86 protein-coding genes (1 of these 86 cut by a window edge) are annotated in these 95,322 nt (G+C 41.9%); 38 read left to right on the top strand and 48 right to left on the bottom strand.

Going from position 1 to position 95,322, the window contains the following annotated elements; genetic code table 11:
* Positions 1–18: 18 nt before the first annotated feature.
* From hpsN to RMX69_RS15520, 3 genes are all read right to left on the bottom strand, one after another.
* Entirely contained in the window at positions 19–1,032 is a 1,014-nt protein-coding gene (hpsN, locus tag RMX69_RS15530) for a hormogonium polysaccharide biosynthesis glycosyltransferase HpsN (protein WP_322637974.1), read from the bottom strand.
* A 273-nt stretch (positions 1,033–1,305) separates the two neighbouring features.
* Positions 1,306–2,961, bottom strand: a complete 1,656-nt coding sequence (gene hpsL, locus RMX69_RS15525; RefSeq protein WP_289797264.1) for a hormogonium polysaccharide biosynthesis protein HpsL — start codon at positions 2,959–2,961, stop codon at positions 1,306–1,308.
* Positions 2,962–3,185: 224 nt separating this feature from the next.
* Positions 3,186–3,977, bottom strand: coding sequence for an SAM hydrolase/SAM-dependent halogenase family protein (locus tag RMX69_RS15520; RefSeq protein WP_289797263.1), 792 nt, complete (start codon positions 3,975–3,977; stop codon positions 3,186–3,188).
* A gap of 153 nt (positions 3,978–4,130) precedes the next feature.
* Between RMX69_RS15520 and RMX69_RS15515 the strand changes: the two genes are divergently transcribed.
* From RMX69_RS15515 to RMX69_RS15505, 3 genes are all read left to right on the top strand, one after another.
* Complete coding sequence (locus RMX69_RS15515) at positions 4,131–5,030, top strand: hypothetical protein (protein WP_322637973.1); 900 nt, start codon at positions 4,131–4,133, stop codon at positions 5,028–5,030.
* Positions 5,031–5,044: 14 nt separating this feature from the next.
* A complete protein-coding gene (locus RMX69_RS15510) occupies positions 5,045–6,967 on the top strand; it encodes an Hsp70 family protein (RefSeq protein WP_322637972.1) in 1,923 nt (640 codons plus the stop codon).
* Positions 6,968–7,178: 211 nt separating this feature from the next.
* On the top strand, positions 7,179–8,003 hold the full coding sequence (locus RMX69_RS15505; protein ID WP_289797260.1) for a zinc-dependent peptidase: 825 nt from the start codon (positions 7,179–7,181) through the stop codon (positions 8,001–8,003).
* Positions 8,004–8,085: 82 nt separating this feature from the next.
* Here RMX69_RS15505 and RMX69_RS15500 read toward each other — a convergent pair whose 3' ends face one another.
* Together RMX69_RS15500 and RMX69_RS15495 are read right to left on the bottom strand one after the other, a co-directional pair.
* Positions 8,086–8,541 (bottom strand): EVE domain-containing protein, encoded by a 456-nt coding sequence (locus RMX69_RS15500; protein WP_289797259.1) that lies wholly within the window; start codon positions 8,539–8,541, stop codon positions 8,086–8,088.
* Between the two features lie 134 nt (positions 8,542–8,675).
* Positions 8,676–9,344 (bottom strand): methyltransferase domain-containing protein, encoded by a 669-nt coding sequence (locus tag RMX69_RS15495; RefSeq protein WP_289797258.1) that lies wholly within the window; start codon positions 9,342–9,344, stop codon positions 8,676–8,678.
* A gap of 128 nt (positions 9,345–9,472) precedes the next feature.
* Here RMX69_RS15495 and RMX69_RS15490 point away from each other — a divergent pair, with 128 nt between their 5' ends.
* The 6 genes from RMX69_RS15490 to RMX69_RS15465 all read left to right on the top strand — a co-directional run bounded on the left by RMX69_RS15490 (position 9,473) and on the right by RMX69_RS15465 (position 17,361).
* On the top strand, positions 9,473–11,131 hold the full coding sequence (locus RMX69_RS15490) for a glycosyltransferase family 39 protein (protein ID WP_322637971.1): 1,659 nt from the start codon (positions 9,473–9,475) through the stop codon (positions 11,129–11,131).
* Positions 11,132–11,208: 77 nt separating this feature from the next.
* On the top strand, positions 11,209–11,676 hold the full coding sequence (locus RMX69_RS15485; protein WP_289797256.1) for a MarR family winged helix-turn-helix transcriptional regulator: 468 nt from the start codon (positions 11,209–11,211) through the stop codon (positions 11,674–11,676).
* Between the two features lie 162 nt (positions 11,677–11,838).
* Positions 11,839–13,275: an HlyD family secretion protein gene (locus RMX69_RS15480; protein ID WP_322637970.1), complete on the top strand. Its 1,437-nt coding sequence runs from the start codon at positions 11,839–11,841 to the stop codon at positions 13,273–13,275.
* 268 nt (positions 13,276–13,543) lie between these two features.
* Entirely contained in the window at positions 13,544–14,803 is a 1,260-nt protein-coding gene (locus RMX69_RS15475; protein ID WP_289797254.1) for an MFS transporter, read from the top strand.
* Between the two features lie 332 nt (positions 14,804–15,135).
* Positions 15,136–16,731 carry a DHA2 family efflux MFS transporter permease subunit gene (locus RMX69_RS15470; RefSeq protein WP_322637969.1) on the top strand — a complete coding sequence of 532 codons (1,596 nt, stop codon included), beginning with the start codon at positions 15,136–15,138 and terminating at the stop codon, positions 16,729–16,731.
* Positions 16,732–16,779: 48 nt separating this feature from the next.
* Entirely contained in the window at positions 16,780–17,361 is a 582-nt protein-coding gene (locus RMX69_RS15465; RefSeq protein WP_322637968.1) for a Uma2 family endonuclease, read from the top strand.
* On the opposite strand, the gene RMX69_RS15460 is transcribed toward RMX69_RS15465, so the two are convergent.
* From RMX69_RS15460 to acs, 3 genes are all read right to left on the bottom strand, one after another.
* Complete coding sequence (locus RMX69_RS15460; RefSeq protein ID WP_322637967.1) at positions 17,358–18,137, bottom strand: Uma2 family endonuclease; 780 nt, start codon at positions 18,135–18,137, stop codon at positions 17,358–17,360. The two genes, RMX69_RS15465 and RMX69_RS15460, sit on opposite strands and share 4 nt — an antisense overlap.
* Before the next feature lie 560 nt (positions 18,138–18,697).
* The gene (locus RMX69_RS15455) at positions 18,698–19,378 is read right to left on the bottom strand and encodes a tetratricopeptide repeat protein (RefSeq protein ID WP_322637966.1); all 681 of its coding nucleotides are present in this window, start codon (positions 19,376–19,378) and stop codon (positions 18,698–18,700) included.
* Between the two features lie 327 nt (positions 19,379–19,705).
* The gene (gene acs, locus RMX69_RS15450) at positions 19,706–21,679 is read right to left on the bottom strand and encodes an acetate--CoA ligase (protein WP_322637965.1); all 1,974 of its coding nucleotides are present in this window, start codon (positions 21,677–21,679) and stop codon (positions 19,706–19,708) included.
* Between the two features lie 232 nt (positions 21,680–21,911).
* Between acs and RMX69_RS15445 the strand changes: the two genes are divergently transcribed.
* The 4 genes from RMX69_RS15445 (at position 21,912) to RMX69_RS15430 (ending at position 24,605) form a co-directional block, all read left to right on the top strand.
* Positions 21,912–22,574 (top strand): restriction endonuclease subunit R, encoded by a 663-nt coding sequence (locus tag RMX69_RS15445; protein WP_322637964.1) that lies wholly within the window; start codon positions 21,912–21,914, stop codon positions 22,572–22,574.
* A 30-nt stretch (positions 22,575–22,604) separates the two neighbouring features.
* Positions 22,605–23,333: a Uma2 family endonuclease gene (locus RMX69_RS15440; RefSeq protein WP_322637963.1), complete on the top strand. Its 729-nt coding sequence runs from the start codon at positions 22,605–22,607 to the stop codon at positions 23,331–23,333.
* A 92-nt stretch (positions 23,334–23,425) separates the two neighbouring features.
* Positions 23,426–24,115: a hypothetical protein gene (locus RMX69_RS15435; protein ID WP_322637962.1), complete on the top strand. Its 690-nt coding sequence runs from the start codon at positions 23,426–23,428 to the stop codon at positions 24,113–24,115.
* Between the two features lie 67 nt (positions 24,116–24,182).
* A complete protein-coding gene (locus RMX69_RS15430) occupies positions 24,183–24,605 on the top strand; it encodes a hypothetical protein (protein ID WP_322637961.1) in 423 nt (140 codons plus the stop codon).
* Between the two features lie 107 nt (positions 24,606–24,712).
* Here RMX69_RS15430 and RMX69_RS15425 read toward each other — a convergent pair whose 3' ends face one another.
* The 4 genes from RMX69_RS15425 to RMX69_RS29450 are packed head-to-tail and all read right to left on the bottom strand — an operon-like array spanning position 24,713 to position 25,328.
* Positions 24,713–24,964, bottom strand: coding sequence for a type II toxin-antitoxin system RelE/ParE family toxin (locus tag RMX69_RS15425; protein WP_322637960.1), 252 nt, complete (start codon positions 24,962–24,964; stop codon positions 24,713–24,715).
* Positions 24,961–25,086, bottom strand: a complete 126-nt coding sequence (locus RMX69_RS15420; protein WP_322637959.1) for a hypothetical protein — start codon at positions 25,084–25,086, stop codon at positions 24,961–24,963. The genes RMX69_RS15425 and RMX69_RS15420 overlap by 4 nt, the downstream gene beginning before the upstream one ends.
* Positions 25,087–25,104: 18 nt before the next feature.
* Positions 25,105–25,230, bottom strand: coding sequence for a DUF6887 family protein (locus RMX69_RS15415; protein WP_322637958.1), 126 nt, complete (start codon positions 25,228–25,230; stop codon positions 25,105–25,107).
* Positions 25,227–25,328, bottom strand: a complete 102-nt coding sequence (locus RMX69_RS29450; protein WP_409877980.1) for a DUF6888 family protein — start codon at positions 25,326–25,328, stop codon at positions 25,227–25,229. Before RMX69_RS29450 ends, RMX69_RS15415 begins: the two co-directional genes overlap by 4 nt.
* Before the next feature lie 199 nt (positions 25,329–25,527).
* Here RMX69_RS29450 and RMX69_RS15410 point away from each other — a divergent pair, with 199 nt between their 5' ends.
* Positions 25,528–26,250 carry a TerC family protein gene (locus RMX69_RS15410; RefSeq protein ID WP_322637957.1) on the top strand — a complete coding sequence of 241 codons (723 nt, stop codon included), beginning with the start codon at positions 25,528–25,530 and terminating at the stop codon, positions 26,248–26,250.
* A 123-nt stretch (positions 26,251–26,373) separates the two neighbouring features.
* Here RMX69_RS15410 and ndk read toward each other — a convergent pair whose 3' ends face one another.
* Complete coding sequence (gene ndk / locus RMX69_RS15405; protein WP_289797237.1) at positions 26,374–26,823, bottom strand: nucleoside-diphosphate kinase; 450 nt, start codon at positions 26,821–26,823, stop codon at positions 26,374–26,376.
* A gap of 231 nt (positions 26,824–27,054) precedes the next feature.
* On the opposite strand from ndk, the gene speA reads away from it, so the two are divergent.
* Positions 27,055–29,070: a biosynthetic arginine decarboxylase gene (gene speA / locus RMX69_RS15400; RefSeq protein WP_289797236.1), complete on the top strand. Its 2,016-nt coding sequence runs from the start codon at positions 27,055–27,057 to the stop codon at positions 29,068–29,070.
* A gap of 91 nt (positions 29,071–29,161) precedes the next feature.
* Here the strand turns inward: speA and RMX69_RS15395 are convergent, their stop codons facing one another.
* The 3 genes from RMX69_RS15395 to RMX69_RS15385 form a co-directional block, all read right to left on the bottom strand.
* Positions 29,162–30,331, bottom strand: a complete 1,170-nt coding sequence (locus RMX69_RS15395) for an NDP-sugar synthase (protein ID WP_289797235.1) — start codon at positions 30,329–30,331, stop codon at positions 29,162–29,164.
* Between the two features lie 568 nt (positions 30,332–30,899).
* On the bottom strand, positions 30,900–31,730 hold the full coding sequence (locus RMX69_RS15390; protein WP_099099244.1) for a segregation/condensation protein A: 831 nt from the start codon (positions 31,728–31,730) through the stop codon (positions 30,900–30,902).
* A gap of 311 nt (positions 31,731–32,041) precedes the next feature.
* The gene (locus RMX69_RS15385) at positions 32,042–33,127 is read right to left on the bottom strand and encodes an AI-2E family transporter (protein WP_322637956.1); all 1,086 of its coding nucleotides are present in this window, start codon (positions 33,125–33,127) and stop codon (positions 32,042–32,044) included.
* A gap of 127 nt (positions 33,128–33,254) precedes the next feature.
* On the opposite strand from RMX69_RS15385, the gene pdxH reads away from it, so the two are divergent.
* The gene (pdxH, locus tag RMX69_RS15380; protein ID WP_289797233.1) at positions 33,255–33,899 is read left to right on the top strand and encodes a pyridoxamine 5'-phosphate oxidase; all 645 of its coding nucleotides are present in this window, start codon (positions 33,255–33,257) and stop codon (positions 33,897–33,899) included.
* 127 nt (positions 33,900–34,026) lie between these two features.
* On the opposite strand, the gene RMX69_RS15375 is transcribed toward pdxH, so the two are convergent.
* The 4 genes from RMX69_RS15375 to RMX69_RS15360 form a co-directional block, all read right to left on the bottom strand.
* On the bottom strand, positions 34,027–34,644 hold the full coding sequence (locus RMX69_RS15375; protein WP_289797232.1) for an FMN-dependent NADH-azoreductase: 618 nt from the start codon (positions 34,642–34,644) through the stop codon (positions 34,027–34,029).
* A gap of 204 nt (positions 34,645–34,848) precedes the next feature.
* Positions 34,849–35,430, bottom strand: a complete 582-nt coding sequence (gene pyrE / locus RMX69_RS15370; RefSeq protein ID WP_322637955.1) for an orotate phosphoribosyltransferase — start codon at positions 35,428–35,430, stop codon at positions 34,849–34,851.
* A gap of 34 nt (positions 35,431–35,464) precedes the next feature.
* A complete protein-coding gene (locus RMX69_RS15365; RefSeq protein ID WP_289797230.1) occupies positions 35,465–36,367 on the bottom strand; it encodes a DUF3153 domain-containing protein in 903 nt (300 codons plus the stop codon).
* Positions 36,368–36,539: 172 nt separating this feature from the next.
* The gene (locus RMX69_RS15360; protein WP_289797228.1) at positions 36,540–37,082 is read right to left on the bottom strand and encodes a tetratricopeptide repeat protein; all 543 of its coding nucleotides are present in this window, start codon (positions 37,080–37,082) and stop codon (positions 36,540–36,542) included.
* 170 nt (positions 37,083–37,252) lie between these two features.
* On the opposite strand from RMX69_RS15360, the gene RMX69_RS15355 reads away from it, so the two are divergent.
* A complete protein-coding gene (locus tag RMX69_RS15355) occupies positions 37,253–37,651 on the top strand; it encodes a hypothetical protein (RefSeq protein ID WP_289797227.1) in 399 nt (132 codons plus the stop codon).
* A gap of 253 nt (positions 37,652–37,904) precedes the next feature.
* Here RMX69_RS15355 and argB read toward each other — a convergent pair whose 3' ends face one another.
* Entirely contained in the window at positions 37,905–38,801 is an 897-nt protein-coding gene (gene argB, locus RMX69_RS15350; RefSeq protein ID WP_289797226.1) for an acetylglutamate kinase, read from the bottom strand.
* A gap of 317 nt (positions 38,802–39,118) precedes the next feature.
* Here argB and RMX69_RS15345 point away from each other — a divergent pair, with 317 nt between their 5' ends.
* Positions 39,119–39,721, top strand: coding sequence for a Uma2 family endonuclease (locus tag RMX69_RS15345; RefSeq protein WP_069068652.1), 603 nt, complete (start codon positions 39,119–39,121; stop codon positions 39,719–39,721).
* 27 nt (positions 39,722–39,748) lie between these two features.
* Here the strand turns inward: RMX69_RS15345 and RMX69_RS15340 are convergent, their stop codons facing one another.
* Together RMX69_RS15340 and RMX69_RS15335 are read right to left on the bottom strand one after the other, a co-directional pair.
* Positions 39,749–40,279, bottom strand: a complete 531-nt coding sequence (locus RMX69_RS15340) for a shikimate kinase (protein ID WP_289797225.1) — start codon at positions 40,277–40,279, stop codon at positions 39,749–39,751.
* Positions 40,280–40,416: 137 nt separating this feature from the next.
* Complete coding sequence (locus RMX69_RS15335; RefSeq protein ID WP_322637954.1) at positions 40,417–40,566, bottom strand: toxin-antitoxin system HicB family antitoxin; 150 nt, start codon at positions 40,564–40,566, stop codon at positions 40,417–40,419.
* A 548-nt stretch (positions 40,567–41,114) separates the two neighbouring features.
* Here RMX69_RS15335 and RMX69_RS15330 point away from each other — a divergent pair.
* Positions 41,115–41,309 (top strand): hypothetical protein, encoded by a 195-nt coding sequence (locus RMX69_RS15330; RefSeq protein WP_289797223.1) that lies wholly within the window; start codon positions 41,115–41,117, stop codon positions 41,307–41,309.
* A gap of 19 nt (positions 41,310–41,328) precedes the next feature.
* On the opposite strand, the gene RMX69_RS15325 is transcribed toward RMX69_RS15330, so the two are convergent.
* From RMX69_RS15325 to RMX69_RS15315, 3 genes are all read right to left on the bottom strand, one after another.
* Complete coding sequence (locus tag RMX69_RS15325; RefSeq protein ID WP_289797222.1) at positions 41,329–42,027, bottom strand: LapA family protein; 699 nt, start codon at positions 42,025–42,027, stop codon at positions 41,329–41,331.
* 166 nt (positions 42,028–42,193) lie between these two features.
* Positions 42,194–42,814, bottom strand: coding sequence for a flavin prenyltransferase UbiX (locus RMX69_RS15320; RefSeq protein ID WP_289797221.1), 621 nt, complete (start codon positions 42,812–42,814; stop codon positions 42,194–42,196).
* Positions 42,815–42,831: 17 nt separating this feature from the next.
* Entirely contained in the window at positions 42,832–45,186 is a 2,355-nt protein-coding gene (locus RMX69_RS15315) for a ribonuclease R family protein (RefSeq protein ID WP_322637953.1), read from the bottom strand.
* 1,021 nt (positions 45,187–46,207) lie between these two features.
* Between RMX69_RS15315 and RMX69_RS15310 the strand changes: the two genes are divergently transcribed.
* Entirely contained in the window at positions 46,208–47,092 is an 885-nt protein-coding gene (locus RMX69_RS15310) for a hypothetical protein (RefSeq protein WP_289797219.1), read from the top strand.
* A gap of 140 nt (positions 47,093–47,232) precedes the next feature.
* On the opposite strand, the gene clpP is transcribed toward RMX69_RS15310, so the two are convergent.
* Positions 47,233–47,844 carry an ATP-dependent Clp endopeptidase proteolytic subunit ClpP gene (gene clpP, locus RMX69_RS15305; protein ID WP_012412443.1) on the bottom strand — a complete coding sequence of 204 codons (612 nt, stop codon included), beginning with the start codon at positions 47,842–47,844 and terminating at the stop codon, positions 47,233–47,235.
* Positions 47,845–48,322: 478 nt separating this feature from the next.
* Here clpP and RMX69_RS15300 point away from each other — a divergent pair, with 478 nt between their 5' ends.
* The 4 genes from RMX69_RS15300 (at position 48,323) to RMX69_RS15285 (ending at position 52,758) form a co-directional block, all read left to right on the top strand.
* Positions 48,323–48,478, top strand: coding sequence for a hypothetical protein (locus RMX69_RS15300; protein ID WP_289797218.1), 156 nt, complete (start codon positions 48,323–48,325; stop codon positions 48,476–48,478).
* A 352-nt stretch (positions 48,479–48,830) separates the two neighbouring features.
* Positions 48,831–50,888 (top strand): thioredoxin domain-containing protein, encoded by a 2,058-nt coding sequence (locus RMX69_RS15295; protein WP_322637952.1) that lies wholly within the window; start codon positions 48,831–48,833, stop codon positions 50,886–50,888.
* A 215-nt stretch (positions 50,889–51,103) separates the two neighbouring features.
* The gene (locus RMX69_RS15290; protein ID WP_322637951.1) at positions 51,104–51,700 is read left to right on the top strand and encodes a molybdenum cofactor guanylyltransferase; all 597 of its coding nucleotides are present in this window, start codon (positions 51,104–51,106) and stop codon (positions 51,698–51,700) included.
* Positions 51,701–52,131: 431 nt separating this feature from the next.
* Positions 52,132–52,758, top strand: coding sequence for a chloramphenicol phosphotransferase CPT family protein (locus RMX69_RS15285; RefSeq protein ID WP_322637950.1), 627 nt, complete (start codon positions 52,132–52,134; stop codon positions 52,756–52,758).
* 107 nt (positions 52,759–52,865) lie between these two features.
* Here RMX69_RS15285 and RMX69_RS15280 read toward each other — a convergent pair whose 3' ends face one another.
* From RMX69_RS15280 to RMX69_RS15250, 7 genes are all read right to left on the bottom strand, one after another.
* Positions 52,866–54,365 carry a family 10 glycosylhydrolase gene (locus RMX69_RS15280; protein WP_289797212.1) on the bottom strand — a complete coding sequence of 500 codons (1,500 nt, stop codon included), beginning with the start codon at positions 54,363–54,365 and terminating at the stop codon, positions 52,866–52,868.
* A gap of 505 nt (positions 54,366–54,870) precedes the next feature.
* Positions 54,871–55,275, bottom strand: coding sequence for a photosystem II protein Psb27 (gene psb27, locus RMX69_RS15275; protein WP_190240755.1), 405 nt, complete (start codon positions 55,273–55,275; stop codon positions 54,871–54,873).
* 315 nt (positions 55,276–55,590) lie between these two features.
* A complete protein-coding gene (gene cofH / locus RMX69_RS15270; protein ID WP_322637949.1) occupies positions 55,591–56,736 on the bottom strand; it encodes a 7,8-didemethyl-8-hydroxy-5-deazariboflavin synthase subunit CofH in 1,146 nt (381 codons plus the stop codon).
* 83 nt (positions 56,737–56,819) lie between these two features.
* Positions 56,820–57,650 (bottom strand): ABC transporter ATP-binding protein, encoded by an 831-nt coding sequence (locus tag RMX69_RS15265; RefSeq protein WP_322637948.1) that lies wholly within the window; start codon positions 57,648–57,650, stop codon positions 56,820–56,822.
* Positions 57,625–58,437 (bottom strand): cobalt ECF transporter T component CbiQ, encoded by an 813-nt coding sequence (gene cbiQ / locus RMX69_RS15260; protein WP_322637947.1) that lies wholly within the window; start codon positions 58,435–58,437, stop codon positions 57,625–57,627. The genes RMX69_RS15265 and cbiQ overlap by 26 nt, the downstream gene beginning before the upstream one ends.
* A complete protein-coding gene (locus RMX69_RS15255; RefSeq protein WP_322637946.1) occupies positions 58,434–58,736 on the bottom strand; it encodes an energy-coupling factor ABC transporter substrate-binding protein in 303 nt (100 codons plus the stop codon). The genes cbiQ and RMX69_RS15255 overlap by 4 nt, the downstream gene beginning before the upstream one ends.
* A complete protein-coding gene (locus RMX69_RS15250) occupies positions 58,723–59,409 on the bottom strand; it encodes an energy-coupling factor ABC transporter permease (protein ID WP_289799996.1) in 687 nt (228 codons plus the stop codon). Before RMX69_RS15250 ends, RMX69_RS15255 begins: the two co-directional genes overlap by 14 nt.
* A gap of 597 nt (positions 59,410–60,006) precedes the next feature.
* Here RMX69_RS15250 and RMX69_RS15245 point away from each other — a divergent pair.
* From RMX69_RS15245 to RMX69_RS15230, 4 genes are all read left to right on the top strand, one after another.
* Complete coding sequence (locus RMX69_RS15245; protein WP_289797209.1) at positions 60,007–61,032, top strand: multicopper oxidase domain-containing protein; 1,026 nt, start codon at positions 60,007–60,009, stop codon at positions 61,030–61,032.
* A gap of 172 nt (positions 61,033–61,204) precedes the next feature.
* Positions 61,205–62,242 (top strand): ComEA family DNA-binding protein, encoded by a 1,038-nt coding sequence (locus tag RMX69_RS15240; RefSeq protein WP_322637945.1) that lies wholly within the window; start codon positions 61,205–61,207, stop codon positions 62,240–62,242.
* Positions 62,243–62,421: 179 nt separating this feature from the next.
* Positions 62,422–62,856 carry a ferritin-like domain-containing protein gene (locus RMX69_RS15235; protein ID WP_322637944.1) on the top strand — a complete coding sequence of 145 codons (435 nt, stop codon included), beginning with the start codon at positions 62,422–62,424 and terminating at the stop codon, positions 62,854–62,856.
* A gap of 128 nt (positions 62,857–62,984) precedes the next feature.
* Complete coding sequence (locus tag RMX69_RS15230; RefSeq protein ID WP_322637943.1) at positions 62,985–63,953, top strand: FTR1 family protein; 969 nt, start codon at positions 62,985–62,987, stop codon at positions 63,951–63,953.
* Between the two features lie 143 nt (positions 63,954–64,096).
* On the opposite strand, the gene RMX69_RS15225 is transcribed toward RMX69_RS15230, so the two are convergent.
* Positions 64,097–65,032: an ABC transporter substrate-binding protein gene (locus RMX69_RS15225; protein ID WP_322637942.1), complete on the bottom strand. Its 936-nt coding sequence runs from the start codon at positions 65,030–65,032 to the stop codon at positions 64,097–64,099.
* A gap of 128 nt (positions 65,033–65,160) precedes the next feature.
* Complete coding sequence (polA, locus tag RMX69_RS15220; protein WP_322637941.1) at positions 65,161–68,106, bottom strand: DNA polymerase I; 2,946 nt, start codon at positions 68,104–68,106, stop codon at positions 65,161–65,163.
* Positions 68,107–68,658: 552 nt separating this feature from the next.
* Between polA and RMX69_RS15215 the strand changes: the two genes are divergently transcribed.
* On the top strand, positions 68,659–69,366 hold the full coding sequence (locus RMX69_RS15215) for a choice-of-anchor E domain-containing protein (protein WP_322637940.1): 708 nt from the start codon (positions 68,659–68,661) through the stop codon (positions 69,364–69,366).
* Between the two features lie 318 nt (positions 69,367–69,684).
* On the top strand, positions 69,685–70,536 hold the full coding sequence (locus tag RMX69_RS15210; protein ID WP_322637939.1) for a Cof-type HAD-IIB family hydrolase: 852 nt from the start codon (positions 69,685–69,687) through the stop codon (positions 70,534–70,536).
* A gap of 180 nt (positions 70,537–70,716) precedes the next feature.
* On the opposite strand, the gene RMX69_RS15205 is transcribed toward RMX69_RS15210, so the two are convergent.
* Complete coding sequence (locus tag RMX69_RS15205; RefSeq protein ID WP_322637938.1) at positions 70,717–71,409, bottom strand: DALR anticodon-binding domain-containing protein; 693 nt, start codon at positions 71,407–71,409, stop codon at positions 70,717–70,719.
* A 525-nt stretch (positions 71,410–71,934) separates the two neighbouring features.
* Here RMX69_RS15205 and RMX69_RS15200 point away from each other — a divergent pair.
* Positions 71,935–72,654: a Crp/Fnr family transcriptional regulator gene (locus RMX69_RS15200; protein WP_012412419.1), complete on the top strand. Its 720-nt coding sequence runs from the start codon at positions 71,935–71,937 to the stop codon at positions 72,652–72,654.
* Positions 72,655–72,711: 57 nt separating this feature from the next.
* Here RMX69_RS15200 and RMX69_RS15195 read toward each other — a convergent pair whose 3' ends face one another.
* The 5 genes from RMX69_RS15195 to RMX69_RS15175 form a co-directional block, all read right to left on the bottom strand.
* Complete coding sequence (locus RMX69_RS15195) at positions 72,712–73,758, bottom strand: PstS family phosphate ABC transporter substrate-binding protein (protein WP_322637937.1); 1,047 nt, start codon at positions 73,756–73,758, stop codon at positions 72,712–72,714.
* Positions 73,759–74,060: 302 nt separating this feature from the next.
* A complete protein-coding gene (locus tag RMX69_RS15190) occupies positions 74,061–75,458 on the bottom strand; it encodes an ABC transporter substrate-binding protein (protein ID WP_322637936.1) in 1,398 nt (465 codons plus the stop codon).
* Positions 75,459–75,523: 65 nt separating this feature from the next.
* Complete coding sequence (locus tag RMX69_RS15185; protein ID WP_322637935.1) at positions 75,524–76,570, bottom strand: PstS family phosphate ABC transporter substrate-binding protein; 1,047 nt, start codon at positions 76,568–76,570, stop codon at positions 75,524–75,526.
* 28 nt (positions 76,571–76,598) lie between these two features.
* Positions 76,599–78,002: a serine/threonine-protein kinase gene (locus tag RMX69_RS15180; protein ID WP_322637934.1), complete on the bottom strand. Its 1,404-nt coding sequence runs from the start codon at positions 78,000–78,002 to the stop codon at positions 76,599–76,601.
* A gap of 305 nt (positions 78,003–78,307) precedes the next feature.
* On the bottom strand, positions 78,308–79,321 hold the full coding sequence (locus RMX69_RS15175) for a LysR family transcriptional regulator (RefSeq protein ID WP_322637933.1): 1,014 nt from the start codon (positions 79,319–79,321) through the stop codon (positions 78,308–78,310).
* A gap of 212 nt (positions 79,322–79,533) precedes the next feature.
* On the opposite strand from RMX69_RS15175, the gene RMX69_RS15170 reads away from it, so the two are divergent.
* The 3 genes from RMX69_RS15170 to RMX69_RS15160 all read left to right on the top strand — a co-directional run bounded on the left by RMX69_RS15170 (position 79,534) and on the right by RMX69_RS15160 (position 83,539).
* A complete protein-coding gene (locus RMX69_RS15170) occupies positions 79,534–80,250 on the top strand; it encodes an NnrU family protein (protein WP_289797196.1) in 717 nt (238 codons plus the stop codon).
* Positions 80,251–80,851: 601 nt separating this feature from the next.
* Positions 80,852–81,238 carry a thioredoxin family protein gene (locus tag RMX69_RS15165; RefSeq protein WP_289797195.1) on the top strand — a complete coding sequence of 129 codons (387 nt, stop codon included), beginning with the start codon at positions 80,852–80,854 and terminating at the stop codon, positions 81,236–81,238.
* A gap of 198 nt (positions 81,239–81,436) precedes the next feature.
* Positions 81,437–83,539 carry an NAD(P)H-quinone oxidoreductase subunit 5 gene (locus RMX69_RS15160; RefSeq protein WP_322637976.1) on the top strand — a complete coding sequence of 701 codons (2,103 nt, stop codon included), beginning with the start codon at positions 81,437–81,439 and terminating at the stop codon, positions 83,537–83,539.
* Positions 83,540–83,579: 40 nt separating this feature from the next.
* Here RMX69_RS15160 and RMX69_RS15155 read toward each other — a convergent pair whose 3' ends face one another.
* From RMX69_RS15155 to RMX69_RS15145, 3 genes are all read right to left on the bottom strand, one after another.
* On the bottom strand, positions 83,580–86,204 hold the full coding sequence (locus tag RMX69_RS15155) for a DEAD/DEAH box helicase (protein WP_322637932.1): 2,625 nt from the start codon (positions 86,202–86,204) through the stop codon (positions 83,580–83,582).
* 72 nt (positions 86,205–86,276) lie between these two features.
* Positions 86,277–86,597 carry a type II toxin-antitoxin system RelE/ParE family toxin gene (locus tag RMX69_RS15150; protein ID WP_322637931.1) on the bottom strand — a complete coding sequence of 107 codons (321 nt, stop codon included), beginning with the start codon at positions 86,595–86,597 and terminating at the stop codon, positions 86,277–86,279.
* Positions 86,598–86,601: 4 nt separating this feature from the next.
* Entirely contained in the window at positions 86,602–86,859 is a 258-nt protein-coding gene (locus tag RMX69_RS15145) for a hypothetical protein (RefSeq protein ID WP_229470271.1), read from the bottom strand.
* A 363-nt stretch (positions 86,860–87,222) separates the two neighbouring features.
* Here RMX69_RS15145 and RMX69_RS15140 point away from each other — a divergent pair, with 363 nt between their 5' ends.
* Positions 87,223–88,800: an NAD(P)H-quinone oxidoreductase subunit 4 gene (locus RMX69_RS15140; RefSeq protein WP_289799994.1), complete on the top strand. Its 1,578-nt coding sequence runs from the start codon at positions 87,223–87,225 to the stop codon at positions 88,798–88,800.
* Positions 88,801–89,060: 260 nt separating this feature from the next.
* Here the strand turns inward: RMX69_RS15140 and RMX69_RS15135 are convergent, their stop codons facing one another.
* Positions 89,061–90,050: a DUF4351 domain-containing protein gene (locus RMX69_RS15135; protein ID WP_322637930.1), complete on the bottom strand. Its 990-nt coding sequence runs from the start codon at positions 90,048–90,050 to the stop codon at positions 89,061–89,063.
* A 27-nt stretch (positions 90,051–90,077) separates the two neighbouring features.
* On the bottom strand, positions 90,078–92,681 hold the full coding sequence (locus RMX69_RS15130; protein WP_322637929.1) for an ATP-binding protein: 2,604 nt from the start codon (positions 92,679–92,681) through the stop codon (positions 90,078–90,080).
* Positions 92,682–93,105: 424 nt separating this feature from the next.
* On the opposite strand from RMX69_RS15130, the gene RMX69_RS15125 reads away from it, so the two are divergent.
* The 3 genes from RMX69_RS15125 to RMX69_RS15115 all read left to right on the top strand — a co-directional run bounded on the left by RMX69_RS15125 (position 93,106) and on the right by RMX69_RS15115 (position 95,042).
* Positions 93,106–93,828 carry a Uma2 family endonuclease gene (locus RMX69_RS15125; protein ID WP_289799993.1) on the top strand — a complete coding sequence of 241 codons (723 nt, stop codon included), beginning with the start codon at positions 93,106–93,108 and terminating at the stop codon, positions 93,826–93,828.
* Positions 93,829–93,975: 147 nt separating this feature from the next.
* The gene (locus tag RMX69_RS15120) at positions 93,976–94,686 is read left to right on the top strand and encodes a hypothetical protein (protein ID WP_322637975.1); all 711 of its coding nucleotides are present in this window, start codon (positions 93,976–93,978) and stop codon (positions 94,684–94,686) included.
* 122 nt (positions 94,687–94,808) lie between these two features.
* A complete protein-coding gene (locus tag RMX69_RS15115) occupies positions 94,809–95,042 on the top strand; it encodes a DUF433 domain-containing protein (RefSeq protein WP_322637928.1) in 234 nt (77 codons plus the stop codon).
* Positions 95,043–95,095: 53 nt separating this feature from the next.
* On the opposite strand, the gene RMX69_RS15110 is transcribed toward RMX69_RS15115, so the two are convergent.
* Positions 95,096–95,322, bottom strand: the 3' portion of a protein-coding gene (locus tag RMX69_RS15110) for a DUF262 domain-containing HNH endonuclease family protein (protein WP_322637927.1). The gene runs 1,516 nt beyond the window's last position; the window shows 227 of its 1,743 coding nt (coding positions 1,517–1,743); its start codon lies off the right edge, out of view; it ends in the stop codon at positions 95,096–95,098.

Raw genomic sequence — 95,322 nt, 5'->3', positions numbered from 1 at the left:
ATCTGAATGGTTTACTTGCTATTTGAGTGTTTCTGCCAAAAGTGGATGCTCCCAAACTTGTTTATCCAATCGACTGTAAATTTGACCATCGTTCCATAGTGATTGGATGACAGTACCCAAAGCTTTGAAAAAACCCAAAATGTAGAAAATCCCGCGAGTGGCAATTTTGATGGGGGAACCGCTTTTGTGACAAGGTGGGCGTCCGAGAACGTGACAGTCAAATAAACGACCATATAAACGCAAAGCTTGAGTCACAGTCAGGTTTTTCAGCCCTAGCAGGAAATGGTTGTGATAAAAGGTGAGTTGATATTTTAGCGATCGCATACTAATATCATGACAACCCCCCGTTTCTTCGCCTAAATGCACCAAATGGGCCTCTGGGTCGTACCAAATCTTATATCCCGTCTGTCTCACCCGCAAACAAAAATCTGACTCTTCACGTACTGCACTCCCGCCAAACCTCTCATCAAACCTCAATCCATACTTAGTAAAGATTTCGCGGCGAAATGACATATTACAGCCCCTCGCTGTCAGCACTTGTTGGGGTTTGATGGTATGTACCAAATCAATATGATACCAAGCAATTCCTGGGTCCATAGCTTCAGGAGGCAGATATTCAATCTGTAAATCTCCTCCAGAATCACCTAATTTCATTCTGTCAAAGACCCGACCAGCAACAGCCCCCACCTCTGGGTTTTGCACATAATTTTTCGCATGGGCTGCTAACAATCCAGGGGTTAACTGAACATCATCATCAATAAACAATATTATTTCACCAGATGACCGCCGGACAGCATAATTCCGCGCCCCTGGCAAACTTGCCCAATCTAGACGCAACCATTTAATTTTACCTGCATTTGCCATCTCTTCTAGGTAGGCTTGAATTTCTGGTTGGTGTTTTGCGGTTTGGTCTACAACTAAAACTTCAAAATTTGGATAGTCCTGTTTTAAGACATCCACAATGCTATCGCGTAACGCTTCCTCTCGTCCGTAGGTCGGGATAACTACAGTAACTAATGGCCAATTATTCATAATTTTTATTAAGTAATTTTACTACCTATATAATAATAGCCTTGTAGAAATTAATTTTCATGAAATTCAGTAAGCGGCTATTGCTTTAATTTACATACTGTATGATCACGGATTTTGGAAAACCTCACTTTCATTCCTCTCTCTGACTACGAAATTGCTTACCCATCAATAAGTATCATCGAAAAATAAGTGTATGGCGAGAATTTCAAGGTAGGTTTGAAATACTGAAGTATTTTTGACCTTCAATCATATCTTTGGTCATTTTTATTTCATTTAAATTGTTTTTAGACGTTTTTTCTTCTTTTTTTGATCGGGGTTAGCATCTTCCTTATCTTGTTTCTCCAGTTCTGGTAACTTAAAAAGAACTCCCGCAAAAAACCAATAATAGGCCGCAACAGGATCCACATCCAGAGGATAATAGTAAGTGTTGGTGCTAATAAACAATATAAACACCCACAAAGCTGCTCCGGAACTACGGAAATTACGGTTCTTTATAGAGCGATAGGTTTTAAAGCCCAGAATTGTTAAACTTGTTACCAAACTCAGAAACGCTAGTAATCCAAAAATTCCCACTTCATAAAGTACTTTAGGGTAGTAGGTTTCCACAAGCTTAGTTTGACCCATCACACGGGCAGAGTTGGTTGCTCGTCCTAAGCCGCTTCCTAATGGCCCGTCTACGTTTTTCCAATTTTCTTCAAATTGCTGGATGATAAAATCTTGAGGTGGTGAAGCGTTCCAACGACTGACAAAACTCTCGGTTCTCTCTTGTACAACAGCAGGGTTAGTCACCATCGCAATTCCCAGAATGAAGGCAAGTCCTACGCCTATGGGAATAAATCGTTTCAGGTTGCCAAGTTGTCCGGTAAGCAATAACAAAATCCCGAAGCAGATTGGTACTAAAGCTAAAGCGATTCTCTGTCCAGAGATGACAGCATTGATAAAGACTCCCACTATAGAACCTAAACCGATGATCCGCCATATTGGCGAGGGATCGGTGAAACCGGTGGCAAAGGTAAAAAAGGTGCTAGAAATTAAGAACCAAGCCCACTGCCAAGGAGCTACAAATGTCCCTGGTAAGCGAATAATCCCTTCTTCTGGACTATATACTAGCGCTCCACCAAAATAACATCGGGCTTCGAGTGTTGCTCTAAATAAGGCATCTCCTTCAAGACCTCTAGTACCTTGACATACACCGGTTAGTAATAAAAAATATTGAATAAATCCCAGTCCGCAGCAAATCAGTGTGAGGACAATCTGGAGGCGCAATAAAAATAGAAAATCCCGCTTATCGCGAATTAGATAGTACGCACAACCAATCAGGGGGACATAGCCTAGAAATACTTTTAGTCCCAGAATTCCCATACCTAATGGTATTTCTTGGGGTGCTTTTTCTAATAGTCCCACACTCTGTGGGTTAAATTGCTGTCCACCATTAACAAACAACAGTGTTAGCACACTGCAAGCCAAAACAATATAAAGTGGGATTGTAATACCTTTGGGAATAATTATAGGTAGCCCCTGTTTACGGCAAGTTTGCCAAAGTCCAATTAGGGCTGGAACGTAAAAGGCATCTTTAGCTAATTGGAGTATGGGACTATTGCCTAAGTAGTAGGTGACAGTACCTCCCACAGGTATGTAAATAATGAAGGCATATAGGGCTTGGCGGGGATATTTGTAGGAAAGGGACATGATTATTATCCCTAACACGCCAGGGACTGCTGCTTTAATTCCAACTGCGAAAAATAGTAGAATGCCAACGAAGACACCGCCAAAAGTGGCGGTGGTGAGTAAGCTAGTGAGTTCTTTACGTACTTGGGCAGATTTGCGCTTTTGGGCTAACTGTTCTTTGAGGCTAAGGGTAGAAGTTTCCTTTTTAGCCTGCTTTTTCGATTTTTTAGATTGCTGAGATTTTGGTTTAAATTTTGGCATAGTGGCACTGTAGCCTATCAGCCTCGCAAAATACTCCATTATATAGGACTAATATTTGATTTTAAAATACACGTAGGGGGCCAGTGCGTTGCGGAGGTTCCCGACGCTTGAGTACTTGCTCTAAGCGTTGGCGCAGCCTATCGTAGAGAAGTCATAACGTCATAACGTTGGTGTACCCTTGGGAAGCAAGCTACGTATAGCGTATTGCAGACAATTACCCGATTTCAGGCAATTTGAGTTACTTGCTGATTCACACGAGGACGGCCAAAGCGTTCCCAAGCACTCCCTCCTCGCAAAAATAGTTCTAAAAAGCGTAATGGTTCCCCTGAATCGCTTCTTGACCAACCGGAACTACCAGGAGCAAAGGCTAAAGTTCCTTCAGATACCTTGAAACTGCCATCAGAATACACCGCATCACTGACCACATCTCCAATTCTGATGGCGATCTTGCTTTGAGGCTCCAAGTTAACTGTATGCGCCCCAATAGTTGTTTTAATGTTGCCGTAGCCATCAATCCAGGCAATACGATCTGATGGAACATCTGGGATTTGCTCACTCTTGAGGCTATCTCCCAAAAGGCTAAAATCTTCATTCATAATCGCAGCCGCAGCCGGAGGAAATATATCCCGTGAGCGAAACTGCGATCCACCACGAGAAACGTTGACCACTCGCAACTCCTTTGTATGGTCTTTGATAAAGGAGAGGGTGTAACCTGCATTCACACCCACTACTTTTACACCATTAGATAACAGGGCATAAGTTAGTCCTTCACCTTCATTGTCTCGACGGGCTTCAGGATCATCCTGACGAGGCGCACAGTTGTGATAAATTAGGCGATCGCTAGGGCCAGGGTTAAGTCCTAGTTGGGCAATCCAGAATCCCGTTGCTAAGGTACTGAATGCTGGAACCGAAAGCAAATGAATTTGGGCATGGGGAAAAGTCATCAGCAGACGTTGTGTGACTTCTGTAAATGCCGGATCTCCTGTACCGTAGTCTGCAATGACGCAGATAAACATTCTGCTCCTCCTTTTGATGGGGTAATTTGCAATCAACCTAATTCATAATTAGTAATTATGAATTATTTCGTCATTATCTGATTACAGGGTGAAATGAAGAAACTAGTGTTCATTTCACTCTTAATTAATAACGTTAAAGTCTTAGTCAATGCAATGAAAACAATCACTTCACTTTTTAGCGAAGAACGCAACCAACTCCAGATAGATATTGATAACACAATCGGCATTGAGCAAATAGTTAAACTGGTTCAAAACCGACTCGATAATCTCGAAAGAATTTACATTGAAAAGCTTAATTTGGCTCAAGTTCGTCTGGCTTCCTTTTTCCTGGATACGCTGCGGCAGTCTATCGCCACCCTGGCAGCAGCGAACTATCTTCAAGTTGCTCCAACTGAACAAAAGCAAATTACTAATACAGGGACAAAGTTGTTTAGCAGCAGATTTATCCTGAAACTGCTAAAGGGACTAATTTATATAGGCATCTTAGGTTCGTTGTTTTCCTTAACTAAAACTACCCCAGGTGCGTGGATGGCTATCTTATTAACCTCTTTACTTATAGGATTAGAAATTGTACTTCAACTTGAATTAAAGAATCAGCAAAATAATTCTATATCTGAAGGACTATTGGAATTACCTCAACCGATTCTTCGGGTTGATAGCAAAGTATTTCTAGATTACCTTGGCGATGCTCTCAACACTATCGACCTAGCAGTGGCTAGAGTAGAAGAATCAAATAAACATGAAGGCGATTTAGCAATAGAAGAATTGCCAGAGTTATTGAATTTTCTCCAAAGACTAATGGGCGCATCCAAACTTGATAAACCCCAAATGGCTCATGAACTGGCGAAACTTCTGCCACAGATTTTAATGTCTCAGGGAATTAACGCTCAAATTTACCGATCAAATAGCGATCGCGAATATTTTGACTTTGAGCCAAGTATTGACCCCGATACCAAAGAACACGTGACTCTAACGCCGGCTTTGTTAAAAGGCGATCGCTTGATTAGACGCGGTAGGGTAATTGAACCAGCATATTCCTCTGCTAGAGAATAATAGACAATAAGGGTATGGAAATTTTAGAAACAATCGGTTTTGATTTGGGACACGGTGAAACGGCTGTAGCTAAAGCGATCGTGGAAAGCATCGAACCCCCCCAGATGTTGGAGATTAATAACAAGAAGAACCAAATTACAGCTCTTGGCTGGCATCCCAAACTCGGTTATCTTGTCGGCGAACAAGCATTAATTCAAGCTGGCGTTACCCAACTGACAATCTCTTTCAAACAAAAACCCAACAACGATCCCAAATATCGAGAAACAATTAGCACTTTTGTGGCAACCTACTACCGCCTTTTGCAAGAAAGTAAACAACTTGCAGGTGGTGAAGGTAGCTATTTTTACATTGGTTGCCCTTCAGGATGGACAGTTAGCGATCGCACCGAATATCAAAAGCTACTTCAAGAAGCTGGCATTCCCCAACTCAATGTTGTGCCTGAATCGCGGGCTGCTTTCATGCAAGCCAAGGAAGCCGGGAAGTTGGAGTATGACAAACTTCTAGCATCGGTGCTAATTGTCGATATTGGTTCTTCAACCACAGATTTTACTCTGGTTAAAAGTTTAGAAGAAATCCCAATAGATTTCGGGAGTAATACTTTAGGTGCATCCTTAATTGACAAAGCTATTTTTGCCCGGACTCTCGCCAACCACGAACAAAAAACATTACTGGAAAAAGTATTTCAGGAATATCCCCATCACCAAGCTCGTTGTGAACTTGCTTGCCGCAAAGCTAAAGAAGATTACTTTTCTAATGAACAGTTATACAGCGATCCTGAATCCTTTGCGCGTGGGTTCGAGTCAATCAACGAACAGATTTATTTTATTCCCCAAGTAAATAAATTGATGATGGAGGAAATTTTAAATCAACCCTTACCTGAACTGGAAAATCATAGTTGGATTAAATCATTTCGCAACTCTTTAAAGGAGGCGAAAGAAAAGCTAGAAAAACTTGGAATCGTACCGAAACTTGTGCTGATGACTGGCGGTGCATCTCGCATGAAGTTCACGCACGTTTTTTGTCAGGAAATGTTTCCCGAACCAGAAACGCTGCTTCGCCCCGATCCAGAACCGGAACGCTGCATTGCTATGGGTTTAGCAAGAGTAGGAAGATGGGATCTGCGTGCTGCTGCTTTTAAGCAAGAAGTGAACAAACTATTTACCTCGAACCAGCTGAAAGGTTTGATTGAAAGGCATATTCCAGAGTTAATCGAATCACTAACTAAGCCTTTGGCGGATGGCTTGATTGTCAATGCAGTTAAACCAGCTTTAAAAGATTGGCAAAAAAACAAAATACGGACTTTAGCCGATTTGGAAACAGCTTTGATTGGTCGGGCAGAACAGTGGCTCAAAAGCGAACGCGCCGTGCAGATAATTAATCATCAATGCGCTGCTTGGTTTAGCAATAAAATCCAACCAGATTTAGCCGCACAAACCGATCCAATCTGTCGAAAGTTTCAGATACCTAGAAGCAGCTTAAGATTCGAGGATAGTATTAACCCAACTTTTGTTAACCCAGAATTACAAATTGGAGATGCTATTCTGGCTGAGACAGTAGCATTTATTGTCAATGTCGTAATTGGTGGAGGCGCAGTGGCTAGCATCATCACTCTCATCCTAACTGGGCATTTAACCTGGCCAATTGCACTAGTATATGGGGCTTCGTTGATGGCAGCAGGAATGGAGCTAAATCGTAAGAGTGTTCAAGAAGTAATTAAGACAAATGTCGATGTCCCTAGTTGGATGCGTTCTAATTTTTTGAGCGACAAAAAAATTGAGGATATGTGTGAGCAAATAAAGCCTGAGTTAGAGAAAGTTCTTCAAGAACAACTAACAGCAAATCAAGAAGCTTTTGATAAACTGATTGTCAAAGTTGAGCAAGGACTTCAAAACAGCCTTTCCAGCAAGGTTCAATCTTGCATAATTCTGATTCAATAGCGGTAGTTAGTGAGCCACAATAATAACAATTATTCTAAACTTTCTGCTTAGGGACTTCCAAATAAAAAAATATCCAATTATTTATTGTGGAGTGGGCGACACGATAGCCCTTGATTACGGGCGCTCATGTTGCCCACCCCACAAGATTGTATAGTTTATTTCTTGGAAATCCCTTACCAGTGAATTAAATATGTAAGATGCTCAAAAGTCAATGATTAAAATAATAATTGTCTTTCTCATCATTGGGCTAATTCTCACAGGGATTTTAATCAATCCCATGCTAGTAAAAAGGCGAAGAAACCGTCTCAAACATCGTTCTTTTCCTCCACTGTGGAATGCTATTATTGAAAATAATCTTCCTATTTATCTGTGTCTCTCTCCCGATGAACTCAGACGACTTCAGGGACATATTCAAGTATTTTTAGCAGAAAAGCAATTTATTGGCTGTAGAGGGTTACAGGTGACAGAGGAAATGAAACTGACTCTTGCTGCTGTTGCTTGTTTACTTATATTAAATGAACGTGGACAGTACTTCCCCAGACTTCGTTCAATTCTGGTGTATCCTAACGCTTATTTTGTTCAAGAAACAAATTCCGTCGGAAAATATGTTGTTGAGGAAAGGCGTGTGGCAAGACTGGGTGAATCGTGGACAAATGACCAAGTAGTAGTGTCTTGGGAACAGGTAAAACAAGACATTAATAACTGGAGAGATGGACGTAATGTTGTGCTTCATGAATTCGCCCATCAGTTAGATCAAGAAGATGGTAAAGCTGAAGGAGTTCCGATACTGCAAAACAACTCAGACTATGCTATTTGGGCGAAGGTGATGACAGAAGAATATCAGCAACTTTGTAATGATGTTCTACAAGGTGCAAAGACGGTAATGGATAGCTATGGTGCAACAAATCCAGCAGAATTTTTCGCCGTAGCGACTGAGACATTCTTTGAAAAACCGCGCCAATTGTTGTCCAAGCATCCGGCACTTTATGAGCAACTGCAACGTTACTATCAATTAGATCCCGTGCAATGGGTGTGAAGTAAGCGGGCAAGACTAAATCACATTGTGTTCAGTTAATCAACCTTCCTTAAAATGTTTTACGAATTACGAATTATTTTAACTAGGAGTTTTTCATCGCCAGAATCTTCAAAGCTACTGCTTCAGGGACGGGCATCACTGATAATCGATTTCCTTGTCTCACCAACATTAACTCTTCGGCGCTAAACTTCTCTTTGAGTATTGATAACAAGATAGGGTTAGAAAAAGTCTCAACAAATTCCACTACAACTGTTTGCCACCGAGGCGATTCATAACTTGACTTGGGGTCGTAGTATTTACTTTCTGGCTCAAACTGGGTCGGGTCAGCAATATCTTTTTTCACTACACGCATTAACCCAGCAATACCGGGAGGATTAGTGCCGGAGTGATAGAAAAAAGCTAAGTCTCCTTCATCCATTTGGCGCAAAAAGTTGCGAGCTTGATAATTGCGAACGCCATCCCAGATAGTCTCTTTCTGCTGTTGAAGATCAACAATGCTATAGGCTTCTGGTTCTGATTTCATTAACCAATAATTCATTTACAGAAATTATGCATATACAAAAGCATTTTAATTTTAAGTAGGTAAATAAGTTCGTAGTAAGGACTAAAGTCCTTATTTTCTAAGCACCAAAGTGCTTACTACAAACCCTCTTATACTAGTGAATATTTGACTTAACTACGGTAAGCTATGACAGCATAAAACGGATCTCCTCCAACTGCACCCAACCACTGTAAGATATTCGGTAATGTTGATTTATGAGCTATAACTTCTGCGGCTGTAAATCCTGGAACTGACGCAAAATAAGCTTTGACTAATTCTACTCGCTGTGCTTCTGAAGCCTCCCGCCAAGCTTGAATCGCCTTTTCAAAAAACATCCGGTTAGAAAAGCTGATAATTGCAACACCACCAGGTTTTAGGATGCGGTAAATTTCAGAAAATACTGCTTCTGGATATTGCATATATTGCACAGATACGCAATTGAGAACAGCATCAAAATTTTCATCTGGTAAAGGTAACTGCGGATTTTCGTTAAGATTTTGCACAAAGTAATGATTTAAGCGGGGATTTCGTGCTAATTCCTCAGCGTTGAGTCCGTGTCCTTCCACATGGTCAAACTGCATTTCTTCTGGTAGATGAGACACCCAACTGCTCATCATATCAAAAATGCGGGTGTCTTGTACTGAGCGTAGCCGAAGTATGGGTTTGAGGCGATCGCGGTATAAATCCGTTAGCTGTTGAATAAATCCTTCATCAACATGGGTGACGAAGCGAGGATAGGCGTAAAACAGTTTATCGTCTGTGTCATCTAATTTCAGGCGCTGATTCGGTCTTAACTGCATAAATCTCTGTTTTGGAGTACTGTTTCCGAAATTTGCGGCAATTTCAGATATTTTTTCACAAACACTATGTAACATATTTTAATAACAGCAGGATACCTAAATAGCAGTATTCAATTTTTATCAATTTCATGTTATATAAACTACACTTCTTACAGCATATTTGGCGACAAATCCGCCTAGTCGCATCATTACCATATTTTAGTTTGTTAGTTTGGATACTGCCCTTATTACTATTTACTTCTGGACATAATAGCCTGATGGCACATGATGAAGGGCTTTACGCATCACGTGCCCGTCTGATGTTTGATTCTGGTAATTGGATAGCTCCTTGGGAAACAGCACATCATAAAACTCCTGGCCCTTATTGGTTAATTGCCAGTTTCTACACGCTGTTTGGTATCAGTGATACTAGTGCGCGTCTTCCTAGTATGATTGCTGGCATTTTTAGCTTGTGGCTTGTGTATGAAATTGGCAAAATTATGCTAGGCAAAAAATTAGGTTGGCTAGCTGCTGCAATTTTAAGTGTGGAATTTCTCTGGCTGCAATACTCTCGCTTAAGTACACCTGATGTACCGATGGTTCTCTTGGTGCTTTTAGCTATTTTGTCTTTAATCAAAACGGAATTGCATCCCAAATATCGCTACTGGTGGAGTTTTCTAGCTGGTTTAAGTTTAGGTTTAGGCTTCTTAGTTAGAAGCTTTATGATTTTTTTGCCAATTATAGCTTTATTACCTTATTTAATTTGGGAACATCGCCGTCATCGTCATCTTACTAACCCAATTTTATATTTAGGTTTTTTCGTAAGTTTAATACCAACCTGTGTTTGGCTGTGGTTAAGCTCACTGCACTACGGAAATAATAGTTTTGAAGAGTTACTCAAGTTTGTTGTACAACTAGGTTCTGAAGAGCGGGAGTCTAATGGGCTACTATTCTATGTCTGGAATATTCCTGTAAAAGCATTTCCTTGGGCTGTTTTCGGACTTTTAGGTTTATTTTTAACTATTCGTCGTCCCATTCCTCGTTACCAGTTAATATTAGTTGGCTTTCCACTTGTTTTATTTGGAGAAATTAGTGTTTTTAGCACTCGTTTATCTCACTATAGTCTTTGCCTTTATCCGTTCATCGCTTTGTTTGCATCTGTAGGTTTAAACTGGTTAGGCAATATTTACCAGACAGGAATTCCTCCACACTTCCCTCTTCAAAAAAGTAAAAAAAAGATATTGAACCTTTTTGCAAGAAATAATCTTCCACGAAACCTCAGTTATGGCTTGGGTGGATTAGGTGTTTTACTTGTTATGGCGAGTATTGGCATCTTTAGTTGGGGTAGTTCTGACATCCGCAAGTATGCAACTATTGGCTTGGCTATGGGCTTGGGTTGGTTAATTTTACCTGTGGTGTGGATTGCTCGTTACCACTTTGACAAAAAGTTTCTCACAGCGCCTTATTGGATTGCAGGTTGGTTAATTCCCTGTTGGTTGGCTTTGGCGGCGATGGGTAGCATCGGTATGTTAAGTGACTATAACTCTGGGTTAAAAACTTTTTTACAACAAAGTGCGATCGCTTCAATTCTCCAATCTCATCCTACGTACTATGTGGAAATAGATGCTAAAACCAAAGTATTGCTTAATTTTTATCTTCCTACTCGGCCTCAACCAGTAGTCTCTATTTCGCAAGTACCAGCTTTGAGCTATGCTTGGATCTATGCTAACCAGTCTTCTAAATTATCTCGACCTCACCGTATTATCGGGACAGTCAAAGAGCATCAGTTGATTCAAGTTCTTCCCTAAGATAGATGTAAAGTAACTATTGCTAAAAAAGCTCAATTTAGCTATGATAATATTACGCATACTAAGTATTTTGCTAAATGGTTTCTACATCTAATCACTCCCCAACCTTAGATTCGTGGCAGCAAAATCTGGCACCATACAATTTGGGCTACAGAATCAAATTAGTCTCACAACTGTTGAGTCGCAAATTTACTGAGAGGCTAGAACCTTTTGGATTGACGCCATTTCATTGGTTAGTGTTGTGCTGTCTTTGGCAAGAAGATGGTTTACCTACTTCTAGTATTGGGGACAAACTCAAACAAGTGGGAGGGACTTTAACAGGCGTACTAGATCGGATGGAAGAACGCGGTTTAGTGCGTCGAGAACGCGACACTCAAGATCGCCGCATCTGGCGAATCTGGCTCACGGATGCAGGTAAGGAACTAGAAGCGGTTTTACCACCAATCGCCGCAGCCGTGCGTGATGAGGCAATGCATGGTATTTCCTTTGCCGATCGAGAACTGTTTTCCCAAATCTTGAATCGAGCGATCGCTAACCTTTCCTAAAGATAATCCCATAATCACCCGACCGGGGGAAGCTCTGTAAAAATTTGTTTTGAGATAATATTACGCATACTAAGGAAATAAGGATTTTTTTCAAACAATATTACGCATTCTAAATAAACGACTATTAATCAAGTTATTGAACGAGCAAGAGAGTTAAGAATCATGGGTGCTAATACTTTTAACGGACGCAACGGACACAAAACCCCAATTTTAGAAAAAGAAGTGGTTCCCGATTTAGAGAGTTTAGAAACTGTTACCACAGAAGCACCTGAAATCGAGAAAGAAGTTCCACCGAAACGCAAAAGACCGACTGGTTTAATTTTGGCAGGATTAGGTGTGGGTGCGATCGCCGCAGGTACTTTTGGTTTTCACTACTGGCAATACGCCTCTACCCACCAGGAAACAGACAACGCCACCGTTGCGGGAAATATTCACCAAGTTAGTAGTCGCATTCCCGGAACAGTAAGTGAAGTGCTGGTGAATGACAACCAACTGGTACAACCGGGACAATTGTTGGTGAAGTTAGATCCACGGGACTATGAAAGTAAGGTGCAACAAGCACAAGCAGCCCTCGAAAATGCTCGTAGTCAAGCGCAAGCGGCTCAAGCAAATATTGCTTTGAGTTCACAAACCACCACTGGTAAGACAACTCAAGCGCAAGGAGATGTCAGTAGTGCAGTAGCAGCAATTTCTACAGCCCAAGCAGCAGTACAAGAAGCCCAAGCGGGGATACCAGCAGCACAAGCAGCAGTACAAGAAGCTCAAGCTGGGATTCCTACATCTCTTGCACAGGTAGCGCAAACAAACGCCAATTTGTCAAAAGCTCAAGCAGATTACAATCGTTACAACGAATTGTATAAAACAGGTGCGATTCCTCGTCAGCAACTAGATACAGCCAAAGCTGCTTATGATGTGGCTACGGCACAGAAAAACGCCGCGATTCAGGGAGTAGAACAAGCCAAAGCCAAGTTAGCCTCCGCCAAAGTTGGTGTTGCCCAAGCCCAGTCTCAGTTAGCACAGGCGCAAGAAAATGTCACTAACGCCCAAGCTAAATTAGCAGCATCTAAGGGAGGATTGCAACAAGCGACCGCCGGGGGACAAGATACCACAGTTAAGCGTAGTCAATATGAAGCAGCAAAAGCAGCGATCGCGCAATCAGAAGCATCGCTCAAAGATGCACAATTGCAACTATCTTATGCCAATGTTACCGCCCCCAGTGCTGGACGGGTAGGTAGGAAAAATGTGGAAGTTGGCAACCGCGTCGCAGTAGGAACACCATTAATGGCGATCGTGGATAACAACTATTGGGTAGTTGCCAATTTCAAAGAAACTCAACTAGAAAAGATGCGGCCAGGAGAGCCAGTAGAAATCAAGCTAGATAGTTTCCCTCATCATACCTTTATCGGTCGTGTTGACAGTATTTCGCCAGCTTCTGGCGCTCAGTTTGCCTTATTGCCACCAGATAATGCTACAGGTAACTTTACTAAAGTCGTCCAACGCATTCCCGTTAAAATAGTTTTCGACCAAAAGAGCATTCAAGGATACGAATCGCGGATTACTCCGGGGATGTCTGCGGAAGTTGCGGTGGAAGTCAAGTAATATCATGTCCCTCAAATTACCCATAAGAAAAGAACCCCAACCCCACCCCCTCTCCGCTTGCGGGGAGGGGAGCTAAAAGCACAGCTTTGGCGAGGTGGGGTTCCAAGTTTTATGGTTAATTGCTCGGACATCATTAATACCAAATTGCCTGCAAAACAGATGAAAAACCTCTTTCTAACTGTGATATGTTTCTACATCTACGGAGAGGGATATAAAGATGAGGTGAGATGATATCTATGAAAGCAGATTGGTATAAAGCAAGCCTGACATGAAAAAATCGCTACTACCTGCATTAAGGTCAAGAAACTACCAGCTGTTTTTTGCTGGGCAAGGTATTTCCCTAATTGGGACGTGGATGACGCAACTTGCCACAATTTGGCTAGTTTATGACTTGACAAAATCCCCATTAATGCTGGGAGTTGTGGGATTTTCTAGTCAAATTCCTAACTTTTTTTTAGCTCCCTTTGGCGGAGTATTTGTAGATCGCTTTTCTCGGTATCGTACCTTAATTGGTACGCAAGTCTTGGCGATGATTCAATCGTTAACATTAGCAGCGCTGGCGTTAACTGGAGTGATTGAGGTATGGCACATCATCGCCTTGAGTTTGTTTCAAGGATTTATTAACGCCTTAGATGCGCCAGCCCGTCAAGCTTTTGTGCCAGAATTAGTTGAACGCAGAGAAGATTTAGCCAATGCGATCGCTATTAATTCCACGATGTTCAACGGTGCTAGATTAATTGGCCCTGCGATCGGGGGTTTATTAATTGCTAGGGTTGGAACTGGCTATTGTTTTTTAATTGATGGTTTGAGCTACATTGCTGTAATCGCCGCTTTATTGGCAATGAAAGTTAAACCTTGGAAAAATTCGGTAACTGCCGGTAATCCCTTACAAAAAGTCAAAGAGGGATTTGTATATGCCTTTAGCTTCCCACCCATTCGATCCGTCTTGTTGCTATCAGCCTTAGTCAGCCTGATGGGACTGCAAAACACTATTCTTGTCCCAGTTATTGCCGAACAAGTTCTCAAAGGTGGTGCAGAAAGTTTGGGTTTTTTGATGGCGGCATCTGGAGTTGGAGCCTTAACTGGTGGTATTTATCTAGCTACGCGCCAAACAATCTTAGGAATTGGGAAATTGATTGCTCTAGCTCCAGCAATTTTAGGAACTGGTTTAATTGCCTTTTCTTTATCTAGATTTTTACCACTCTCTTTATTTACAATGTTATTTGTTGGCTTAGGAACAATTCTCCAGATTGCTGCTAGCAACACATTTTTACAAACCATTGTTGAAGACGATAAACGCGGGCGATTGATGAGCTTATACACAATGTCATTCTTGGGAATGATTCCAGTAGGTAATTTATTAGGAGGTTTCCTAGCAAGTCGTATTGGCGCTCCCAACACTTTAATTATTGATGGAATAGCTTGTATTTTAGGGTCAATTATTTTTAGCAGACAGTTACCTGCTTTAAGGAAAATAATGCGTCCAATTTATGAGCAAAAGGGGATTATTACGACTCAAGAAGTTTAAGATAAATAACTGTGCTTAAATCTGCTTTATATTTATCTTAATGGAACTTTCCATAGCAATTATTTTTTAATTTTTAGAGGATGTCTGAAAAGTTTTTTTGTATACATCTAACCCTTGGAGATCCCCCTAAATCCCCCTTAAAAAGGGGGACTTTAAGACTCTTGTTCCCCCCTTTTTTTAAGGGGGGTTAGGGGGGATCAAGAAATATTTGATACTTCTCAGACATCCTCTTAGCGTTGCTGATTCAAGCTTACGCAGAGGCAGAGAACATATTAGTATAAGATTTCATCATAAAATTTTTTGCTACTTAACCTTAAAACTGGAATAAAGTTATGGCTAATACAGGTGTAATTCGTCAGCAAGGGCAAAATCCTGCTTTACCACCAGAGCGTGTACCGCTAAGAACCTGGATTGGTGTATTAGCCAGTATGCTTGGTGCATTTATGGCGGTATTGGATATTCAAATAACTAATGCTTCGCTGCAAGATATTCAAGCAAGTTTAGGAGCAACTCTCGAAGAAGGTTCTTGGATTTCTACCGCGTATCTTGTAGCAGAAATTGTGGTAATTCCTCTAACAGGATGGTTATCACGAGTATTTTCTCTGCAACGTTATTTATTAGTCAATACTGCACTCTTTATCTTCTTTTCTATATGCTGTGCTTGGTCATGGGATCTTAATTCCATGATTTTATTTCGCGCCTTGCAAGGTTTTAGCGGAGGAGTTTTAATTCCCACTGCTATGACAGTTGTCTTAACAACTTTACCCCAATCAAAACAATCAGTCGGACTGGCTGCATTTGGGTTTAGTGCAGTTTTTGCGCCCTCAATTGGCCCGACATTAGGAGGTTGGTTAACCGAAAATTTTGGTTGGGAATACAACTTTTATATAAATGTAATTCCAGGGGCATTAATGCTAGCTGGTGTTTGGTACGGAATTAAGCAAGAAAAACCCCAAATTAATTTACTCAAACAAGGTGACTGGTGGGGAATTATTGCGATGGCTATTGGCTTAGGTTCCCTACAAGTTGTTTTAGAAGAAGGTAGCCGCAAAGATTGGTTTGGTTCAGGGTTAATTGTGCGCTTAAGTATAATTGCAGGAATTTTCTTGGCGATATTTTTCTATATTGAATTAACTCGTAAGCAACCATTTATTAATTTGCGGCTTTTGTTTAGGCGCAACTTTGGTTTAGCTAGTATTGTCAATGTGTCGCTGGGCGTAGGATTGTATGGTTCAATTTATATTTTACCGTTGTATCTCGCCCAAATTCAAAAATACAATGCGCTGCAAATTGGTGAAGTGTTGATTTGGGCTGGTATTCCCCAACTATTTATTATTCCCCTCATACCCAAATTGATGCAACGCATTGATGTGCGCTTAATGGTGGCTGTTGGTGTCACTTTATTTTCCATCAGTGCATTTATGAACTCTGGAATGACTAATGAAACAGGATTAGATCAATTACGGTGGTCGCAATTTGTGCGTGCAATGGGACAACCCCTAATTATGGTTCCGCTAACTTCTATTGCTACTGCTAGTTTGAGTCCGAAAGAAGCAGGTTCGGCAAGTGGTTTATTTAATATGATGCGGAATCTAGGCGGTTCTATAGGAATTGCTTCTTTAGCGACTTTATTAACAAATAGAGAACAATTTCACTCGAATAGATTGGGTGATGGAGTATCTTTATATAACCCAGAAACTCAACAGCGAATTGACCAAATGACGCAGTATTTTATTAGTCGTGGAGCAGATTTAAATACAGCCCAAAATCAAGCGATCGCATCTATATCCAATATAGTCCGTCGGGAAGCATTTGTAATGGCTTTTAACGATTGTTTCTACTTTATTGGTATTGCATTATTACTCAGTGGGATTGCTATTTTATTCCTCAAAAAAGTGAAGCCAACTGGTGGCGCTGTGGCTCATTAGATTTGTTGTATGGGTTAAAATATTTGATAAAACTACTCAGGTACTAAAATGGTCATTAGCCAAAGTGAGTACTATATCTCTCCAGAAGAATATTTAGAAGGCGAGAAAGTAAGTGAAATTAAACACGAGTATATTGATGGACAAGTCTATGCAATGGCAGGGGCGAGTGATGCTCATGTTACTGTAGTAGGAAACTTGTTTGTACTGCTGCGAAACCATCTCCGGGGTAGTGCTTGCCGTGTCTATATGTTAGATATGAAAGCACAAATTGAGGTCATAAATCGCTATTTTTATCCCGACGTAATGGTGACTTACGATCCACGAGATAAAGAATTTGAATATTTTAAGTGCTATCCTTCCTTAATTATCGAAGTGCTTTCTGAATCAACCGAAGGCTATGACAGAGGAAAGAAATTTGCTAGTTATCGACACTTAGAATCACTACAAGAATATGTGCTAATTTCACCAGATCGAATGAGTGTAGAATGCTTCCGCCGCAACGAACAAGGACAGTGGGTACTTTACCCTTATGAACAAGCGGGAGAAGTGCATTTAGCTAGCGTTGATTTTCGTTGTGCGATCGCAGAAATATATGAAGATGTATTATTAGTAGATGAGAATATTTCCTAATCCAACATTTCTGGATCAATTCCTAAAGCCTTGAGTTGTTCAGCAGAAAGCGATCGCAATTTCTCTGTAATTAAAAGCCGCTTCTGTCGTTCAGTTTCAGCCCTTTGTTGCTCAACTTCCGCCCGTTCCTCACCCGTTAGCAGTAAATTTCCTTGTGCATTCCACCAGCGCAACCAAGGTAACTCTGCATTCTGATAAAATCCTTGCCAGATTCCTAACTCTACACCCATAGGAGCAATTGGATAATGTCCTCGTTCATTGGGTTGCATCAGTTGATAACTATTATCAACTAGGTGGTAAACTTCCACTTGAGCTTTTGCTACTTCATAAATCCCATAATAAGGCACTCTAATTGCCTGCTCATAAACCCAAAACTTACCAACATTTCCACCTTCCCCTTGAGATGGCGATCTGTTATTTCTTTCTTCTGAACCATCTCCAGAGACAAATTCAATTACAATTAAGGGTGCAATAAACTCCTTCCACAACACATAAGAACGCCGTGTTTTACCATCGAGAGTAGATGGTACATTGGGTACATAAAACCAGTCTGGTGCTTCAGCCCCTTTCTCTGGAGGATCTGTCAATCGCCAGTAGATGCCTAAATCCTGTCCAATACAATATTGACTATCAGGATAAAGTTCCTCTAAGACAAGTTTAATCGAGTCAGTGAGTAAAATACTTTGGGGATGCTCTTGCCAGTTTTTCACGAATGTACCATCTGAGTCTGGTAACTGGGTGTGATCGGGTAAAGTTAATGCCGATAGGAAAGTCATAGGCTTTAACGAAGGTTTGTCTGATTTTTATTGTAGATTGCTATTTTGCTATTCTTGAATAGACGTGCGACTAAGTTAGATGCCATTTATATAACAAAAGTCAATCTTTCTATATGAAAAAAGCTATTACGATTACTGCGAATATTCTCTATATCCTCACAATCATTCGCATTCGGCTTAACTATAGATAATAGAAAATGAGAACCTATTGCTCGTAAATCGTATGGGATTACATAAGTTGGTATATCAAAAATCCATCCTATGCCTGCCCATACAGTATTTTCCGAACGTTCCCAGACTACTCTTGTGTATCCCCCATTCATGTGAAAAATCACTCTTACAGTTTCTCTGGCTAACAGAAATATTTCATTCATGACAATACAATTATTCTGTTTTGATGCTTTTTAGAGGGTGGGCTAGCCCACCCCACAATAATTACAAGCCAGATGCCAAATTCCGTAGTAATGGATGCATAATACCCGATCACACTTCTGGCAAAGCATCCTTAAAGCCGATCGCAGCAACTATTCTTAACTTTTATCCACTGAATAATATGATTTTCAGGAAACACTAGGATCTTCAGCAGTTTTGATCTCTTTTAAAATTCGTTCTACTTGGTTAACTTTTTCACCTCTATTCTGTGATTTGAAAATATTTAAAGCTTTTTCTAAAGAAGATAGCGCCTCGTCTTTTTTATTTGTTTGCCACAATGCTAGTGCAAAATTAGTCAACCCTTCGCCATAATTAGGATTAATTTCCAGAGCTTTTTTATATTCAGTAATGGCTTCTTCCCAACGACTTTGGCTTGCGTAAACAATACCAATCGCATTGTAAGCTAGAGCGTATTTTGGCCGGAGGCGAATGGCTTCTCGAAAGGAGCTAATTGCATCTTCTGGTTTCTTTTGCCGAAAAAGTACATTTCCCAGTTGAAAGTGTCCGAAAGCATCGTCTGGGAATTTTTTAATTAATTTGCGTAAATTTTCTTCTGCACCTGTTAAGTCTCCCTGGCTAAATAAACCATTGGCTTGTTGCAGGAGTTGCGATCGCTCTGGTGTTCCTGTGCCTGAAAATTGTGCTAGTTTTTGTGGTTGTCTCTGTGCAGACTGTTCTGGCGAATGTAAAGAAACTTGTCCAGGAACCGCTAAGACTAATGGTGATATACCCATTACACTGATAATACTCAGCATCATGCAGCCAATAGGTTGAACAAATGCTGATTTGGATTTGCACTTCACCTTCATCGCCCTGAATGCCTCAATAATGTTCTAATCTTTATGATAAATTGGCCTGCGTTAGCGCGTAATGCATCACAAGACAGACGGTAAGGGCAGCATATACGTCATAGGTGTCAACTTAAGGCTAAACCCGCTTGTTGACAGCGTTTTACCCTCACCCCCAGCCCTCTCCCATCCGTGAGAGGGGAGCTAGACATTCAATTCCCCTTCTCCCTAGGGAGAAGAGGGGATGAGGGCGTGAGGGATTTGCAAAACGCCTGTCCGATATAGTTTTCGGCTTAAGTTGACACTAATGCATATATGTGCGCCCTTCTTAAGCTAATCTGAAATTATTTACACACCTTCTCGTAACTTATCCAATACACTCCGATCTTCCAATGTCGAAGTGTCTCCAGATACCTCTTGTCCAGCAGCTAGATTCCGCAGCAAGCGCCGCATAATCTTACCCGATCGCGTTTTGGGCAAAGCGTCTGTAAAGCGAATTTCTCCGGGACGTGCGATCGCACCTATTTCTTTGACAACGTGTAGTTTGAGTTCTTTAATCAGTTCCTCACTTCCCTGATAAGTGCCTTCTAGAGTCACAAAAGCAACGACTTCTTCACCCTTAAGTTCATCGGGTTTACCCACTACTGCCGCTTCTGCAACCGCTGGATGCGAAACTAAAGCTGATTCTACTTCCATTGTACCGAGTCGGTGTCCTGAAACATTCAGTACATCATCCACACGACCCATTACCCAGAAGTAACCGTCTTCATCTTGTCTTGCACCATCACCGGCAAAGTAAGTATAGTTACCATTTTGGGGCGGAATGTGTTCCCAGTAGGTGCGGCGGAAGCGTTCTGGATCGCCGTAGACTGTCCGCATCATTCCTGGCCAGGGATGTCGCACTGCTAGATAACCGCCTTCGTTATTGGGTACGGTGTTTCCTTCTAAATCCACGACATCTGCAATAATTCCAGGGAAGGGAAGGGTTGCCGAACCAGGTTTGGTGGGAATTGCCCCTGGTAGTGGTGTAATCATGATACCGCCGGTTTCCGTTTGCCACCAAGTATCAACTATTGGACAACGTTCTCCACCAATAACTTTGTGATACCACATCCAAGCTTCCGGGTTAATTGGTTCGCCAACGGTTCCCAACAAACGCAATGAAGACAAGTTTCGCGCATTCGGATGGTGTTCACCCATCTTAATAAATGCCCGAATTGCCGTAGGTGCGGTATAAAAAATATTCACGCCGTATTTTTCAATTACATCCCAGAAGCAGCCAGGATTAGAAGTCCGGGGCGCACCTTCATACATTATCGTGGTTGCACCATTGGAAAGGGGGCCGTAGACAATGTAGCTGTGCCCAGTAATCCAACCGACATCGGCAGTACACCAGTATACATCTGTGTCTTGGAGGTCGAATATCCACTTAGTGGTGATATGGGTATACAAATTATAACCAGCAGTTGTATGCACTACGCCCTTCGGTTTGCCTGTGCTGCCAGAAGTGTAAAGGACAAACAGCATATCTTCGCTGTCCATTGGTTCGGCCGGACAATCTGCTGATACTCCTTTTTGCAAATCATGCCACCAATGATCGCGTCCCCCCAACTGCATATTAGTTTCTTGTCCGGTGCGCTTGACAACTAGGACGTTTTCTACACTGGGAACAGCACCATCAGCTAAGGCTTTGTCTACCTGTTCTTTAAGAGGAACGATCGCATCTTTGCGCCAACCACCATCAGCCGTGATTACCAGTTTAGCCTGAGCATCAATTAAGCGATCGCGCAAAGCTTCGGCACTAAAACCACCAAATACCACACTGTGGGGTGCGCCAATTCGGGCACAGGCTAACATTGCGATCGCAGCTTCGGGAATCATCGGCATATAAATACCAACGCGATCGCCTTTTTGTACACCCAGTTGCTTCAATACATTGGCGAATTGGCAAACTTCCCGATGGAGTTGGGCGTAGGTAAGGGTACGGGAATCACCTGGTTCTCCTTCCCAAATCAGTGCTGCTTTATTTTTGCGCCAGGTAGTGAGATGTCTGTCAAGACAGTTGTAAGAAATATTTATCTTACCACCAACGAACCACTTAGCAAAAGGTGGTTGCCAGTCTAATACTGTATCCCATTTTTGGAACCATTCTAATTCTTTTCCAGCCAAATCTGCCCAAAATTCTTGCGGATTGGCTTTGGCTTGAGCGTAGAGACGCTGATAATCTTCCAGGCTTTTGATATGGGCATTCTGCGAGAATTCCGAGGCAGGATGGAAGAGGCGATTCTCTTGTAGGATTGATTCTATAGTTGGTTGAGACATGGTTAGTTATGAGTGCGATCGCTATTGTTACTAAAAACCATTTTTAGCCCAGTTGTGCTAGACAATGTTTAGATTTTCGTTAAGCTGGGTAGAAATTGCCGAGTTATTTAGTTTACATTCATTTTCATCTAGCAAAAGCAAGCGATCAAGAAAGTTAAAAAGGTTACATTGCAACCTATCTACTGCCAATGTTGCAAAATATAAGTAGTCTTGACAAACAAAGTCTGAAACTATGCTCCTCACCGTCGAAGGTAGCAGCTTATCTCTCAACGATGTTCATCGCTTTCTCAAATTAGAAAAGCTTTCCAATGGTTCATTTACAGATTTCTTAAGGCTAGAACCACTCTCTGACTTTGAACAGCAGGATTTATTACGAATCAGAAACGACTTTGATCGTTATTTAAGTGCAGGTAAAATTTCTGAAGGGTTGGTTAAATTCTTAACGATCGCACCCTTAATGCGGCTCTCAGGATTCTACGATGTGCCAATTCGGTTGACAATGGAAGATAGCATTGCGATGCCTGCGGCGGTAAACAACGCAGTCGAAGATGAAGACAAAAGAATTACCGGGCGGATGGATATTTTAGCAATCAACAGTCCTCAAAGTAATATTGCGCCGCCTTTTTGGGTTGTAGTAATTGAAACGAAAAATAGTGCGGTTGAAGTAGGTGAGGGTTTACCTCAATTACTCACTTATGCCTTTAAAAGTTTAGCCCAACAACCATCAGTTTGGAGTTTGGCAACTAACGGATTGCGTTATCAATTTGTTTATTTAAGACATGAACAGCAACCAACTTATCAGTTAATGCCATTATTAAATCTGAATGAGTCTCCCGGTGCAATTAAGTTATTACAAGTTCTTAAAAGCATCTGCAAGTTACCAAATTTTCAGTAAAATGAACGTATAATTGCGGGGCGATCACTGATGTCTGAACCTGCTGCCCTAGAAATCATCTCTGATGGTATTTCAGAAGACGAAGTTATTTTTCCTCCTGGTGATATACTAAGTGACGAGCCACCTTTGGAAAGTGATATACACCGAGAACAAATCGATTTACTGATTCGCATCCTCAAATTATGGTGGCGAGATCGGCAAGACTTTTATGCTTCTGGCAATTTGACGATTTACTATAGTCCTAACCAGAAAAAATCAGAACATTTCCGTGGCCCAGACTTTTTTGTAGTTTTGGGAACCCAAAAAAAAGACCGTAAGAGTTGGGTAGTCTGGCAAGAAGACGGCAAATATCCCAACTTGATTGTGGAAATTTTGTCAAGTTCAACGACAGCAGTTGATAAAGGTTTAAAAAAACAAGTTTACCAAGATACCTTCCGTACACCAGATTATTTCTGGTTTGACCCTGTAACAATGGAACTTCAAGGATTCCATTTAGTTGACGGTAAGTATCAAGAAATCCAAGTAACCACTGATGGACGTTTGTGGAGTCAGCAGTTAGAACTTTATTTAGGAGTTTATGAAGGTAAATTAAGATTCTTCACTACTGAAAATCAATTAATACTATCATCAGAGGAATTGGCGGAACTTGAACGTTTGCGTGCCGAACAGGCAGAAGAACGCGCCAAACGAGCAGAGCAAGAAATTGCTCGACTGCGCGAGGCTTTACGTATACAGGGCATCGACCTAGAGAATATTTGATTACATCAGGAAACGAACTAAAGACACTTTCAAGTTAAAATCTAGTTATCAATGTGTAAAAAAAGCGTAATCTTCTGAAAGTAGGGCATCGATTGCAAGCACAAGAAATCAAGGATCAGCTAAAGTCCCTTATCGAGCAAGCCTCCTCGATAGATCATAATTTAGCGAGAAGATTAGATGAAATCAATCGTTGGGTAAAAAACATCAAGCCAGGTTCCCTGACTGCAAAACCCTTTGTCATCGCCTTTCTGCTAGAGGTGATTACGGATTCGACAATATGGCTGATGATAAAATCCTTACCTTCAGAAGAGGAACAAAACGCAAAGTTCGAGATGATGACACCGATTGAGAGATATTGGTATGGTTATCTCTTTCCCAGATGGTTTAATGCAAGTGACTCCAAGTTTTATATTTGGAAGCAAAAATTGATGGCGGGTGAATTTAATCAGGTTGATAATGATATCATTAGATCAATAGCACAAGATATTGTTCAGCGAGAGGGTAGTTTTTGGCAGCGTTATATTGCCGACCTTTCTATGGCAACAGATTTAATTGTTAGTCGTAACAATCAACCACTGTGCATTCAAGTTACCAGTGTTAGTGAAGAACTCAATCACCAAAAGTACCAAGCTTGGCAAAATACACTGCGATCGTGGGAAATAGAGAGAGGATTGTTCTTAAGTTACAATCCCAAGGATACTAATTTTGTGAACCAGTTAGTCAACGTGGCCCTGTACAACAGTGATTACCTTTCTGGTGGCAAATATTTAAAATTTTCGTGAAATTTCAGGAATTTGATATTTCAGATTTGTGTCTAGCCTATATACTTACGTGCTAATTACAGCTTCTATGGCTAATAAAAGAGAAACTCACTGCAACAATCAAGTAGATACGTTTGCTGAAGCTTTAGCGACAGCGCGACAAATGCAGCAGAACTGGCTGACTTATGGAGTTGATTTTGTCAATATTTACGTTGAAGATGTGGAGGGAGACTGGCTAGAAACGTGGGGACATGATGAAATATTAAGTAATTTTCAATTAGATACTATTAAAGAATTTCTGGTAAGTAATGATAGTGTAGCTGTGAGGGTAAGAGAGCATTTAGGAGAGCGATCGCTGTTTGATTTTGCCGTAAACTTAGATGAATCGTGGAGAATTTCTGAAATAGATGACAGGCTATCTGCGGTGAAAAATCTGTTAGCTGGTGAAGTAAATAGGATTGATACAGATTTAGCAAATAGTCTGGTGGTAAAGTTGGCAGAGATTTTGTGAAATATGGAATTGCTTAATGGTAGAGTAAATTTTGAACTAAAGGGTTTTGATGTTTTATTTTAGTTGCGATTGGGTAGCATATAGGCGATCGCTTTTCTAGATAAGCTTTAATAATCTTTGAGATGTGCAATCTTTATCACTGTTACTAGCAAAGGTTGATCCTCAATCTGGTAAATAATGCGGTATTCACCCAAACGAACCTTATACAACCGTTCACTATCCTTCAATAGATGAGCGTCTTGTGGACGTGGATTTAATGCTAGTTCTTCTAACTTTTGTGCTAGTCGTTGCTGTACCTCTGAGTCCAATTCTGCAATTCTCTGCACAGTTGAAGGTGCTAATGCTACTTGGTAGCTCATATCCCTAGCTCCCTTTTAATTTCTTCAAAGGGTGTTGTCCCTAGCCCTGCAATTTCCTCTAGTGCTGTATAAGCATCTCTTACATCGGCCTCATCTAACCTTGCTTCAATTAGCTCATGCATCTGCTCTGTTGAGGTAATTTAAATCCCTGGTTCTTCTCTAAGTTTGTCAGTTAATGCATAAAAAGCTTCTTGATCGTCTCGATGTTCCAACACATAAGCTCTTAACTCTTGTTTGGTCATCGCTTGAAAATTTGCCTTAGTCATAAATATCTTACCCTCCCATTTGGCAATATTTCTACTTCAAAGCTTTGTCCAGCCAGAATGTAAATGCGTGTTGTCCGTTCATCCCATTGCGATCGCACTCAGCTAGATGTTAAAACTTTAGATGTATTGACTTATACGCAAATTATCCCATTTGTACTGTGATCGCACACATTTAACCCTCTTCAAAATGCACCACAAGCACGTTAAGCTGAATTAGAGTGGCAATTTATTGCGCTTTTTAACATGAAAATCTCTGTTCTTGTCAAATTTTAATTTTTTCTGCTTGAGAAACTCGGAATGCTAGACCAAATTTTTGATTACCTCGACTTTCATTTCAGCCTTGAAGCACTTATAGTTCTGGCGATCCTGGTGCTTTTAGAGGCGCTGTTATCTGCCGACAATGCCATCGCCCTGGCTGCGATCGCTAGGGGGCTGGAAGACAAAGAACTTGAGCGTAAAGCTTTGAACTTTGGTTTAGTCGTTGCCTATGTGCTGCGAATCAGCCTGATTCTCACTGCCACTTGGGTACAACAATTCTGGCAATTTGAATTATTGGGCGCTGCTTATCTGCTGTGGTTAGTATTCCAACACTTTACCTCGGAAGAATCCAAGGACGATCACCATCACGGGCCGCGGTTTAATTCATTGTTGCAAGCGATACCTGTGATTGCATTTACAGATTTGGCATTTTCTTTGGATAGCGTGACAACTGCGATCGCAGTTTCTCAAGAAAAATGGCTAGTGTTAACGGGTGCAACAATTGGTATTATTACGCTGCGATTCATGGCGGGATTGTTTATTCGTTGGCTAGACGAATACGAAAATTTAGAAGACGCAGGCTATGTAACTGTAGCGTTCGTGGGCTTACGCCTGTTGTTGAAAGTGGTGAACGATAGTTTAGTTCCCCCAGAATGGATCATGATTACTGCCATCTTCCTGATTTTAGGCTGGGGATTTTCTAAGCGCGTTAGTACTGAATTACCCCAAATAGAAGCGGAAAAGAGCGAAGTCTCTAAGTAAGTGAGGAGGAAGGGAGAGTGAGGAGTTAGGAGTGAGGAGTGAGGAGTTAGGAGTTATTAATTAATTATTATGAGTTTTTAACTTTTAACTCCTAACTCCTAACTTTTAACTCCTAACTTCCCCTTACTCGTGCAACCAAGGCGTTAAGTGTGGTTGCCAACTGACCAATTCTTCATCCTTAAACCACAGGGCAATTTCCTGTTGCGCGGTTTCTGGAGCATCAGAACCGTGGATTAAGTTGCGACCAATATTTAGTCCAAAATCGCCGCGAATTGTTCCTGGCTCTGCTGTTAAGGGATTTGTCGCCCCAATAATTTTTCTAGCAGATGCAATAACACCATCACCTTCCCATACCATCGCTACCACTGGGCTAGAAGTGATAAATTCCACTAGACCACCAAAAAAGGGACGTTCTCGGTGAACACCATAGTGTTGTTCAGCCAGTTCCCGACTGACTTTTAGTAACTTTAAACCAACCAGGGTAAAACCTTTGGTTTCAAAGCGACGGATAATTTCACCTACTAATCCCCGCTGGACTCCATCAGGCTTAATTGCTAAAAATGTGCGCTCCATTACGATCTCCCAAAGCTTAATAAAGTTTTTATCTAGTCAATTGTCCTTTGTTCTTTGTCCTTTGTCTAAGGGTTTTGCACTCTTGACTAATGACTAGCGACTAATCACTAATGACACAAGACTCTTGACCAATCAGAGTTTATCTCAGAAATTATCTTTGGGTGCATATACGTTCCCAGATGAATGCGTTAAATTGTTAACTCGTGGGTGAAAAACAGAGGTTAGGAAGAAATGGGTGTTGAGTCAACTGCTACATCTGACGAGGTGGTACAAGTACCGTCCAATGGACAAAAAGAAGTGAAAAATCATAAGCACAAAAAACTGTTACCACCGAGTCCTACCACAGGAGATTTACCTCGCTCCTGGAAAATTGAGGATAGCGAAGCCTTGTACCGCATTGAAGGATGGGGACAACCTTATTTTTCCATTAGCGCTGCGGGTCACGTTACCGTGGCACCCAAGGGCGATCGCGGGGGTTCTCTTGACTTGTTTGAATTGGTCAACTCCATGAAACAGCGCAACTTGGGACTTCCCATGTTGATTCGCTTTTCCGATATTTTGGAAGACCGGATTGAGCGGTTGAATGCTTGTTTTGCCAAAGCGATCGCTCGTTATAATTACCCTGGTGTCTACCGTGGCGTGTTTCCCGTCAAATGCAATCAAGAACGGCATTTGATTGAGGATTTAGTGAAATTTGGCAAACCCCATCAATTTGGTTTAGAAGCCGGTTCCAAGCCAGAATTAATGATTGCTCTGGCTGTGTTGGATACACCAGGAGCATTGTTAGTTTGTAACGGCTACAAAGACCGAGAATACATCGAAACGGCAATGTTAGCCCAAAGACTAGGGCAAACACCAATTATCGTCTTAGAACAGATTGAAGAAGTTGATTTGGTAATTGATGCCAATCGTCAGTTAGGTATTAAACCAATATTAGGTGTTCGTGCTAAACTCAGTACCCAAGGCATGGGACGTTGGGGAACCTCTAGTGGCGATCGCGCTAAATTTGGTTTGACAATGCCTGAAGTAATAGAGGCTGTTGACAAGTTACGGGAAGCTAACCTGCTCGATTCTTTGCAGTTGATGCACTTCCATATCGGCTCACAAATCTCTGCCATCAATGTGATTAAAGATGCTATCCAAGAAGCCAGCCGCATTTATGTGGAATTGGCAATGCTGGGAGCAGATATGAAATACCTTGATGTTGGTGGCGGCTTGGGCGTAGATTACGATGGCTCCCAAACCAACTTCTATGCATCGAAAAATTACAACATGCAGAACTATGCCAACGACATCGTGGCAGAGTTAAAAGATACCTGTGCAGAGCGGCAAATTCCCGTACCAACACTGATTAGTGAAAGTGGACGAGCGATCGCTTCCCATCAGTCGGTGCTGATTTTCGACGTTCTCAGTACTAGTGATGTCCCTCTCGACAACCCAGAACCTCCACAAGAGGGAGAATCCCCGATTATTAATTATCTTTGGGAAACTTACCAATCCATTAACAAAGAGAATTATCAGGAGTTCTACCACGACGCTGCACAATTCAAAGAAGAAGCCATCAGCCGCTTCAACTTAGGAATTTTACGCCTCAGAGAACGAGCCAAAGCCGAACGCCTCTACTGGGCTTGTTGTCAAAAAATTCTTACCATCACTAGACAGCAAGAATACGTACCCGATGAACTGGAAGACTTAGAAAAAATCATGGCTTCCATCTACTACGTGAATATGTCAGTGTTCCAATCAGCACCAGATTGTTGGGCGATCGATCAACTATTCCCGATCATGCCAATCCACCGCTTAGATGAAGAACCAACACGGCGGGGAATTTTGGCAGACCTCACCTGCGACAGTGATGGTAAAATCGACCGCTTTATTGACCTGCGCGATGTCAAGTCGGTTTTAGAACTACACACCTATAAGCCTGGAGAACCCTATTATTTGGGAATGTTTTTGAATGGAGCTTACCAAGAAATCATGGGCAATTTGCACAACCTGTTTGGCGACACCAACGCCGTTCACATCCAATTAACCCCCAAAGGCTACCAAATTGAACACGTTGTCAAAGGTGACACCATGAGTGAAGTAGTAAGCTACGTCCAGTATGATTCCGAAGATATGGTGGAAAACATTCGCCAGCGTTGCGAGAAAGCATTAGAAGAAAAACGCATCACCCTAGCAGAATCTCAACGACTACTGCAAACCTACGAGCAGAGTCTTAGAAGATACACCTACTTAAATAGTTAGGAGTTAGGAGTGAAGAGTTAGGAATAAAGTTAAGAGTTAGAAGTGAAGAGTGAAACACAAAATAATAACTCCTAACTCCTAACTCCTAACTTTAATTTACGTTCGTCCCCAACAATTCCTCTATCGCTTGTCGTTCAACAGGGGTATGTGATGGTGGTGTCTGGCGGGCATCAGTAATCAGCCAGTCTAAAGCAGCAGCTTGAACATCGATCGCAGCGCCAGTTTTATCTACGCAATAACGTCCAAATACCAGCTTATCGACTAACCGGACTCCAGGACCCAAGCGCGACCATTCAAAAATCACGCTGTTTTCCACTGTTGCGCCACTACAAATCCAACAATTGGGGCCAATCATTGCTGGCCCGACAATTTTAGCTCCGTCTTCGATTCTCGTCATCCCGCCAATGTAAACGGGGCCTGTAATATCCACCTTGTCCCAATTGACGGCGACATTTAAGCCCGTGTAGATGCCGGGGGCGACTTCATGACCAGGAATTTGGACATTTTTGATTTCACCCAGCAGGACACCGCGAATCGCCCGCCAATAGTCTGGGACTTTACCAATATCTACCCATTCAAAGTCCATAGGAATGGCGTAAAAGGGGGCTTTGATTTCTACCAATTTGGGAAACAATTGGCTACCAATGTCATATTCAACATCAGAGGGAATATAGTTAAAAACTTCTGGCTCAAAGATATAAATACCTGTGTTGATGTTGGTGCTGAGGGCTTCTTCAGTTGAAGGTTTTTCTTGGAAAGCTTTGACACGACCATCTTCGTCAGTCACAACCACACCATAGCTAGAAACTTCTTCCTTGGGGACAGATTTAGTGATAATGGTAGCGATCGAGCCTTTAGCTCTATGCCATTTAACCGCCGCAGTTAAATCTAAATCAATCAAAGCATCACCGCACAAAACCACAAAGGTATCATCAAAAAAGGGTGAGAAGTCTTGGATACGCCGCATTCCTCCAGCTGAACCTATCGCTTCTCCCTCCAGTTTACCCTCGTCATTAATTTTCCCTTCAAACGAATAGGCAATCTGCACCCCAAACCGCTGACCATCACGGAAATAGTTTTCTATTTCCTCAGCCAAATGACTAACATTGACCATAATTTGGTCAAATCCATGTTGGCGTAACAGTTCCAGCAAAAACTCCATCACTGGCTTTTGCAGGATGGGAATCATTGGTTTGGGAATTGTATAGGTAATCGGACGCACGCGAGTACCCTTGCCAGCCGCGAGAATCATCGCTTTCATAAAAATTTATCCCTCAACCACAAGCCAGTTTACTTTCATCGAGTGATACTTAATCATCAGTTTTTATTTCTTCTCTAAGTCATCCCCCAGAATAGGGATAACAGGAATTTAATGGTTATTACAACCATCGATATACTTAGATGACAAGCGATCGCTTATCTTTTCAATTTACTCGGATTTTGGGGCTGAATCAAAAATCTATGACAATGTAGGCAGCAGCTATGCTGGAGCCAGGAGGAAAATCCCATAAAATAAATTCCTATTTTTCTCACAAGGAGGCCTGAAATCTTGATGCCAAGGACTCACGGATCACATATAAACAGTTTTTACCTCCGCCTCCTACCTGGTTGTTGAGTTTCGACTACGCGGCAGTTGAGCGTAGTCGAAACACTGCCTCCTGCCTTTCTTAGAGAAAATCTGTAGGACTATAACTACTTTTGACTTTCTTAGTACAGCTTTGCCTAAGTTCGTAGCGAATAGACTCAAAGAAACTTTGCGCTACTCTGCGCTATACTTTGCGCCCTCTGCGTTTAAACTTAAACCCTCAATTTGCTACAAATTTACGGACTTAGTTCATCGGATTCTCAAAAGGTTTGCCGATATGAGCTGAATCTCTAATTAAGCGAATTTTAATTTCATGATAAAAATCCTCTTGAAATAGCTCTACTTTTGATTGAGCTGAGAGTAATAGTAATGCCCAGAAAACGCTAACTAGATTACTGTGTTCAGACTCATGTCCAGACCCATTTTGCTTGAAAAGCTTTGTCTTAGTCCACAATTCTACAAGTTGTTCTAAATTCACCCAATTGTGTTCTAAACTTAGCTCTCTTGCCGACAATTTCAACACCTGCTCCAGTTCTCCAGCAACTTCTGTCAGATTTTCCTGGTGAGCTAACTCCAGCGCCTCCCGCATACTTTGGACGCTAGGTTGACGCCTAGGACGGATAGGTTTGCTGACTTTTTCTACTAGCTTCAGCTGGTTCGCCATAATCTGCAATTGCTCGATTAACTCTTGCAGAGTCACCCGGCGCTTTGGTGGCGGCATTGCCGCTGGACGACGACGCAATTGCCGTTCTAATGGTAGACGATGACCCTGATGTAATACACCGTCTTCACCTTCTAAAAGGGCATCATCTTCTATACCATCTTGTGCATCTCCGACTGTTGACAATTGCATCAAGGTATTGGCTTTGAATAATACCAACATTGATGCTGATAAAAATGCCTGTCCAGATTGAGACAAGTCCGCTTCATAGCCTCTTGTTATTGCCCCTGGTGCCATCAGTTCTAAATAGCGGTCAATCACCTCAATCACTTGGACATCCCAAGGATCAATTTCACCCTGCTCGGCTTGGTAAATCAAAAATGTGATTGTTTCTAACAGCTCGGAAGCTTCCATCAACAGGTTCTAAGTTAATTAATGAGAATCAAAAGACTGTAAATTCAACACTAAACTAATTGACTATTGGCAAAGCGTGTACTGTATATATTCGCTTGCGCTTCTTTTATTCAGAAATTGCCTGCTGGCAGTATCCTCTAAAATTTGTAATCGATCACCATTGTGAATTGTGATATTGGATTGTGCAACTTTTGAGTTGGGCATTGGACATGGAGAAGAGACAAGGTAGACAAGGAAGAGAGAGAAGACAAGGGAGAAACTTGTTCAATAATTCCCCCTTGTCCCCTTGTCTCCCCTGCTCCTCTGCTACCTTAATCAGGAGGAGGATCGTGACCAATAGTGACAGTTGAGACAAAATCACTTGGCTTACCGCTCTTAATAGCATCGAAAGTGCCTTTAATGGTACCAGCAATGGGAACAGCAACAAGTGTCCCTAATAACCCAGCAATCTCAAATCCCATCAAAATAGCCACAAAAATCCAGATAGGATTCAGTCCGATAAAATTGCCGAGTAACCTGGGAGCTAACAAGTTATCTTTAAGCTGCTGCATGAGAATTGCCGCGATCGCAACTTGAACTGCTAACCACCAATTTTGTAGTAGTACTAAAATTGTCACCAGACCAATACCCAGAGATGCCCCAATAAAGGGAATGAGTTCTGAGATACCGATTAATATGGCAAACAACAGGGCAAAGGGCACTTTCATCACTAAGAAAATTGGTGTCAGGGTTAGCACCATGAACAGTCCTAGTAACAACTGGCTGAGGAAAAAGTTCTGGAAGTTTAGGCGCAAGGATGTGGTAAGGGGATCTCCAATGTTAGAAGGCAAAAGATTGATCAGACCATACCAGACGCGATCGCCATATAAAAGCATATAAAATGCAAGCACGATAACTAACACTACGTTAAGTAATCCTGACAGCAGTGTGCCAGCAAACCCCACTGCCCCAGAAGCTAGCTGCTGCACTAGATTCTGAATGTTGGCATTGATTTGACTGCTCACAACCCTCAGATCAATTGGCAAACGTCGTTGTTTTGCTAGCATCTCATACTGCTCTAAGTTTGCTTGACTGGCGGTTAACCAGTCAGGGATTTTATTTAACAGTTGGATTGTTTGGTCAATGATCAACGGTACTAGGGTCACGCCCAGAATACCAAGCAGGGTTAATGTTACCAGTAAAACTATGATCACCGCCTGAGTGCGGGTGATCTGGGCACGTTCAAAGAACTTAACCGGGTAATTTAAAAAAAAAGCCAGAATCGTTGCAATGCTCAATACAGTAATAGGATGCTGGAAATAGCGAAAAAGCACAGACAGCAACCAGACATTAAGAGCGATAATGGGACCGCTCAGACCATAAATTAACAAGCGTTGAAGGGAGGCTGAACGGCGCATCTGACGCAACCTATTTTAGATATTTATTCAGAGAATTTGTAAAATTCTTGATGGCACTGATTATCATCATAGATATTTTTGACAAAGATATATATAAGCGTATCTGATAGCAAGGAAACAAATCACAATGGACAAAACGGTAGCTGACCTTCGCAAAGACTACACCTTGGAAGGTTTAAGCGAACTCGAAGTAGAACTCAATCCTTTTATCCAATTTAAAAAATGGTTCGATCAGGCACTAGCAGCACAACTCCCCGAACCCAATGCCATGACTATTGCTACAGCCACACCAGACGGTAAGCCCTCAGCTAGAATGGTGCTGCTCAAGGATTTTGATGAACGGGGCTTTGCCTTCTTCACAAACTACAACAGCCACAAAGCACAACAACTGGCAGAAAATCCCCAGGCGGCTTTAGTTTTTTGGTGGGCAGAACTGGAACGTCAAGTCCGAATTTCGGGGTATGTGGAGAAAGTTTCCGAAACTGAATCTGACCAGTATTTTGAAAGTCGCCCTGCCAAAAGTCGCTTGGGTGCGTGGGTATCTAATCAAAGCGAGGTGATAGAAAGCCGAGAAGTTCTTGAGCGACGCGTGCAGGAATTCCAGGGCAAATATGAAAATCAGGAGATTCCTCGGCCGCCTCATTGGGGAGGCTTACGAGTGATCCCCACAGAAATTGAGTTTTGGCAAGGACGCCCTAGCCGTCTGCATGATCGCTTACTCTATAGCCGTTTAGATAATAGCACTTGGAAAATTGAGCGATTGTCACCCTGAAGAAGAGGCAAGGGGGCAGGGGAAAAAGTTAAAGGGAAAAGGGAAAAGGGAAAAGGAATAAATTTAATCTTTCCCCTTACCCCTTTCCCTTTCCCCATACCCAATGCCCAATGCCCCGCATCACATATTACCACTGGGCGATCGCATCTTGAATTGCTGCTCTTGCTTCTGATAGAGATTGGGTACGGGCATCACCTTCATTCAGGCTATTAGCGTTAATAAATTGAATGTCTGTAAGCCCAATAAAGCCGAAAATTGCCCGCAGGTAGGGTTCTTGGAAGTCATAGGCAACGAAAGGAGATGTCGCGCTAAAGTCACCACCGCGAGCGGTAATGATAACCGCTTTTTTGCCCTCGACTAACCCTTTAAAACCCTGAGCTTCTATTGCAACAGTCCGATTAATGCGAACAATTTGGTCGATGTAAGCCTTAAAGGTGGAAGGTATATTAAAGTTATACATTGGCACTCCAAAGACGTAGCGATCGGCTGCCAAAAACTCATCAACCAGTTCGTTAGAAATCCTAAGTGCCTCAGTTAATTCTGGGGTATGGGTTTCTGGTGGTGAAAATGCCGCCGCAATCCAAGCTTCATCAACGTGAGGAACTGGGTGACGCCCTATATCTCGATAGGCGATCGCATCTTCAGGATGCGCTGCTTTCCAAGCACTGACGAATTCTTTGGATAATTCTCTGGAGTGCGATCGTTCACCACGGGGACTGGAATCAATATGTAGAATGTTTACCACCAAATATCTCCTGATTAACTAGGATTTACTGCTTTTACTTTCTTTGAGTCTCTATTTCAAAGCATTACATCAGATACTAAAAGTAAGTAGTTACTTTATGGTAACTACTAAATAATTTTGGCTAACTTATCGATGTCTGCTTTTACAAATCCTGATGCTTGCCCAATAAGTATTTTGATGTCCAAGATATTTTGATTGTGGGCTTCAAGACAATTCCATCCACACTGAAAGATCCTCCATATCAAATAGAGGAAGTTTTTGAATACCAGCTTTTTCGAGGCTGTTGTCTTTTGTACTTCCGCGCCAAATTACGCAGAGTACGAAGTCCACGATCGCTCCCTCATTACGCAATGCTTCGGTACTTTTTACAACCTGACCACCTGTTGTAATCACGTCTTCAATGATACACAATTTTTTCCCTTGAATATCAATTCCTTCTGCTAGCTTCTCAGTACCATATTCTTTTTTTGTCTTCCGAACAAAGACAACTGGTAATTCAACTTCTAATGAAATTGCTGTTGCTAAAGGAACTCCTCCTAATTCCAGTCCGGCTAAAATTTCCGTGTCTGGTGGAATCTTTTTGACCATTTCTTTAGCTAACTGCTTCAGTAACAAAGGATTAGATTCAAACTGATATTTATCAAAGTAATGGTCAGATATCTGACCAGAACGTAACCGAAACTCGCCTTTCAAATAGGAAACACGAACAATTTCTTTGGCTAATTCGCTATGACTCATTTTTACAAAAAGCTGGGGAAAAGGTAGAAAAGCCGATGGAAAAGGCATCGGCTTCGCTAACAATATTCAACAAATGAATAGTCTACTGTTCCTGGATTGCTGCTGCTTTCGGAGGAAACTGAACTCTAGGATCTGGCATAAAATTGTATCTCAAGTACAATCCTCCCGAAACAAACAGGATAATTAACAACCCACCAATTCCAAGGGGGCTAGGAAGCCAGAAAACTGCTTCTATGTGATTTAGCTCACCAGGCTGGAGTTTCCACACTAATTGATTGCCATTTTTTTCTGGCTCAATTGCAGTTTCAGTTAGTTGAATATTTTTGGCTCCCCAAGGAGTCTTTAAGCTAAATTCCAAATCGAGAATTGAACCAGCATTCGCCAGAACATTACCTTTACTGGCAATTAGAGAGAGCGATCGCAAATCCAAATCATAAATTAACCGATTTCGGACTAAAAGTAAAAAATTATTCTGCTCTAAAAGCACATTTGATTCAATTTTCGGCAGTTCTGAGCCAGATTCGCTCTGCACAGACTCAGAGGGTTGATTTGCACGGGAGTTAAAGAATTCGTTGAACTTCTCTTGCAATTCCGTACCATTGCTAAAAGGAATTGTGACGATGATTTCTTCTTGGGAAACTCGCTGTGCTTTACCATCAAGTTGACGGGCGCGGCGCTCTATGCTCTTTAACCATTCGTACACCGAATCGCCACTAAAACTCGTTAGCCGTTCTCCCAACTTAATATGCTGTACTAGTTCGCCACTATTTGAGTTGTCAAAATTAAGCCCGACATCGTACTTCACACAGCCAGTCAGTAGCAAGGATGTTAATATCACGAGCCACAGAATAGGATTTCGCATGGGAAAGACTCGGTGCATTCGATTTCGACCATTGAGTGGTGAGAGAAATTTTATCTTTGCCAACACAAAACTAAATGGTCTGACTAACAACAAGAAAATCTTTCCGAAAATTGAAGAATTCATAACTATAAATCTCCCCAAAAGTCAAACTTTTTAACCAATCTTGACTTCTTAGTATTGTTTGAGATTCCTGGAATACCATTTTGATTTCTCTGAGACTGGGTAAGAAAATATGAGTAAGATTTGGATCTGAATCTTCATTCAAATCTTCCCAGTCCCCAATCCAAAATTGTTATCAGCCAGGAGTTCCTGAAAAATTCAACCATACCAAGTACGAGATAGTTAAACCAATGGCAATTAGCGCCACCCAGATAAAGCGATTATCTCTGGTATTGACCTGACTGAGGTCAACGAATTCTGGCTCGGCAGGTTTTGGCTTTTGCTCCCCAGAAGATTTTGGAGACTTAGCAGGTACAGAAATTTTGAGTTCATTATCGGCTAATGCACCTAAATCGGGGATTTCGGTCATCCATTCGCTGGGTCTTTTCAGCTTTGGTGCTTTTAAGATATAAAGCATCTGCCGCGCTTGTTTGCTAATTTCAAAATGGGCGTGGCGTTTGAGTCTTTCGCAAAGAGCGATCGCATCATCCGTGCGTCCAGCCGCTTCATAAGCTGTTACTAGATGAATTTCTACTTCGCCCCCAAGACGAGAATTACGAGCTAACAGAGCGCTGGCCTTTTCTAAATTTTCTACGGCTTCACGGTATTGCCCATTCTCAAAGGCAACTTTCCCATTCTGGTAGCGGGTTTTAGCAATTTCTAAACTTTCTGTACTCACGTCTTATACAAAAATTAGCACTATTTTCATTTTGCCAATGCCAGCAATCTTTTTGGAATCTTTTCAAAAGCTGGCAATTTGAAAGTGGATAAACTTCTAAAATTTTAAGTAAGTAGCTGCGACTATTTTCTGATTAAAAATTCCGGTATCAAATGCAGGTGAGCAAAATTATGTTGAAAATAAAGCATTCGCAACTGAATTGGCTCCTAGCAGGTATGACTTTAGCAGTGATTGGTGTAACCATTGCTCCAGTTTCCGCCCAACGTGCGATCGTGAATGATGGTAGTTATGGAGTCAGGCGATCGTCGCCTTCTGTGGGTTCCTTTATTTATGGTAGTCCGATTCCTACGCCTATGCCTGTAGACCCAACAACGGGACTAATGCCACAACGCAATCATTACCGCGATTATTCCTATCCCCAATTCAGGCAAAATATCAGAAATTCCACCCTGATTAATCCGACAATTCGAGATTCAACCCTAGTTAATCCGGTAATTATCAATAATTCATGGCGTCGTACACCATTTAGCGGCGGGCGATCGCGGGTTATTATTACCTATCCCCGTTAGCAAGCAGAGGGGCAGGGGAGCAGGGGAGCAGGGGAGGTGAATAGACTTCTTGGCATTTGTCGGGGTAAAGGGGAAAGGGAAAAGGGTAAAAAAACTCAAAATCCTTTCCCTTTAACCTTTACCCTTTTCCCTAAGAGTGCAAAAACATATTTTTGCAAGAGGTCTAATATCAAAGACTCGTCCACAAGTAAAAAACGAGTTTTAATTTACCCAAAATTACAGTTACAAATCATTTTCCCAGCTTCCCCTGCCTCTACAACGTAAACTGCGAACCGAGAATCATCGTCCCAATCCCAACATCAGTAAAGATTTCTAGTAACAGGGCGTGAGGAATGCGACCATCAATGATGTGTGCTGCACGGACTCCTTGAGCAAGCGATCGCACACAACAACTCACTTTGGGAATCATCCCACCGCTGACTATACCATTAGCAATCAACTCGCGGGCTTCACGAATATCTACTTTCGGAATCAAAGTAGATTGGTCTTTGTAATCTTTTAAAATTCCACTGGTGTCGGTCAGTAAAATTAACTTTTCTGCTCCTAGTGCAGCAGCGATTTCTCCGGCTACAGTATCGGCGTTAATATTATAAGCTTGCCCCGTCTCGTCTGCGGCGACGCTGGAAACTACCGGAATATAACCATTGCTAGCGAGGGTGTCCAAAATCTTGATGTTAACATTGCTAACTTCCCCCACAAAACCGATGCCTTCTTGACCTTGGGGACGGGCTGTAAATAGATTACCGTCTTTACCGCAAAGTCCTACAGCCAATCCACCAGCTTGGTTAATTAGCGCGACAATTTCTTTATTGACTCGACCAACTAAAACCATTTCCACCACATCCATTGTGGCGGCATCAGTGACTCGCAAACCATTCTTAAATTGTGGTTCGATGCCCAGCTTATCTAACCAACTGTTAATTTCTGGGCCACCGCCGTGGACTACAATTGGACGCAAGCCGACGCAGGATAAGAATACAATGTCGCGGATAACTTTGTCTTTGAGTGTGCTATCTTTCATCGCTGCGCCGCCATATTTGACAACAACAGTGCGACCGGCAAATTGTTGAATATAAGGTAGTGCTTCGCTTAGTACACGCACACGAGTGGCTTCAGCTTGCCTGATGTATTCAGAATCGTTGTCCGTCATGAGGAGCCTAACAGAGAGAGTTAAAACCTATGCAGTCAGTGTAGAAGACTTTGTAACTCCTCACAATCTCTGCTACCAAAGTCGAGTATGTTTGTACTGGTGATTTTTGTCGGCCCAGATTGGGTTGAAGGGTAAACAATTCTCTGTTTCTGTGTGGGATCACAGTACCATTTTAGGAAAACTGTCGGCAACCAGTTCGCCGATTCAATACCTTTATTATCGACTCAAACCTCGCGTTGCAAACATAACAGATATTAGGCGATCGCTACTTCAAACCTCTAGAATTGAAATCATTCGGCTGAAGCTAGGGAATGAAAATGACTACGCTGCTAATTCAAACTGAAAGCACACCCCTAACGGTAAATTTCCCCTCCCTTGTGCAGATGACAAATGAGCAGTTCTACGAATTCTGCCAAGCCAATGGAGATTTACGAATTGAGCGTACTGCCAATGGGGAAGTCATCATTATGCCACCAGCTTTTTCAGATACGGGCAACCGTAACTTTAACATTGCTGCACAGCTTGGGTATTGGACTGAACAAGATGGCACTGGGATAGGCTTTGACTCCAGTGCAGGTTTTACACTACCCAATGGAGCGATGCGTTCCCCTGATGCTTCTTGGATTGAACTGGAGCGCTGGAACGCTTTAACAGATGCACAAAAAGCCTCATTTGCACCAATTTGTCCCAGCTTTGTGATTGAGTTACGCTCCTCTAGCGATCGCCTGATAAAATTACAAGACAAAATGCAGGAGTACATCGATAACGGTGCGTTACTAGGCTGGTTAATTGATCGGCAAAATCGAAAAGTCTACATTTACCGTATGAATCGAGAACTTGAAATTTTGGATAATCCCGAAGTAGTTAGTGGCAATCCAGAATTACCAGGATTTATCCTGCGTATGGGCAAAATTTGGTAACTTGAGTCTTCTTAATGAGAAACAGCTTTATTTCAGGATGCCAGGAATTCCCTCAAGTATTCGCTTGGCAACGTCTTCAGGTGTATCTCCCTCTCGCTCGGTGATGTGCAAATCGGCTTGAGAGTAAAGTGGGGTTCGTTGTTCGAGAAGCGATCGCAACTTAGCTTGAGGATCGGCATCTTGTAGCAGTGGTCTTGTGGTATCCTCAGCTAAACGGCTGTAAATTATCTCCACTGGCGTATCTAGCCACACTATCAAACCGTGGTGCAAGTAACCCCAATTTTCTCGCCGCAATACAATGCCCCCACCTGTTGCAATAGTCAATTTTGTAAAAGCACAAACTTGTGAAAGTACGTCGCTTTCTAACTGGCGAAACCTGGCTTCACCAACTTCTACAAATAACTGATTAATAGATTTACCTGTTGCTTGGGCAATGACATTATCGGTATCTACAAACCGATAACCCAGTTCTTTTGTTAGTAAGCGCCCTACTGTCGTCTTACCAACGCCCATAATCCCAATTAAGTACAGGTTGACTCCTTGTAATAAGCTGCTCACCAGTTACTTTGCTCCAATTATAAGTTTTGAGTGCTGAGTCACAGTTTTAAATTATAAACTCAACCACTCAATCTAGTATTTAAAAATACGGAGTTTTGCACCGATCGCGCAACTGGATAAAATTACTTGATTTCTAATTAAACCACTGCACTTAACAAACACACAATATTCTGATTGAGACTTACACCTTCACGTTCAGGAGTCTCAGCTAAACGACAATGTAGAGATTTTGACATCCGCACCAATAAATTATCACTAAGTAAGTTGGCATAATAAAACCAAACCATGTAAAGAAAGATAAGCTAGGCTAGAACCCTCTTCCCTTCTGCCTTATGCCTCCTGCCTCCTGCCTTATCCCAACAACAAATTTTTACACCAATCTACTTAACTTGGTCAATAAATTAACAATTATTCTGTGAAATTACCACAAATAATCAACGATGAATTTCTCAGAAATGTAGTAATTTTCCTAAAGTAACTTGGTATTTGCTGGATAACGATCGCTATGCTTAACCAAAAAATTAACCTAGCTTGTTTGAAACTTTATTTAAACAATATCTGTCTATCTAAATAATCAGGGTTTTTACCTTGGTGATTAATTTTAAGTATATACAATACTGTGTTTCTAACAGCACAGGGTCGTTATATCTAAAAGTTCAGTTATAACAAGACCCGCTCAATTAAATGTTTCTAATAAAGGTGTAAATAATGACTGATTTACCGCGATCGCCCAAAAAAAGCTTGCAAAGAAATTGAAGTTTCGACACAAAGACTACTGCATATTTCATCCCGATAAGCCTGAATGAATAAATATAGAATGAATGAGGTGTCAACCATGACTCGAATTCGTGACGTTGTAGAAAGAGCTTTAGCAACTGGTTATTTGACAGTTGAAGCTGAAGATCAACTACGACAACTGTTGACTACCCGATATGACTTGGAAGATTTTAATGCTTTCATGACTTTGCAGGAAGCTGCCATGACTGGTAAGGTCAAGCAGGAGTCTAGAGAGCGGTGTGGCATTAAATAGAGATGTCGCCTGCTACATCTCACCGACGGGGGCGTTTACCATCATCTTCAAAATCATCATCATCCTCAAAAAATTCCCAATCATCATCATCTGCTTGATTGGTAGTCGGCGGCTGATAAGGAGGGATAATTACTCGGTAATCAGCATCGTAAATTGATTCAGTTTTTCCCGCAGCCGTATTTTTTGGCTCGCGGTAGCTGTAGGAGTAAACTGAACCAGACCGAGAACTGCTTTTGGCTTCTGATTGACGTTCGTAAGTTGTAGAATCTCTAGGCTGTTGAGCTTGAGAATTAGGAATAGGCGCTTCTTCTGAGTTTTCATCAAAGTTCCAATCATCTCCACTGCTATTTGTCTCCCAATCATCAAATTCCTCACTGCTAGACTCTTCTCTTTTACTAGCTGTTGGTGGAGGACTCGCAGGACGAGATGTCGGTTCTTCTCTCCGGGTTGCCTTCGCACGACTTGAAGGGGCGGTTGCTCTGTTAGGAGTTTGGCGTTGTCCTGCCACAAAATAATTGGATAAATTAAATAAGGTAGCAATCAATATCGATGTGAAAGCACCAGTGGCAGTACTGAACAAAATCCATATCGCTAGTGGTAATGGTTGAGTTCGCACGCCCAAAAATACTAGCGATAGGGCAGGTGAGAAATTTTGGACTAATAACAGCGTTAGTCCTCCCAGTACTGCCACCAATAGAATTAAGCGAATTACAGCCATAGCAATTTTGTCAGTTGTCAATTATCAGTGGTCAGTTATCAATAGTCAGCGATCAGTCTGGTTATTCTTCACTAATTACTGTTCACTGACTACTGACACTATCAGCCATCTCTATCATTACCTTTTTAGGACTATTGTGAAATTTACAATAAATCCACTGAGGGTGTTAACGACGACCTTGCCACCGCTGAATTGGAATACAGTCAATATCTAGTTGATCTAAAGCACGGGCAACTACAAAATCAACTAAATCCTCGATGGTTTGGGGATTGTGATACCAAGCAGGAATAGCGGGGACAATTCTCACTCCAACTTCTGCTAAAGAGGTTAAGTTACGGAGGTGGATGAGACTAAAAGGCGTTTCACGAGGGACAATAACCAGCTTTCGCCCTTCTTTGAGTTGAACATCCGCTGCCCGTTCTAGTAAATCGGAACTCAAGCCAACCGCTAACTTTGCCACTGTACTCATGCTGCATGGAATAATCATCATCCCTAGAGTGGCAAAGGAACCACTGGCAATTCCGGCTCCGACATCGCTCCAAGGATGACACCGGAGTTTACCGGAAAGTGCAACACCAGCTTGCTCTCGCCAAAATTGTTCTTGCCCGGTTGGCTCTGGTGGCATCCGAATTTCCTGTTCTGACTGCCAAACCATGTAAGTTGATTTAGAAGCAACCAATTCAATGCTATACTCCGCTTCTAGCAAAAATTTGATCGCGCGAACAGCGTAAATCAGACCAGATGCGCCCGATACGCCTAAAATTAAAGGTTTGGTGTTATTTGACACGTAAGTTTTAGTGGATTTTACTCATCCTCAGAGTAAGGATCTAGGTCATCAGGCTCCATATCATTTGGTAAGTAGAGGTCTGACAGGTCGTCACGAGATTCATTACCAGTTAAACCTTTGGCAACGCCATCGCTGCCTACTGTTACCAAATCAATTTGCTGACGGTAGTAATCGACACTCTTCACTTGGACGGCGACGCGATCGCCTAATCGATAAGAAGCGCGATTTTTGCGCCCAAATAGTGCCTGTTGTCTGGCGCGATATTCATACCAATCATCTTTGAGAGAACTGACGTGTACTAATCCCTCTACCCGCAAAGGCACACCAGGATTACTGCTGGATTCTACCTCGGCGGCTGGTACTTCAATTTCCACAAAGAAACCGTAGGATTGAACCCCAGTAATCACGCCTTGAAATACCTGACCGATGCGTTGCTTCATCAGTTGGGCTTTTTGCAGTCCAGCTAAATCGGCTTCAGCCTCTTGGACTTCTTTTTCTCGGTCGTTGATTTGGACAATTACCCTAGTTAAATCGCTTTGGAGTTCTTGCTGCAATTCTGGGGGTAAAACGTTCCAGTTAATTTCCTCGTGGCTGGAAGAGTGGCGCAGGTTAACCCGCTCTCTGACACGGGTATTACGGCGATCGCGTCCGTTTTCGAGTAGCGCGTAATACACTCTCTGCATCAGCAAATCTGGGAAACGCCGCAAGGGAGCGCTAAAGTGGACATATTGCGGTAGTGCCAGACCAAAGTGAGATCCTTTGGTGGTACTGTATGCAGACGGCTTAAGTGTATCTTGTAATAAGTAAGTAAGAACTTGCTCAGAGGGAGATTCCGCAAAAGCTGTGGTCAAATGTTGGTAATCTAAGGGTTGGATATCGACTTCTGGATCTAATGTGAGGTCAACGCCTAAATTGACTGCCAATTTCAGCATTTCCTGAACATCTTCAACATCGGGAGTACCTTGGACTCGCCAGATAGCGGGAACACCAAGAGCATTTAAGTGAGTTGCAAACAGTTGGTTAACTAACAGTACCAACTCCGTGAGTAGCGATCGCACTGGTAAATCATTCACCACCACAGCGCCGAGAATCCCCTCATCATAATAGGCGTTTTGGCTAGGCGGCAGATTCAACTGGAGGCTACCACGATTCAAGCGTACCTGTTTGACGGCTGTTTGCAAGGCTTGGAGGTCTTGTAGGATTTGGGAAACCTGTGATGATTTATCTTGAGCTTCACCTGTGAGAATTGCTTGAGCTTCTTCAGTAGTTAGTGCAGTTTCGACATTAATGACGCTGGGTTGAATTTCCCATTCCAGGACTTCTCCCGATTTGGGATCAATGGTAATTAAAAAAGAGATGGTTAAGCGATCGCTCCCAGGTACTAAAGAACAGCGTTCAGCTACAGCTGGGGGCAAGATTGGCAACACCAGTTCTCCGAGATACACTGACTTGCCCCGTTTGAGTGCTTCTCTATCTAGGGGTTCGTCAGGTTGGACAAAGTGAGAAACATCGGTGATATGAACGCCCAAAAGCCAATTTCCGGCTAAGTTTTTTTCTAAACTAAAAGCGTTCTCGATAATTTTGGTATCGCTATTTACCCCTTCAATAGTGAGAGTAAACAAATTACGCAAATCTAGCCGATTTTTCAGGTCTGCTTTGAGGAGCTTTTTGGGCAACTTGGCGGCTGCTTCTAGAACATTATCTGGAAAAGTCCGGGAAAGGTCGTGTTTGCACGTAACTAAATCTATATCAGCAGCAGCTTCGGCATCACTGCCGAGGATTTGCACGACTCGACCAAGGGGAGGATATTGTGCCAATGGATAACGCAAAACTTCTACATGAACCAGATGATCGATCGCTTCTTCTAACTTTGCCCCGTTAGGTTGAATCTTGAGTTCAAACAGTAAGCGATCGTCTAAAGGCACAGCTCGGAAACCAGTTTCCACCTGCTTGATTCGTGCCAGTAAAGTGTGGTTAGAACGTTCGAGAATCAGCTTCACCTCCCCTTCTGGAGAGCGGCGGCGACTACCTTCTTTCAGAACTCTCACCAAAACGCGATCGCCATTCCAAGCATTACTCAAATGACTTTCGCGGATGTAAATATCCTCGGCTCCTTCCACATCTTGAATAGCAAAGCAAAAACCTTTACTAGAACAACGGAGTTTTGCCTCAATTATGCCGTCTTCTGAGACACGCCGATACTTGCCCCGTTCTTTTACTAAAATACCGATTTTTTCAAGAACATCTAAGGCAATGTGAAGTTTTTGTAAACTTTTTTCATCTTCACAGCCAAGTTTCTTTTCTAAAACCTTCCGAGCTACCAATTTATCATCGGTGAAATTGGCAAGGAGTGTAGCGATTGAAAATTCCATGCAGTGAACCGACCTTTGGTCAAAACATCATTTGTTGTTTAATCTGGTTCTTTTCTGTATACCCTCACGGCTTACAGAAACAAGCTAGAAACTAATTGCCCTGAAGCAAGCTTCCTCAGTTCTAAGGAAAGGAAGCCCGACCCAGTGTAAGAGCGGGAAACTACTCCCGCAGTTCCTTTGCAAAGAAGCCGACCCACGGACAATTCTGGGCGTTTACGAACTTCTCACTGCACGATGCTCTCAGAATTCGCCTGCGTTCAACTTCCTTCACCTAACCAAACTTAAGATTGCACGCCTGATTAAAATCTAGCCCCGCTAGTTAATTACGCGACGGGTTTTTGAGAAGCTGGGTTTAGAGAATCCATACTGCCCAAAAGCGCTATGCAGGGGAGCCACTGCCATCCTGGGGTCTCCCCAAGTGGAGGAGGTAGTGCGGTCTTGGGGTCTCCCCAAGTGGAGCAACTGCCGTCAAGTGGCGTGGAAACTACAGGTGTTTGATTGTCTAGAGAGAAGGTAATTTTACGCCATTAGACTCTGATTTTTAACTAGGAGGAACTGCTGGTGAACCCAATTTTCCCACATGTAGAATCGGTAACAATTAGGTAAGCAGCTTAATGAGCAGCGAGGGCGAACCTTATCTCCATTATTGTAGATTTAGAGCGCACTTCCAGAGAATAGTTCTAGATATCGACTTGGGTAATCAGTATAGCATTGCAAGCAAGACTACCCAGACAAGTTAGCACTGACCAAAAATTTCGTCAAAAAATAGCTACTGCTACAATTGGGACACCAGGCAAAGCAAGAATATCACCTTGACAGATCAGAGCAGAGAATTATACCTACTCATCGCCTGTCAAGAAACTGATGACATATAGTAAGCAATTAAAATGAATAAATGCAATATTGGCAGGCATCCTGGGTATCGAGTGGATGTAAATTAAAGTAAGGGCAGCTGATCTCGCTTGAACATACAAGCAGTATCAACACCGTTATTAAAAATATTTAGATTGGTAGCAGTATTATGTTGGCTCAATTCCAGAGCTTGTATCCCCAGGGCAGTTTGATTTCTGAATTAGTGCAAATTTTTCAAGGAAAATATATTGTCCGGGCAAGCGTGCAAATTGAAGGCGTAACCCGTGCTACGGGTATGGCAGCAGCAGAAACAGTAGAAGCCGCAGAAGACCAAGCTATAACTAGGGCGCTGATAGTTTTGGGTATTACAAATGCGCCACCAGAATCAGTGACGTTGATCTCAAATCCAGTTTCCCCGGTACAGCTAAATCCTTCCTTGAATACTAAAGGTGGATTTAGTGAGCCTACTGCTTATTCCTCTGCAAAAAATGAGGATTTTGTTAGTAGTCAGTGGCCAGCAGTCAGCGACAAGGAAATATCTATACCGCCTTCCAAAGAACGGAACATCAAACCAGAAGTAGTAACAAATAGTAAGGAACAGTACGGTTACAGCAATGCTGCGCCTCTAAACGATACCTATAGCCAGGATTTAGGTCAAAACTTTCCGATGACTGCCAACCGGGAGCTAGAATTCGATCCTCCAGTTGAGAACTTAGAAATAAATTTTGATAACCAGCCAGAAAATCAAACCTTTCCGGCAATTTCTGCCAATAATGTCACACCATTTACACCCCGGAGTTATAGCCCTCAAGAAAATGCCACTACCCCGTCAGTGACAGGAAAGAGAAAGAAAAAAGCTGAACCCGTGGATTTATCAGATGTAATTGCTAAAACAGATGTCGAACTTCAGCGTTTAGGCTGGACACCAGAACAAGGACGGGAACATCTGATTGAAACCTACGGTAAGCGCGGGCGGACTTTGCTAACTGAAGAAGAATTACACGGATTTCTCAAATACTTACAATCTCAGCCAGATCCAATAGCAGGATTTTGATTTCCAACTTCTAAATCGAGTTTTGAACTTCTAATATCAAGTTTTAAAGTCAAATAACCCCTCTTCAGTTATGAAGAGGGGTTATTTTTGGGGTTTAAGGGAATTAAAAGTGGTAAATCACCATTTACCAATCGTGAGTATTAATTAACAGCAGCAACTGCTGGACGACTACCAGCGGCGTGACGGTCAATCACTTGGTCAATCAAACCGTACTCTCTGGCTTCCTCTGGTGACATGAAAAAGTCACGTTCAGTATCTTCAGCAATGCGCTCAATTGGTTGACCTGTATGGTCAGCTAAATAGTCATTTAGCCGCTTCTTATGGTACAAAATTTCCCGCGCCTGAATTTCAATATCAGTCGCCTGTCCTTGAGCGCCGCCTAAAGGTTGATGAATCATAATCCGAGAATGGGGTAAACTCATCCGCTTACCCTTAGCACCCGCGCTGAGGAGAAAAGCACCCATACTCGCTGCCAATCCGGTACAAATTGTACAGACATCAGGGCGAATATGCTTCATAGTGTCAAAAATGCCCATACCAGCCGTCACCGAACCACCGGGAGAATTGATGTACATATAAATGTCTTTCTCCGGGTCTTCAGCATCCAAATACAGCAGTTGGGCAACAATCAAGTTAGCAATGTTGTTATCAACTTGTTGTCCCAAAAAGATGATGCGCTCACGTAACAGCCGTGAGTAGATGTCAAAGGCGCGTTCACCTCGACCCGATTGTTCAATAACGATAGGAATCATGGAAGCGTGTTTGTGGCTACTTTAAATACATTTTATCGGTGACAGCACGAAACTGGGGCTGATCTCTACTATTCCCAGGTAGATATAAGTAAATCTTGGCTTTTCTGTCTTTTTCAACAAAGGAGCAAAATGTGATTTTGCAATAGATTCAACCTCCAAGGGCACTTTTTAGCGACAAAAGCTGTCTAAGAAGATATCCCGGTTTAGGGAAGAATAAATCAAAAAACTTCAATTGTCGCCAATCTTATATCTCGGACTTTGCTGTACAACCTTGGCGATGTATTGACTAAACCGATAACCGAAATCCGATTTGCTTAGGAAATTATGTTAACTAGCAGTAACATTTTAAACATTTTTTTAGGATTTCCTTCGGCATTTATCAAGTTATTTTTGTTAGATTCGGTAAATCGGGAGTACGAGGTGTATTTAGAATAACCAGTCGTAGTTGAAATGCTATCCATTCAGAGAGAGACGTGCCATGCTGGAAAAACTTATGCAAGCCGCCATCATCACCTTCTTGCTCCATCTGATAGCAGGACTTAGCCCAAATACTTTAATTCAAACAAAGACAGCATCACCTATGCAAGAAACGCCACCAAATATTGTTAGCTTGCTATTGCGATCTTTTCAATAAGAATGTTTCATAAGTTGCACAGGTATAAGTAAGTTGCCGTAAATAAACCCAACTATATATATAGAAGATGCTTCCCTTGTAGTTAGCGCTAACTACAAAACTGCATTTTTTTACATCAACTTACTAGGCGATATTAAAAACAAAGGGATAATTCGCTCGTTGAGTTTCTTACTTAATGTACATATAGCGGTTCTCGGTTGAGTGAGGTACAAGAACCCCACCCCCAACCCCCGCAAACGAGGAGGGAGGCTAAGATGTATCTCATGTGATTAGGAAACGCTATAGTTGTCTAGGCTAACAAGCCTGAGAACAGGCTAGACTGAGCAAAGAAGGCAACTAATTGCATTTAATCATGACTAATCGCCTTGCTGAAGCTAAGAGCCTCTATCTCCGCAAACACGCCGAAAACCCGATTGATTGGTGGCCTTGGTGTGACGAAGCACTTGCAACTGCAAGGGCGCAAAATAAACCGATTTTTCTTTCCATTGGCTACTCTAGTTGCCACTGGTGTACTGTCATGGAAGGCGAGGCTTTTTCTGATATTGCGATCGCTGACTACATGAATATCAATTATCTTCCCATCAAAGTAGACAGGGAAGAAAGACCTGACCTCGATAGCATCTATATGCAAGCTTTGCAGATGATGAGCGGTCAAGGGGGTTGGCCTTTAAATATTTTTCTTTCCCCAGAAGATTTAGTGCCGTTTTACGCTGGTACTTATTTCCCTGTAGACCCGCGCTATGGTCGTCCGGGATTTTTGCAGGTGTTGCAAGCGCTTCGCCGTTATTACGATACAGAAAAACAAGAATTACAACAACGTAAAGCCTTAATTATTGAGTCTCTGCTCACGTCTGCGGTGTTGCAAGACGGTACAACAACTGAGCTTGAAGACCATGAATTACTCCGCCAAGGTTGGGAAATCAGTACAGGTGTAATTACTCCTAATCAATCTGGTAACAGTTTTCCGATGATTCCCTACACAGAATTAGCACTACGGGGAACTCGATTTAATTTTGAATCTCGCTATGATGGCAAGCAAGTTTGTACCCAACGAGGACTAGACTTATCACTGGGCGGCATTTATGACCATGTAGCCGGTGGTTTTCATCGCTATACTGTTGACCCGACTTGGACAGTACCCCACTTTGAAAAGATGCTCTACGACAATGGACAGATTGTCGAGTATCTGGCTTCTTTATGGAGTGCAGGAGTACAAGAGCCATCCTTTGAGAGGGCGGTTGCTGGGACTGTACAATGGCTGAAGCGGGAAATGACTGCGCCTGAAGGTTACTTCTATGCTTCTCAAGATGCGGACAGCTTCACTGAACCAACGGCGGTAGAACCAGAAGAAGGAGCCTTTTACATCTGGAGTTACAGCGAATTAGAACAACTGTTAACGCCTGAAGAATTAACGGAATTACAACAACAGTTTACGGTGACGCCTAACGGCAACTTTGAAGGACATAATGTTTTGCAAAGACGCCATTCAGGTCAACTGAGTGCAACGCTGGAAATGGCACTGAGTAAGCTGTTTACCACTCGTTATGGCGTTAATTCTGAGTCGCTGGAAACTTTTCCCCCGGCTCGGAACAACCAGGAAGCAAAAACCACTAACTGGCCAGGTCGCATTCCCTCGGTGACAGATACAAAGATGATTGTCGCCTGGAATAGCTTGATGATTTCCGGGCTAGCTAGGGCTGCTGGGGTTTTCCAACAACCTTTGTACCTGGAATTAGCAGCACGAGCGGCAAATTTTATTTTGGAAAATCAGTTTGTCGATGGGCGTTTCCAGAGACTCAATTATCAAGGAGAGCCAACTGTTTTAGCGCAGTCTGAAGATTACGCTTTGTTTATTAAAGCTCTCTTGGATTTACAAGCTTGCAACCCTGAGCATAAGCAATGGTTAGAAAATGCGATCGCTATCCAAGATGAATTTAACGAATTTCTTTGGAGTGTAGAATTAGGTGGTTATTATAACACATCGAGTGATTCTAGTCAAGATTTAATTGTCAGAGAGCGCAGTTACGCAGATAATGCGACACCATCAGCTAATGGAATTGCGATCGCTAATCTTGTCCGTCTGGCCCTACTCACCGATAATCTAGATTATTTGGATTTAGCGGAACTTGGTTTGAAAGCTTTTAAAAGTATAATGCATCGCGCTCCCCAAGCTTGTCCCAGCTTGTTTACAGCTTTGGATTGGTATCGTAATTCTACCTTGATTCGCAGCACAACTGAGCAAATAAACTCTCTGATCCCCAAGTTTCTGCCGGTGGCTGTGTTTGCCATCACATCTGATTTACCAGAGAGAAGCGTTGGCTTAGTTTGCCAAGGCTTGAAGTGTCTTGCACCAGCAGAAAGTGTAGAGCATTTATTGCAGCAGGTGGAGAAAAGTCAGAATAGAGGGTAATTTTTAATTCGTAGCGGTTTTTAAACGCAGAGGGACGCTGAGGAAAGGGACTTCCAACTAAAACATCGCTGTCTAGGCAGGGGAGCAGGGGGCAGGGGGCAGGGGGAGAAAGAAAAATATTATCTGAGTAAATTGGATAATTTATTTTCTGGAAGTCCCAAAGCGCAGAGGTACGCAGAGTTTTTTAAGAGAATTTGCTACGAACTTACAAAATTATGACGAACGGAAGCAAATTAACAGCAATTGTGTTAGCTGGCGGTAAAAGTTCTCGGATGGGTGAGGATAAAGCCTTGATTCCCATTGAAGGAGTGCCGTTGTTACAGCGAGTTTGTGGGATTGCCAAAGGCTGTGCTGATGTTGTTTATGTAGTAACTCCCTGGCCAGAACGCTATCAAGATTTGCTTTTGCCTGGTTGTGAGTTTATTCAGGAAGTACCTTTATCTGGAGAATCTTTAGCCCACGGGCCTTTAGTTGGCTTTGCTCAAGGGCTAGCCAAAGTAGAGACAGAATGGGTGCTGTTGCTAGCTTGCGATTTGCCGAGGTTGCGAGTTGAGGTGTTGCAAGATTGGATAACTAGACTCGATCGCGTGGGAGATAATGCGATCGCAGCTTTAGCCTATCATCCCAAAGGCTGGGAACCTCTGTGTGGTTTCTATCGCCGTAGCTGTTTGCCACAACTTTTAGAGTTTATCAACCAAGGGGGGCGATCGTTTCAGCAGTGGCTTCGGCAATATCCGGTAGAAATTTTGCCCTTAGCAGAACCAGAAATGCTATTTAACTGTAATACACCAGAGGACTTGGCTTTAAATTGAGTTGAAGAGTGGGGACTTAATCGCGAACTGAACCTACGGAAACTCTGGTAATAAATTCATTTTTTGGATATCGAACAGAATTCAGGAGTCAGGTGGTCGCCGAGCGCAGTCGAGGTGAGTCAGAATTCAGTTAGGTATTCTGTATGACTGGCGCATAGCGCAGCGTAAAGCCTTCTCTTTTCCCAAAGGGAAATGCACTCGCGTTTGAGAGGCTTCTCTTTCAGAGACGCTACACGTAGCTTGCTTCTCCGTAGGAGTATGCTTAGAGCGAGTCTACATTCGCACAGCGTCTTGTAGAGAGCATCTTGATTCTGAATTCTGAATTCTGAATTCTGACTCCTGAATTCTGACTCCTGAATTCTTGCCTATTCAACGTTTTAGCCCTAACGTGGAACTGCTAACTATATGTATTAAGGATGCGAGGAGGAATCATGGGGCAGACACAGGAGCTTGGACAGATTATCATCCTGAATGGTGTCCCGCGATCGGGGAAGTCGAGCATTGTCGCAGTGATTCAGGAGACATTTGATGGTCTGTGGATGAACTTGGGTGTTGATAGATTTATGCAAATGACTCCCGCACGATACTTGCCTGGGATCGGTTTACGGCCAGGGGGAGAACGCCAGAACATCGAACCCCTTCTTCCTATTCTGTACAGCGCTATGTATGAGTCTATCGCCGCCCACAGCCGTTTGGGTCTGAATGTCGTGGTTGATGTCGGACACCACGATGCCTACGCAATAGAACGGGCAATTTTGGCTGATAGTGCCCGATGTTTGAAAGGATTGCCAGTTTTGTTCGTAGGTGTTTACTGCCCCATCGAGATCGTTATGGAACGACGACAAAACACGGGGTGGAACGTGGGCAGTACATCTGACTCCCCAATACCACATCCGGTTCAGTTATGGCAACGTGAAGTCCACATCCCTGGCATTTATGACCTTGAAGTGGATACCTCTTTGTTAAGCCCAGGTGCTTGTGCTGAGATGATACGCCAGTACCTCGCAGATAATCCAGCACCGTCGGCATTCCAACGACTCGCTGCACAATATACTTAAGCTGTGTTTATGACTGCGATCGCTATATTTGGTATGAATTTGTAAAGTGTGTGATTCTATAAGTTGAAAGGGAAATTCAATCCCTTTCAACTAATTCTGTAGGCAGTCTACTTAACTCGACAGAATTTGCGATCGCTATCATTCTGAGGATATTGCCAAGAATATGCAAAGTGGCTAACTCCCTTCAATTGCGGGGCAAATTTGCGGAGTGCTTGCATTTGCACTTCTAGGGATGGACGATTACTAATAGATTTTCCCCACTGACCGGCTAAAGCTGGGATTATCTGTGTACCCGGTTTTGCCATACTCAAAACCCGTTGCACTTGCGCCACAATACAACTGACATTACCGCAAGTCCCATAAGCCATAGGATGCCACTCTAATGTATTGGGGAACCGATCCCAAGGTTGTAAACGAGAATCATACCCTTGTCCGACAGTTTGGTTGCCATCAGGAAAAAACACCACTCCTGTGGAAACATTTTGCTGCTTTGCTGGGTAACTAGCGATGGTGACAAAATCTAGAATTCCTTGCATAGCGTGGGCAACGGCAAGCTGCCACAACTCCCATTGTAAAACTCTTTGTCTATCGGTTGCAGGCAGGATTGACTTTTGCGCTAGTGGGAGAGTGCGTCCTTGCCAAAGGGGTTCTCCTTCCTGGGGATAAAGTTTATCAACTTCCGCTACATCTCCACCAGTGACGAATCCCTTGCTTAAAAAGCGGCGAATTAAGTCCAGCGCTTTGTAATTTTGTGCCCGTTTAAATAAAGCTTCTTGGGTTGCAGGGCTAAATAGCCATAAATCTGAAACTTTAGTGGCGATAGAATCACTTCCAGCTTGGCGGGGATAACGCACGTAATCCAATAGCAAGCCATCTGGGCGACGGCGCAAAACTTCTTGTACCAATTGATAGTAGTCGCGTTTTGCTTGTGGGTTGTAGGGATCGATAAATAGTTGAGAGCCATTATCTACCACATATAAACTCGTTTGACCTTTGCCATTACGAGCGATCGCACCTTCTCTATCTGGGCGCTGGGCGTAAGTATAGCCGAAATTTGTGGTAAACATCCAGGCATAGACCTTCAAACCACGTTGCCGACCTTTTTTAATTGCTGTGGCAAGTATATCGATGTTTTCTGTCCCTGGAGTGCGAATCACAGCAGGCCAAACCGTCGGATTAGCTCTTGCTGGTAATAGTACCTGCCCATCGTAAAATACTTCTAAATAAACTTGGTTATAGCCACCATTAACAATCCGATCCATAATCTGATCGATTATTCCTGGCTGAATGTCACAGGGATACAAGCGTAACCAAAGGGCTTGAGTTTGCGGCCAAGTTCGAGAGCGACATTCCTTTAATTTCTGCGCCTGTTCTTGTACTATCTTTTGGTAGCGTGTTTGAGCATCTTGTTTGCCTTTGAGCGCTAACAAACGCAAATTTTCTTTTTGTTGCGCCGCAGCCGATGATAACTGACAATACTCAGTTACTTGCGCCTTTGCTGGTTCGCTTCCCAAGTTGGGGAGCAACAAACTACTAGTAAAAACAACAGCGAATAAGCGCCGCCAAAATAATGTTGATCTTGCAACCTTCAAGGGACAGTTAGACATACCTACCAGTAGATGAACAAATTCAAAAGAGTTTCAGACAGGGATTTAAATTCCGACTGTAACTTGCTTACCACAGGGTAACTGAGTAAAGACGGAGTGGCTCTAACTCTGAGCTACGTGTTGACGTTCGGTCTTAAAGCCTTTATTTAATTTGCGATAATCATCGATCCCAACTCAAATAATTATGGGAAACGTGTATCGAATTATATAGTTAAATACTAAGGGTTTTAAAACCTATTTTTTCAAGACTCTCAAAGGTCTATTTCTGTTGCCGTATTTTTGTATAGCGGTTTCCAGTGCATGAAGTAGATATTAAAACTTCACCCTCAATGTGAATGCATCGGCTCGTATTATGACAGCAGTTTTCAAGTAAATGAGCTATAAAATGCAGGACTTACGCATCAGATATAAAGAGTTTCTGCCTTCTGCCTTGACAAACAAAATAGTCAGGAATCAAAAGTTTTGACACCTGACTATTGATGATGGAGTAAGCAATAGTTAATAGCTAACCGCCACGTTTCAACGCCGTCTCTACCTGCTGCAACTCTTTCTCTAGACGATTTTTGAGTTTTTCGGGTACGGGACGATTTGGGTAAGAACTGTAGTGTCCAGCTAGGGAATTGAGGGCTGTTCGTATGGTTGTAAACGAGCCAAGACCAGAAACAGAGTTAACCCGCTGGTAGCGAGCTGAAAAGTCATTAATTTTTTGACGCGCTTCTGCTTGAATTGCTGCTTTGTCTGGTGAATCTTGTGAAAGATCCAGGGCTTGTCTCATAATATTGACCACAGCTAAGGTGTCTTGACGATAATCCCCAGTCAAACTATCTGGACTGCCAGAACAACCCATTAAGCCGATTGCTACAACCAAAACCAGCGCAAGCAAACGCGACCAATAGCGCTTCATATGCATTAAGTAAAAGAATACGTAAATCAACGTCCATCCTATCTTGGATTGGTAACTTGGGGATCAATTGAATGTTGATATCCTCACCGACCTCAAGGCGCTCTTAAGAAGGAGTAATGAGTAATAAGTAATAAGTAATGAGTAAATACCCATTTTTCATCCACTCATTACTCCTTACTCATTACTTTAAAGCATTGCGTGAAGCCTTAGGATTCAGACCCAAATATGTGGTGAGTGAGGGAGTGAAGAAGGGAATAGGGTACAGGTTACAGATTATTCCCTATCACCTTTCACCTATAACCTCTCACTGATGCCCAATGCCTAACGACTAATAACTTTTTGATAAAGAGTATCCCGTTGTTGGTAGGGTCGTCCTAAAGAAGCGATCGCAGTTTGCAATTGTTCTACTTCCATACACGTACCGCCTAAAGCACCTGCCATTGTGGTGATATGCTCCTCCATCAATGTGCCGCCAATATCGTTGCAACCCCAAGCTAACGCTTTTGTCGCACCTGCAAGCCCCAGTTTTACCCAACTCTGCTGATGGTTGGGAATCCAATTACCTAAGTAAATCCGCGCTACAGCCCCTAATAGCAGGGCATCACTTAAAACTGGTTGATCGCGTCCAACACGGCGACGTAAGGATTTGGGTGCTTCTTGACCTACGAAGGGTAATAAAATAAATTCTGTGATTCTTGCTGGATATCCCCGATTGATGGCGGTTTTTTGGAGCGATCGCAATTTTTCTAAATGCCCGATTTGCTGTTCGTGGGTTTCAATATGCCCAGATAACATGGTGCTGGTGGTATGCAAGCCTAATTTGTGAGCGGTGCTGATAATTTCTAGCCAAGTGGCTGTGTCAATCTTCTCTGGACACAATATCCGCCTAACTTCATCATCTAATACTTCCGCTGCTGTTCCCGGCATTGAGCCAACACCAGCATCGCGCAAAGCAGTAATCACTTCAGCATATTCCAATCCGTCAAGTCTGGCGATAAATTGCACTTCTTGAGGAGAGAAAGCATGGAGATGTATGTGGGGAAATTCCTGTTTAATGGTTTCTACGACTTTGAGGTAGTAGGGCAAAGATTTACCATTTATCAGTGCTTGTGGATTTAACCCCCCCTGCATACAGATTTCTGTCGCACCCCGTTTTACTGCATCTGTAGCTTTTTCCAAAATTTGCGCCGAATCTAACCAGTATGCATCGGCATCACCATCATCTCGACGGAATGCACAAAAACTACAGTGCTGCTCACAAATATTAGTAAAGTTAATATTACGGTTAATTACGTATGTAACCGTATCACCTGCTTGTGTGTGGCGGAGTGTGTCTGATGTAGTACGTATTGCTGCGATCGCCTCTGGCTCAGTTTGTTGTAGCAATACCACTCCTTCTTGAGGAGATAAGTCATAGCCCATTAAGGCATGTTCAAGAATGTTTTCAACAGCAATTTTTGTCAGCATTAATTTCTTAATTTCTCAGTAAATATTAATTTTCTTATCTTGTAAACAATTAAATTCTACTTAATAAATATGACTATTCTGAATTACGAATTACGAAACAGATGCAACATTCTTTGCCGTAAGCGCTCTAAAACTGGTTCTTCTTCGGCTGATACTTCAGCAAATAGCATCTCATATATCAATGGCACTCCTAGCTGTAAATCTTCGAGAACTTCACGTTGGGTAAACACATCCTCCGGTTTCCCCTCAATCACAAGTTGTCCCCGATCCATGACAAATATCCAGTCTGCCCAACGATAAACTAAATCAAGATCGTGGGTTGCCATGATTATAGTTGTACCATCTGCATGAATATTTTTCAGGGTTGTCATCAACTTACGAGTATGTAGCTTATCGAGATACGCCGTTGGTTCATCTAGCAATAGTAGTTCTGGTTTTAGCACCATAACATCAGCTATGGAAACTCGCTTTTTTTGCCCTAAGCTGAGATGATGGACAGGTCTTTGTGCTAGTTGGGTAAGTTCAAATTCGGCTAAGGCTTGTTCAACTCGTTGTTTAATTTCTCCTGTTGGCAATCCTAAATTGCACAAGCCATAAGAAATATCTTCTTCAACGGTAGAAGCTACTAGTTGTTGCTCTGGATCTTGAAAAACTAGCCCTACTTGTTGGCGTAATTTCATCAGTGATTGACGATCGTATTTTAGAGTTTTACCGTGCCAATACACGCTGCCTTTTTGAGGTTTATATAAACCGTTAGCTAATAAAAATAATGTGGTTTTGCCGCAACCATTTTGACCTATCAGCGCACATTTTTTATGAGAAGGAATTCTGAGATTTAATCCATTTAAAGCTGATTCCTGTGCCCCTGGATAAGTGTAATATAATTGCTCAAATTCGAGTAAAAATTGTTGCATGATCATACCAATCCAATGCTATTAATAATGCACATCCTATAATTGCTTCGATGGCATACCGCTTGGATAAATGATAGCGATGAGGATGCCAAACTTTAAATTCTCCATTAAATCCCCTTGATGCTAAACTCAAGGATACTTGGCGATAGTTTTCTAAGGTTCGCTTGAGCAATTGTCCAATTAATAGAGCTAAACTTTTCATCCCAATTCTAAAAGTGCAATAGCCACCACGAGCTTGTTGGGCAGTCCATAATTCGGCAGATATGTTTAAAAGAACAAAAATAAAGCGGTACATCAATAATAATAAATCGGTTAACAGCATAGGAAAACCGACACGACGCAGAACTTGTAAAAGCTCGGTGAAGGGGATAGTTAACATAATGAAATATAAGCAGGAAAGAGACGCGATCGCTCGTGTTAAAATTGTCAATCCCTGCTCCATACCGTGAATACTGATATACACATAATAAGAGCCAATATTCAACCCTGCGGCTGAGTCATTTTGCACTAAATGTAAGTGAGAAATGTTTACGCCATTAATGACTAAAGCTGGTAAGCTTGTTAACCAGAATAAACTAGCGGCATACACTAGTTTGAAATAAATTTTGCTAGGAATTCCTGCATATATAATTGTCCAAGTACTCATCCAAACTGCAATCAAAACTTGAACTAGGGTATGGCTAAAGGCAGCGATGATCAACAGAGCGATCGCAAACAGTAATTTCTGCTCTGGTGCTAACCACCGCAACCGATTAGTGTATGCAAGGGTATCTATTTGCAGACTCATTCCTTATTCCTTTGATGTTGCGATCGCCCTTTATACAACCCAATTACATAACCAATTACTCCAGCCCCCCCCGCCGCTTGCACGGAAAATAATAAGCTTTCAACTTCTCCACCGGGCAACTCAATTAATGAATTAAACCAAGGTTTATATTCGGGCTGAATTTCTTTAATTGCATTTTCAGCATGACCATCTGCGCCGCTAAAATCTGATCCTTTAATTAATACTAATGGTGCTACTGCCAATCCCACTACTCCTAATAGCAACAGCCAGTTACTCAATCCTTTTTTAGACTGTTTCATTGTGTTGAGGTTCCCTTTTGATTAATTTCAAAAATTCTAATTCTTGAGGTGTATAAGATTGTAGCCAATTCCACACCAATACAGTTAGCAAACCTTCACTAATTGCCAAAGGAACCTGAGTAATCGCAAAAATGCCTGCAAACTTGGTAAATGAGGCTATAAACCCACCGACAGGTGCGGGAAAAGCTAGAGCGAGTTGCACGGAAGTAATAAGGTAGGTGAGTAAATCTCCCAAAGCGGCTGCTAAAAAGATGGCTATTTTTTGCTTACCAGTTAGCCGCATCGTCAAATGATATATCCAGTAAGCAGCAAATGGGCCTGCGATCGCCATCGAAAAAGCATTTGCCCCCAATGTCGTCAACCCTCCATGAGCCAACAGCAGCGCTTGAAATAACAGAACTAGACCCCCCAGGACTGACATAGCCAGAGGGCCAAATAGCACCGCTCCTAACCCTGTACCTGTGGGATGGGAAGAACTACCCGTAACTGAAGGAAGTTTCAACGCTGACAAGACAAAGGTAAAAGCTCCCGCCAATGCCAAGAGTAATTTTAGTTCTGGGTTAGCTTGGGTGATCCGAGTCAGCGATCGCAATCCTAAAACAAAAAATGGTAGCGCTACTATCCACCAAAAAATTGCCCAATTTCCTGGTAAGTAGCCTTCCATGATGTGCATAGCATAGGCTGGTGTAGACGCTCCAATAACTAGGTAAAAGCTCAAAACCACTATCAAAATTAGTGATCCGCTTTTTGACTTTAGAAGAATTCTTGGCACGCTGTATACCTCGCAAAGACATTTTAAATACTCAGTTTAAATCGGCGGGCGCTCTCATAAACGCTTCAAAATTAAAAATTAAAAATGGTAAGGACTGACAATTTTATGGAAATGCAATTTATTTCATCTCTAAGTAAATAAAATGCACCACAGCATAGCAACAGTCTCTTAGTTTCGTCCATATCCAGGTGCTATTATACGCGTTGTTTATATTCTAAGTACTGTCAAGGCAATAAGCATACCAATAAAATAGACATCAAAAGTTAGCTTCATTTGAAGATTATTTATACATGCTTAAAAGATAAATACTGATAAAAATTAGAAAATTTGACTGGAATGTTCACGGACTGATTTTAATTTGATCTAAATTTAATAACTTAACGCAGTAGTTCTAAAGCACTATAAATTATTGACAATAATTATTAACTCTTCTAATATTTAAAAGCAATTGCAAAATATTTGCAATTCTTTATTTGGTGCTAACTGTAACTAAATGTCATGCCCAACAACTTCGCTCTAGGTAACGGAAAACCTTGGAGCCGCCGTCAATTGTTGAAGCTGGGCCTAGCAGGTGCTGGAGTAACTGGTGCAGCTGGACTTTGGCAGATGCTAAATCTACAAAGTAAGTCAATCGTTAAAGTGCCACCATTCGATAGGTCAGCACCAGACGACGTTACTAACCCAATGAAGATGTTAAGGGATTTTGATTATGGGACGGTGAAGCAAGAAAATGGGCGGACTATCCGGGAATTTCAGTTAACTGCTGGTTCTTCCATCATAAAACTCAATAGTGCTGTCTCTTACAACATCTGGGATTTAAACGGTCGCATACCAGGGCCAACGCTACGGGCAAAACAGGGCGATCGCATCCGGGTACTATTTCTCAATAATGCGGGACATTCTCACTCTTTGCATTTTCATGGCGTTCATCCAGCAGAAATGGATGGTGTTCGCCCCATCAGCAACGGCAAAGCCACGATTTATGAATTTGATGCTGAACCTTATGGCGTTCACCTATACCACTGCCATATCGAACCAGTCACCCGCCACATCGCTAAGGGGCTGTACGGAATGTTTATTATCGATCCACCGACTCCCCGTCCCCCAGCTGATGAGATTGTATTAGTGATGGGTGGGTATGACGTGAATGATGATAGCCATAACGATTATTACGCCTTCAATGGTTTGCCCCACTATTACATGCATCATCCCATTGGCATTTACAAAGATCAGTTGATTCGGCTGTATGTCCTCAACATCATTGAATACGATCCGGCAGTGACGTTTCATCTCCATGCCAACTTCTTTGATGTCTATCGCTATGGCATGAGTATGACTCCTAGTGAGAAAACTGATGTGATTACGATGGGTGTAGCAGAAAGGCACATCTTAGAATTTTCTTTTCGCTATCCAGGTAAGTATATGTTCCATCCCCATCAAGATGCGATCGCAGAAAACGGTTGTATGGGTCAATTTGAAGTAATTACTGAGAGCAACTCTCAAAATACTGTTAAGAGTTCCTGACGATATTATTAGTAATTTGTAATTAATTTATTAAAATTTTAGCAAACTATTTGATAAAAAATCTCATTATATGCAAAAGTAAAATCTATGACAATCTGTCAAACAAACTATTTTCTAGTAATAGTTTGAAATGTTTCAATTAATACCTTTTTTAGTTGTGCGAGGAGCAAAGATGATAAAACTTCGTTATATCTGTTTAACAGCAGCAGCAGCCTTAATAGTTACCTTGAGTTCTTGTAGTAATACACCAACCGCAGAAAATCCATCAGCACCAGTTCCTAACACTCCCGCTACAGAGGCAGTAAGTAGTAACAGTCATAGTGGTCACGGTAGCAAAGACAAAATTAACATTAACAGCGCTATATTGTCAGAATTGGATAAGTTTGAAGCCAAGCTAGGTATCCCGGCTTTATCAAACAAAATCCAGGCAAATCGTCCCTACGGTAGCCCAGAAGATTTAGTTACTAAAAAAGTAATTACTCAAGAACAGTTCGACCAAATTAAAGACCAAGTTGGTGTTCAAGAAGTGGTACTCACAGGTGAGGCAAAAGATGTTGATTATATGTCTAAATTAGGCTTAATGAAAGGGCATCTTTTGGTAGCACAAGAACTGCTCGATCAGAACCAGCCGAAACAGGCAGAACCTCATATTGGGCATCCAGTTGAGGAGATTTACGTTGATGTAGAAGATCAACTTAATGAACGCAAAGTCAAAGAATTTAAGACAACTTTGGTGAGTTTGCAAGATTTAGTGAAATCTAGTCCCAAGGATAGCAAAATTAAAACTAATTTTACTTCTTCAGTGCAAGCAGTTGATTCCGCGATCGCAGCTTTGCCAGCAGATCAACGCTCAAAACCAGGATTTACGCTACAGGTAATTAACGAACTACTAGATGCAGCTAACTCCGAATATGGCGCGGCGATCGCAGATGGTAAAGTAACCGCCCCAATTGAGTATCAAGACTCCCGTGGTTTTGTCGTTTACGCCAATGATTTATACAAAGGAATTTCTAGTCAAGTAGCTCAAGCAGATCCCGAAGCGCACAAAGCGATTGATACTAGTTTCGCTGAACTCATAAAAGTTTGGCCCGCCGCCATCCCACCAGCAAAAGCAGTCAAAACACCTAATGATGTTACCAAACTGGTGAAAACCATTGAGGAAAACTCTCAAAAAGTGGTTGACAAATCCAATACCCAAGCACAGCGATAACACTTTAATTTAATGGAAAGTATAGGTTAAGGAGTTTAAAATAGTTAGGAGTTAGGAGTTAAGAGTTATGAATTATGAATTATGAGTTATGAATCCCAAATTACTAACTCCTAACTTCCAACTCCTCACTTCTAACTCCTAACTAATTACACTCCCTTCGTTACTTTAACTAACAACTGATGCAAGAACTTGACCATAAAAAGACTATTGACCTGCTCAACGCCATCATGGAATTTGAACTAGCAGGAGTAGTGCGCTACACACATTATTCTTTGATGGTAACTGGCCCTAACCGTATTCCGATTGTGGCTTTTTTTAAAGCACAGGCAAGTGAATCTTTACTTCATGCCGAACAAGTAGGAGAAATTCTCACCGGTTTAGATGGGCATCCCTCCCTGAAAATCGCCCCAATGGAAGAAACCTACCAGCATAAAGTCAAGGATATCTTGGAAGAAAGTTTATCCCATGAAAAAAAGGCATTGGATCTGTATAAAAAATTGCTCGAAACTGTCACCAATGCCAGCATTTACCTTGAAGAATTCGCTCGCGGTATGATTGGACAAGAAGAGATGCATAATCTCGAGCTGAAAAAGATGCTACGCGATTTTAGTTAATAGTCATTAGTCCTTAGTCATTGGTCATTAGTCACTTGTTATTAGTCATTAGTCATTAGACAAAAACAAAGGACAAAGGACTAATGACAAGGGACTAATGACAAAGGACAAAAGACAAAGGACAAAAGATGAATTTTAGTACTGCTCTACCTACTTTTGTAATCACACTTCGAGAAGGAGTAGAAGCTGCCCTTGTTGTTGGTATTGTGCTAGCTTTGCTAAAAAAAGCTAAACAATCTCGACTGAACTCTTGGGTATATGCTGGTGTCGGCGTTGGCGTTGTCGTCAGTGCCTTAATAGGCGTGTTATTCAGTTGGATAATTCAAATACTGGGAGCAGCGAATCCTCAATACACCACCGTAGTTGAGCCAGCTTTGGAAGGTGTATTTAGTGTATTAGCGATCGCAATGCTCAGTTGGATGCTAATCTGGATGACTAAACAAGCCAGATTCATGAAAGCTACAGTTGAGGGGGCAGTAACAGAAGCGCTGACACAAAATTCAAATGCTGGCTGGGGTGTTTTTACTTTAATTTTAATTGCCGTTGTCCGCGAAGGCTTTGAAACTGTTCTGTTCGTTGCAGCAAATTTTCAACAGGGATTAATGCCAGCATTGGGTGCTATTGCTGGTTTGGTAACGGCATCCGCTATTGGAGTGCTGCTATTTAAATGGGGCGTCAAAATTAACATCCGCCAATTTTTCCAGGTAATGGGCGTTTTATTAGTGTTGATTGTGGCTGGGTTGGTAGTTTCAGCCTTGAAACACTTTGACGAAGCTGTAGCTAACCTTGCCCTTAGCAGTCGCGCTACAGAAAACCTTTGTTTCTATTACGAACATTTTACAAAAGTCCACTCTTGTATTTTGGGGCCAATGGTTTCCAATACTTCCACAATCTTGCCTGACGAACAGTTTCCTGGGATTATTCTCAAATCTTTATTTGGCTATAGAGACAACCTCTATCTTGTACAAGCAGTGGGATACGTGACATTTTTGCTCACCATTGGAGGATTGTATTTCCGCAGCCTTGGAGGTGCTTCTCGTGAAGGTAAAAAGAATATCCCCTTTGGACAAAAACCAATTAGTTCTGCAAAAGATTAAAAGCACAGTCAATTTTATATTTCTTGCCTAGTTCCCAGTCTCTGACTGTGAATTCCTATTGGGAGGCTCCGCCTCCCCTATTCATGAATGACAAACATTTGAAAATAGAACCTAAAACAAGATTTTAAATTATATTTATTGAGCTAAGTACCTTGTGGTGCAAACAACGCTTGCTTAAGCTGCTGACAAGCCTTTTCTATTGCATCTATACTACCTGGATTTACTAGACCAAAATAATCAAACACATAAACTCGGTTATTTTTAGTTGCTTGCAATTTCTGCCAAAAAGCTTCCTTTTTCAAAGAATCTAAAAGCGCTACTTCAGAATTTCCTTGCGGAGGATTAACTAAAATTATCACCTCTGGATTTGCTTCTAAAACTTTCTCAGCCGAAAGCGTCACATAGCCACCAACTGGACTTTTTCCTTGTAAATCTGCGGCTATATTTTTCGCCTGAAACTTCGCTAGCAAATCCCCTGCCCAACTGTTTTTATTTGGCGCTAAAATTGGTTGACGACTAACCAGTGCTAGAGTAGAAGGACTCTGAGTTGGTTTATCTGGTAAGAAAGTTTGGTAACGGTTTAACAAAGGCTGAGGATCGGCATTAATTGATTTAGCAAGTGTTTTAGTAACTTCTTCTAGAGATTCCCAGCTATTCACCTTAGTGAGCAAAGTCGGAATTCCTAGTTGCTGAAGTCTTTGAATTGGGATATTAGAAAAACCTTCAGCACCAATAACTAAATCTGGTTTGAGCGCTACCACTTTTTCTAAATTTGGCGGACTTTGACCTTCACTAACGCGGGGAATATCCTTAAATCTGGAGTCATTATTAAATAATTTACTACCAGTGATTCCAACAATTTTTGTTTCATCTAGTCGAGAGATAATATCAGCCGATAGAGAAGAAAGAGCAACAACTCTTTTTGCTGATCCTTTTGGTAATTGTTGAGAGTTCGTGTTAGTCGCCTCAGTGGTATTTTCCACTTTGGTTTGTGGTTGCTGAGTATTTGCAGTGGTGCAAGCAACTAAAACTATACTCAACAAAATTGCTAAAGTAGATACGAGCCAGCGACGATGCATATTAAAATTCCATATATGAGTAGGAATGGTATAACATTAGCATTCGTAATTCGTAATTACTAATGATGCTATCAGTTGAATTACGAATTACGAATTATTAATGTAATTTTTCCAATCCCCAGTTAAACTTACTTCGTCTCCATCCAATTGTCACCAACACGCGCCTCTACAAGCAAAGGCACACTCAACTGCACTGCATTTTCCATCACCGATTTAATTTGTAGTTGTAATTCTTCCCACTCATTAGGAGGGATTTCAAACACTAATTCATCATGAACTTGCAACAACAAACGCGCCTGATAGTTCTTCAAAACCTCATGCAATCTCACCATTGCAATTTTGATAATATCCGCGTTAGAACCTTGAATTGGTGCATTAGCCGCGGAGCGTAATAAACCCGCATCATAAGCACCCAAATTTTTCAATTTACTCAGATCAATATCTTCTGGATTACTGCCTTTTAATTTACGTAAACTGTTATTAGTAAAGTCAAAATAACGACGGCGACCGAAAATGGTTTCTACATAACCAAGAGCGATCGCTTCTTTTTTGACTCGCTCTAAATATCCAAAAACTTTAGGATATCGTTCATTAAACCGCTTAATGAACTCGTTGGCAATGTTTTTATCTATCCCAGTTGAGCGCGAAAATCTGAGAGAACCCATTCCATAAATCACGCCAAAATTGATAGTTTTTGCCATCCCTCGTTCTTCTGAGGTGATATTTTCTTTTTCAAATACTAACCGCGCCGTCACAGTATGAACATCTTCATTTTGCTGATATGCTTGCACTAATATCGGCTCTTGACTCAAATGAGCCAAAATTCGTAATTCAATTTGTGAGTAATCAGCAGCCACCATTAACCAACCAGGTTCAGGCAAAAATGCCTTCCGAATTTGGCGACTAAAAGCTGTACGAATGGGAATATTTTGCAAATTCGGGTTAGAAGAAGATAACCTACCCGTTGATGTTGCTGCTTGATTAAAATCAGTATGCACTCGCTGGGTATCTGGACGCACCAATGCAGGTAATGCATCAACATAAGTAGACTTTAATTTGGATAAAGTGCGATACTCAATAATCGCCTCAACAAACCCAGTGTTATCATCTTCTTGAAGTCTTTCCAGTGTTGCTGCGTCTGTAGAGAAGCCCGTTTGTATTTTCCGAGAATGTTTGGTGCTTAACCCCAGCTTTTCAAACAAAATTTGGCTCAATTGTTTAGGAGAACCTAAGTTAAAATTTTCCCCAGCTATTTCAGTTGCTTGCTCTTTTAACCTAGCTAACTCTGTTTCTAAATGCTGCGAAAGTTCTTGCAAATAAGCTGAATTAATCCGAACGCCTGTATATTCCATTTGGGCTAAAACCGCTTCTAATGGCTGCTCAACTTCCACTAATAGCTTAGACAAAGCTGGAAATTTATCCAGTTCCTCACGCAATTTTGCCACTAAACCAAAGGTAGAATAAGCATCCATCCCACAGTAGTCAGCTACGGCGGGAATATCTATATCAGCGATAGTTTTGCCTTTAGGAACTAAATCTAAATAACTTTTAGCTATCAATCCCAAATATCGCTGCGACAAATCCATCAAATTATGACTTGAATCTGGATTTAGAATGTAACTTGCCAGCATGGGATCAAACACCACTCCCGCCAAGTTAATTCCTTGACACCTGAAAACTAAGCGGTCAAATTTGGCATTTTGTAAAGCTTTTGGATAATCCGCACTTTCGAGAATTGGGCGTAATACTTCTAACACCAAATCTTTATGCAAATTTTCTCCAGTTTTATGCCCCACAGGAATATAGGCCACCTCATCTGGTTCCGTTCCCCAACAGCAACCAATTCCTACTAACTCAGCATCTCTTGGTTCTAAAGCGGTAGTTTCAGTGTCCCAAGCAACGGGTGTTTCTAGATTAGTGAATTTTTGCAAAATTTTCACTAACTCAGTTAATTTAGCTTCGGTATTGATGATACGTGGTGTAATTGGAGAAGTCGATTGTTGTGGAACTGCTGCTGTATCACTAGCACTGAAAAACCACAAATCATTATCTTCATCACCACTGAATTCTGAGTTAGTAGACTTGGGATTATTTGCGTCTGTTTTAGTTTCTTGCTTTTCTTCAACTTTGCCACCAAAACGCTGCTGAAGGTCGTTTATCCTGCCTAAAAAAGACTTGAATTCTAATTTTTCTAAAATTGGTGATAAGACGCTTGTATCAAACCCTTTTAATTTGCAATCTTCTAAATCAAATTCTATCGGAACATCTAAAACTATAGTTGCCAAATAGCGAGACTTCTCGGCATCTTCTTTACCTGCTGCCAGTTTTTTCTGAGTTGCACCTTTAATTTCATCTAACGCAGCATAAACATTTTCAAGTGAACCATAGGTATTCAGCAGTTGCACTGCTGTTTTTTCCCCAATTCCCTTGACACCAGGAATATTATCTGATTTATCACCACAAAGAGCTTTGAAATCAACAATTTGTGAAGGTAAAACGCCCATTTTCTCTTTGACTTGTTCTGCTTCAAATTCTGTGATGCTATTTGTGGAGCGTTTTAAGGCATCTGGACTAAAATTTAGAACAGTGATTTCTTTGTCAGAGTCGATTAGTTGAAATAAATCGCGATCGCCAGTGAGAATCTTCACCCTATACCCAGCCGCAGTTACTCGCTGTGCTAAGGTTCCCAAAACATCATCAGCCTCAAAACCAGGGGCAGTGAAAAAGGGTAGATTGAAGCCATTCAGCAACTCATGCAGGTTTTCTAAGTCGGGAATGAAGTCTTCTGGCGTTTCCGGGCGATCGGCTTTATAAGTCTCGTCCGCTTCGTGGCGAAAAGTTGCCTCAGCCAAATCAAAAGCGATCGCCATTGCTTGTGGCTGTTGTGTTGCCATTACCTCCAGCAGGCACTTCACAAAACCAAAACATATACTCGTAGGAATCCCTGCTTTAGTACGCAGTCCTCCATCTCGCCCTTTGGCGAAAGCAAAGTATGAACGATAAGCCAGCGAGTGCCCATCTACGAGGATGAACGTGGGGCGTGTTGCAGTTGCAGAAGTCAAAGTTTCAGACATAGCCCTATTTTAGCCAGAAGCCTTGTCACATAGTTAGCAATTTCAGATGCTGGTTCTGCTTGACTTTGGCGATAATAGCCCAGTTTTTGCGTACCAATTGCTCTTGAGTATGATTTTAGACAAATTTATATTTACGCATTTGCAACTTTAGTACGGAAGGGAAGTAGAACCAACTTTTGGCAGAGATACCAGCTCAATTAAGTACGTGAGTATAAGCATAGTAACCGGATAGTAAATAGATCCCCAACTTATCACCAAAAGTCGGGGATCTATCTCCTGAGCGTTTTATGTTTAATTAGGTTGACCTAGCTTACTTCTCAGGAACCAATAAAAACTAGCTTAATATTTCGACATAATATTACCACTATCAAAACCTCTTGCCTTAATAAAACTTTATATGTACCAATCAAAAAGTCTATTTATCGAAGGAATTTGAACATAATAACTTTACATAAAGTTACGTGTATTTATCAAGACTACAAGCAAAGTTTCAGAGTTAGAAATAGGTTAGTAATCCCGTAATGATTCGTTTCAGAAAAGCATCTTCTATCCATGACAACAAAACTATTCAACACTCTAGCTGCTGCTACAACTTTGGCAGGAATTGTTGCAACATCTGGCGCAGCTAATGCAGCTTCTCTCTCATACACTAGTTCCACTAATTACGATTTCACAAATATCATTGATGCACCTCTGAGCGTCCAAAAATTTGACTCATCTTTGGGTACACTCAAGGGTGTAACAATAAGTTTTACTGGCGACATACTTGGAAATGCAGGTTTTGAAAATAGGAGTCCAACCCCGACTCAGGTGACAGTAAATCTTGCTAGTCAACTCAGCTTAAAACTAAATAATCAGTCTCTGTTTGCGCTCAATCCACAAGATATATCGAGTTATCAAGCTGCTAAATATGATGGTACTACTGATTATAGTGGCACCTCTGGAAAGACTGTTTCTAACTTAACTGCCACACAATCTGCAACTCAGTCTTTCACCAATACCCAATTCTTGCAGTCTTTCACTGGTAATGGCGACATAGACTTTTTGTTCTCAGCTTTAGCCAATTCAGTAGTTACGGGTTCGGGCAACATGAGATCCTATATTGATACTTATGCCAAAGCAGGTATCAAAGTAACTTATGACTACGATGAAGTGAAAGCAGTACCTGAATCCTCTGCCACACTTGGAATTGGTTTAATTGCTGGGCTTTGTCTATTGTCACAACGCAAAAAAAGCTGGATCAAGGTCTCCAATTCATAGACTTTCTTGAATAGGTAGGTTTTTCGATCCTATCTATCGATCAGGCGATCTAAATTTAAATAAAAAAACCCGATTTGTTCGAGAATCGGGTTTTTTATTGCGCCTATTAGCCATAATTTTTAAACCTTTTTAAATAAATCCAAAATCCTCAAAGCAAGTGTATTGCTCTTTGGGATAAATCTAAAATCTAAAGTTGTGTAAGTCAACATCCTCATGGTAAGGGAATTGGATTGACTAAAGATGCCAATTTTTTCAACTACTCCCCACTGGTCGCTAGAGCCTGTTAACCTCTTACTGGAACTTAAAATCTAGGAAATTATGCAGAAAGCATCTACTGACAATCAGGCTGCTGCAAAAGAAATTAAGCTATTAGTTTTGGATATAGATGGCACGATCGCTGGACACTCTAATACCATTAGCGAACCTGTAAAGCAAGCAATCTTTGCGGCGCAAGCACGAGGAATTCAAGTGGCGATCGCCACAGGTAGAATGTATCGTTCAGCTTTGCGCTTCCACCAAGACATCGGCTCTACCCTACCATTAATGGCCTATCAAGGAGCCTGGATTCAAGACCCAATCAGCCAAAAAATTCATCGCCATTGGGTTGTTTCCAGAGAAATCGCCCACCAGTTACTCGACTATTTTGAACAGCCTGAGTTGCGATCGCTTCTATCTGTTCACTTTTACATCAACGATCAGCTATATGTTCGTGAGTTAACCAGAGAAACCAAAACTTATGCAGAACGTTCTGGTATTATCGCGATTCCTGTGGGTGATTTGCGTCAAGCCTTAACGAATGAACCGACAAAAATTCTTGCTTTATCTGATGACACTGACTTAATCGATAAACTATTAGGAAATTTGCGCCGCCAATACACACCCGGTGAACTTTATATGACGACATCTGTTGCTACCTTTTTTGAAGCAACTAACGCCTCTGTAAATAAGGGGACTGCTGTACGTTACCTAGCCGAAGAATTGCTGGGATTACAGTTAGCCAACGTGATGGCGATTGGCGATAACTTCAATGATGTGGAAATGCTGGAGTATGCCGGACTTGGTGTAGCTATGGGCAACGCACCAACAGGAGTGCAAGCGATCGCTAAGTGGGTAGCTCCTAGCGTAGAGGAAGATGGGGCAGCAGTAGCAATTGAAAAGTTTTTGCTGTAGTTAGGGCACTTTTTAAAATCTAACCCATACAAATCAGAAAGGACACCGACGACTGGCCGTGTTTCGTCTCGGTGCCCTAGCTGGTTCGCTCCTCACACACCTGCTAATGTATCCGAGGTGGTGCATCGAGTCAATAGCTATATAAAAAGTTTTTATTTTTGCCTAAGCGACATTACCGATTTATAACTCCAAAGGCGCAAAAACCCCCAGATTTTCCTCTAGGACAAATTTTAATACTGACTGAGTAGCCATGAGCAATCCGAGTCTAGCTTGGGCTAGTTCTGGTGATGTAATTTTGATCTCACCCCAAATCCGACAATTAGACCAAAACTTTTCAAAAGCCTGGCTCAAATTCAGCGCTATTTTTTCCCATTTCACAGAACCGCTAACATCAGGACACTCTATGTTGTCTACCACTTGTATTAATTCGCCAATTAGACGACGCTCATCTGGGTGATTGAGTTGTAGTGTTCCGTCGCAATTAAGCCAAGGTAGGGGGTTAGGAGAGATAACATCCCAAAAAGCTGGACTAGTCTTTGGAACTGGTTCTCTAAGTTTAATCAATCCCTCTCGATGAGCCAGAAGCACTAGCGAACAGCAGCGTGCATGAGCATATTCAACAACAAACAATAAATTGGGCATTGGGCATGGGGCATTGGGCATTGGGCATGGGGCATCAATTGTGTCCTCTGCTCCCCTGCTCCCCTGCTCCCCTGCTCTCTTTGAACTTCCGACTACGAGACTTTGTAACCAAGTCGCTAAGGTTGAGTGAGTTAATTCAAAACTTATCAAACCAGGGGGAACTATTTGGATGCTAAAAACGTCGTCACAAATCCCTGATAAATCTGAAGCGATCGCACTAGCAAGCTCCATCGCTTTTCGATTCTGAGATTTTGATAGTCGCAGAGATACACTTGAGGTATAGAAAACTCTATCATCATCTCTACCTTTATGTAGAGGAATTTTTTCCCCTTTTATGCATATATTTTCTGAATTATAAGTATCAATGCTTAGTGATTTTATTAGATAACTATATAGTAGCTGTTTGATTGACGTATATTTGCTAACTGGTAATTTATAATGCACGTAATATTATTTAAATAGTCATGTAAGATATATTTGTTACATTTCTGTCATCTGTCTTGCGGTATAAATTTAATTTAGATGAAGAAAAATGAGAAGAGGATAAAATTTGATGAATAATCGATGAATAGTAAGTAAACTTTACTACCATCATTGTACAGTAGGAAGTATAACAAAAGAGTAGAGAGTAATTTGCTTTCTATTCTTTGGATTGGCTGGCGCTGTTAGGCGTTAAGCCTGCCTCGTCAACACAAAGACACTCCTTGCACCCTTTTATTTACGTCTTTGTCTTCAGCCGAACGCTCTTTGTTACCTATGCAATCTCCATCCTCCTTTTCTGAGGCATCACGGCCTTTTTTGACTTGGCAACGCATTCTTGACTGGGCTCAAGAACACTATCGCTGCCGCACCTTTAGCAAAGATGAGCGCATTCCAGCCCGGCCTGGATTGCTGTATTTGGTGCAAAGGGGTGCGATCCGCATGGTAGGAACCGCCCAAGTTAGTGCGACTGCTAGTCAGCTAACGTCTCGACGAATCAACAGAACTCCAGAAGAAGCGTTCTTGGGTTTTGTGGGAGCGGGACAGCCATTTGAAATTGTTGCTCAGTCACCATTCACACTCCAGGCTTACGCCCATGTCGATCAAACAGCGGTGCTGTGGATGTACTGGCACGATTTAGACAATTGGCCTCACTTCCGTCGCGAAGTTATGGATGCCTTTAGGTATCAGCACCAGCGTAAGCTGCTGTGGCTGAGTGCCTTGGGACAACGCCGCACAATTGACCGACTCTTAGGATTTCTCACATTGTTAATTGAGGAATATGGAGAGCCAGCAATGAGCGACACCGATCCTGATGTGATTCGCGGTTATTGTCTGCCTTTTCCCCTCACTCATGCCCAAATTGGTAGCGCGATTGGTTCCACTCGTGTCACCGTCACCCGCTTGATGGGTAAGCTGCGTCAACGTGGTTTAATCTTGACTCAAGGGGATAATCTCATTTGCTTGCCAGCAGAGTCGATTAATAGAGCTGGTTAAAGCATCGGTTCAGAGCGGCGATTTCCGCCACTCTGTCTTGAGTGCGATTCGCTCTTGTCAGCGAATTTTGACAAATCCCGCTTGGGTAATCAGTTGCTGTCCCTGCTCAGTCAGCAGTAAGTTGGCGTAAGCGACACCTGCTTGCTGCTCAGTCTGACCATTCTGTTTGACCACCACAAACAGATTGCGGGTAATCGGGTATTTTCCTGATTGGAAGGCCTCAATGTTCAACTTGTTCCGTTTACCAGGACATTCAGACGGGAGGACAGAAGGTTCTTGGTATGGAGCAATGTATTGTCCTTGTGTGCGCCCCAACGGCAAGGACTTGATTGAGCATTGAGGAATCACCTCTGGGGCAGAAGCGTAGTAGATGCTACCAGGACTATCAGCCAATTTTTGCAAGGCTTGGGTGGTTGTGGAGAGAAATTCTACATTGGAGCTGAAAGCTTGACCACCCAAGATGTCTTGGACAAAAAGTTCGACAGTACCGCCATCAGCAATGCGGCGGGAATAGGGCTTGATCGGGATATTGGGGCCGCCCACTTGGCTCCAATTATTGATTTTGCCTATGTAAATTGACTTTAACTGTTCTACTGTTAATCCTGAAATATTCAGGTTGGGGTTAACTGCAACCGCTAAACCATCAATTGCCACAGGAATTTGTTTCAAACTGAACCCACGCTGCTGGGCACGGCTTAATTCCGGATCTAGAACTGGTCGGGAGGACTGGGCAAAAGCTAGTTGACCGTCTATCAAGGACTGAATGCCAGTACCAGAACCAGGTGATGCATTGCTGGGTTCTACATATCGCAGCCGTAACTCTGGCCTCGCAGCTTGAATTACTGGATCGACTACTAGTCGAATCGGTGCCCAAGATGTACTGCCTCCGTAATTAAATAATCCTGTAGGAACATCCTTTACTGAAGTGAAAGTATTACCACTAGGTTGTTCTGAACCATTTTGGGGCGTTTTGGTGCTACCAGAATTAATTGTATTTAGATCGACACCAGATTTTCTAGTAAACCACCAAAAACCACCAGCTATTAGCCCGACGGTGATTAGGATGGATAATACAAGAATAGTTGTTTCATTTTTTTGGGACATAGTATAATTACCCGCGCGTCCATTCAATATAAGTGCTTGACTTGACAAGTGCTTGCTACTTGAGATTGTATTTGGAGGACGGGTGTTTTATTAAAAATGCTGACAAATCCTCACTTCTGACTACTTTAGAAATCAAGGTATAATAAATTTCCCCTGGATTATTCGTCTTTTTCTCAAGGCTTAAATGTTGGTGAGGATAAGTTGTTAGTTGATACTAAGATTTTTCCCCATAAAGCTTAATTTCTCATCTTGAGGGTTTTTCCAGGTTAACTATTGGTTAATTTTTAATTTTTTATTGCTGATTAACGCACTGGTTCAAAGTCATAACCAGTCCGAGAGCGAGAACCAGGAACAATTTTTACAAGTTGAACTGGTGCATTGCGATCGCCTGATGCTAAAAACCGAATTGTACCAGAAGCGCCAGTGGCAGAAAAGTCAGATGACAAGAGTGCTTGTTGGACTCCAGATCGCGTGGGATTACGTTCTAATGCCGCAATTAGAGCTACAGTGGCATCATAGCTGAGGGCACTTCGCCAACTCACATCACCGCCCCATAACTGCCGCGATTTCTGGGGAAAATCTGACTTAGGATCGCCCTCAATATGCCAGGGAACTGCCACTATCATTCCCGCAGCTTGCTCTCTGCCAATTTCTAAAGTTTTAACGGTGTAAACATCATCTCCTCCTAGCAGAGTTAAGCGTTTCTGGTTAATTTGAACTACTTGTAGGGCTTTATCGAGAGTTCCAGCGTTAGCAGCTAGCATCATCACTTCTGCACCTTGCTTAGTTGCTTGTTCTAGACTTTTAGCCGCACTAAAATCCGCTTTGGATAAGTCAAATTCGCTGGATACCTGTCCACCCTCTAGGGAAACGGATGAAACAAACTCCGATTTCAAAGACTGGCTATAGTTACTCTGAGAATTAAAGAAAACCACTGCATTTTTTTTCTGCAAGGTTTTCACCATATAGTTAGCTAAACTTCTCGCAGCCATAAAATCACTGGGAACTGTCCGAAAAACGTAGCGGCTAAAGTTAGAAATTTTGACAGATGTACTAGTCGGAGATATGGCTACAAGTTGTCCAGAAGTATAGATAGCACCAGCGGCTAAGGTGGAATCGCTAGTATTCGGCCCAACTACACCTAATACTTCGGAATTACTGACTAGGTTGGAAGCGATTTGCTTGGCTATTTCTGGATTGTCGTCATCGTTGGCTATCCCTACCCTTAAGGGTACTCCCTTGATTCCTCCAGAGCTATTAACTTGATTTTGGGCTTGGGCGATACCACGTAAAATTTCTAAAGAAACATTGGGGTCAGTGCCAAATGGTACAGAAGCCACGATGGTATAGCTCTTGGAAGAACCAATGCGGGCATTGTTAATAAAAATTAACGTTTCTGGATCGTTTCGGTTGAGTTTTAGAGCAGCTGTGAAATTGGCGATCGCTTTATCATAACTTTTAGCAGCGATCGCCTGTACTCCTTCTTTTTTCACTGGAGAAATGTCACCTGGAGTAAAAGATTTTTCCCCAAAACTAATACGGTCTTGCAAGGATGGATTGTTGCCTGGTTCCTGATTTGGAATAATGTTATTACCAATTTTGGCCCCATTGTTACTAAACCACCAAAAACCACCGCCAATTATGCCAGCTGTCAGCAGCAGAGCCAAAGCTAAAATTGTGGTTTCATTCTTTTGTGACATGAACAAGTTTAAATAAAGTAAAAATATTTAATATTTGATTATTTGGCTAAATCTAAGCACTTTAATCATTTAATTCTGACAAATCCAGCTTTTTCGATTAGTTCTTGACCTTGAGATGTCAGCAGCCAATTTGCATAAGCTTCGCCAGCTTGCTGATCTGTTTGACCATTCTGTTTAACGATTACAAATAAATTGCGGGTAATTGCATAGTCTCCACTACGAAATGCTTGACTATTCAACTGGTTGCGTTTACTGGGACATTCAGATGGAGAGACAACAGGTTGTTGATAAGGAGGCACAAATTGACCGCTGATTCGCCCTAATGGTAGCGACTTAATAGTACATTGTGGTACAACCTCTGGGGCAGAAGCATAATAAATTGCGCCACTATTCGCGGCTACTTTTCGTACTGCTTCTGTGGTTGTGCCAACATAACTAACGTTAGTACCAAAATTTTCTTTATTTAAAACATTTTCGATAAAGAATTCCACTGTACCGCCAGCTTCTTTGTTGCGAGAATAGATTTTGATTGGTAAATTTGGCCCACCCACTTGTTGCCAATTAGTAATCTTGCCAGTGTAGATGTCTTTAAGTTGGGCGACGGTTAAACCAGGTATATTGAGATTGTAGTTAACCGCGATCGCAACACCATCAATCGCCACAGGAATTTCTTTCAAACTAAATTCTTTTTGTTTAGCTTCGGTATTTTCTTCAACTTTAACTGAGCGAGAAGATTGAGAAAAAGCTAGTTGATTATCTATCAACATCTTAATACCAGTTCCAGATCCTGCTTGACCTGAAGCAGGTTGAGTATAGCGTAAAGTAAATTGAGGACACAGGCTTTCTAGTACTGAGTCTACATCTTTACGGATAGGTGCCCAGGTTGTACTACCACCATAGTTGAATGTCCCTTCTGGGAGATTTGGGACGTTACATCTGTTGTTGACAAACTGGTTTATGGGATTACCTGTGTTACCATTCCCGGAAGTTTTAGGAACAGTTCCAGTTAATTGCGCCCACCGTTCCATAAGAAACCATAGACCACCAAAGATTAAACCAATAGTGATGACAACGGCTAAAAAAAGACTAAGTGTTTCGTTTTTCTGAGACATTTATGTAGCTGTTAGCACCAGAAGTTTTTTAAAGTAAGAGAGATAATAATTTATAAATAAGTCGAAATACCGCTGTCAATGAAATAGCTACTAAGCCTGCTCCAACTGCTAAAATCACCACTGACGGAAGGTCAAGTCCTCCCCGTAAAAAGGGGACAAAAAAAATAATCGCAAAAGTAATTGTGGGAATAATTAATAAATCGAACTTTTCAATCCACCGCTTAGTTTGGGCAAAAATTAGTATACCTAAAATCAAGGCAGAAGTAGTCAAAGTAACTATTGGTGATTTTACTAGACTGAAAAGGGCGATCGCGATCAATGCACCCTGAAATCCACTAAATCCCGCCCCTCCCAATAATTCCAATGTCGAAAACGCTGGTTGAGTTGATGGACGACGGGGAACAACAGGGTTAGAACCTTGGGGTGGTTGTGGCGGCAGGGTTACAGAGGGCGAATTCAGTTGTGTGGGAGATTGAGCCGCCTGTGAGTTAAGTGCGCGTAGAATCTCCTGGGCTGACTGGAAGCGCTGATTAGCCGCAGGTAGCAGCATCTTGTCTAAAATGTCAGCAAGGTGAGGGTTGACACTCACTTGGGTTCGCCATTTCCACTGGTTACTATAAGCATCAAATAGTTGAATTGCTTCCTTATTGGTTAACAAAGTAATTAGAGTTACAGCTAAAGCGTATAAATCCGTAGATGGAAATACTTGCCCCCCAGCCATTTGTTCAGGCGGTGCAAATCCCATAGAATAAATTCCTGTGGAAGAAGCAGCAGAACCAAGTGCAGCATTGGTTACTTGCTTGACCGCGCCAAAATCTAGTAAAAAAAGTTTACCATCACGACGACGCATAATGTTTGAAGGTTTGATATCTCTGTGGATAATGCCTCTGTGATGAACAAACTCTAGTACCCTCAAAATTCCTTGTAATACTTCTAATACTTGTTGTTCAGAAAATTTGCCTTGTTGAGCTAATTCTTCTTCTAGGGTTTGCCCATCGATGTATTCTTGCACCAAGTAAAAAAATTGGTCTTGCTCTCCTGGTTGCAAGCTATTAACTATCACTGGAAAGAAAGCAAACAAGTCAGGAATTTGCTCGTGATCGTTACCAAGCTGTGCTAAAACTTCTGCTTCTCTTTCAAACATTAACTGCGCTTGTTGCAGTTGAGTTAAGGTTAAATTTCCCGATGGTTGAAACTGCTTAACTACGCATTGACGCATTCCTGGTATTCGGCGATCGCGTGCCAAAAATGCTGCTCCAAACCCGCCCCTTCCCAGCAGTTTACTTGGCACATATCGACCATCTAGCATCAATGGCATACCACAGGTAGTGCAATACTTTTGCTGGGTTGTTTTCAGTGTCGTAACATCATCTAAATCGACAAAATAGTTTTGTGGGCGTGGACAACGCGGACGAGTGCAGTAAACTTCCATTTTCGTGATTAGTCAAAATAATTCGTAATTGATAATACTCGCCTTCTCTACGAGATGCTACGCGAATGGCAAGAAGCAAGCTACGTAATTCGTAATTAGTTCAGGTTACAGATAAACTAAATTTGTTAATGGGGAACACGAAACTTTTTTCCTGATGTCAAACCTTTGGTTTGCCTACAGCACCCTGCACGAACACAATGGGTTCATAATTACGAATTAAGTTAGCGACAGAGGAGCGTGATTACGAATTATTTGGTCATTTACAAAAAACGAAGGACAAATTACAAGGGACTAATAACCTGATTTTAGTCTTCGCCAGATGAGGTGGGTGTTGCTACCTCCAATGTAGTTAACACTAGACTTTTTTGTGTTAATTTTAACACATCTTGATTCCATCCTGGGTTAGCAAACTGGGGCAAAATTTCTTGGCTAAAGGCTTCTGCGGCCTTGGATCTATAGCGATTGGGATTACAAATCAGCCACAGGTTGCGTTTGACAACAACGCCTTCAATGGGGGTACGGTGCAGAACGCCCATTTGTAACTCTTTAGCGATCGCACTAGTTGAGACAAAAGCAGCCCCTAAACCAGATTGCACAGCATTTTTAATCGCTTCAATGGAATTCAACTCCATTTCAACTTTAAAACGTCTGGTATCAATCTCGCAGCGTCCTAGCACTTGGTCTATTACTTTGCGGATAGTCGATTGGGAATCTAGGGCAATGAATTGTAATTTATATAGGTCTTCTTTCTGGATTTTTTCAAGTTTGGTAAAAGGATGAAAGACAGGTAAAATCAGCGCTAGCTCGTCCTCAGCGTAAGGAATCACTTCTAAAGATTCTGACAGTTCGCCGGGAATTTCACCGCCGATAATTGCCAGATCGACTTGTCCGTTAGCAACACTCCAAGCAGTCCGCCGGGTAGAGTGGACGTGTAATTGCACTGCCACATCTGGATATTTTTGTCGGAACATACCGATCATTCTCGGCAAAAGATAAGTGCCGGTGGTTTGAGAAGCACCGACAATTAAAGTACCACCTTGGAGGTTTTGTAAATCCTCGATCGCGCGGCAAGTTTCCTGACAGAGACTGAGGATTTTTTCACCATAGTTTAAGAGTAGATGCCCGGCTTCAGTTAATTGGGCGCGTCGTCCTCCGCGATCGAATAAGGGGACATCGAGCTGCCGTTCGAGATTTTGGACTTGCAAACTAACAGCGGGCTGGGAAACGTAAAGACTATCAGCGGCACGCTTGAAGCTTCCTTCTTGAGCGATCGCTTTCAGGATACGTAACTGATCTAAAGTGAAAGGAAGGTCAGACATAAGGCTCAACCCACAAACTTTTAAAGGAGCAGATGCACGTAATAAATCCGGTTTGGCAGCAATCAGCCGGACATGATTTGTTGCATATTAAACTTGAAGGCTTGACTCGAAAAAGACAGTAGCACAACATCTTGACTAAAGTCCCCTTTTGAATACTTTGTGGTATTGGTTGTACTGAATTCGGTTTTCTTTAAATTACTTCACCTGTGTATATGCTGCTGATTTCTTGGTTGACACCCAGTCATTTTGTCATACTGGGGTTACAAATAGTTTTTGCGATCGCTCACAGTGGAGGCGCTGCTTTACGCCCTTGGGCAGAAAAATATATTGGCCCAAGGTTTTATCGCATTCTCTTTGCATTAGTCAGCCTACCGTTGGCTGTGATATTAATTATTTACTTTTTTGGGCACCGTTATGATGGTTTGCAAATTTGGCAGGTACAAGGGGTGCCAGGAGTGCGAGAATTTGTTTGGCTGCTGTCAGCAATCTCGTTTTTGTTTTTATATCCTGCTACCTTCAATCTACTAGAAATTGCTGCCATTCAAAAGCCCCAAGTTCATCTCTATGAAACAGGAATTATTCGGATTACCCGTCATCCCCAGATGGTGGGACAAATAATTTGGTGTGTTGCTCATACTCTCTGGCTGGGTACTAGCTTTACCCTTGTGACTTCGATTGGATTGATATTGCATCACTTATTTGGGGTTTGGCACGGGGATCGCCGCCTCATGCATCGTTATGGCGAAGCTTTTGAAATTGCCAAACAGCGGACTTCAATTATTCCCTTTAAAGCAATTATTGACGGGCGTCAATCTCTCAAATGGCAGGAATTTCTCCGCCCTGCCTATTTGGGAGTTGCCATTTTTATAGCTTTGCTTTGGTGGTCGCACCCTCTGTTACTGGAAGCAACTAGTAGGATAGGATGGTAACTTTAGACGATCCCCAGTGTCAGCAGAAAATCCGAAATAGATGGAAATTTCAGCTTATCAATTGCCCCAAATCAATGTAGGATAAATTCAAACATCTATTCAGTGGAGGGTGCGTTCAGTCAGCTTGAGATTTTATATTGGTAGTCGTTGGTTGGTTGCTTTTCCTTGAAAGAAAGTGGCAGATTTAGTCAAATCCCCAGGCAGCCGCGGCAATCAGGAGTTAAACATCCAAAAAAGCCAACGCTACTTCTAAAGTGGCTTTTCTATCAGAGACACATTAACGCGCTCAATTTTTGCCAATTATTCTGTGTCCTGAATATTTATGTTCTGAAAGCATCTATCGGCAGTTACTGACTTGCCAATCCTCCACTGAAGCTAGTACCTGAGTCCTGAGTCAAAGCAAGAAACTTAGTATTCATTGCTTGGCAATTAGTCCCGATCCCCGCTTTAACTCTAAAAAAAAAATAAACGAGTTCCTCATGCAATCCGCTAATTTTTAGTCATGGACTTCTACTCAGCAACCAGAACTCGGAACTCAGCCCTACTAAATTCAGTACTGATAGCTAGTTTGATATAAAAACCTTATAATCCAAGAGGCGTCATGGTGTTGTCGGTTAGTGAGCGGACATTTACTCAAGAAGTTTTAGAATCTCCTATTCCTGTTTTAGTTAATTTTGAAGCGCCTTGGTGTGGCTTATGTCGAGTTATCCACCCACTATTGTTACAATTTCAAGCCCAGTGCGGGGATGAAATTAAATTAGTCGGGGTTAACGCCGATCAAAATTTTAAATTGTCTACTACCTATAGGCTAAAATCACTACCCACTTTACTATTGATTGAAAATGGCACTATTCGCCATCGCTTGGAATGCTTTCGCGGCAGAGAAGACTTACGTCTAGCTTTAGAAGAGATTAAAGCCAGCTACAGCAATTACCCCAAAATCCAAAAAAGTTCAAAAACAGTGGACTTAGAATGTCGATCTGCTTGATGGATATTGGATATTGGGTATGGGGCATGGGGCATTGGACTAATGACTAATGACTAATAACTAATGACCAAATCTAAAACCATGCTTAATACCCCACCCAATCAGCCTTGGGTGGGTTATTTTATCCTAAAGGGTGTGTGTCACAATTATTAACAGTTTCGACACGCTATTCAAGAATTCTAAAAGTAGGCGTCAGTGATGGAAGTAATCTATCAGTATGCCTGGCTGATTCCGGTGTTCCCTCTTTTTGGGGCAATGCTGGTCGGTCTAGGGTTAATCTCGTTGAATCAGGTGACAAATCGCCTACGGCAGCTTAACGCTGTGGTGATTATCTCCATGATGGCAGCAGCTATGGGGCTGTCCTTTGCCTTGTTGTGGAGTCAAATTCAAGGACACCCGTCTTATATTCGCACCTTTGAGTGGGCGGCGGCAGGTAGTTTCCACCTGAGCATGGGCTACACTATTGACCACCTAACAGCCCTAATGCTGGTGATTGTCACAACGGTAGCCTGCTTAGTCATGCTTTACACCGATGGCTACATGGCTCACGATCCCGGCTACGTGAGGTTTTACGCCTATCTCAGTTTGTTTGGCTCCTCAATGTTAGGTCTGGTGGTCAGCCCCAACCTAGTACAGATTTATATATTCTGGGAACTGGTGGGAATGTGTTCCTACTTGCTGGTCGGTTTTTGGTATGATCGCAAGTCAGCAGCCGATGCGGCACAAAAAGCCTTTGTAACCAACCGCGTCGGCGACTTTGGTTTGTTACTCGGCATTTTAGGGCTGTTCTGGGCAACAGGAAGCTTTGATTTTAATATCATGGGCGATCGCCTCGCCCAACTCGTCGAATCAGGTTCTATCAGCAATTTTCTCGCTGTCCTGTTTGCGATTTTAGTTTTCTTAGGGCCAGTTGCTAAATCAGCCCAATTCCCCCTCCATGTCTGGCTACCAGACGCAATGGAAGGCCCCACCCCCATTTCTGCCTTGATTCACGCAGCAACAATGGTGGCGGCGGGTGTTTTCCTCATTGCCCGGATGTACCCAGTATTTGAAGGCGTTCCAGTTGCAATGAATGTCATTGCCTTTACTGGGGCGTTTACGGCGTTTTTGGGGGCTAGCATTGCCATTACCCAAAACGACATCAAAAAGGGCTTGGCTTACTCCACCATTTCCCAACTTGGTTACATGGTGATGGCAATGGGCATAGGTTCCTACAGTGCTGGACTATTCCATCTGATGACCCACGCCTATTTCAAAGCGATGCTGTTCTTGGGTTCAGGTTCAGTAATTCATGGTATGGAAGGTGTCGTTGGACACGACCCCGCCTTAGCTCAAGATATGCGGCTGATGGGTGGACTGCGAAAGTATATGCCCGTCACCTCAATTACCTTTTTGATTGGTTGCTTGGCAATTTCTGGTATTCCGCCTTTTGCTGGCTTCTGGTCAAAAGATGAAATTCTGGGGAAGGCTTTTGAAGCTAATCCACTCCTCTGGTTCATCGGCTGGCTAACTGCCGGGATTACTGCTTTCTATATGTTTAGAATGTATTTCATGACATTTGAAGGCAAATTCCGGGGTACTGACGAGAAAATCAAGCAAAAACTCAAGAGTGCTGCGGCGACAATTGTCCTGGAATTAGAGTCAGAAGAACTAGCCCCGAATTTTGGGCCTGGGGCGATGAAGAAAGGAGAATTGGCAGCAACTAGTCAGCAGCATGATTCCCATGATTCCCACGGGCATCACAGCGACTCCCCCCACGAATCGCCGTGGACAATGACACTGCCGTTGGCACTGTTGGCTGTGCCTTCTATTTTGATTGGTTTGGTGGGAACTCCCTACGCCAATTATTTTGAAGAGTTTATCTTTCCTCCTAGCGAAACCCTCTCCGAAGTTATAGAAAAGGCTTCCGAGTTCAATCCGACGGAATTTTACATCATGGCGGGTGCCTCAGTCGGAATTTCTTTGATTGCGATTACCCTGGCTTCGCTGATGTATTTGCGCCGTAAAATTGACCCAGCTGCGATCGCTGCTCAAATCAAACCACTTTACGAACTATCCCTCAACAAGTGGTACTTTGATGACATTTACCATCGGGTTTTTGTCCTCGGCTTGCGTCGCCTAGCTAGACAAGTTATGGAAGTTGACTTCCGCGTTGTCGATGGTGCTGTTAACCTCACAGGTTTTTTCACCCTTGTCAGCGGTGAAGGTCTGAAGTACCTAGAAAACGGTCGCGCTCAATTCTATGCCTTGATTGTGTTTGGGGCGGTTTTGGGCTTAGTGATTGTATTTGGTGTTACCTGATTTTAATCGGGGTGGGCGATCGTCCACCCCTACCTCTTAACTATCCACTGATTGGGAGATTAGCTAATTTATGAGCGCGTAAATTTTTTGCTAAGGATGCTGGGTCAAGACCATTATCTTGATAAGCTTGCATAGCAAGTTTTCTCCATTCCAGGTTAGCTTCACCAGGAAAACTACGTTTTAGCTCACGTACTACAGTAATTGCTTTTTCAGCCCAGGTTTGAAAATCTTGCTGATTCCAATAACACAAATCTTGTATATGAGGCTTTGCACCATTCGTAATACTTTTACAAGGTGTAACCACAACAGGTATGATTTCTGAATCTTGGCGAAGTGATGAAATATTCTGTTTAATCCAGTTAGGGTGTGAAGTTGCTTGTCTAACTTTGCCTGCTCCTAGTGAATTTTCATGATTATTAGTTGAATGGTCTTCAAATACAATACAAAAGTCATCATAAGCAATCCACCAAGGATCTGGGTCAGCATCTCCGTTTGAATTTCCAGCTTGATAACCCAATAAACGCCCTAATTTTTCATGCCCATTTTCAAAAGCTTTGGAGTCTTCCTGAGTATCCTTAACTCTCGTGAGATTCTGAAGAATTGCTTTTACCTCTGCTTCAAACTTTCTATCGTTGGAATTGTCATATAATGACAATTGTGATTCTAGGGTTTCAATTACAGAAGTCAGCCTGAATTTATCGGCTTGATTTTCTTCATATTCTTTTGTACTCAACTTAGAGAGTTGATAGAGCCAACTAACTCCTTCAGTAGTAGAAGCAGCAGGCTTAAAGAAATTGCGTGCTACTCCTTCCATAGAAGCTACACCACGTTTTGCTGCTATCCAGGCTGCACTTCCAGCAAGGTAGTACCAAAAGGCTCTATATCCTTTAACATCATCTCCACTAAGCGAACTTAATACAGAACGACATTCTTCAACTGCCTGTTCAAAATTGCCGCTCCAAAGTGCATTCTGATATCTAACTTCATGAGCAACAGATGCCTGCAATTTTTCTATGCCTGGAAGTTGAGATTGTTCTAATTTATCTCTCAAATCTATAATATCTTTCTCTGCTCCATTCCAGTCTTCTTGATGTGTTAGAAAAATTTGTAAATTCTCAATGAATTCTGATAATTGAATATCCTTAGACTGTTTATTTCCATACTCTATCTCAGCTTGAATTTCTGGATGTAAAAATTTTATTTTATTCTTATCTAGTAAAAAATTATTCAATTCTTCTCCAAGCACTACTACTGCGGAATAGTCGTTATCTGCTCTTGTACAACGACCAATTGCCTGAACAATTCTAGTTAATACACGGTCATTAAAAAGAATATTTGCTGGCATTCGCGTCACAAGGAACTTTTCTTGAAGATTTGTAGCTTTTTGCATTCCTTTTACTATTAATAAACGACATTGATCACCTCCAAAATCAATCCCATCGTATCGGTTTGCAACTATAGCTACTGCTTTTGATTCAGATATAAAAGTCTGCTTTGACTTCTCAATTTCCCTAGCATTGAATATTTTATAACTAGTTGCTGTAGATATCTGTTTTGCAAGTTTATTTTCAGTAGGATCATCTGGGACAAGGACGAGTGTTCTTGGTGTTTCTTTGATCATATCTATAGCAAGCTTGAGTGCAGCTTCTTCATTAAGTGATCTTTCTGGAAAAAAGAAAAAGCGACGACCAATGCCTTGTTGATCCCATCCATCTGGAACTGGTAAACGAACTATTTTTTCTGTACCTGCAAGCCTTTCTAGTTCTCCTCCTTCTCCTAATGTAGCAGACATATATATGCGTTGTTTCGGAGTAGAAAATGGTTGATGAGTACGAGTAGGTGGTAGAATTGGACGAATTAATATAGAGTTATAGCTGCTGTATATATGGCATGAAAATAAGTGATCCTTTATAACAGACCAAGAATACTTTAAGTCCTTTATATCATTGATATGTGTATCCAGTATTGTAGTTATTTCTTCAAGTCTTTCATACATGGACGGAGTAGGTATCTTTTGAACCCATTGAAGATCTCCTAAATCAGGAGAAGAGTTAAACATCAACCTAGAGTAGTTTGGATCGAGAACAATCTCACGCATAACCGCAACTAAAACTTTAAAAAGAGTGCTGTGTTCGTGATTATTGCGCTCAATTGAAAGAGACCAATATTTTGCTATATAATTTTCGGCAGCATGGGCATCATCCAGAATTATTATGTCGGCGTTCTTAAAGAAAGGATTTGTGTTAAATAAACCACTATAAGTAGTGACAGCAATAGTTTCTGCATTAGTATACTCAGCCTTGATAGTAGGCGCATATTCAGTCTGTTTACCTGTAAAAGCATTTGCTTTTATTCCAAAAATAGTTGATGATTGCTCAACTACCTGATTCACAAGCTGAACAGTAGGGCATAGATACACTACTTTTTCATTAAAACGGCAACGCCGCCATTCTGCAATCAAAAGCCCGACTCCTGTCTTACCACTACCTGTTGGAAGTTGTAAGGCAACATCTGGTAGATTAAGAGTTTCTGGCTGACAGTATTTTCTAAGCATGTCAGCTTGGTGAGAAATCAAACCTTGGGATTTTTTATTTTTAATATCTCGGAAAAGTGCTTCAGGGGTTTCGGCAGAGGTGTGAGAATGACTAACTTTTTTGAGTGCCATGTCTTTGAGATGCTGAGTATCTGGTGATCACACTGTTTTAACATAAACAAAATGTTCCCAGAATATGATTTTTTATGTCTTTTTAATTGCATCTTCAATCTCTTCTAAGCTCACATCTGCCTGATCCGATTTTGCATAAATGAGTAGAAGTAAAACACATTCAGGTGAGACAACCTGATAAATCACCCGATATCCACCACTTTTACCCGTAGGGATATCACTGTTTTTTGCTCTAACTTTAGTCAAGTTTATCCCAGAAATTTGATCGCCGATAAAATTCCCAGCCTGTAGCTGATCAATAATGGGTTGAATGTCAATTTGAATTTGCCGATAGCGTTTAGTCAGAGTTTTGATACGGCGCTTGAAGGGAGGTGTAAAGCGAACTTCTGACATAAATCTAGGCTTCGATATCGTCCCAAAGCTCTGAAACTGGGAAAGTTTGTCCTACTGCTGCTTGTCGCACAGACTCTTGCAAATCGGCTAATATTTGTGCTTTTGGCTCTTGTTCATCAATCCAAGCTAAACCACTGGCGTTATCAGAATTTATGGAACTTATAAGCTGTTGCCAAAGTTCTATAGGGACGAGTACATCTGTTGTTTCTCCATCTACGTTAGTGAGATAACGAATTTGACTTTTAATTTGTGCCATTATCATTATGGTTATTTCTCCTGTCATGCTTTTTTGTACCGAATCGCTTTTTTCAACAACTACAAAACAGCATCGTGTATTTTTAGCGATAGGTTGACCTACGCGTAGACGCGGAGCAGCTTGTCGTAGACATCGCACCACTAAACTATAATTTTATCGGCTGTTCTAGGGTAAATTTTTGACTTAACTGGGAGTATCACAACCCACATTCCGCACGCCCAAAGGTCAAAAGAGACTCCCAACAGCAGAGACGGGGGATTGCCAATTTAATTAAATCAACCTAACGAGGAAGACGAAATCCCCAAAAAGCTGTTACTTAATAACTAGTGACTTTTTGCCAAACATGATTTTGATAGCAGACTAATTGTGATGAATATAGCTAATTTTCCGTGGCTGACGACGATTATTCTGTTTCCGATAGCCGCATCGCTACTTCTTCCCATCATCCCTGACAAAGAAGGCAAAACAGTGCGCTGGTACTCCCTCGTCGTAGGGCTGATAGATTTTGCACTAATTGTTTACGCTTTTTATACTGGGTATGATTTCTCCAATCCAGATTTGCAGTTGGTGGAAAGTTACCCCTGGGTACCACAATTGGGTTTGAATTGGTCAGTAGGGGCTGATGGCTTATCCATGCCCCTAATTATTTTGACTGGATTCATTACCACGCTGGCGATTTTAGCAGCTTGGCCTGTCACCTTCAAGCCCAAGCTATTCTACTTCTTGATTTTGGCAATGTATGGCGGCCAGATTGCCGTGTTCGCCGTCCAGGATATGCTGTTGTTTTTCCTGGTGTGGGAACTGGAACTGGTACCGATATACTTCCTGCTGTCGATTTGGGGAGGTAAAAGGCGGCAGTATGCAGCGACTAAATTTATTTTATACACCGCCGGCGGTTCGCTGTTTATTTTGCTGTCTGCCCTGACAATGGGATTTTACGGCGATACGGTGACGTTTGACATGAGAGCGATCGCCTTAAAAGATTTCGCCCTGAATTTTCAACTAGCCCTCTATGCTGGCTTCCTGATTGCCTACGCCGTCAAATTGCCGATTATTCCCTTGCACACCTGGCTACCTGATGCCCACGGTGAAGCTACAGCCCCCGTACACATGTTATTAGCAGGTATTCTCCTGAAAATGGGCGGTTACGCCTTAATTCGGATGAATGCTCAAATGCTCCCCGATGCCCACGCTTATTTTGCACCAGTGTTGGTAGTTTTGGGGGTAGTTAATATCATCTACGCTGCCTTGACATCCTTTGCCCAGCGAAACCTGAAGCGAAAAATTGCCTACTCCTCAATTTCCCACATGGGCTTTGTGATGATTGGTATTGCCTCCTTCACCGATTTGGGATTGAGTGGGGCAGTATTGCAAATGGTTTCCCACGGGTTAATTGGGGCGAGTTTGTTCTTCCTGGTTGGCGCAACTTACGATCGCACCCACACCCTGATGTTGGATGAAATGGGCGGTGTTGCGAAGAGAATGCCGAAGATTTTCGCCATGTTCACCACCTGTTCGATGGCTTCTTTGGCATTGCCAGGGATGAGCGGTTTCGTGGCAGAATTGATGGTATTTGTGGGCTTTGCTACTAGCGATGCTTATAGCTCTACCTTCAAAGTGATCGTGGTGTTCTTGATGGCAGTGGGAGTGATTTTAACTCCGATTTATCTGCTGTCGATGTTGCGAGAAATTTTCTACGGTAAAGAGAACGAGGAATTAGTTTCTCACCAAGCTTTGATAGATGCCGAACCCCGTGAAGTATTTATCATTGCCTGTTTGTTAATTCCAATTATTGGTATTGGTTTCTATCCCAAATTGCTGACTCAAATGTATGACGCTACAACTGTACAATTGACGGCAAGATTGCGTGATTCCGTGCCGACATTAGCACAACAAAAAGACGAAACACTAAAGGTTTCTTTGAGTGCGCCCCAAATTGGTAATTAAGTTGCGATCGCTAGTTTAGTTTAAATATTTATTGCTTCGAGGGCGGGTACAAAACCTGCCCTTTTTGTTACTCACTGAACTAAGTTAAAAAAATAGTGTATGGGGTAAGCGAGTAGAGGTGTTTTTTATAATTCAATACAGTTCAGATAAGACCAAAACACTTGTAGAGACGGCGATTTATCGCGTCTCGAAAACCCAAAATTTTTGCCAATAGCCCTTAACTGAACCGTATTGTTTTTTAATTTTCATAAAAAGAGATTTTAAGCCGATTGATTTGTTTGCAGCCAGTTAAGTAAATCTTCCATAGCAGTAAAATCTAACAAAGCTTCGCCAAGGTTTTCTAATTGATTTAAAGAAAGAGATTGAATGCGCTTTTGCAATTCTGGTGATAATTCTCCCACGCGTCTTTTTAGTAACCTTAAAATAAGTTGTTGTTCACCTTCTTTTTTCCCTTCTTGTTTCCCTTCTTGTTTCCCTTCTTCTTTTCCGCGCTCGTAGCCGATGCGCTCACCTGTAGTTACATATCTCATAGTCCGCTCCTGCTCAAATTGTTTAAACTCTTCCCAAAACTGATTTTCCAATATCTTTGGTAATATCATAACCCAATCGATAAATCGATACAAATTACGAATATCCTGCTCTTCTAAGCCCAAATCATATAGTCTGCGAATTAAACTAAATTTCCATATTTTGCGTTGTTCTGGTGATGAGCGCGTCTGCTGCGTTTTCAAATGCGCCATGACGACAGTCGCAAATGGATTATCGCTATTTTCTAACTCGTGAAAGCGATTTTCGTAATCCAAAAGTTTAATACTACCAAATTCAAAATTTAAGCGAGTATTGGGATAATTGTAACTGTAATTGTTTGGTCGCCATTCGCGGTTTGAATCACAGAGAATTGCAAGGCTAATTGCTGGTTTATCAAAGCGGTCAAATATGCGGAAATTGTAGGTAAACATCCGCTTAGAAAAATTATCTTCTTTTTGCGCCTGAATTTCAACATGGATTAATAACCAAAGTTCTTCCCCTTGGATTTGCCAAACTTTGACTAATTGATCAGCATATCGCTTACCCTGTTCGGCTTCACGAGCTATTTGTTGAAATTCTTTATCTAGAAATTGATATGGACGCTCCCAATCAATTAATGCAGAAGTTTCTGGAAAAAAGAAATGCATGGCTTGGGGAAAATAAGCTTCTAGAATTTCTTTCCAAGGGCTATCAAAATCAGCGCGTTCGCTATCACTAGTCATGTCATTTTTCATTTGTCCAGAATAGCATCAAATTCTGGATAGAGTCGCGGTACTTGCAGTAGCTAGTTTAGAACTTTGATTAATCGGAATTTCTACCCAAAACTCTGCTCCTTGTCCGGGTTCCGAAATACACCAAATAGCTCCGTTGTGTTTTTCTGTGATAATCTGAGCGCTAATTGCTAATCCTAACCCGGTGCCTTTACCTGCGGCTTTTGTGGTAAAGAAAGGGTCAAATAATCTTTGCTTAACTACTTCGGTCATACCAGGGCCATTATCCGCAATTTGTACAGTTATGCGATCCAAGTCGCGTAACTGAGTATGAATTACAATTTGGCTGGGTTTAGCTTCTATATCCTCAATAGTTCGCTTACTGTTATAACTATCCAGAGCATCAATGGCATTACTGATCAGATTCATAAATACCTGATTCAGTTGTCCGGCATAGCACTCTACTAAGGGAATATCACCATATTCTTTGATTATTTCAATTCCGGCATTTCCAGAGGTTTGTTTGAGGCGATTTTGTAAAATCAGTAGTGTGCTATCAATACCTTCATGAATATTGACAGGTTTCATATCCGCTTCGTCAAGTCGAGAAAAATTCCGCAAGGATAGAACTATTTCACGAATGCGATTAGCTCCCATTTTCATTGAAGTTAGGATTTTAGGCAGATCCTCAGTCATAAAGTCAAGGTCGATCGCTTCTATATGAGCTTTTACTTCAGATGTTGGATTAACATTGGTTTTTTGATAGAGTTCTACCAGTTCCAATAAGCCCAGCGTATATTCATTTACATGGGTCAGATTGCCATAGATAAAGTTAACTGGGTTATTGATTTCATGAGCTACCCCAGCCACTAATTGACCTAAACTCGACATTTTTTCAGTCTGAATTAGTTGGGCTTGGGTTTCTTTGAGATTGTGTAAAACTTGGTTGAGTTGTTCTGCTTGAGCGGTAGCAGCAGCAGTAGCAGCGCGGCTTTGATTATACAATTGGGCTTGGTCAATAGCGATCGCTAACTGGTCAGCCACGCCTCGAATAATTTCCACTTCATCATCACTCCAAGGGTGAAGCTCTCTACTATGTTCGCAGACAATCACACCCAAACAACCCGACTGGGTTTGAATTGAAACTATTAGTAGAGACTTAAAGCCCAATGTCACTAGTAAATTCCGACTCTTGAAATCAAGCCACGAATCTGTCGCAATGTCATCAAAGCAAAGCAAATTCCCTTGCATGACAGCTTCACTCAGGGCTTCCACGTTCTGGATAGGAGAACAGCCCAAGGGTTCTGTTAAATCGGGAGCGCAAGCTTGCTGACTCAGTTCAAAGCTAGTAGATTCATCTTCTTGATGACACCAAAAAAACTGGCATCGATCGATCTGTAGCAGTTCCCGAACTTCAACCACTACTGTACTCAAAATCGTATTTAGATCCAGCGAGTTACGAATTTGACTAGATAGACGAGTTTTAAGAATTTTCTCCCGCTCAACTAGCTCTCGCAATTGGACTTCAGACTGTTTTAACTCTAGCTTGGCCATCTGACGATTGACACTAGCTCTTGCTAGTAGCCAAGAACCAATGCCAATTAGTCCTATTAATCCAGCATATAGCAGTAGCAATTGACTCAAAAATCGGTTTGATTTGGTCGTCAACGCCTCTGGCGATACCCATGAGACAATCTTCCAGTAATAGGATTTTTTAGTACCAATTTGATGTTGGCTTGGTGCAAAAGCTTGTCCGGCTCCCGTACTAGATTTTTGCCCTTCCACAAGTGGATAGACTGTGGTAAAAGTGAACATTCCCTCAGCAGTTTGGAATTGTCCCGATTCTTTTTGAGAAATTTCCTGCCATGCTTGGGGAAAAGCTTTGCCAAAAGTGCGGTTTTTGCGTTCGGGAAACATAAATCCCCACTCATCTTCAGGCTTCACCCCTTTTAACCAGTAACCATCGGCATTCAGTAGCATTCCCTGGCTAGAGGCGTTAGCAAAAGTTTGATTAAAATTGTCCAGCAGTTTTGCGCCGAAATAGTTTAAGATTACAACGCCTCGTTTCTGTCCACGGCTATCAAAAACAGGAGTACCAAAGCGGATCATTGGCTTAAGGGGTTGTTCAACCTGACCACGTTCGATGTTGAGGTCAAGGGGAGAGACAAATACTTGTCCTTGGTTTAACCGCAAAGTGTCATTAAACCAGTAGCGCTTGGCTTGAACTTGCAGTTTTTCTTCGGGGACAATCGCTGGTTCACCCTGGTTAAAGTTGACTCTGACAACTTCTTTACCTGATTGATCTAAAAAGCGGATTTGGTCGTAAAGTTTTTTATATCGAGAAAATAATAAGAATTCTTGGGAAAGTGCCTGTTGTTGTCCATTCACTCCCTCTAAAATTCTTTGTAGCTCATTTTGTTTAGAGATAACCATCAAATCTGAGATAACAGAATGAAAATCTCCGCTGATTACTTTGGTTTGTAAATCTACCTTGCCGATTTCATTAGTTTTTAATACAACTTTTTCAGTTTGTACCTGTTGGTAGTAGATAGTTGCGATAACACCCCCAACTAATGCTGACAAGGGCAAAAAAACCGTTAGGAAGTTTTTGATTAAAATTCGTGAATGTATCTGTAGTGACATATCTGTTACTTAAGTACAACTCAAATATCGGGCTAAAAATTAGCTAAGTTCCAGATGCGCTACATTTTCGGAGTCCAGGTTGAGAGAAGATTTTTTCTCTTGGTAGGTATAGGTATTCAGCCCAGCTACCAAATTAACCATGAAATTGAATACTCTGCGACTTCTGGAATGTTCTATGTGAACAATGTTCCGCCCTTTTTTGCTATTGTCAGTTAGATACTCTGATAGTCAGTACCGAAAAACCACGAATTTGATGTAAAAACTTTACACTCGTAAGTATTTAAATACTGAGATGCTCCCGACATCAGGCGATGTCTATGACGGGCTACGCCTACGCTAAAAATGGTTTTTGATTTTTGATCTGCGATCGCACATCAATAGATTACCTACAATCTATCTAGAATCAGATTTGGCAAAACCGCTCATGTTAAACTACAATCCGCTCCATTGTTTGCCATCTTCCGAAGAACTACCGGACTCTAATGACACCCCTGTGGATAATGAAGTCCAAAATTTAATTCCCGGCTTGCTAAAAACGATACTAGCTTTGGTTTGGTGCGATCGCTGGGATTGGTTCTTTGGTGTTGATATGGGTATTTATTATCACCCAGAAAAATCAGCTATTGTCCCTGATGGGTTTCTCAGCTTAGGAGTTAAACGCTTCGTTGATGAGGATTTACGCCTAAGTTATGTGCTGTGGGAAGAAAAGCAATTGCCAATTTTAGCACTAGAAGTTGTTTCCCAAATATATCGGGAAGAATATAACATCAAGAAAGAATTCTATGCTAAAGAATTAGGAATTTTGTACTACGTTGTATATAGTCCCCTTCGGCGTAAAAAGACACCCTTGGAAGTGTATCGCCTAGTCGATGGGGAATATATCTTAATGTCAGGAAATCCCATTTGGCTACCAGAAATTGGTTTAGGAATTGGGCGAGAACGGGGAATTTATCAAGGTATAGTGCGGGAATGGCTTTACTGGTATGACGAAGAAGGGCAAAGATTGCTGACACCAGAAGAACGCATTAGAGAAGCGGAAGAACGCACAGCTTTTGAAGAACAGCGGCGGGTGGAAGCAGAACAAAAAGTAAAAATGTTAATTGAAAGGTTGAATGCGCTAGGTGTTGATCCAGAAACTCTGTCATAGCACCAAATTTCGTGATTTTTGCTGCCTTAATGTTAATTAGCTTCCTGGCTAGGGAATTATATCTGTAAAGCAACTAATAGCTTGACGGTAAAAATCGTCATGGCTGGTTGCTCAATAAATATATTTACCAAAACCTTCATCAAAAATATGGAAGTTAAATTAGGATTTGGAGCAGTCCCAAAACCTCAATATGTCTTTGTCAGCAAAGAACCCGATCACTGTTGGTATATGCTTGCTGAAGATGAAAAACGCATCCCAATTTATGAAAGAGCCTTGACTGGGGTAATTACAGAGATAGAAGTTAATAAAAAGGTTGAAACTAAATTCGGGCCAGTTGAAAAGAACGATTTATATATTTTGGCAGACAAACCTTATATTATCCGTTCAGGAAGTGAATCTTACTTTTCTCAAAGTTTGTTGTTATCTTTAGATGTTCTTACTTCTGAACAACTGTGTAATCCACTTACTATCACCGTTAGCCCAGGAGAGAGTAATGTCGTTTTCTGTAAAATTTACGATCCAATAACTTATCGATCTGTAGACTTTTTGTGGGATGGACATAAGGAAGTTAACTGGCAAACTCTAGGACAAAAAGTAAGTTTAAAAATTAATAAAACTCAATATTCAAATCAAGAGATAATACAAATATCTGCTAATACAACGACATCAGAAATTCATGCAGTTTTGATATCTCAAAGTGACACATATTTAGCCCAATTAAATTGGACTCCAGAGCAGGGAAGGGAGTATTTGCAGCAGAGATATGGCAAGCGATCGCGTCTACAACTCACTGATACAGAAATTCTGGACTTTATTGATTACTTGAAGCTACAACTAACCCAAAACTGCTCAACTTAGGTGCTGTTATGTGAATTTGGGATAATTGCGATTGCCCTTTTGCTACACCCAGATGCTAGGCTGGAATAATTGCGATCGCAAAATTAGAGTTAAATAAAAGTACCTGATATTAAAATACTTGCATGAACTCAAGGCTTGATTTGTTGACTCGCATTACTCAAACTCCTGGTCAGTGTGGTGGTCGTCCTTGTATTCGAGGCATGAGAATTCGTGTGAGTGACATTTTAGAAATGTTGGCTGAGAATGTCAGTGTTTCTGAGATTTTAGAGGATTTTCCCGATCTCGAACTCGAAGATATCCAAGCCTGTCTATTGTTTGCAGCACGGCGAACTGACTTTCCTCGATTGACAGCATGAAAATTTGGATTGATGCTCAGTTGCCTCCTACATTAGCACTTTGGCTTGTATTTCTATAAGTCTTTCCATTGCTCTATGGCAAACTTAATTAACTCCTCACTTCTATGCTTTATTGCATCTGTGTCCCAGACACTACGCTCTACACTATCTTCATAAATAATTTTGTCTATTGATATTAGTTTAGCTTTCTTATATATTTCTTTTTTATCAGTAAAGCATTTATTGCTTGCTTCTGAGTTTAAGCTTGGTGAAAGTAGACAAAGATTACCAATTGCATGTA

It is taken from the genome of Nostoc sp. EspVER01 (assembly GCF_034530635.1).
Classification (GTDB): domain Bacteria; phylum Cyanobacteriota; class Cyanobacteriia; order Cyanobacteriales; family Nostocaceae; genus Nostoc.
Note: the sequence above shows the minus strand (reverse complement) of the source record. Positions and strands in the feature narration are given on the sequence as shown.

Coding starts and splice junctions, on each gene's coding strand:
- hpsN (WP_322637974.1), bottom strand. CDS start 1,032: ATGAATAATTGGCCATTAGTTACTGTAGTTATCCCGACCTACGGACGA.
- hpsL (WP_289797264.1), bottom strand. CDS start 2,961: ATGCCAAAATTTAAACCAAAATCTCAGCAATCTAAAAAATCGAAAAAG.
- RMX69_RS15520 (WP_289797263.1), bottom strand. CDS start 3,977: ATGTTTATCTGCGTCATTGCAGACTACGGTACAGGAGATCCGGCATTT.
- RMX69_RS15515 (WP_322637973.1), top strand. CDS start 4,131: ATGAAAACAATCACTTCACTTTTTAGCGAAGAACGCAACCAACTCCAG.
- RMX69_RS15510 (WP_322637972.1), top strand. CDS start 5,045: ATGGAAATTTTAGAAACAATCGGTTTTGATTTGGGACACGGTGAAACG.
- RMX69_RS15505 (WP_289797260.1), top strand. CDS start 7,179: ATGATTAAAATAATAATTGTCTTTCTCATCATTGGGCTAATTCTCACA.
- RMX69_RS15500 (WP_289797259.1), bottom strand. CDS start 8,541: ATGAATTATTGGTTAATGAAATCAGAACCAGAAGCCTATAGCATTGTT.
- RMX69_RS15495 (WP_289797258.1), bottom strand. CDS start 9,344: ATGCAGTTAAGACCGAATCAGCGCCTGAAATTAGATGACACAGACGAT.
- RMX69_RS15490 (WP_322637971.1), top strand. CDS start 9,473: ATGTTATATAAACTACACTTCTTACAGCATATTTGGCGACAAATCCGC.
- RMX69_RS15485 (WP_289797256.1), top strand. CDS start 11,209: ATGGTTTCTACATCTAATCACTCCCCAACCTTAGATTCGTGGCAGCAA.
- RMX69_RS15480 (WP_322637970.1), top strand. CDS start 11,839: ATGGGTGCTAATACTTTTAACGGACGCAACGGACACAAAACCCCAATT.
- RMX69_RS15475 (WP_289797254.1), top strand. CDS start 13,544: ATGAAAAAATCGCTACTACCTGCATTAAGGTCAAGAAACTACCAGCTG.
- RMX69_RS15470 (WP_322637969.1), top strand. CDS start 15,136: ATGGCTAATACAGGTGTAATTCGTCAGCAAGGGCAAAATCCTGCTTTA.
- RMX69_RS15465 (WP_322637968.1), top strand. CDS start 16,780: ATGGTCATTAGCCAAAGTGAGTACTATATCTCTCCAGAAGAATATTTA.
- RMX69_RS15460 (WP_322637967.1), bottom strand. CDS start 18,137: ATGACTTTCCTATCGGCATTAACTTTACCCGATCACACCCAGTTACCA.
- RMX69_RS15455 (WP_322637966.1), bottom strand. CDS start 19,378: ATGAAGGTGAAGTGCAAATCCAAATCAGCATTTGTTCAACCTATTGGC.
- acs (WP_322637965.1), bottom strand. CDS start 21,679: ATGTCTCAACCAACTATAGAATCAATCCTACAAGAGAATCGCCTCTTC.
- RMX69_RS15445 (WP_322637964.1), top strand. CDS start 21,912: ATGCTCCTCACCGTCGAAGGTAGCAGCTTATCTCTCAACGATGTTCAT.
- RMX69_RS15440 (WP_322637963.1), top strand. CDS start 22,605: ATGTCTGAACCTGCTGCCCTAGAAATCATCTCTGATGGTATTTCAGAA.
- RMX69_RS15430 (WP_322637961.1), top strand. CDS start 24,183: ATGGCTAATAAAAGAGAAACTCACTGCAACAATCAAGTAGATACGTTT.
- RMX69_RS15425 (WP_322637960.1), bottom strand. CDS start 24,964: ATGAGCTACCAAGTAGCATTAGCACCTTCAACTGTGCAGAGAATTGCA.
- RMX69_RS15420 (WP_322637959.1), bottom strand. CDS start 25,086: ATGCATGAGCTAATTGAAGCAAGGTTAGATGAGGCCGATGTAAGAGAT.
- RMX69_RS15415 (WP_322637958.1), bottom strand. CDS start 25,230: ATGACTAAGGCAAATTTTCAAGCGATGACCAAACAAGAGTTAAGAGCT.
- RMX69_RS15410 (WP_322637957.1), top strand. CDS start 25,528: ATGCTAGACCAAATTTTTGATTACCTCGACTTTCATTTCAGCCTTGAA.
- ndk (WP_289797237.1), bottom strand. CDS start 26,823: ATGGAGCGCACATTTTTAGCAATTAAGCCTGATGGAGTCCAGCGGGGA.
- speA (WP_289797236.1), top strand. CDS start 27,055: ATGGGTGTTGAGTCAACTGCTACATCTGACGAGGTGGTACAAGTACCG.
- RMX69_RS15395 (WP_289797235.1), bottom strand. CDS start 30,331: ATGAAAGCGATGATTCTCGCGGCTGGCAAGGGTACTCGCGTGCGTCCG.
- RMX69_RS15390 (WP_099099244.1), bottom strand. CDS start 31,730: ATGGAAGCTTCCGAGCTGTTAGAAACAATCACATTTTTGATTTACCAA.
- RMX69_RS15385 (WP_322637956.1), bottom strand. CDS start 33,127: ATGCGCCGTTCAGCCTCCCTTCAACGCTTGTTAATTTATGGTCTGAGC.
- pdxH (WP_289797233.1), top strand. CDS start 33,255: ATGGACAAAACGGTAGCTGACCTTCGCAAAGACTACACCTTGGAAGGT.
- pyrE (WP_322637955.1), bottom strand. CDS start 35,430: ATGCCTTTTCCATCGGCTTTTCTACCTTTTCCCCAGCTTTTTGTAAAA.
- RMX69_RS15365 (WP_289797230.1), bottom strand. CDS start 36,367: ATGAATTCTTCAATTTTCGGAAAGATTTTCTTGTTGTTAGTCAGACCA.
- RMX69_RS15355 (WP_289797227.1), top strand. CDS start 37,253: ATGTTGAAAATAAAGCATTCGCAACTGAATTGGCTCCTAGCAGGTATG.
- argB (WP_289797226.1), bottom strand. CDS start 38,801: ATGACGGACAACGATTCTGAATACATCAGGCAAGCTGAAGCCACTCGT.
- RMX69_RS15345 (WP_069068652.1), top strand. CDS start 39,119: ATGACTACGCTGCTAATTCAAACTGAAAGCACACCCCTAACGGTAAAT.
- RMX69_RS15335 (WP_322637954.1), bottom strand. CDS start 40,566: ATGGTTTGGTTTTATTATGCCAACTTACTTAGTGATAATTTATTGGTG.
- RMX69_RS15330 (WP_289797223.1), top strand. CDS start 41,115: ATGACTCGAATTCGTGACGTTGTAGAAAGAGCTTTAGCAACTGGTTAT.
- RMX69_RS15325 (WP_289797222.1), bottom strand. CDS start 42,027: ATGGCTGTAATTCGCTTAATTCTATTGGTGGCAGTACTGGGAGGACTA.
- RMX69_RS15315 (WP_322637953.1), bottom strand. CDS start 45,186: ATGGAATTTTCAATCGCTACACTCCTTGCCAATTTCACCGATGATAAA.
- RMX69_RS15310 (WP_289797219.1), top strand. CDS start 46,208: ATGTTGGCTCAATTCCAGAGCTTGTATCCCCAGGGCAGTTTGATTTCT.
- clpP (WP_012412443.1), bottom strand. CDS start 47,844: ATGATTCCTATCGTTATTGAACAATCGGGTCGAGGTGAACGCGCCTTT.
- RMX69_RS15300 (WP_289797218.1), top strand. CDS start 48,323: ATGCTGGAAAAACTTATGCAAGCCGCCATCATCACCTTCTTGCTCCAT.
- RMX69_RS15295 (WP_322637952.1), top strand. CDS start 48,831: ATGACTAATCGCCTTGCTGAAGCTAAGAGCCTCTATCTCCGCAAACAC.
- RMX69_RS15290 (WP_322637951.1), top strand. CDS start 51,104: ATGACGAACGGAAGCAAATTAACAGCAATTGTGTTAGCTGGCGGTAAA.
- RMX69_RS15285 (WP_322637950.1), top strand. CDS start 52,132: ATGGGGCAGACACAGGAGCTTGGACAGATTATCATCCTGAATGGTGTC.
- RMX69_RS15280 (WP_289797212.1), bottom strand. CDS start 54,365: ATGTCTAACTGTCCCTTGAAGGTTGCAAGATCAACATTATTTTGGCGG.
- psb27 (WP_190240755.1), bottom strand. CDS start 55,275: ATGCATATGAAGCGCTATTGGTCGCGTTTGCTTGCGCTGGTTTTGGTT.
- cofH (WP_322637949.1), bottom strand. CDS start 56,736: ATGCTGACAAAAATTGCTGTTGAAAACATTCTTGAACATGCCTTAATG.
- RMX69_RS15265 (WP_322637948.1), bottom strand. CDS start 57,650: ATGCAACAATTTTTACTCGAATTTGAGCAATTATATTACACTTATCCA.
- cbiQ (WP_322637947.1), bottom strand. CDS start 58,437: ATGAGTCTGCAAATAGATACCCTTGCATACACTAATCGGTTGCGGTGG.
- RMX69_RS15255 (WP_322637946.1), bottom strand. CDS start 58,736: ATGAAACAGTCTAAAAAAGGATTGAGTAACTGGCTGTTGCTATTAGGA.
- RMX69_RS15250 (WP_289799996.1), bottom strand. CDS start 59,409: ATGCACATCATGGAAGGCTACTTACCAGGAAATTGGGCAATTTTTTGG.
- RMX69_RS15245 (WP_289797209.1), top strand. CDS start 60,007: ATGCCCAACAACTTCGCTCTAGGTAACGGAAAACCTTGGAGCCGCCGT.
- RMX69_RS15240 (WP_322637945.1), top strand. CDS start 61,205: ATGATAAAACTTCGTTATATCTGTTTAACAGCAGCAGCAGCCTTAATA.
- RMX69_RS15235 (WP_322637944.1), top strand. CDS start 62,422: ATGCAAGAACTTGACCATAAAAAGACTATTGACCTGCTCAACGCCATC.
- RMX69_RS15230 (WP_322637943.1), top strand. CDS start 62,985: ATGAATTTTAGTACTGCTCTACCTACTTTTGTAATCACACTTCGAGAA.
- RMX69_RS15225 (WP_322637942.1), bottom strand. CDS start 65,032: ATGCATCGTCGCTGGCTCGTATCTACTTTAGCAATTTTGTTGAGTATA.
- polA (WP_322637941.1), bottom strand. CDS start 68,106: ATGTCTGAAACTTTGACTTCTGCAACTGCAACACGCCCCACGTTCATC.
- RMX69_RS15215 (WP_322637940.1), top strand. CDS start 68,659: ATGACAACAAAACTATTCAACACTCTAGCTGCTGCTACAACTTTGGCA.
- RMX69_RS15210 (WP_322637939.1), top strand. CDS start 69,685: ATGCAGAAAGCATCTACTGACAATCAGGCTGCTGCAAAAGAAATTAAG.
- RMX69_RS15205 (WP_322637938.1), bottom strand. CDS start 71,409: ATGGAGCTTGCTAGTGCGATCGCTTCAGATTTATCAGGGATTTGTGAC.
- RMX69_RS15200 (WP_012412419.1), top strand. CDS start 71,935: ATGCAATCTCCATCCTCCTTTTCTGAGGCATCACGGCCTTTTTTGACT.
- RMX69_RS15195 (WP_322637937.1), bottom strand. CDS start 73,758: ATGTCCCAAAAAAATGAAACAACTATTCTTGTATTATCCATCCTAATC.
- RMX69_RS15190 (WP_322637936.1), bottom strand. CDS start 75,458: ATGTCACAAAAGAATGAAACCACAATTTTAGCTTTGGCTCTGCTGCTG.
- RMX69_RS15185 (WP_322637935.1), bottom strand. CDS start 76,570: ATGTCTCAGAAAAACGAAACACTTAGTCTTTTTTTAGCCGTTGTCATC.
- RMX69_RS15180 (WP_322637934.1), bottom strand. CDS start 78,002: ATGGAAGTTTACTGCACTCGTCCGCGTTGTCCACGCCCACAAAACTAT.
- RMX69_RS15175 (WP_322637933.1), bottom strand. CDS start 79,321: ATGTCTGACCTTCCTTTCACTTTAGATCAGTTACGTATCCTGAAAGCG.
- RMX69_RS15170 (WP_289797196.1), top strand. CDS start 79,534: ATGCTGCTGATTTCTTGGTTGACACCCAGTCATTTTGTCATACTGGGG.
- RMX69_RS15165 (WP_289797195.1), top strand. CDS start 80,852: ATGGTGTTGTCGGTTAGTGAGCGGACATTTACTCAAGAAGTTTTAGAA.
- RMX69_RS15160 (WP_322637976.1), top strand. CDS start 81,437: ATGGAAGTAATCTATCAGTATGCCTGGCTGATTCCGGTGTTCCCTCTT.
- RMX69_RS15155 (WP_322637932.1), bottom strand. CDS start 86,204: ATGGCACTCAAAAAAGTTAGTCATTCTCACACCTCTGCCGAAACCCCT.
- RMX69_RS15150 (WP_322637931.1), bottom strand. CDS start 86,597: ATGTCAGAAGTTCGCTTTACACCTCCCTTCAAGCGCCGTATCAAAACT.
- RMX69_RS15145 (WP_229470271.1), bottom strand. CDS start 86,859: ATGATAATGGCACAAATTAAAAGTCAAATTCGTTATCTCACTAACGTA.
- RMX69_RS15140 (WP_289799994.1), top strand. CDS start 87,223: ATGAATATAGCTAATTTTCCGTGGCTGACGACGATTATTCTGTTTCCG.
- RMX69_RS15135 (WP_322637930.1), bottom strand. CDS start 90,050: ATGACTAGTGATAGCGAACGCGCTGATTTTGATAGCCCTTGGAAAGAA.
- RMX69_RS15130 (WP_322637929.1), bottom strand. CDS start 92,681: ATGTCACTACAGATACATTCACGAATTTTAATCAAAAACTTCCTAACG.
- RMX69_RS15125 (WP_289799993.1), top strand. CDS start 93,106: ATGTTAAACTACAATCCGCTCCATTGTTTGCCATCTTCCGAAGAACTA.
- RMX69_RS15120 (WP_322637975.1), top strand. CDS start 93,976: ATGGAAGTTAAATTAGGATTTGGAGCAGTCCCAAAACCTCAATATGTC.
- RMX69_RS15115 (WP_322637928.1), top strand. CDS start 94,809: ATGAACTCAAGGCTTGATTTGTTGACTCGCATTACTCAAACTCCTGGT.